This window comes from Pseudoalteromonas sp. SR45-6, assembly GCF_014163545.1.
Lineage (GTDB): Bacteria > Pseudomonadota > Gammaproteobacteria > Enterobacterales > Alteromonadaceae > Pseudoalteromonas > Pseudoalteromonas rhizosphaerae.
On record NZ_JACJDM010000006.1, the window covers coordinates 1 to 115,343 of the forward strand.

At 40.1% G+C, this 115,343-nt stretch carries 80 protein-coding genes, 3 pseudogenes and 1 CRISPR repeat array; of the genes and pseudogenes, 41 read left to right on the forward strand and 42 right to left on the reverse strand.

The genetic code is table 11. The annotated features are described in order from the left end of the window. A partial coding sequence (locus H5158_RS04400; RefSeq protein WP_220491227.1) for a transposase occupies nucleotides 1-641 on the forward strand: 641 nt, incomplete at its 5' end. A 129-nt stretch (nucleotides 642-770) separates the two neighbouring features. Here H5158_RS04400 and H5158_RS04405 read toward each other — a convergent pair. From H5158_RS04405 to H5158_RS04430, 6 genes are all read right to left on the reverse strand, one after another. Beyond that, nucleotides 771-1,331, reverse strand: a complete 561-nt coding sequence (locus tag H5158_RS04405) for an LPP20 family lipoprotein (RefSeq protein WP_145234255.1) — start codon at nucleotides 1,329-1,331, stop codon at nucleotides 771-773. Beyond that, nucleotides 1,321-2,619, reverse strand: a complete 1,299-nt coding sequence (locus tag H5158_RS04410; RefSeq protein ID WP_182739537.1) for a transglycosylase SLT domain-containing protein — start codon at nucleotides 2,617-2,619, stop codon at nucleotides 1,321-1,323. Before H5158_RS04410 ends, H5158_RS04405 begins: the two co-directional genes overlap by 11 nt. A gap of 9 nt (nucleotides 2,620-2,628) precedes the next feature. Next, nucleotides 2,629-3,414 carry an ETEC_3214 domain-containing protein gene (locus tag H5158_RS04415; RefSeq protein ID WP_182739538.1) on the reverse strand — a complete coding sequence of 262 codons (786 nt, stop codon included), beginning with the start codon at nucleotides 3,412-3,414 and terminating at the stop codon, nucleotides 2,629-2,631. 55 nt (nucleotides 3,415-3,469) lie between these two features. Then, nucleotides 3,470-4,306 carry a TonB-dependent receptor gene (locus H5158_RS04420; protein ID WP_220491228.1) on the reverse strand — a complete coding sequence of 279 codons (837 nt, stop codon included), beginning with the start codon at nucleotides 4,304-4,306 and terminating at the stop codon, nucleotides 3,470-3,472. 54 nt (nucleotides 4,307-4,360) lie between these two features. Then, nucleotides 4,361-5,428: a hypothetical protein gene (locus H5158_RS04425; RefSeq protein WP_145234248.1), complete on the reverse strand. Its 1,068-nt coding sequence runs from the start codon at nucleotides 5,426-5,428 to the stop codon at nucleotides 4,361-4,363. A gap of 273 nt (nucleotides 5,429-5,701) precedes the next feature. Continuing rightward, nucleotides 5,702-6,055, reverse strand: a complete 354-nt coding sequence (locus H5158_RS04430; protein WP_259398737.1) for a MarR family winged helix-turn-helix transcriptional regulator — start codon at nucleotides 6,053-6,055, stop codon at nucleotides 5,702-5,704. Between H5158_RS04430 and H5158_RS04435 the strand changes: the two are divergent. Together H5158_RS04435 and H5158_RS04440 are read left to right on the forward strand one after the other, a co-directional pair. Then, nucleotides 6,047-6,232, forward strand: a pseudogene (locus tag H5158_RS04435) (hypothetical protein); the annotation flags it as partial. The gene H5158_RS04430 and the pseudogene H5158_RS04435 sit on opposite strands and share 9 nt — an antisense overlap. A gap of 357 nt (nucleotides 6,233-6,589) precedes the next feature. After that, nucleotides 6,590-9,322 (forward strand): choice-of-anchor I family protein, encoded by a 2,733-nt coding sequence (locus H5158_RS04440; protein WP_182739540.1) that lies wholly within the window; start codon nucleotides 6,590-6,592, stop codon nucleotides 9,320-9,322. A gap of 305 nt (nucleotides 9,323-9,627) precedes the next feature. Here the strand turns inward: H5158_RS04440 and H5158_RS04445 are convergent, their stop codons facing one another. The 3 genes from H5158_RS04445 to H5158_RS04455 form a co-directional block, all read right to left on the reverse strand. Then, on the reverse strand, nucleotides 9,628-10,020 hold the full coding sequence (locus H5158_RS04445) for a GreA/GreB family elongation factor (protein WP_182730903.1): 393 nt from the start codon (nucleotides 10,018-10,020) through the stop codon (nucleotides 9,628-9,630). Between the two features lie 230 nt (nucleotides 10,021-10,250). Then, nucleotides 10,251-13,340 (reverse strand): efflux RND transporter permease subunit, encoded by a 3,090-nt coding sequence (locus H5158_RS04450; RefSeq protein WP_182739541.1) that lies wholly within the window; start codon nucleotides 13,338-13,340, stop codon nucleotides 10,251-10,253. Continuing rightward, a complete protein-coding gene (locus H5158_RS04455; RefSeq protein ID WP_182739542.1) occupies nucleotides 13,340-14,389 on the reverse strand; it encodes an efflux RND transporter periplasmic adaptor subunit in 1,050 nt (349 codons plus the stop codon). The genes H5158_RS04450 and H5158_RS04455 overlap by 1 nt, the downstream gene beginning before the upstream one ends. Nucleotides 14,390-14,559: 170 nt before the next feature. On the opposite strand from H5158_RS04455, the gene H5158_RS04460 reads away from it, so the two are divergent. Continuing rightward, entirely contained in the window at nucleotides 14,560-15,165 is a 606-nt protein-coding gene (locus tag H5158_RS04460; RefSeq protein WP_182739543.1) for a TetR/AcrR family transcriptional regulator, read from the forward strand. A gap of 17 nt (nucleotides 15,166-15,182) precedes the next feature. Here H5158_RS04460 and H5158_RS04465 read toward each other — a convergent pair whose 3' ends face one another. Continuing rightward, nucleotides 15,183-15,872 (reverse strand): VC0807 family protein, encoded by a 690-nt coding sequence (locus tag H5158_RS04465; protein WP_149980025.1) that lies wholly within the window; start codon nucleotides 15,870-15,872, stop codon nucleotides 15,183-15,185. Between the two features lie 107 nt (nucleotides 15,873-15,979). Further along, nucleotides 15,980-16,888, reverse strand: a complete 909-nt coding sequence (locus H5158_RS04470; protein WP_182717758.1) for a LysR family transcriptional regulator — start codon at nucleotides 16,886-16,888, stop codon at nucleotides 15,980-15,982. 120 nt (nucleotides 16,889-17,008) lie between these two features. On the opposite strand from H5158_RS04470, the gene H5158_RS04475 reads away from it, so the two are divergent. The 3 genes from H5158_RS04475 (at nucleotide 17,009) to H5158_RS04485 (ending at nucleotide 22,571) form a co-directional block, all read left to right on the forward strand. Beyond that, nucleotides 17,009-18,997, forward strand: coding sequence for a ligand-gated channel protein (locus H5158_RS04475; protein ID WP_182717759.1), 1,989 nt, complete (start codon nucleotides 17,009-17,011; stop codon nucleotides 18,995-18,997). A gap of 432 nt (nucleotides 18,998-19,429) precedes the next feature. Beyond that, a complete protein-coding gene (locus tag H5158_RS04480) occupies nucleotides 19,430-21,463 on the forward strand; it encodes an ATP-binding protein (protein WP_182739544.1) in 2,034 nt (677 codons plus the stop codon). A gap of 244 nt (nucleotides 21,464-21,707) precedes the next feature. Further along, nucleotides 21,708-22,571 (forward strand): diguanylate cyclase domain-containing protein, encoded by an 864-nt coding sequence (locus H5158_RS04485; protein ID WP_182739545.1) that lies wholly within the window; start codon nucleotides 21,708-21,710, stop codon nucleotides 22,569-22,571. Nucleotides 22,572-22,643: 72 nt separating this feature from the next. Here H5158_RS04485 and H5158_RS04490 read toward each other — a convergent pair whose 3' ends face one another. The 3 genes from H5158_RS04490 to H5158_RS04500 form a co-directional block, all read right to left on the reverse strand. Further along, nucleotides 22,644-23,507, reverse strand: coding sequence for a DMT family transporter (locus H5158_RS04490; RefSeq protein ID WP_182739546.1), 864 nt, complete (start codon nucleotides 23,505-23,507; stop codon nucleotides 22,644-22,646). A gap of 131 nt (nucleotides 23,508-23,638) precedes the next feature. Then, nucleotides 23,639-25,213 (reverse strand): PepSY domain-containing protein, encoded by a 1,575-nt coding sequence (locus tag H5158_RS04495; protein ID WP_182739547.1) that lies wholly within the window; start codon nucleotides 25,211-25,213, stop codon nucleotides 23,639-23,641. Then, entirely contained in the window at nucleotides 25,210-25,506 is a 297-nt protein-coding gene (locus tag H5158_RS04500) for a hypothetical protein (protein WP_145234221.1), read from the reverse strand. Before H5158_RS04500 ends, H5158_RS04495 begins: the two co-directional genes overlap by 4 nt. A gap of 356 nt (nucleotides 25,507-25,862) precedes the next feature. Here H5158_RS04500 and H5158_RS04505 point away from each other — a divergent pair, with 356 nt between their 5' ends. Then, nucleotides 25,863-27,938, forward strand: a complete 2,076-nt coding sequence (locus H5158_RS04505; RefSeq protein ID WP_182739548.1) for a TonB-dependent receptor — start codon at nucleotides 25,863-25,865, stop codon at nucleotides 27,936-27,938. 61 nt (nucleotides 27,939-27,999) lie between these two features. On the opposite strand, the gene H5158_RS04510 is transcribed toward H5158_RS04505, so the two are convergent. From H5158_RS04510 to H5158_RS04530, 5 genes are all read right to left on the reverse strand, one after another. Continuing rightward, entirely contained in the window at nucleotides 28,000-29,661 is a 1,662-nt protein-coding gene (locus H5158_RS04510) for a methyl-accepting chemotaxis protein (RefSeq protein WP_182739549.1), read from the reverse strand. 228 nt (nucleotides 29,662-29,889) lie between these two features. Beyond that, nucleotides 29,890-30,879: a Gfo/Idh/MocA family protein gene (locus tag H5158_RS04515; RefSeq protein WP_145234213.1), complete on the reverse strand. Its 990-nt coding sequence runs from the start codon at nucleotides 30,877-30,879 to the stop codon at nucleotides 29,890-29,892. Between the two features lie 2 nt (nucleotides 30,880-30,881). Continuing rightward, a complete protein-coding gene (locus H5158_RS04520; protein WP_182739550.1) occupies nucleotides 30,882-31,685 on the reverse strand; it encodes a class I SAM-dependent methyltransferase in 804 nt (267 codons plus the stop codon). 8 nt (nucleotides 31,686-31,693) lie between these two features. Beyond that, the gene (locus H5158_RS04525) at nucleotides 31,694-32,065 is read right to left on the reverse strand and encodes a hypothetical protein (protein WP_182739551.1); all 372 of its coding nucleotides are present in this window, start codon (nucleotides 32,063-32,065) and stop codon (nucleotides 31,694-31,696) included. A gap of 57 nt (nucleotides 32,066-32,122) precedes the next feature. Next, nucleotides 32,123-32,542, reverse strand: a complete 420-nt coding sequence (locus H5158_RS04530) for a DUF3429 domain-containing protein (RefSeq protein ID WP_149980032.1) — start codon at nucleotides 32,540-32,542, stop codon at nucleotides 32,123-32,125. A 245-nt stretch (nucleotides 32,543-32,787) separates the two neighbouring features. Between H5158_RS04530 and ahpC the strand changes: the two genes are divergently transcribed. The 3 genes from ahpC to H5158_RS04545 all read left to right on the forward strand — a co-directional run bounded on the left by ahpC (nucleotide 32,788) and on the right by H5158_RS04545 (nucleotide 35,575). Beyond that, a complete protein-coding gene (gene ahpC / locus H5158_RS04535) occupies nucleotides 32,788-33,357 on the forward strand; it encodes an alkyl hydroperoxide reductase subunit C (RefSeq protein WP_145234205.1) in 570 nt (189 codons plus the stop codon). Between the two features lie 103 nt (nucleotides 33,358-33,460). Then, nucleotides 33,461-35,035, forward strand: a complete 1,575-nt coding sequence (ahpF, locus tag H5158_RS04540) for an alkyl hydroperoxide reductase subunit F (RefSeq protein ID WP_182717766.1) — start codon at nucleotides 33,461-33,463, stop codon at nucleotides 35,033-35,035. A gap of 135 nt (nucleotides 35,036-35,170) precedes the next feature. Further along, complete coding sequence (locus H5158_RS04545) at nucleotides 35,171-35,575, forward strand: GFA family protein (protein WP_182717767.1); 405 nt, start codon at nucleotides 35,171-35,173, stop codon at nucleotides 35,573-35,575. A gap of 98 nt (nucleotides 35,576-35,673) precedes the next feature. On the opposite strand, the gene H5158_RS04550 is transcribed toward H5158_RS04545, so the two are convergent. Then, the gene (locus tag H5158_RS04550; protein ID WP_145234199.1) at nucleotides 35,674-36,144 is read right to left on the reverse strand and encodes a DM13 domain-containing protein; all 471 of its coding nucleotides are present in this window, start codon (nucleotides 36,142-36,144) and stop codon (nucleotides 35,674-35,676) included. Between the two features lie 200 nt (nucleotides 36,145-36,344). Further along, nucleotides 36,345-37,157 (reverse strand): transporter substrate-binding domain-containing protein, encoded by an 813-nt coding sequence (locus tag H5158_RS04555; protein WP_259398462.1) that lies wholly within the window; start codon nucleotides 37,155-37,157, stop codon nucleotides 36,345-36,347. A 140-nt stretch (nucleotides 37,158-37,297) separates the two neighbouring features. Between H5158_RS04555 and H5158_RS04560 the strand changes: the two genes are divergently transcribed. Beyond that, complete coding sequence (locus tag H5158_RS04560; RefSeq protein ID WP_182739552.1) at nucleotides 37,298-38,923, forward strand: methyl-accepting chemotaxis protein; 1,626 nt, start codon at nucleotides 37,298-37,300, stop codon at nucleotides 38,921-38,923. Nucleotides 38,924-39,079: 156 nt separating this feature from the next. Here H5158_RS04560 and H5158_RS04565 read toward each other — a convergent pair whose 3' ends face one another. The 8 genes from H5158_RS04565 to H5158_RS04600 form a co-directional block, all read right to left on the reverse strand. After that, complete coding sequence (locus H5158_RS04565) at nucleotides 39,080-39,925, reverse strand: patatin family protein (RefSeq protein ID WP_259398468.1); 846 nt, start codon at nucleotides 39,923-39,925, stop codon at nucleotides 39,080-39,082. A 29-nt stretch (nucleotides 39,926-39,954) separates the two neighbouring features. Next, nucleotides 39,955-41,190 carry an ABC transporter permease gene (locus H5158_RS04570; protein ID WP_145234192.1) on the reverse strand — a complete coding sequence of 412 codons (1,236 nt, stop codon included), beginning with the start codon at nucleotides 41,188-41,190 and terminating at the stop codon, nucleotides 39,955-39,957. Next, nucleotides 41,190-42,386: an efflux RND transporter periplasmic adaptor subunit gene (locus H5158_RS04575; protein WP_182739553.1), complete on the reverse strand. Its 1,197-nt coding sequence runs from the start codon at nucleotides 42,384-42,386 to the stop codon at nucleotides 41,190-41,192. Before H5158_RS04575 ends, H5158_RS04570 begins: the two co-directional genes overlap by 1 nt. Continuing rightward, nucleotides 42,383-43,543: an efflux RND transporter periplasmic adaptor subunit gene (locus H5158_RS04580; protein ID WP_182717772.1), complete on the reverse strand. Its 1,161-nt coding sequence runs from the start codon at nucleotides 43,541-43,543 to the stop codon at nucleotides 42,383-42,385. The genes H5158_RS04575 and H5158_RS04580 overlap by 4 nt, the downstream gene beginning before the upstream one ends. Further along, nucleotides 43,533-44,504: an efflux RND transporter periplasmic adaptor subunit gene (locus H5158_RS04585; protein WP_182717773.1), complete on the reverse strand. Its 972-nt coding sequence runs from the start codon at nucleotides 44,502-44,504 to the stop codon at nucleotides 43,533-43,535. The genes H5158_RS04580 and H5158_RS04585 overlap by 11 nt, the downstream gene beginning before the upstream one ends. Further along, nucleotides 44,498-45,172 (reverse strand): ABC transporter ATP-binding protein, encoded by a 675-nt coding sequence (locus tag H5158_RS04590; RefSeq protein WP_182717774.1) that lies wholly within the window; start codon nucleotides 45,170-45,172, stop codon nucleotides 44,498-44,500. Before H5158_RS04590 ends, H5158_RS04585 begins: the two co-directional genes overlap by 7 nt. Nucleotides 45,173-45,490: 318 nt before the next feature. Next, complete coding sequence (locus tag H5158_RS04595) at nucleotides 45,491-45,943, reverse strand: NfeD family protein (protein ID WP_145234181.1); 453 nt, start codon at nucleotides 45,941-45,943, stop codon at nucleotides 45,491-45,493. Nucleotides 45,944-45,961: 18 nt separating this feature from the next. Beyond that, complete coding sequence (locus H5158_RS04600) at nucleotides 45,962-46,915, reverse strand: slipin family protein (protein WP_145234179.1); 954 nt, start codon at nucleotides 46,913-46,915, stop codon at nucleotides 45,962-45,964. 405 nt (nucleotides 46,916-47,320) lie between these two features. On the opposite strand from H5158_RS04600, the pseudogene cas6f reads away from it, so the two are divergent. Both cas6f and tkt read left to right on the forward strand, forming a co-directional pair. After that, nucleotides 47,321-47,464, forward strand: a pseudogene (gene cas6f, locus H5158_RS04605) (type I-F CRISPR-associated endoribonuclease Cas6/Csy4); the annotation flags it as partial. Nucleotides 47,465-47,593: 129 nt separating this feature from the next. Next, a CRISPR array of direct repeats spans nucleotides 47,594-47,861; the repeat unit is 28 nt; unit sequence GTTTACTGCCGCACAGGCAGCTTAGAAA. A 588-nt stretch (nucleotides 47,862-48,449) separates the two neighbouring features. After that, nucleotides 48,450-50,450, forward strand: coding sequence for a transketolase (gene tkt, locus H5158_RS04610; RefSeq protein ID WP_182739554.1), 2,001 nt, complete (start codon nucleotides 48,450-48,452; stop codon nucleotides 50,448-50,450). A 107-nt stretch (nucleotides 50,451-50,557) separates the two neighbouring features. Here the strand turns inward: tkt and tal are convergent, their stop codons facing one another. Next, a complete protein-coding gene (tal, locus tag H5158_RS04615; RefSeq protein ID WP_182739555.1) occupies nucleotides 50,558-51,511 on the reverse strand; it encodes a transaldolase in 954 nt (317 codons plus the stop codon). A gap of 238 nt (nucleotides 51,512-51,749) precedes the next feature. Here tal and H5158_RS04620 point away from each other — a divergent pair, with 238 nt between their 5' ends. The 8 genes from H5158_RS04620 to H5158_RS04655 all read left to right on the forward strand — a co-directional run bounded on the left by H5158_RS04620 (nucleotide 51,750) and on the right by H5158_RS04655 (nucleotide 62,677). After that, a complete protein-coding gene (locus H5158_RS04620) occupies nucleotides 51,750-53,402 on the forward strand; it encodes a ribulokinase (protein WP_182717778.1) in 1,653 nt (550 codons plus the stop codon). Next, nucleotides 53,399-54,100, forward strand: a complete 702-nt coding sequence (locus H5158_RS04625) for an L-ribulose-5-phosphate 4-epimerase (RefSeq protein WP_182739556.1) — start codon at nucleotides 53,399-53,401, stop codon at nucleotides 54,098-54,100. Before H5158_RS04620 ends, H5158_RS04625 begins: the two co-directional genes overlap by 4 nt. A gap of 22 nt (nucleotides 54,101-54,122) precedes the next feature. Beyond that, the gene (gene araA / locus H5158_RS04630) at nucleotides 54,123-55,622 is read left to right on the forward strand and encodes an L-arabinose isomerase (RefSeq protein ID WP_182739557.1); all 1,500 of its coding nucleotides are present in this window, start codon (nucleotides 54,123-54,125) and stop codon (nucleotides 55,620-55,622) included. A gap of 88 nt (nucleotides 55,623-55,710) precedes the next feature. Continuing rightward, complete coding sequence (locus H5158_RS04635; RefSeq protein ID WP_182739558.1) at nucleotides 55,711-56,301, forward strand: beta-phosphoglucomutase family hydrolase; 591 nt, start codon at nucleotides 55,711-55,713, stop codon at nucleotides 56,299-56,301. A 216-nt stretch (nucleotides 56,302-56,517) separates the two neighbouring features. After that, nucleotides 56,518-57,585, forward strand: coding sequence for an aldose epimerase family protein (locus H5158_RS04640; protein WP_259399416.1), 1,068 nt, complete (start codon nucleotides 56,518-56,520; stop codon nucleotides 57,583-57,585). Further along, a complete protein-coding gene (locus H5158_RS04645; RefSeq protein WP_182739560.1) occupies nucleotides 57,585-59,552 on the forward strand; it encodes a glycoside hydrolase family 97 protein in 1,968 nt (655 codons plus the stop codon). Before H5158_RS04640 ends, H5158_RS04645 begins: the two co-directional genes overlap by 1 nt. Beyond that, on the forward strand, nucleotides 59,524-61,494 hold the full coding sequence (locus H5158_RS04650) for a family 43 glycosylhydrolase (protein ID WP_182739561.1): 1,971 nt from the start codon (nucleotides 59,524-59,526) through the stop codon (nucleotides 61,492-61,494). Before H5158_RS04645 ends, H5158_RS04650 begins: the two co-directional genes overlap by 29 nt. Nucleotides 61,495-61,909: 415 nt before the next feature. Continuing rightward, nucleotides 61,910-62,677 carry an ABC transporter substrate-binding protein gene (locus tag H5158_RS04655; RefSeq protein ID WP_182717785.1) on the forward strand — a complete coding sequence of 256 codons (768 nt, stop codon included), beginning with the start codon at nucleotides 61,910-61,912 and terminating at the stop codon, nucleotides 62,675-62,677. A gap of 289 nt (nucleotides 62,678-62,966) precedes the next feature. Here H5158_RS04655 and H5158_RS04660 read toward each other — a convergent pair whose 3' ends face one another. From H5158_RS04660 to H5158_RS04675, 4 genes are all read right to left on the reverse strand, one after another. Further along, a complete protein-coding gene (locus H5158_RS04660) occupies nucleotides 62,967-63,386 on the reverse strand; it encodes a hypothetical protein (RefSeq protein ID WP_259397091.1) in 420 nt (139 codons plus the stop codon). A 114-nt stretch (nucleotides 63,387-63,500) separates the two neighbouring features. Next, entirely contained in the window at nucleotides 63,501-65,402 is a 1,902-nt protein-coding gene (locus H5158_RS04665; RefSeq protein ID WP_259399417.1) for a carboxylesterase/lipase family protein, read from the reverse strand. Between the two features lie 229 nt (nucleotides 65,403-65,631). Further along, entirely contained in the window at nucleotides 65,632-69,060 is a 3,429-nt protein-coding gene (locus tag H5158_RS04670; RefSeq protein WP_182739562.1) for a LamG-like jellyroll fold domain-containing protein, read from the reverse strand. A gap of 526 nt (nucleotides 69,061-69,586) precedes the next feature. Next, nucleotides 69,587-70,549, reverse strand: coding sequence for a glycoside hydrolase family 43 protein (locus H5158_RS04675; protein ID WP_182739563.1), 963 nt, complete (start codon nucleotides 70,547-70,549; stop codon nucleotides 69,587-69,589). Between the two features lie 548 nt (nucleotides 70,550-71,097). Here H5158_RS04675 and H5158_RS04680 point away from each other — a divergent pair. From H5158_RS04680 to H5158_RS04705, 6 genes are all read left to right on the forward strand, one after another. Next, a complete protein-coding gene (locus H5158_RS04680; RefSeq protein ID WP_182739564.1) occupies nucleotides 71,098-73,932 on the forward strand; it encodes a TonB-dependent receptor in 2,835 nt (944 codons plus the stop codon). 512 nt (nucleotides 73,933-74,444) lie between these two features. Further along, nucleotides 74,445-77,276, forward strand: a complete 2,832-nt coding sequence (locus H5158_RS04685; protein WP_182739565.1) for a TonB-dependent receptor — start codon at nucleotides 74,445-74,447, stop codon at nucleotides 77,274-77,276. 300 nt (nucleotides 77,277-77,576) lie between these two features. Continuing rightward, on the forward strand, nucleotides 77,577-78,914 hold the full coding sequence (locus H5158_RS04690) for an MFS transporter (protein ID WP_182739566.1): 1,338 nt from the start codon (nucleotides 77,577-77,579) through the stop codon (nucleotides 78,912-78,914). A 14-nt stretch (nucleotides 78,915-78,928) separates the two neighbouring features. Beyond that, nucleotides 78,929-79,873 (forward strand): glycoside hydrolase family 43 protein, encoded by a 945-nt coding sequence (locus H5158_RS04695; RefSeq protein WP_033103079.1) that lies wholly within the window; start codon nucleotides 78,929-78,931, stop codon nucleotides 79,871-79,873. A 22-nt stretch (nucleotides 79,874-79,895) separates the two neighbouring features. Continuing rightward, entirely contained in the window at nucleotides 79,896-82,346 is a 2,451-nt protein-coding gene (locus tag H5158_RS04700) for a glycoside hydrolase family 127 protein (protein ID WP_182739567.1), read from the forward strand. 10 nt (nucleotides 82,347-82,356) lie between these two features. Then, a complete protein-coding gene (locus H5158_RS04705; protein ID WP_145234141.1) occupies nucleotides 82,357-82,791 on the forward strand; it encodes an FKBP-type peptidyl-prolyl cis-trans isomerase in 435 nt (144 codons plus the stop codon). Between the two features lie 97 nt (nucleotides 82,792-82,888). Here H5158_RS04705 and H5158_RS04710 read toward each other — a convergent pair whose 3' ends face one another. Further along, on the reverse strand, nucleotides 82,889-83,899 hold the full coding sequence (locus tag H5158_RS04710; RefSeq protein ID WP_182717792.1) for an arabinan endo-1,5-alpha-L-arabinosidase: 1,011 nt from the start codon (nucleotides 83,897-83,899) through the stop codon (nucleotides 82,889-82,891). Between the two features lie 102 nt (nucleotides 83,900-84,001). On the opposite strand from H5158_RS04710, the gene H5158_RS04715 reads away from it, so the two are divergent. Further along, nucleotides 84,002-85,030 (forward strand): family 43 glycosylhydrolase, encoded by a 1,029-nt coding sequence (locus tag H5158_RS04715; protein ID WP_182739568.1) that lies wholly within the window; start codon nucleotides 84,002-84,004, stop codon nucleotides 85,028-85,030. An 81-nt stretch (nucleotides 85,031-85,111) separates the two neighbouring features. Here the strand turns inward: H5158_RS04715 and H5158_RS04720 are convergent, their stop codons facing one another. From H5158_RS04720 to H5158_RS04730, 3 genes are read right to left on the reverse strand one after another with little or no spacing between them, the layout of a single operon-like run. Continuing rightward, a complete protein-coding gene (locus H5158_RS04720; RefSeq protein WP_182739569.1) occupies nucleotides 85,112-86,176 on the reverse strand; it encodes a hypothetical protein in 1,065 nt (354 codons plus the stop codon). Beyond that, a complete protein-coding gene (locus tag H5158_RS04725; protein WP_182739570.1) occupies nucleotides 86,173-87,951 on the reverse strand; it encodes a HEAT repeat domain-containing protein in 1,779 nt (592 codons plus the stop codon). The genes H5158_RS04720 and H5158_RS04725 overlap by 4 nt, the downstream gene beginning before the upstream one ends. A gap of 33 nt (nucleotides 87,952-87,984) precedes the next feature. After that, nucleotides 87,985-89,937: a hypothetical protein gene (locus H5158_RS04730; RefSeq protein ID WP_182739571.1), complete on the reverse strand. Its 1,953-nt coding sequence runs from the start codon at nucleotides 89,935-89,937 to the stop codon at nucleotides 87,985-87,987. A gap of 429 nt (nucleotides 89,938-90,366) precedes the next feature. On the opposite strand from H5158_RS04730, the gene H5158_RS04735 reads away from it, so the two are divergent. Further along, nucleotides 90,367-91,956, forward strand: a complete 1,590-nt coding sequence (locus tag H5158_RS04735) for an alpha/beta hydrolase (protein ID WP_220491229.1) — start codon at nucleotides 90,367-90,369, stop codon at nucleotides 91,954-91,956. Nucleotides 91,957-92,135: 179 nt separating this feature from the next. Here H5158_RS04735 and H5158_RS04740 read toward each other — a convergent pair whose 3' ends face one another. Then, complete coding sequence (locus H5158_RS04740) at nucleotides 92,136-93,764, reverse strand: sodium:solute symporter (protein ID WP_145234135.1); 1,629 nt, start codon at nucleotides 93,762-93,764, stop codon at nucleotides 92,136-92,138. 247 nt (nucleotides 93,765-94,011) lie between these two features. On the opposite strand from H5158_RS04740, the gene H5158_RS04745 reads away from it, so the two are divergent. From H5158_RS04745 to H5158_RS04760, 4 genes are all read left to right on the forward strand, one after another. Beyond that, a complete protein-coding gene (locus H5158_RS04745; protein WP_145234132.1) occupies nucleotides 94,012-94,743 on the forward strand; it encodes a FadR/GntR family transcriptional regulator in 732 nt (243 codons plus the stop codon). Between the two features lie 41 nt (nucleotides 94,744-94,784). Further along, nucleotides 94,785-95,564, forward strand: a complete 780-nt coding sequence (locus H5158_RS04750; protein WP_149980061.1) for an SDR family NAD(P)-dependent oxidoreductase — start codon at nucleotides 94,785-94,787, stop codon at nucleotides 95,562-95,564. Nucleotides 95,565-95,662: 98 nt separating this feature from the next. Then, nucleotides 95,663-96,370, forward strand: coding sequence for a sulfite exporter TauE/SafE family protein (locus H5158_RS04755; protein WP_145234128.1), 708 nt, complete (start codon nucleotides 95,663-95,665; stop codon nucleotides 96,368-96,370). A gap of 39 nt (nucleotides 96,371-96,409) precedes the next feature. After that, nucleotides 96,410-97,285, forward strand: coding sequence for an SMP-30/gluconolactonase/LRE family protein (locus tag H5158_RS04760; protein WP_182730869.1), 876 nt, complete (start codon nucleotides 96,410-96,412; stop codon nucleotides 97,283-97,285). A gap of 928 nt (nucleotides 97,286-98,213) precedes the next feature. Here H5158_RS04760 and H5158_RS04765 read toward each other — a convergent pair. Then, entirely contained in the window at nucleotides 98,214-99,656 is a 1,443-nt protein-coding gene (locus H5158_RS04765) for a diguanylate cyclase domain-containing protein (RefSeq protein ID WP_182717798.1), read from the reverse strand. A gap of 218 nt (nucleotides 99,657-99,874) precedes the next feature. Between H5158_RS04765 and H5158_RS04770 the strand changes: the two genes are divergently transcribed. Continuing rightward, nucleotides 99,875-100,762 (forward strand): cation diffusion facilitator family transporter, encoded by an 888-nt coding sequence (locus H5158_RS04770; protein ID WP_182717799.1) that lies wholly within the window; start codon nucleotides 99,875-99,877, stop codon nucleotides 100,760-100,762. A 76-nt stretch (nucleotides 100,763-100,838) separates the two neighbouring features. Continuing rightward, nucleotides 100,839-103,616 (forward strand): ATP-binding protein, encoded by a 2,778-nt coding sequence (locus H5158_RS04775; protein WP_182739572.1) that lies wholly within the window; start codon nucleotides 100,839-100,841, stop codon nucleotides 103,614-103,616. Here H5158_RS04775 and H5158_RS04780 read toward each other — a convergent pair. Continuing rightward, nucleotides 103,613-108,061 carry an EAL domain-containing protein gene (locus H5158_RS04780; protein WP_259399418.1) on the reverse strand — a complete coding sequence of 1,483 codons (4,449 nt, stop codon included), beginning with the start codon at nucleotides 108,059-108,061 and terminating at the stop codon, nucleotides 103,613-103,615. The genes H5158_RS04775 and H5158_RS04780 overlap by 4 nt on opposite strands. A gap of 237 nt (nucleotides 108,062-108,298) precedes the next feature. On the opposite strand from H5158_RS04780, the gene H5158_RS04785 reads away from it, so the two are divergent. From H5158_RS04785 to H5158_RS04795, 3 genes are all read left to right on the forward strand, one after another. Then, nucleotides 108,299-108,862 carry a hydrolase gene (locus H5158_RS04785; RefSeq protein WP_182717801.1) on the forward strand — a complete coding sequence of 188 codons (564 nt, stop codon included), beginning with the start codon at nucleotides 108,299-108,301 and terminating at the stop codon, nucleotides 108,860-108,862. A gap of 99 nt (nucleotides 108,863-108,961) precedes the next feature. After that, the gene (locus tag H5158_RS04790; protein ID WP_182739573.1) at nucleotides 108,962-111,118 is read left to right on the forward strand and encodes a TonB-dependent siderophore receptor; all 2,157 of its coding nucleotides are present in this window, start codon (nucleotides 108,962-108,964) and stop codon (nucleotides 111,116-111,118) included. 17 nt (nucleotides 111,119-111,135) lie between these two features. Then, nucleotides 111,136-112,329 (forward strand): PepSY domain-containing protein, encoded by a 1,194-nt coding sequence (locus H5158_RS04795; RefSeq protein WP_182717803.1) that lies wholly within the window; start codon nucleotides 111,136-111,138, stop codon nucleotides 112,327-112,329. 13 nt (nucleotides 112,330-112,342) lie between these two features. On the opposite strand, the gene H5158_RS04800 is transcribed toward H5158_RS04795, so the two are convergent. Continuing rightward, nucleotides 112,343-112,900 (reverse strand): TMEM165/GDT1 family protein, encoded by a 558-nt coding sequence (locus H5158_RS04800; protein WP_145236272.1) that lies wholly within the window; start codon nucleotides 112,898-112,900, stop codon nucleotides 112,343-112,345. A gap of 686 nt (nucleotides 112,901-113,586) precedes the next feature. Between H5158_RS04800 and H5158_RS04805 the strand changes: the two genes are divergently transcribed. Beyond that, on the forward strand, nucleotides 113,587-114,306 hold the full coding sequence (locus tag H5158_RS04805; protein ID WP_182739574.1) for a YwqG family protein: 720 nt from the start codon (nucleotides 113,587-113,589) through the stop codon (nucleotides 114,304-114,306). A 211-nt stretch (nucleotides 114,307-114,517) separates the two neighbouring features. Continuing rightward, nucleotides 114,518-115,142: pseudogene (locus H5158_RS04810) on the forward strand (hypothetical protein). Nucleotides 115,143-115,343 lie beyond the last annotated feature (201 nt).

Below are 115,343 nucleotides of genomic sequence, written 5' to 3' on the forward strand. Positions count from 1 at the left end.
GAGTTCGAGGTACGGCACACTTGAAAACGCAGGGCAGCGATGAGTTTGTTCCATGCCAGTCACTATTCAAGAGCAATCAACGTAAGAGCCAGTATCTTGGCGCGACCGAGTTGACCAAAAGTGCAAAATATCAAACGCATGCAGTGCTGGTTGGTAAGGGGCATAAGTTATTAAAAAGAGATAAAAAACGTGGTTATAATGAGCCTTGGCTACTCGTTTCTTCACTTCCAAAAAGGCACCACTTTCTCGAAAAAGTGCTCAAATTATATGGCATGAGAATGCAGATAGAAGCCGGATTTCGAGATCAAAAAAGTGTTAGGTTCGGCTTAGGCTCAGATCTGCACAGAACGAACAAACTCTACCGATTAGACATACTTTTACTGCTCGCAACACTGGTGCATTGGTTCTCAATGATGCTGGGTGCAGTGATAGACAAAGCAGGAAAGACAGGATCTTTTCAAGCTAACTCAAGCAAAAGCAGGCGAGTAGTGTCATGGGCATTTGTTGGGCTGCGATACTTCAAAAAACAGTCCATTAAACTGCACCGGCGAGATTATTTGGAAGGGCTAGCCTATTTCGTGCAAGTGGTAGTGAAACTCGATTGGAAAAATATGGATGTGAGTGATGCGATTGAAAATTAAAGATTATTTTTGGGGATCTCTTAGGAGTTTAATGGTGCTAGTGGGGGTTTGGTTAATACTAGGGTAATTTATTGTAGTTATTTAATTAATATAACAACCCTAACTTATATTAGGGCTGTTATAAAACGCTTATTTATCTAGCGCTTTAAGCTCATCAGTTGTTGTTTTTAATTTGAATTCACGGTAAAGCATATCTTCATCATTAGGGCTTAAATTCTTTCCTGACGTTTCGATTAATTTATCAAATAAAGGCTTAGTATTTTCCATAGTTACAAGCGCACATAACTGTTTCTTTCCATCTAAGCGAGCAAAACCAATTTCTTTAGCAATAGCCCCTACTAAGCTTTGCTCAGCTACCTGTTTACTTATTTGCGTAAATGATGAATTAGTCGTCGTTGAGTCTTGCTGTTGGGTTTGTTTGTTTATTAGTGTATCCATTACTTGCGCTTTAGCACTAATTTGAGTTACTAGATCGGCACGTGCATTGGCAATAGCTTGTGCTCTACTTGCAGCCATATTGCCCGTCCATACTACACAGCTAGATGAAGCCAAACCGCCCTCGGGTGCTGTAGGTTGTAAAACCCAGCTTGGAACAGAATCGTTTTCAGCAAGAGGTTGAGACTTTTGTGGTGTTGTACCACATGCTGTAATAACTCCAGCAACTGCCAATATTAAAAGTTTATTTCGCATGATTTACTTCCTTATTGTTAAGGTTCCATTGTTCTAAGTTTTTTTGATATTGAATATCTAATTTACTTACCTTTTGTAAGTACTTTTTTGTTTCGTCGTACGGTAAATTATCTATAAGTTGTGCGTATACACCTTCGCTATCTAATTGGTTTATTAAGGCTACCGCTTTATTTATATTCGTACTTCTATTTAAGTTAAATGCTTTAGCTACGTTACCAGCGCCAGTATTATAAGCTGCAATGGCACAATATCTTCGGCTTATGGGATTATTAATTTTGCGCAAATATCGAGTCGTTAAAATGTCTAAGTACCCAGCACCGTAAGTTATATTAGTTTTTGGGTCGAATAATTCTTTAGCTGTAGGAGCTATATCCTTTTTAAATTGTCTGCGAGCAACATCTAAGCCTGCTGAGTTTGGCACTATTTGCATTAATCCAAATGCTGGAATATGCGATTTTGCATTAGGATCAAATGACGACTCAGCATGTGAAATAGCTAATAGTAAAGATAATTGATCTTTAGAAAACTGGCTATAATAAGTAACAAAAGGCGCTACTTTTTTTTGTAAATAAGTATCGGGTAGAGCGAAAGTATGCGACTTAATGCGTTTGTAGGTAAGGTTTTGCTCTTTTGTTTTTTTTAGCGCATTATTTAAATTACTAATACGTTGTTCTTTTTCTTTGGTAAGCTGCTCTTTTTGGATATCAATTTGTGCTTTAGGTAATTGCTCGTTTTTATCTAAACTACTCAATGATTGCTCGTGTTGAGAAGTAATTTCATTAATTAATGCGACTTCGCTTTCATGTTTGTCTGGCTGTGCTTTTATATCAACTTTTGCTGTTTTTACTGCTTTATCGAGTAAGCTAGGGTCTTTAAAAATATCAGTTAAAACCGGCGATAATTTAACATTATTTAACAATTGATTTGTTGTTAATGCTTCTTCTTGAGAAGTCGCTTTTAGTCCTGTTTCATTTGAGCCTTCAAGTGTTTGTACAGTCACGGTCGAATTTTGTTCATCAATAATAATACGTGTTTTTTTATCCGCACTATATTCAACACGTTCTAATAATGAGCTTTGTACAGGTCTTGACCAGTTTTGCAATAATCTATCTCTAAATTTATCGTATTCCTCGAGATATGCTTGTCTGAATGCTTGATATTCCAACTGATGATCGTTTTTAAAAGTGGTTTGTTTTGCAAGTTGCTGTTTTTTAAATTCTTCGAACGTCGGCGTGGTAGCCCCGCTGTAAGCACTAAATAAAGCAAAAAATAATAAAGTGTGACGCATTTTTTATCCTTAAAAATAAGCGTTAAATTCATACGTTGTCAGTAATGAATCAGAGATGTATTCACTAGATAGCTCAGATACTGCATAAAATGTAGCCGCAGTGTTAGCAAGTATCTCGGTTGTTTTAGCTAAGGCTTTTTCGTCATCTTGAGTAAGCATTAACTCATCAAGTTTAAATAAAGCTTTTTGCGTTTCATCAAGTAATGGTGTGTAGTTACTAAAGCCAACGCTAAGGTTCAAAAACATACCTTGAGCATTTAACTGTTTTGACTGCATATAATATTTAATATTATGAGAATCAAAATAAAATTCGTTACTTGATTTTATAACATCGCTTAGACTATTAACTCTGAGCATTTTTTTATTAAAAGGTATTAAGGGTGTAAATTCCGGTACCATAGCTTTATCGTATTTTAAACTATGTACGGCGATGCCGACTATACGAGTATTTTTATTAATAAGTGTGAGTAAATATTTCGTATTTTTGTAATACCTATATTCGTAATCAGTATTCAAAGATGATGTTTTAATTACTTGCGGAATACCAATTTTTTTTTCAGCGTAAGGTAAGTAGTTGCCAATATCTAGCGCAGTAATCTTTTTTTCTTCGATTTGGTTCGTAAAGTGAGTAATGAATCCGTTGTACCCTTCAATTATGAGTGCTTTACTATCGGCCCAATTTCCAAGACCCATTAAAGTAACCATAAGTAAAATAAAGTAACCTTTCAATTTAGCTAACAAAGATTTATTTTCTTCAGTGTTAGCCTCAGGCTCTAAGTTATTTCCTACAGACATTTTCATCCTTAAAATATAGTTTATCAGTGTTAAAGATAACTGTTTAATATAATCGCTAATAAGAATTGATAGCAGTATTTTTTAACTTTACAATGCTATTTATTAAATTAGTTGTGCTGTCTTGATTGGCTAAATGAATTAACTCGGTTTTTGAGCGTTTAGAGTAGCTCAAACCTTTTCCTTCAAAACGTTGTTGCCAAATAGACTTTTTGCTTTGTGTATCTATTTGAAGTTTTAACTGTGTAATTACAAGTTTACTTTGTGCTTTTATTATCGAGTTTTTAACTAAATAGGTCACTTCGCAAGCCGAGTTTGTTAATTTATATCCATGCTGTAAAAGTTGCTCAGTGAGTAACTCTGTAAGTTGAGAGCTATTTTCGCCCGTTACTTTTAAGCAACTATTTTTTGCGCCTAGCATTGCTTGTTGTTGTTTTATTTTTTCTTGTTGGCCTTCTTCAAGATCGGCTTTACTAATTGAAATAGCTGCATATACAGTACAGTTAATAGGGTCTACATAACGATCATATACTTTTGCGCTTTTTAATAGCTGATTGGTTTGAGACTCAATCACCGATTTGTAATCAGAATGGCTTACTGTGCTTGATGAGGTGTTTTTAATTATTTCTTTCACTGAAATATCACTATTTAGTAATTTTGCGAGCTCTTCACGCGCATTTTTAGCTGACCGACGTTCATCAATTGTTTTTAAACCAGAGCATTGTGAAGAGCCTGAACTAGCTAATTTTTCATCATCAACAATATCTATTCCTACCCACTTAGGCTGGGCATTCTTTGCATAGTATGAGCTGCAACTACAATGTGATGCTGCATTAGTAAGGAAAGGACTTAGCGCTATTGCCGCTAATAGTAGTGAGGATGTTCTAGTATTCATAGTTTTACCAACAGCAATAAGGCCTAACACAAAAGTGGTAGGCCTTAACTTAAATTACAAACGGTTTGAAGTTGTTGCTAGAGTTAGCTTTGCGTTATCCGATTCACGCTCGACAAGTCGTGTTTGGCCTTCAATAACAAACTTAAGTTCGTCAACGTCTAATGTTAAGTTGCTCGCTTTTTCATAATATGCTTTTGCTAATTCTAAATCATTCGCTCTTTCTGCACACACACCATTGTTGTAGTTTATAGCCAGTGACTCTGAATACTGACTTTGAGCTTTTGCAAAGGTTTTGCAGGCGTGGTCAGGCATGTCTTTTTCTGCAAATTCAACAGCGAGGTCTAATAACTCTTCTGCTTTATCAGTTAAATCTGAATCATCAGATTCCATCAACTTTACATTTTTAGTCACTTGGTGTGGTGCAACATCTTGTTTTAATTCTTCTATTACAGCGGCAAGTGCTCTGCCTCGTAATACAGAGTCAGATGGATGAGGGTCGTCACCTTTACATACTTTACTACTTGATAGGCGTGAATATTGTTTAGTAAAAACAATTTGCCCTGTTTCTACAGATACAGCCTTAGGTTTAAAATTTACTTTCGCAATTTTTTCTGAGCACTTAATGGTTATTTCTCTAGACTTCTCACACTTGTACCATTTATCACCTTTTTGTATACATTCACTGTCTTTTTCGTAGTAAGTAGAGGTATCTACATCAGCAGTGTAGTCAGCAGTGATAAGTGTATCTGCGCCTGTAAGTTTACCTAGGCGGGTTCTGTTTTTTGAGTTACTGATATCACTTTCATTAAACCGTTGTTGTTCTATAATTTTACTAAGAGAAGCTTTATCAACAAAGGTAAAGTAAGGTTGGCCATTCACACGAATATTTGAAAGGTTTGTTTCAATTATACCTGTAGATGCGTTTCTGTTATTTGAAATAACTGCAAGACGCTTCATTTTCTCAGTGCCACTTTCTTTAGCCGCTTTTGTGTATGTAATAGGTAATTCAGCAGTTGTGAAAGAGTTATTTAAACTAGCAATACCTCCATTAATAGTTTCAGTAACTACACAGCCAGAGAGCATTACACTTGATACTAAAGCGATTTTTATTCCCTTTATCATACAATTATTCCTTTATTAAGTTAGTGTTCATTTTCACTTTTTAACACTTGTAACTAGATGGGTCAACCTTATAGCTAAAACTCTCATTAAAACGGTTCTTTTTTCTTATTTTAAAAAAGGTACAAGGGGGGAATACCTTTACAATTTAAAAAGATGCATGAATTTTATAACTATAATCGAATCCATCTTTACCTAATTTCATGTAAGAAAAACGACTAAAGTGGCTGTTATCATTCTTTAACTTATTGGATAAGTTTTTAAGTGGGGTGTACTTTATTTAATTGCATTTTCTACTGGGCAACCACGCTTTCTACATACACCTTCGTTACATAGTTTGCATATTTTACGGGCTTTTATCTGCTCGCTTGTTAGGCTGCTAAGCGCTAGTTCTATCAAGCTTAAAAAGCTTTGTTTTTGTTCATCATTAAAGCTATTTAGTATTTTAGAGGTGGCTGTTTCTCGGCTGTTTAGTACTCGTTTAACCCTTTGACTTCCTTTATCAGTTACGTATAAAACAACAGAGCGAGCATCCTTTACCGATTTACGCCTCTTTACAAGCTCTTCTTTTTCAAGCGTATTTATTAATCTAACCGCACCAGAGTGCGTTAAGCCTAAAACCTTGCTCATTTAGGTAAAGAAGCGCGTTTAGTGATGTTACCTTACGAAGCTCATGGTTATCGTGCTCGTAAGGGTTTACTGCATGTGCTTTGGGAGCAAGAGCAATGGCTGGATAAATACTTGTTAACTGACGAAGCTCCTGCAAACGATGCTCAAGCAAATACTGAACCTTCTGTATCAGAGTAAATTGAAAGCGCGGATTATGCTGCGCTTTTTATGCCAAAAAGTGCCCCTCACAATTTTAAGCATTTTATAAATTTTTTCTATTGCGCAGAGTTACAACCTGATATTCAGTACATCACTACAGCTATTAGTTAGAGAGCAACGGCAAGTAAATTCAACGTAGTTAGAGTTGGAAATTACTACCTGTACGTCTGAATTTTGGTTATTTAGAATGAGATGAATTATAAATTAAATCATTATCTTATAGTTTATTCTCGTTCGCAATGTCATCCCATTGACATGATAATTACATTTAGCTGTCAATATTACGCTTTAGGGTATCGTGATTAATTAAAACTAAAACGATACCAAGGAAATGTGATGAAATTGAAACCGATAGTAGGCAGCTTATTAATGCTAGGTCTATTAAGTGGCTGTGATCTAGCAGATGATGATAATGATTTAGAGCCTTTGCGTTACCAACTGATATTAAATATCACAGAGCAAAGTGCTGGAAACGTAGTAATAAGTCCAGAGCGTGCTGATTATGAGCAAGGTGCTATTGTTATGCTAAACGCTCAGGCTGCACAAGGATATAAATTTGTTTCATGGTCTGGCGATATTGGTAACGCAGACTATAGCGCGACTTCTTTAACTCTTACAATGAATAACCATAAAGAGGTTACTGCAACATTTAGCCAAATTACTGAGGCACCATCAGCAGGGCAAGTGGTGATCAACGAGGTGCGTTCAAATGAAGGCGGTTATGATTTTATTGAGTTGTTTAATAACTCTGAACAAGCATTTACCTTTAGTGACGCTAATTGGGCAGTAAATGATTTAAAAGGCTTTGAGATTGATAAAGAGCCGGGCATTAAAATTCCACAAGGTACAACCATCGCCGCAGGTGGGTTTTTAGTGATTGCCACAGATCAAACTAGCATTCCATTTGATGCACCAACAGATACTTTAGTTGCCACTGCTGGCGATACTGATTTTGGTTTAGGTAAAGGCGACACCGCATTACTGGTGCACAACAATCAAATTGTAGATAGCGCACATTGGAGTGATGGTAGCCATGTGTCTACATGGGGGCGTTTACCAGATGGTGGTAATTGGCACACTCAAGATGAAGCGCTCGCGCCAACGCCTGGTGCTGCCAATAAATTACCAGCGCCGGTTGATGGTGCAACTGCCGCTAATATTGTGATCAATGAAGTGGTTTCAAAAGGCCGTGATGACGCCGATTTTGATTTTGTTGAGCTGTACAACACATCTTCTGAACCATTTGTTTTTGCAGCTAATGAGTGGGAGTTAGTTGATTTAGACCGTGAAGCGAATAACCAAGCGGGTTTAACTATCCCTGCAGGTACAGAAATTCCTGGCCACGGCTTTATTGTATTATTGCCGAATTTAGTTACGGGTGCTCAGTTACCTAACGGTGCACCCGCAACGGCTATTTTAAATAATAATGAAGACTTTGGCTTAGGCAAAGGCGAAACCATTAAACTAAAATACCAAGGCCAAGTGCATCAACAAGTCAGTTATGGCGATTTCCATGTTAATAGTTATGGCCGTTTTCCTGATGGTATGGAATTTATTGAGCTTGTTGATGAGAATGCGCCACAACTTTATGCCAGCCCTGGACGTAAAAACTTCAAAACTCCTATGCATGTGGGTGCTGCAACTACATTAAATTTCACATCATTTAATGATCAAGAAGCGGCTCTTGAAAGCAAAGGCTTCCGAGTATTTGGTAAAGGTGCAGATTTAGCTGCAGACGTTGAGCCTGAGTATGTCGCCGTATCAGCTGATTCAAGCACTGCATGGGTGTCATTGCAAGAGAATAACGGCCTTGCAAAAATAGACTTAACCACGAAAACTATCACTGATATTTTTCCGCTGGGCTTTAAAGATTATGGTATGGCTGGCAATGAAATCGATGCCAGTGATAAAGATAATATGATCAAACTACAAACCCGCGCAAACGTAGTGGGTATGTATCAACCTGATGGCATCGCAACATTTACACAAGATGGCATAGATTACGTTTTAACTGCCAACGAGGGAGATATACGTGACTGGTTTAGCAACTTCGCTGAAGGTGAGAAAGTTGCAGATATCGTGCTTGATGAGTCGGTATTTACAGACGTAAGTATATTACAAAACAACGTCGAATTAGGGCGTTTATTAGTATCGCAATATGTTGATTCTGATACTGCAGCATCAAGTCATAATAAACTCTATAGTTTTGGTGCACGTTCATTCTCAATCTTCAATGGTGATACCGGTGAGCAGGTGTTTGATAGTGGTTCATCACTTGCCTTTGAAGCTAATAAAGCCGGCGTTTACCCAGATGGTCGCAGTGATGCGAAAGGCACTGAGCCTGAGAGTGTAACAACAGGTATGGTTGCCAATAAGCGCTATGCATTTATTGCTTTAGAGCGTGCTGATGCGGTTGCAGTATATGATATTAGTGATGTTAATGCCGTAAGTTTTGTGCAAATGCTCGTTACCCAAGGTGATGATGCGCCAGAAGGGGTGTTATTTATAACCGCTGATCAAAGCCCAACGTCAAAAGCGCAGCTGGTAGTTGCAAACGAAGACAGTGGTAATATCACCGTCTATAGTGAAAACAACGAAGGCAAGTTTGATTTTGCATCACGCTTGTTAATTGAAGGTGGTGAAGGCGCCGCAGAGATCACGGCTTATGATGCACAAACAAAACGTTTATTCGTAGTAAATAACGGCAGCTTGCTTAACGCTCCTCGTATTGAAGTGATTGATTTTGCTAACCCAAATAACATTGCAACACTTGGTGCAATTGATATTAGCTATTACGGTGCAGGTGTTAATTCTGTCGCAGTATCAAACGGAAAACTTGCCGCTGCGATCGAGTCAGGCGTGAAAACTGATACTGGCGTTGTTGCTATGTTTAACACGAGTAGTTATGAGCTTGAAATGATATCTGCGGTCGGAGCACTGCCAGATATGGTAACTTTCAGTCCCGATGGTAAATTAATCATCACCGCTGACGAAGGCGAACCGAGTGAAGACTATAACGTAGATCCGCTAGGCTCTGTATCAATTATTACCGTGCCAACAATACAGTAGCTAATTCAGTTTTATTTAAACTTCATCTATAACAAAGGTCTCTATTGAGGCCTTTGTTATTAATATATTTAAACGATAAAAGCCCGACATTTTTATAATGCCGAGCTTTGGACTTTATTAAGGTTTCCATGAAACGTTATATGTAAAGTGACAACTCTTTACTTTTCGGTTGTCTTTGTTTTCTCTTTACGTATTTTTCGCTTTTCTTTTAACGTCATTTTTGCTGGTTTTTTAGCTTTTTCTTTACTCATTATAAATAACTCCAATTAAATATATAAAAATTAATAAATAAAAATTGAAATGATTTACTCTATATAATTCTCCTTACTATTAATTGCTAATATTTGCCAAGAGTGAAAACATCCATATTCTTTACACTCAAAAATGTGACCTATTTTATGTCCTAAAAGATCAGTACCTATAGAAGAGTGTAATGACACAACATTATTACATAGCCCCTTTTCTGCAGCCGGAACTAAGCTTATACGGCGTTTATAACCCGTATCAGTATGCTGGATGACTACGGTACAGCCAATTTGTACATGTGGGCTAAACTTTGACCAAGGTCGTTGTGAATACTCTATTTTTTGCAACACATGCGCGAGTTTCAGCGGATGTAAAAATGCTGAACTTTGGCTTAAATAGTTTTTATACTTATAAAAAGCAGGGGTTTTGTACCCGAACAGAAAAGCAAACACGGACTAAATCTCCACGAAAACTGAACCGAACTTAAATTTAAAATAATACAGTGAGACTGCCGAGTGTAAGAGTTACACTCGGCTTAAATGTCGAAGGTGAGATTTGTTTTTTGTGGATGAGATATTAATATAAACATGATGTTCCTCTTATTTAAAGTAATCATACCTCATAAAAATATTATATCAATGGTGTTTTATAATTTAAAAATAAAGATATTAATTTAAATTTACTAGTGTGCGTTAATTCCATGTTTTTTTGTGCGTAGCGTGCGTTTTGATACTAAATAATATGCCACAGGAACAAAGTAAAATGACAACACAGTGGTTAATACAGTACCACCTGCGATAGCGACGGCAAACGGAGGCCAAAAACCTCCGCCGGCGAGTATGAGTGGTAAAAAGCCACCAACGGTGGTGATAGTCGTGGAGCTGATATGGCGTGAGCAAGTCATCACAGCGGCAACGATTTTGTTTTTATCAGTGAGGGCTTGCAGTGAATTTAACTCTGATAAAATGACAATGGCGGCATTTATGGCCAGTCCCATTAAGCCCAATAAACCAATGATCACAGTAAAACCAAACGGGTAGCCAGCAATAAATACACTGAGCAAGCCCAGCATTGCAGCTTGCAGGGCGTTTATTAAGATTAGCCCTGTGGTGGTAAATGAATTAAATGACATCACCAGTACGGTGATCAATAACACGACAATAATCCCCACTTGGCCAAGCAATTTACCAACCGCTTCGTTGCGTTTTTGCGACTCACCACCGAGCTCTAATCTGTAGCCATGGGGTAATACAAAGCCTGATTGTGCAATGGTGGCGGTCATTTCATTCAGTACGGTTTGCGGTAATACGCCAGTTGCTAAATAAGCTTCGATAATATTAACACGTTCACCGTCACGGCGAGCGATAGAGCCACGAGAAGGGCTCAGTGTTGCACTGGCAAATGATTCAACCACTAGCGGTTGTGCAGTATCTATTTGGTTTGAACTAGCTGGCGTATTTAACTGCGTACTAAATAGCGAGCTAATATCATCTCGGCGCTTATCTGCAACTCTAACACGTACGGGAACGGTTTCGGTATTATCAATAATACTGCCGACCACGACACCATTGAACTGGTTTTGTAGTTGTGTTGCCATATTACTTAGGCTTAATCCTGCATGAGTCAGCGCTGCTTCATCGGTGTTTAACCATAGTTTAGGCGAGCCCGACAATAAGGTTGGACGGGTGTGGGTTATATCGTTATGAGCAATGAGCTGCGTGCGTAATTGTTGGCCCAGTTCAGAGAGAGTATCTAGGCTTGGGCCATAAATACGCATTTCAATTGGTGCATTGAATGGTGGACCTTGCTCAAGCTTTCTGACTAAAGTTTGTGCGTTTGGAAATGCTTTATCAAGTTGTATTTGCAAGCTTTTTATTAACTCGTTGGCACGTTTAAAGTCGGTTACTTTTACCATCGCTTGCGCATAGTTATTGGCGCCGCGATTACGCTGGAGCATATTATAGTAAAAGCTTGGGAAATTAGTTCCGATCATCCAATCGAGCTTTTCAATGCCTTCAGATTGCCGAATTAGTTGATCCATTTTCTCTATGGCTTGTCGAGTTGATGTAATACTCACATGAGGGGCAAAATGCACTTCAATTTGAAACATATCGCGATCTGAGGGCGGGAAAAACTGCTCGGTGAGTTGTCCTGCCCCAAAAAAACCGGCAACAGGGAGTATAAAGACCAGTAGTAAAGTGAGTATTGGTTTTTCTAGGCTACGTTTTAACGTTGCTTCAAAGCGTTTACTGAGTTTAGGTGTGCGTATACCTTGATAAAAGATACCAGTACGCTGTTCGTTATTGATAAATTGCCCTGCAAATACCACCACTAAAGAGTGTGAAATCAGGTATGAACCAATTAAGGCAAAAATAACACTTAAGGCAATACCGCCAATAAACTCTCCTGCAGCACCTGGCATCAACACAATCGGTGCAAACGCTAAAATAGTTGTTAGAGTTGAGCCAAGCAGTGGAAGCCAAAAATGTGCCACGGCTTTTTCTACTGCGGCTAAAGCTGTTAGGCCTTGTTGGCGAAAGCGCTGAACAGCATCGGTGATGACAATGGCGTTATCAACCATAATGCCCAGGGCCACGACTAAACCGGTAACCGACATTTGATGAATAGGTAAGCCATAGAGCTGCATACTTACTAACGTAAACAATACGGTTAAAGGTAACGCGGTGCCGACAACTAGAGCAGCTTTAAAACCTAAAGTGATAAATAGTACCACTAGAATAAGCACAAACCCCACGGTAATATTGCTGAGTAAATCGGCTAAACGAGTTTGGGTATAACCGCGTTGATCAAAAATATCTTGGAGTAAAATTTGGCTTGGTAAGTCTTGGCTAAAGTTATCGATGGCGACATCAACACGCTTAGAAAAAGTATCGATACGCAAGTTTGGTAACATGCGGATCGCAATATAAATACCGGGTTTTCCATCAATTAATGCAATTTCGTTCACGGGGGTTTTTACTGAGCGAGTAATTTGGGCTACATCAGAGAGTTGATATTGCCCTGCATTTTGATTACTACTTAGTGGAATTGCGCCAATGCGAGCAATCGAGTCAAACGCACCGGTCACTTCAATTTGCATTTGCGATTTGTCATTTGTAAGGGTACCAGCGGCTACTTTTGCATCTGCACCTTGAATAGCTGCATGAATATGCGCTAAAGGAATACCAGCTAAACTGGCTTTTTGTTGATCAACCGCAACTAAAATTTCCTCATCAACTTGGCCAAAAAAATGCACCAACTCCACACCTGAAACATTACGTAATTGATTTTGCAGTTCTTTTGCATAGCGATTAACCGTTGCTAATGTGGTTATATCGTCATTGGCGTTAAGCGATAAGATACGAGTATAAGCATAGCCACGCTCGTCATCCAGTAGCGGTGATGAAGCATTTACTGGCAACTGGTTGTTGACATCACCTAATAAATCACGCATTCGCGACCAAATGGGTTTAACGTTCGTGACTTCGTCTTTTAGCTCAATGGTGATCACTGAGAGCCCAGGACGAGAAATCGACGATAAATGCTTTACTTCAGCTTGGGATTTTAGTTTTTGTTCGATTTTCTCACTTATTTGCACCTCAACTCGTTCAGCACTGGCGCCAGGTAAAGCAGTGGTTACGATAGCGATACGATTAGTTATTCGAGGATCTTCACTGCGCGCTAAGCCACTGATCGCAGCTAAACCACTAACGATAAGTAACGCCACTAAAAGCGCTTGGACACGCCCGTGATTAAATAAATAGCGGATCATCACAGCACCTTGGTTGGTTGATTTGCAACAACATTAACCGAAATGTTGGCCGACAGCTTATGCATGCCATTGGCAACAATTTGCGCACCATTGTGTAATGGGGCGCCAATAAACGCATAGCCATCATGGGCATAATAAAGCTGCACAATGATAGGTTTTAGTACCTTGTTTTTTATTTGATAAACCTGCCAAGTACCGCGCACACCATCGGCAAGGGCATCAAGAGGCACCCAAAAACCGCTTTGTTGCTGATATTGTTGCACTGTTAATTTTGCTAATTGGCCAGCATAAACAACTGCGCTAGTTGGCAAAGAAAAGCGCATTGTTAAGGTTTGTGTATGTGGGTCGATACTCGCTCCTTTACTGATAGATTGTGCAGTAAAGTTTTGTCCGGCAATCTCAATGTCCATGCTATTTTGGATGGTGCTTTGCAGTGTCAGTGGGATCCCCATGCTAACTTGCGCATGTTGGTTTTCGATTAAACGCACAATCGGTGTACTGGCTGCAACAATTTCACCTTGTGAGGCAAAGCGCTGGCCTAAAATACCGTTGAATGGCGCGGTTAAATGTGCCTTTTCAGTGCGGATACTGACTTCATTCAAGCTTGCTGCTATTGCGGCTAGTTCTGCGTTAAGTACAGCGATATTGGTTTTAACTTGGTCAAGTGCCGAGGTGGCAGAGTAGTTCTTTTTATCAAGTTCTGCTAAACGCTTTTTTTCAAGTTCAGCGAAGGTAAGTTGTGCTTGAATTCGTTGTTTTTGCGCCTGGAGTTTTTGTTCTTCGATAACTAAAAGCTGCGTATTTTGGCGTGCAATAATATCGCCTTGTTTTACTTGCTCGCCTTGATCAAAATAAATTTGTGCAATTTTTCCTGGAAATTCAAAACTCAACTTTGCATCGTTTTGTATGATCACTTTGCCACTAAGCGTACGTGTTTGATAATAGCCCGCCTCTTGTTGTACTGTGTAGGCAGCTACATGAACCAGACTTTCGCCGTAACATATAAATGGTGTGAATAAAATGAATGCACTAAGCAGATATTTTTTCATTATAATATCCTTATTTATCGCCATGTTAAATCAGCGTGGTTAGTCAGGTGCATTAAACACAGTTATGCTTTGTGCTAGACGCAGAATGATTTAGAATTGGACTCAAGAGTCTAATTTTGTATAAATATAAATCAATCAAACTAGACTGTCTAGTTTGATTTGAGGTGAAAATGGAAATAACTACCCTAAGTCGGTCAGAACAAAAACGACAACAAATTATTACAGCTGCAACGACCTTGTTCATGGATAAAGGCTTTCCTAATACCAGCATGGATCAAATTGCTAAATTAGCCCAAGTATCTAAACAAACGGTTTATAGTCATTTCAAAGACAAAAATAATCTATTTGTTGAAACTGTAACAGCGCATTGTTCCTCCTCAAACTTACGTAAAGAGCGTTTTGAGCCATCGCAAAGCCTTGAGGAAAACTTACTACGTGTTGTGACTAATTTTATTACACTGGTATTTTCACCCGAGGCATTGAAAGTATACGACACGTGCGTAGCGCACAAGGATGAATACCCTGAGTTGGCCTTATTGTTTTATGACGCTGCCCCTAAAGTAGTGATGCAGCAGGTAGAGGTCTGCTTATGTAGTATTGCACAGGCGGGCTTGCTTGATATCGACAACCCTAAGTTTGCCACGTTACAGTTACTGGGCATGGCCACAGGTGATTGGAAATTACGCCATGCACTTGGGCACGCAAAAATTAATGATGTACCGCCAGCAGCATATATTGAAGATTGCGTAAGGCGGTTTATTAAAATGTATCGCTAAGGCTTTTGAGTAACCACTTACTGCAATATAAATTCATCGATAGGTTGTTTAGTTAATTTACCTATTTGCTTAAAAATGAAAATAATTGCTCCGCCTAATAGCACCATAGTCGGCGCCACAATGACTGGGTAGCTTAACCAAGTCATACGTCCTAACTCTTCGGCATAAGCTGTGGTGCCTGGCATACTAACAACAATACTTTTTGCTAAAAAGTAGTTGAGTGTTGCAGATAAAAAGAACGCACTGGCAACAATAAAACCGGCAAGACGCATTTTTGCATCAAATACCGCGGTGTTGTTTTGTTGCTCTAACGAATGCATAAGTTTATCAATATCAAGCAATTCAGGATTAATTAGTAATTTACGGATCAGCGGATAAGGGGTGTACTGGCTGATCAATACAATCACACCAATAATTGCTGGTACCATCGCTTCTTTAATCGCGATATAAGCTGGGTCAAGTTCAAATAAACTGATACCGCCAGTAAGTAGTACGCTGATAATGCCAAGTACTGAGAAAAAGTTTACTTTGCCTGATTGTTTAAGTTCCCACAAACCAAATAACAGCGGAAAAGCAAGTGCTACCACTACTGCCCATACCGGGCCTAACGTATCAGGTGTACTAAAGCGGCTTAAAATCACCGCAGGTAAAATAATATTAAAAATTATATTACTGAAAAAATTACTCTTCTTTTTTGCCGCTGTCATTATGCATCAATCATTGGTATTCAATACATAAAGTATATACACAAGTTACTTTAAGATATAGACCCGCTGTGTTGCAGTAGTTACAAGTAAGTTTAGGATAATTTGCTTTATGCAGACTGCTTTAATGAATCTGAGATTTCATCACAGTGCTGTTTTAAAATTTCGATAGCCACTTTGGTTTTACCTGCCAAAATATCTCTTGCTGGGGTAATTGCATACACACTGTAGGTTGGCAGTTGCCAGTCAGTGCATAACTCAACGAGTTCTCCTTCTAGCAATAATGATTGTACTTCTGGCTTTGGTAAAATTGCATAACCAACGCCATCACACACTAATTGAATAATACTGTGCATGTTATTAACCACGATACGTGGTTTTGGGAGCGCTTTTTTTTGGCTGTTTAAACTATGCGTTAATGGGTGATCTGCAGTGCAATGCGAGATACGAGTATAATGGTTTAACTGCCAAGGCGACAGTGTGCAATGCTCAGCCAATGGGTGACTTTTATGTACACATAATACGAGTGGCCACTTCGCCAAAGGCCGAGCAACTAAACTTGAATCATCCAGCGGGCCAATCGCTATAGCCAAATCAGCGCCCGACTTTATTATATCAAGGGGTTCGTCAGATAAAGTCAGTTGCACATCAAAATAAGGGTACTGGTTGGTTAATTTTTTAAGCGGTTCACTTAATATTCCGCCACCAAATCCAACCGGTGCTACTAACTTTAATTGACCACTAGGGCTGTTTTGTAAAAATTGCAGCTTTTCACCAGCTTGTTTTGCAGCGGTGAGGATGGTTACACAGCTTTGATAATAAATCTCGCCAGCCTCGGTGAGTGTCAGTTCTCGTGGACTGCGATTAAATAAGCTCAACTTAATATCAAGCTCTATTTGTTTGATTTGTTGGCTAATTGCTGATGTGGTCATGGCAAGATCAACTGCGGCTTTACTCATACTACCCGTTTCAACAATGCGCACAAATACAGTTAATGCGCGAAGTAATTTTGTATTCATTTGGTTAAGTCTTACTTAATACTGTTTTAAGAAAATACACATTGTAGAAAAAGGAACATCTCACTACCATGCAAACGCTAATTATTATCATTTAAACTGCATTTGTCACGGAGAAAAATCATGAACACGGTAAGTTGTAAGTTAATACCGTTAACTAGCGCCATTTTAACCGCGCTTAGTTTATCCAGCTCAATAGTGTTAGCTGATGAAACGAAACAAGATATGGAAGTTATCGTGGTATCAGCGTCAGGTTATGAGCAAATGTTAAAGGACGCGCCAGCAAGCATCAGTGTGATTGATCGCGCAGATCTGGAAAAACGCTTTTATCGTGACTTAACCGATGCAATGACCGATGTTCCTGGAGTTGTGGTTACCGGCGGTGGCGATCGCAAAGATATAAGCTTGCGAGGCATGGCTAGCCAATACACATTAATTTTAGTTGATGGCCAGCGACAATCATCACGTGAAACAAGGCCAAACAGTGATGGACCAGGTGTTGAAGGTGCATGGACACCGCCAATCTCTGCAATTGAACGCATTGAAGTGATACGTGGGCCTATGTCGTCCTTGTATGGCTCAGACGCTATCGGTGGGGTGATAAACATTATTACTCGAAAAACACCCCTGCAGTGGTATGGTGAGCTGCGTTTAGACAGTACAGTTCAACAAAGTAGCGACTCAGGTAATACTAATCAAGGTAGTTTTTTCGCAGCTGGTGGACTTGTCCCAGAATTATTAGGTGTGCAATTATATGGGCAGTTTTCAAAACGTGACGAAGATAACTTTACTTCAGGCTTTAGGGGCAAAGAGCAAAGTAACCTTAAAGCAAAGTTTATTTTAACGCCAAACGATAATCACGAAATAATGCTAGAGGTTGGCAGCGCGCAGCAAAAATTTGAAAACACACTGGGTAAAACAGTTGAACCATTGGCGCCGGGTGAAAGCTGTGGCCGAAGAGGTTGCCCAGAATCATCGACAACAGAGTATGAGCAACAAACTTACTCGTTAACCCATAACGGTTATTATGACTTTGGTAACTCGCGCAGCTATTTAAAATACGATAAGTACGATAATACTTCTCGTGAAATGTTTGTTGAAAACACGGATGCGCAAACCAGTTGGACTTTACCGATTTTTGCCGGTCATAACGCGACGCTTGGTGCAGCCTACTTAAAAGAAGTGCTTGATGATTACACGAGTAATAGGATCAGCGAGTTAACCCATGTAGAAAATAAACAGTGGTCGGTATTTGCTGAGGATGAGTGGAGCACCAGCGACAAATTTAAGCTCACCACAGGTTTGCGTTACGACCACGACGATAATTTTTCAGGCCATTGGAGTCCACGTTTATATGGTGTTTATACCGCCTCTAAGGCTATCACTATCAAAGGTGGTATTTCGACAGGTTTTAGAGCGCCTAATATTCGTCAATCAAATGCAGACTGGGGACAAGTAAGTCGAGGCGGCAATATCTATGGCAACCCAGATCTTAGTCCTGAAAAGTCATTGAATTATGAAATGGGTATTTATTACGATCCACGTGGTGATTACACAATCTCAAGTACGGTGTTTTACAATGAGTTTGATGACAAAATTACGCGAATTGCATGCCCACTTACGCAATGCACGGATGGCCAAAATCAGTTTGGTTCAGATCCGACAACCTATGTAAATGTTGATGAAGCCGTGACTCAAGGGTTTGAATTTTCAGTTTCTTACGACTTAACCAGCGATTTAGGTTTAAGCGCTAATTACACTTATACCGATTCTGAGCAAAAAACCGGGCAATATAAAGGCAGTCCTCTCAATCAGTTACCTAAACATATAGTGCAAACATCGTTAAACTGGCAGCCAAGCGATAAGTTAGGGGGGTGGTTACGTGTGCATTATCGTGGTGAGGAAAGTCAACCAACCACAGGACCTTCACAAAGCAGCCTAATTGCACCTAACTACACGTTAGCCGATGTGGGTGGTAATTATGTTTTGACTAAAAGCGTAAAGTTAGGCTTTGGTATTTATAACCTATTTGATAAAGATATCACTGAGAATGAATATGGTTATGTCGAAGACGGACGCCGTTATTGGGCATCGCTCGGGTGGCAGTTTTAATGCATACCACTTAGTAACCCCTGCTTAGGTTAAGTAATAAGGTCTCAATTGAGGCCTTATTTTATAAATGGAGCTTTATAACTAACTGAAAATATAAATAAACTATTGCTGATGAAAAGTTTCTACTCTAAAGTTAGGGTAGCGTGTGTTTCTATTTCGAAGTTTGCAGCAATGTGTTTGGCTTTTAGGCTAGGCTGAGCTTATGTAGTGTGGTAATTCCCCATAAATAGGCGATAACGCAGCATAACTGGCAAACATACTATGCTCTAAGTGTTAAACCTAAATTGAACAAATTTTAATCCCGAAAGGTCAGTCTCCTTAGTAAGGTAAATATTTAATTACACGCTATAATAATTAACCAATATGAAGTGGTTAGATAAGATTTTTTAGCTATAGCATCTGTCGCTATGCAAAATAATACGAGGTATTTATTTGAATTTCCTTCGAAGCTTCCATGATATTGTATCTGATCAAAGTCAAAGTTTTGACGAGAAAACGCATAGTTTGCTCAAGTTTGGGCTTGATGTATTTAATTTAGATATCGCGATTGTTAGTAAAATTGAACAAAATATTTATACCGTGCTCTACGTTATAACACCTGATAATTCTTTAGCTTCTGGTACAACGTTTGATTTAGAAGGCACTTATTGTGTACATACACTCGCAGCAAATGCCGCGCTTACTTTTCATAAAGCGTCGAGTAGTCGCATTGCAAACCACCCATGTTACCTAAATTTCCAGCTCGAATCTTATATTGGGGCGCCAATAAAAGTCGGTTCAAATGTATTCGGTACAGTTAACTTTTCATCACCGGCTGTATCAACTCCCTTTTCACAACAAGCCCATGACTATGTTGAGTTATTTGCACAATGGCTGGGTGCTGAGTTTGCCCGCAAGATCACCAATGAACAGCTTATTAAAAACAACAATACGCTGTTAAAATTAGAGGCTGTAGCAAATATTGGCACGTGGGAAGTTGATTTACTCACTGATAAAGTCACTTGGAGCGAGCAAACACGACGTATTTACCAAGTTAGTGATAGCTATGTTCCTGATCTTAATGCTGCGACTGAATTTTTTAAAGCAGGAGAAAGCAGAGAAAGCATCGTTAATGCAGTGCACTCTGCAATACAAAGTGGCGAGAAATGGCATCTCGACCTCGAACTTGTTACCGCTAATGGACAGACTTTGTGGGTATCAACATTTGGTGAAGCTGAATTATTAAATGGTCGATGTGTGAGGTTATTTGGTACCTTACAAGACGTGACTGAATCGGTCATGCTTCGCGAAGAGTTAAAAAATAAAAAAGCAGAAGCAGAGCGTATGTTAGAAGATAGAAGCATGCTACTAGCTAAAATAAGTCACGAACTCAGGACACCATTGAACGGCATAACCGGAATGTTAACTACGCTATTAGGTGAGCGCCGTGAAGATAAGAGAGTTGAAAAACTAAAGATAGCTTTGCGTAGCGCGGATATTTTACTGAGTATAATTAACGAAGTGCTCGACTTTTCAAAAATAAACCACGGTGAGTTAAAACTCGAACCAAATCATTTTTTATTAAAAACAATTTTTGTTGATCTTGCTTCGTTGTACATTCCATTGTTTAGAGATAGTAAGGTTGATTTTCAAACAAATATAACGATAGCAGATGACTGTTGGGCTTATTGCGATAATGCTCGGCTGAGCCAAATTGCGTCAAACTTATTAAGTAACGCGTTAAAATTCACTGACGAAGGCTTGGGCTTGGTAAAATTTAATGCTGATGTGAATGTAGTCGGTGATAAATTAGCCTTGCATCTTGAAGTGTGTGACAGCGGAAGGGGGATGACCAACTCATTTTTAGATTCATTGTTCTCACCTTTTACACAAGAAATAGACGCCAAAAAGAGTAAAGGTGGTACCGGCTTAGGCTTGGCAATCGTAAAAGAATTGATTGATTTTATGGGGGGGACAATAACGGTTGATAGTACTTTTAATCAGGGTACGACATTTATCGTGGATATCCCACTTGCAGTCGGCGCAGTACAAATCGAAAATAATCCTCGGGTAAACGTTGTCATAGCGGCAACTAATTTATCGGTTTTAGTTGTTGATGATAACCAAATAAACCGATTGGTACTGGACGCTTCGCTTGAAAAATTAAATATTAAAGCCGATTTTGCAGTTGATGGCGAAGACGCAATTTTAAAGTGTAAGCAAAAAAAATACGATCTTATTTTTATGGATTGCGTGATGCCGCAGCTGGATGGACTTGAGGCCACTAAAATTTTGCGAGCACAACATATTTGTCCTTATGCAGATACCTTAATAGTGGCATTAACTGCAAATACATCATCTACCGATAAAGTTGCGTGCAAAGAAGCTGGCATGGATATGTTTATTTCAAAGCCTTTTAAACTACATTCGATTGAGGAAGCGGTAGTTAATGCTGTAGGAAAGAACAAAACTAAAGAAATAAGCTAGTTTATTAACAGAGAAACATAACGTGGCCTAATATTTGTATGTTTTTTAATGTGGTATTTTATAAAACGCACTATGATTAGTTTTATTATCGCAATATATTATTATTTCTTTATAGCTCTCAACAGCAATGAACCGTATCCTAAGATACGTTATACACTATTACGCAATGATTGATTGCTTAACTGATGGGTACTGTAAATAAATAATAAAGACTGTATTTTTACTGTTTGAGGCATGGAGTTGAATGAAAAATAGTGGTGTGATTTGTCTCTCGGATGTACTTGAACTGATGCTTGACGCTGTTTGCGTGGTTGACAAGCAAGGGGTATTTGTTTTTGTGAGCGCGGCTTTTAAAGACATTTTTGGTTACGAGCCTTGCGAAGTAATTGGTAAACCAATGCTCGACTTTGTTTATAAAGAAGATATTGAGATCACGCTTGACGCAGTAAATACGTTATTATCTGGGGGCTCTAAACCGCGCTTTGAAAATCGTTGGGTGAGAAAAGACGGGCGAGTGGTGCATATATTATGGTCTGTCCGCTGGTCTGATTCACATCAGTTCAGAATTGCTGTTGCTCATGATATCACCGAGCGCAAAAAATTTGAAAAGCAATTACAACATATGGTGGGACATGATCAGTTAACGGGTTTACCCAATCGCATGCTGTTACTTGACCGAATTCAATCGACATTAACGAAAGCTGACCGACAGCAAGTTGAATTATCGCTACTATTTATAGATTTTGATGGTTTTAAAGAAGTTAATGATTCATATGGGCATCAATGTGGTGATCGATTATTGCAAGCAATTGCAGCTCGGCTGCAAGGGTGTATTCGAGGATCTGATACTGTTGGGCGCTTAGGTGGCGACGAATTTTTAGTCTTACTTCATGGGATTAGCTTACGCTCAGACGTACAAAAAACAGCTGAAAAAATCCGCAAAGAGTGCGAACAAGCTTTTGTGATAGATGAACATACATTACAGCTTTCAGTCAGTATCGGTATCGCCAGTTATCCTGAAATGGGCGAGAATGAACAACAACTTATTCAACATGCAGATCAAGCAATGTATGTTGCAAAAAATGCAGGGGGTAATCGTATTGTCTAAACACGTTACTCCCCTTTGATCAAAATCAACATTTAGCTTTATAACTAATATTTTTACGTCTTTTTTGGTTTGTTAGTTGCTGTCTTTACTTGTAGACATTGAACTGCCAACCGATGCAACTATCACCAAAAGAATGGCTAACCATTGCCAAAGAGTTAATAACTCGCCTAAAATTATAAAGCCAGCAAGTGCCGCAATAGCGGGCTCTAAGCTCATCATAATACTAAACCCTTGTGCAGGCATATTACGCAGTGCAACCATTTCCAGCGTATAAGGTAGGGCACTTGACATAATAGCAACCAATAAACCTAAAGGGATCACTTCCCAGCTTAGTAGTGCACCACCTTGAGAAATAGCACCATAAGGCACTAATATAAGCGCCGCGACACTCATACCAAGGGCAACAGTCATCCCGCCAGAGCTTTGATTCCCCGTTTTTTTGCCAAATAAGATATAGCCAGCCCAACATGCACCAGCACCCAGTGCCAGAATCACGCCCAGTAGATCGAGACTTTCTTCACCTTTCATATCCGGGAGCAACATTACAATCCCCGCTATGGCACAGGCGACCCAAAATAAATCTCGCTTACGTCGCGATGATAGCAGCGCTACCGCTAACGGGCCGGTAAATTCAAGGGCGACCGCAATCCCCAATGGAATACGCGCAATGGCGTAGTAAAAAAAAATGTTCATACCGCCTAAGCATAAGCCATAAACAATAATTGGCATGCGTTGACCCAGTGGCGGAAAGGCGCGCCAAGGTTTAAACACTAAGCACAATATCGTTGCTGAAAAACCTAAACGAAGTGCGGTTGTCCCTTCAGGGCCAATTAATGGAAATAGTTGCTTAGCAATTGAAGCGCCTGACTGAATAGTCACCATGGCAAGTAATACACATATAACAGCAATGAAAAAAGGAGAAATAACTCGAGACATAACGTATAAAAAATGAAAAAGGAAATTATCTGCAGAGTGTACAGATTAATGTAACAATTTAATATATTTGCGATAAATAGCAGCCATTAAGTGATGCAGGCTCACGTATTAAACAATGCGTGAGCCTTTATTTACCTTATGAACTCTATTGTTTTGTGATCCAGAATTACTTTATCTTTAAGGGGTTTTTGCTTTAAGCGTTTAGCGATAAAGAAAAACATAACTGAGAAAAGTGTGGCTATAAAATCAACAGAATAGCTTTCGTAATAGGGGAGCAGAGCTAAATTATTCAGGCCTTGAATAACACTCGAGATGGGTAAACATACGGTTAAAATCGATAATGTTATTAAGCCAGTATAGCTTGCTTTGTTAGCGCCTAGTGTAAAGCAGTAGGCTAAGGAAATAAAAAAAACAACATAATAACACTGCATATAATGGTTATTAATGTTATTTATCAGTATGTTACTCCATTTTGCTAACAATAATACTGCAACAACAGCGAGCATGGATCCTAAACACACGCCAATCGTTAACTTTGCCATAATATGTGTGCCGGTTTTATTTGCATCTTTTTTCATTCGTTTGTCTATCCATAATAAGTTGCCTGAATAAAAAAGCAATGCGCCGAATAGTCCCATTATAAAGTAAGCCCAGCGACCCCACTCACCGCCATATGTTCCAAAATGCAGTGAAAAGATACTCGCGACAAAATTGCCCCAGAAGCTTTCTTCACCCTGTGGGTAAGTTGATCCGCTGATCTCTAAAGTATACGGGTTCATAAATAAATAATCCGTATCAGGTCCACGTACCACTGCAGAATCATTACTCATTTTAAATACAGCGGAAGGGGACGCTAAATTCAATCGACTGTAGCTAATATGTATTGGCTCATAGCCTGTAGCATAGCCCTTAGCCGCTAGTATTTGTGTATCAATACGTTTCAGTTCGCTGATGTTATAAGCGTGTGTTGCGGTTGGGGGACGCTCAAATAGTGGTTTGTCACCATAAAACTGGGCCAAACCATCATAAATTAAGTCGTGAAAAGCAAATACAATAACAGTAAACGCAATGATCAAATGAAAGGGCAAACTCGCAACGCCAATAAGGTTATGGCTATCTAACCAAAAGCGACTCGGGCCTTTTTCTTTTCGCAGCGCAAAAAATGTTTTTACCAGTGTTGGTAAAAGGATAATTACACCGGACACCAAGGCTAAAAAATACAGTCCTGCAGCAATACCAAGAATGTAAACGCCAGATTGGTCGTGGCCAATTTCACCAATAAAGCCTGCGGTACGGTGTAGGTAATCGATTAAATCAGCAAGTTTATGTTCTGCTTGATCAGCAATTATCAGCTTTTGATCTTCATCAAGATATGCTGTTTGCTGTTGATTATCTAGGTGCATGCCACGAGCTTGACCTTGTGTATACCACGACAGTGGCGCAGCTGTTGTTAAAAGGTCGAGTTCAAAACCTTTTGCCATTTGCTCAGGATAAACAGTGATGGCTTTGTCGACTAAGCTTTGATAGTTTGTAGTAGTGGGATCGGTAAGTGGTGCAGTAGTTGGCTCTGCCCATTGTTGGATTTCATGTTTAAACATGGTCAAACTACCAGCATAAAAGCCGATGAAAAGTACTAAACCTGCAATGATCCCCGTCCATGTATGCACACCTTGGTAGGTGCGTAAAATATCGGCTCTTACTTTCATAATCCACCCCTTAACAGCAAAAATAAACTATACAAAATAACATTTGCTCCACCGAGTATGAGCCAAGCTTGCCTCGCTGAATTAAATAAATAAGTAAAACTAAAGAGCGTGAGCCATAAAATCGGGATCATCCACATATTAAATTGAACCTTGTCTTGGGCATCAATTCCGCCTGGGCCGTACCAAGCAAAAAAAGCAATCAGAATATAAGCCAGCGCTAAACCCAGCAATACACCAGCTAAACTTTTACCAAGCCAAGTTGGTTGAATTTTTTGTCTTTGCTCAGATGTCATTTCTTAGCCCTTTCACTTTAATTAAGCTTGCAAATGGCATGACCATTAAAGCGAGCATCAGTATTAAAATAATAAAGAAGCTTGCTGCTAATTTAGACAGTGTAGAAAAAGAAATGATAATTGCAGTTATAAACAGCATTAGCGCAAGTGTACGCCAGTGTTTAGAAATAGGTTTAGTAAGTAATCTTTGATGGCGATTACTGCAGTAGAGCACAGTTATAGCAATGAGTAAGATAACAATAACGGTAAATTGAGACATAAGAGCAATAATAGTTTATTTTTAATGCCATTCTAAATGATAAGTAAACTCAATTGCAATACTGTAGTTGATATGGTATTTTTTCGCGCAATTTAAAATGTCTCAAAAAAAGGAAATTATTTTGGCTGCTTTATTTAAACGCAATAAGCTTTCACTGCTTATTGCCAGCGCGCTGTTATTTACTCAAGCTCAGGTATTAGCAGATGATGAGGGTAATCGCGAATCAATCGATACTATCGTTGTTACGGGTGAAAAAATAGCAAAATCACTTAAAGACACTATTACCTCAGTTGCGGTCGTCGATAAGTCGTTATTAGAAAATGGTCAGCTAGCATCTGTTTCAGAAGCGCTTGCAGAAATGGCGAATGTAGTGGTGTTAACGGGGTCAGTTCCTGATATGCGTGGTGTGTCAGGTAACGGTGGAGCAACAGGGTTTAATTCGTTTAGTGGTGGCTCTAAAGCGCGAGTATCAACGTTAGTTGACGGTGTAGGTCAGCCGTTTGTCGCTGATTTAACCGGTGATACTGGTTTGTGGGATATGGAGCAAATAGCAGTGTATCGAGGTCCACAATCAACAAGTAATGGTCGTAATAGCATTGCTGGCGCTGTTTATATGACAACCAAAGCACCGACTCAAGACTTTGAAGGCGCAGTGCGAGTCGGTTACCGCAATCAAGATAGCTACCTTGACACCGCAGCCGTTGTTTCCGGTGCATTAGTTGAAGATGTACTTGCTTTTAGGTTATCGACTCAATATGTTGATGGTGAAACTTACAGTAACCCAACTGTCTATGAAACAAATCCGACAGATCGCGATCTAAATAAATTAAACACCTCAAGCACCCGAGCAAAATTACTTTATACTCCATTTGATGATCTATCAATTCAACTAAGTTATTCAAACTACAGTGAAAAAGGAAATTCTGGTCGTCATTATTATGAAGGTGACAACCCATCTGATTATTTACCACTGTTTCAACGTATAATGGATACAGATTCAGATACAACACAAATCGATTTTGAATATAAGATTGATGAGAACTTCTCTGTGGATCTGCTGGTGGCATATATGGATTATCATTGGGCGTTTGATGCTTATGAGCCGCTAGCAACAGCAGAATCTGATGTTACTATGGATGAAAAAAATATTACCATTGATGGTAAATTAAACTTCGGTCTTAGTAGTGATTTTTACTCAGGTTTTATTGGCTTAGCTTATTTCGATCGAGATCAAGATTTCGACAGTACTGGAGCAACAGATTATTTTGGTGATGATAGCAGTGATTCGATAGCTATTTACTCAGAGGCAAGCTTCAACCTAACAGATAAGTTAATAGTAACAGGTGGCTTGCGGGTTGAACATGAAAGTCAACTTCGTAACTTTAACATGGCATTTAGAGGCGATACCTTAGCTGAACAGCTAGATGATTCTAATACTATTAAATTACCTACCTTAGCTATTCAATACAAAGTTACCGAGGCAACTACTTTATCAGCCAGTGCGCGGCGTGGTTATAATTCCGGCGGTGGTGCACTCGACTTTAATGCTGAAGATTATTATTACTATGATGAAGAAACTGTTAATACCTATGAGGTAGGCACACGTAGTGTATTAAATAACGGCGACATTAATATCAGTGCAAATGTCTTTTACAATAACTTTGACGGTTATCAGGCATTAAGTTCAGATCGTAGAATTACTAATATCGATGACGCTCATAGTTATGGTTTAGAGCTTGAGGCTTACAGTATGTTAGGTGAGCAATGGCAGTTACATGCTGGTCTAGGATTGTTAAAAACAAAAATTGACGCATCTACAACGTATTCTGAAGCGGTTGGTAACGAACTTAATTCAGCCCCTTCATTTACAGCCAGTTTAGGTCTGTCTCATTGGTTTACTGACAACCTTAAAATCAATGTCAGTGCAAATTATGTCGATGAGTATTACGGTGATCTTACTAACAGTGAAGAGCGCATGGCAGGTGATTACACTATTACTCGCGCTACAATAAGCTATGACACAATGAATTGGTTAATTAGCGCTTATATTAATAATGCCTTTGATGAACAAGGTTATACCAGTGTAGAGCCTGTAAGTGGCAGGTATCCAACTGGTTATGTCTCTGTTGTTAGCCCACAAACATTAGGTGCTTCAGTTACTTATCGTTTTTAGCTACTCTAAAACCTTAGGCTGTTGCTGTATAAAAGCCTGAGGTTTTTAATCCAGAGATCCGTTAACTTAATTTAAACTTATTTATTTGTGTATTTAAATTAATCGCAACTTGCGCGAGTTCACTAGACGAAGACGAAATTTGTGCGGTTTGCGACTTCGACTGCATACTGGCATCTTGAATACCAGTTAAGCGTTCAGCTATATCTTCGGTTACTTGTGCTTGTTGCTCGGATGCAGCTGCAATGGTTCGGTTTGCATCTGAAATTAAGCGCACTTGGGTGCTTATTTCTTTGAGCATTGAGCCCACTTTTTCTGAGTTTGATACTGCGTCTTTAACCCGCGTATCACTGCTACGGATCCGTTCGGTTACAGCGTTACTTGCAGACTGTAAGCTATTGATTTTTTGTTGTATCTCAACTGTTGAGCTTTGTGTTCTGCTCGCTAATGTCCTTACCTCGTCGGCAACGACGGCAAAACCTCGACCTTGTTCGCCAGCTCGTGCGGCCTCAATTGCAGCATTAAGTGCTAATAGATTAGTTTGTTCAGCAATATTGCTGATCACATTTAAGATCACCGCTACTTCGTTAACTGAAGATTCGAGATCATTTAAATCATTAATTGACTCGGTTAATATTTCAGCAACCGATTCGACAGAATGAATACTCTGATTAACGACATCGATCCCTGCTTGTGTTTTAGCATCTGCATCTCCTGCGTTTTGAGCCGCTTCAGAGCAGTTTTTTGATACTTCTTTGACGGCGGTGGAGTTTTCATATACTGAACTTGAGATCACCTCAATTGCTTGACTCTGCTCGTCATTAAGCTGTCTTGCCTGCTGTGCAATAGAATCTAGCTCGTTTGCAGCAATTTGGGCTTGTTGGGATTGCGAGTTAATTTCTGACAGTAAGGTAGATAGTTTATCGATCATAATATTAAAACTGGCTGATAACTCTGCAATTTCATCGTTACCGGAGTGAGCAATTTTATGCGTTAAATCACCATTGGCGATTCGTTGTGCTTCATTGACTAATAGCGTGGTTGTCTTTATTACGCGCTTCTCAAGCTGTAAGTAGCATAAAATTAAAATAGTGATTATAACTAATACCATCACAATACTAATAAGGCTTAAATTAGCAACACGATTGTTATTATTCATTACTTCTTGCAAGCTGCTGTTTTCTACCGCAGCTAAAAATTCTTGCACCGGTGTCTGTATTTTAGCTACTTCATCCATATATCCCTTATCGGTTAGCAGTCCTATTGCCTGTACCCACTGTTTTGATTCGCTCGTATTTAATAATGATGGTGATTGCCCAGCAAAACTACTTACCAATTGAAAAGCTTGTTCTTCAGTGTTGACTAACTGCAAAGAGAGCGAGTTAGATTTATTTAGCAAAGCAAGTTCTTGTTCATTTACATTAAATTCTTTTAAGCGATCAATATAAGATTTTTTACGACCGTCTAACCAGGGTTCAGTTCCTTCAATTTGATTTACAAGTTCATAGTATTGTTTTCTATAGCTAGGTTGTAGGGTGACAACATATTGTCGGGCGAGTTCTGTTAGCTCGATAGAGTTGGAGGCCGACAGCTTAGCAAAATGACTTAGCTGATAGCGTTGCTGAGCTGATTGTTGACTATCAGATAATCCTGTTTTTAACAGTAATATGATAATGAGTAGCCCTGCTGCAATTGTGATTGCTAGAGCAAAAACAGTTCTTAGCATTAATCTTATTGTCAAAATTGCCTCTGATGCGATTTAATAATAATGCTAAATAACTATAGAATATAATTTCAATTAACTAAAGAATTCATGAATTTTATTTGCAAACTAGGAAGATTTGGATACGCATTAAATTAGTGAGCAGATTGCAAGAGTATGATAAAAGTGACAACAACATTGACAAGCCTCAAAGCATTGAGGCGTTGTTTTGCGTGAATAATATTTTGTAGCTTATAGTCGGTCGGCTGGATAAATAACACCAAGTTGCTGTCTTGCTTTATCAAGTACAGCCATCACATTGATACTTAGTTGATGGGTATTGATAGGTGATTCGAGTTGTCCTGCGTTGGCAATTGTAATGAAATGGGCAACTTCGTGGCGCATAAAGTGTTCATCAAATGGCTGTGATAATTCTTCAACACTGCCATCATTAGCAATAAATTGTATCTGTTTTAATAACGAAACGGCTTCAATTCTGATACGGCCCAGCTCACCTTGGATTTCTGTAAAATTATCACCTTGAGATATTTTTGAATAACTGATCACTGCTTGCTTATCACTATAATTTAGTAATACATCACCAGCACCATCTACCCCTGTTTCAAGTAATACTCCACTGGCTTTTACCGTGTTTGGTGCACCCCAAAGTGCAATCAAGATATATAGCGGATAAACCCCTAAATCGACGAGCGCACCATTAGCGAATGCTGGCAAAAAGGTGTTAGGGCGCTCACCATTTTTGTATTTATCATAGCGTGATGAATATTGACTATACTGACCTATGTATTTACGTGGCGTCCCAATTTTGGCAATGGCTTGTTGTAAAACGGCAAAGTTAGGCAAGTGAGTGGTCATCATCGCTTCCATATAAAGGCGATTATTTTGTTTTGCTGCGTCCACTATCGCGGCTAATTCTTGGCTATTTGCTGCTGCAGGTTTTTCACCTAACACGTGTTTTCCTGCATTTAAACAGGCCACAGCATAGCTTTTATGCAAACTATTGGGGGCTGCTATATATACAGCGTCTACACTGTCGTCGCTGCATACTTGCTCAATAGTCGTAAATACTTTTGCATTTTTTATAGCGTGCTTAGCTAAAAATGCATGACCGCTTTGTTCGGCTCGCGAACATACGCCATATAATGAAAACTCACTGACTGTTTTAGCCGCTGCAAGTAAAGTATCGCTAATAAAATTAGTGCCGACTATCACAAAATTCATGGTCACTCCTGATTGTTGAATTGTGCAAGCCAAGCTTGCCAGTCTGCCTCAAAGCCTAACATTTGTTGGTGCTTTTTAGCTAATAGGTGTTTTTGTTTATCTTCACTGGCTTGAAATGGACCTACTCGGCACAGCGAACAGCTATCAACTGCTAAGTAGCTTGGTATAGTTAATCGATTATGGAGTTCAGTCGTTTCTTTGGGGCTGAATACATAAGTGGTGCCACTGGTGTCTTTTACGTGTTTGTCACGATCAACATTACGGATTTTATAGCCAGGGAAAGGACTGATATCAAATGGCATTTGGCCGATATAGAGTGATGCTAAGCCATAATTTAAGCTGCCTTCAATATTCCACTCACGATATGGTTTAACATCTTTTGAGGTGATGTAGCACAACATTGGGCCATTGTTATCAAGAGCATAGCTGGTGGCATATTTAATATATTGGTGTAGCAAAGCCCGGTTGAGGGTGTTCATACTGGTTGTTTGGGTGTTTTCACGATAAGCACTCTCCCCGACAAAAGCAGGAATAAGCGGAAATTGAAAAATCACCACATCAAATAGCTCGCCATTTAAGCGTTGCCAGGCTTGTGGGTCAGTCACATCAAAACTATCAAGTACCGTAATGTGATGATCTTGCAGTGCATTTAGTGCGTTATCAGCATATTTGGAGGTGATCGTGGCTGCACTATCATAGGTAGAAGCAACTAACTTGGCCGGCTTTAGATCAGTAGATAAAGCATGAGAAAACGATAAGTCGCCATCGCCAACGGTAAGGATCCGCCAATTAGGATTTAAATACATTAATTCAATTATTCTAGTGGTGTGTTTTTAGCATCATGATCAATTAAACGTAAAAACGCTAAGCGAGTCTTTAGTCCTTCAATCGCGATTTGTTTGATAATTAAATTAAACGTGATTAATACTGCAAACGCAATATGAATAGGGCCATGAGTAAAGCCTGCGTCAGGATCGAAGAGCATTAAGCCAAACAGTAAAAAGAGTACCACGAGTGCAATTTCAAGCCATTGATTAGAATAAAACGATAATCGGCCTTCACTCTTATGATCTTTCTTGATTTGAATAGCACAAAAAAAAGGGATCACTTTAATTTTGAATTGAGCGCTTTTCTCAACATAGTTTTCACCGAGTTGATCAAGCTGTTGGCGCAATTGGTCTATCATTTTAGTTCCTCAAAAAGCAGTGCACGGATGGTACATTAATCCGTTTTAAAGGGCGAGCTAGTTAGGGTATAAACTAATGCCTATTACTAATATATGGCAAACAAACACCACTGAGGTTAATACAAAGCGCATTTTTTGATAATCAGCATGGTAGCTTTGCCATTGCGGGCTGGTTTTTTCAAATAGTAATACCAGCCAAAAACTAACCGCTAACCAAGCCAAGGTTATGTGTTGTGGTAAAAAAGCTAAAAAGCCAAGCGGTAAAATCGGTAGTATAGCCTTAATCGCATCTCGATAACTCTGTTGTCCAGCGTGCCATAAGTTACCACTCATAAAAGCCAAAATTGCAATACTATAAAAAGTAAAAAACTGCATATTAAAGTTATTACTACCGACTAATAACGGCCAACCGACACACGCTAAAAAGGGCAATAAGCCTAAATAGCCTAACTGGATATGATTGATGAATTTATTCATGGCTTACCCCAAAATTAACTAAAAATACGTATTCGCGATATTTTTCAGTGAGCATTGTAACATTAGACGCAAAAAAAGCTTTAGCCCTATCTGTCCAGATGACAATGACCGCTTCAGTCAATAAAATCGATTGAATTAATCTAAACAATCAATTTTATTAATTTTTATTTACACCTTATTGTATTACTCAAGCCAACGCAGCAACCTGCGTTGTTTACACTTTAAATAAACAAATGAGGAATACTATGAGCACTTCATTAATTAACACTAAATTACAACCTTTCAATGCAACGGCTTACCACAATGGTGATTTTGTTGAACTATCAGAACAAGATGTTTTAGGTAAGTGGTCTATTTTCTTTTTCTACCCAGCTGATTTTACCTTTGTATGTCCTACGGAACTGGGTGATGTTGCAGATCACTACGCGCAATTACAAGAAATGGGTGTAGAGGTTTACTCCGTATCGACTGATACTCACTTTACTCACAAAGCATGGCACGATACATCAGACACTATTGGTAAAATTACTTACCCTATGATCGGTGACCCAACAGGACGTATTACACGTAACTTTGGTGTAATGATCGAAGACGAAGGCCTAGCACTTCGCGGTACGTTTGTAATGAACCCTGAGGGCGAAATCAAAATCATTGAAACACATGATTTAGGTATTGGCCGTAGTGCCAAAGAACTAGTACGTAAAGTACAAGCGGCACAATACATTGCGACTCATGATGGTGAAGTATGTCCGGCTTCTTGGCAGCCAGGTGAAGAAACATTAGCACCATCGCTTGATTTAGTTGGCAAAATTTAAATCTACTATTACAAAGCATTAATATGCTTGAAGGCTCATCATCACAATTTTATTAAGCACATTAGCGTGATGATGGGCATTTTTGCTAAAACAAGGGTAAGTCATGTTAGATACCAACATTAAAAATCAATTAAAAAGTCACTTTGCAGCTATTGCTGATCCTGTTGAGCTACTTATCGCCTTGGATGACAGCAAAAAATCAATAGAAATTGACAATTTAGCCAACGATATTGCGTCGTTGAGCGACAAATTTTTGGTGCGAGATAATCCAGATAGTGGCGTACGCCGTCCATCAATAACGGTATCTTCACCTATTCGAGATAGCCAAATTACCTTTGCTGGTGTGCCGATGGGGCATGAGTTTACCAGTTTGGTATTAGCGTTGTTACATACGGGCGGGCATCCGAGTAAGGCGTCGGCTGCAGATCTTGACCAAATCAAGTCACTGACTCAGCCACTTGAGTTTGAAGTGTATATTTCATTAAGTTGCCAAACATGCCCGCAAGTCGTACAAGCGCTTAATTTAATGGCTGCTAATAATAGCAACATCAAAGCAACTATGATTGATGGGGCATTATTTCAAGATGAAGTAGAGCAGCGAAATATACTTGCAGTACCCGCGGTGTACTTAAATGGCCAGCCCTTTAGCCAAGGTGCGATGAGCTTAACTGATATTTTAAATAAAGTTGATAGTAAAGGGGCAGAGCGCCAAGCCGCTTCTCTCAATGAAAAATCACAATTTGATGTGCTTGTCGTAGGTGGTGGTCCTGCTGGTGCATCTGCAGCAATTTATTCAGCACGTAAGGGCTTAAATACGGGCATTGTTGCTGACCGGTTTGGTGGACAAGTAGCTGATACGCTAGCAATCGAAAATTTTATATCTATTAAAGCAACCGAGGGGCCTAAGCTCGTAGCTCAGCTTGAAGAGCATGTTAAAGAGTACGATGTAGATGTCATGCATAATCAACGAGCCGTCGCTCTTAGTTATAAAAATGGTTATGAAATCACGCTTGAAAACGGAGCTGTGCTCAGTACTAAATCGTTAGTACTGGCAACGGGCGCTCGCTGGCGTGAAATGAACGTAGCTGGTGAACAACAATACCGTGGTCATGGTGTAGCGTATTGTCCACATTGTGATGGACCGTTATTTAAAGGCAAACCTGTTGCCGTTATTGGTGGTGGTAATTCGGGTATAGAAGCGGCAATTGATTTAGCTAATATTGTTGAGCACGTTACGGTACTTGAATTTGCAGATACGTTACGCGCCGATGACGTCCTTATTCGTAAAGCCAATAGCTTAGAGAATATCACCATTATTAAGAATGCCCAGACTACAGAAGTACTCGGTGATGGTAAAAAAGTGACGGGCTTAAGCTATACTGACCGCACCTCAGGTGAGAACAAACAGTTAAACTTAGCCGGTATATTTGTGCAAATTGGCTTAATACCTAACACTGAATGGTTAAAAGACAGTAATGTTGAACTCAGTCAGTTTGGCGAAATAATAATAGATGCAAAAGGAGCGACATCTTTAGCGGGAGTATATGCTGCGGGAGATGCAACGACCACACCATTTAAGCAAATCATCATTGCGATGGGCAGTGGTGCAACAGCAAGCCTAGGGGCATTTGATTACTTAATTCGTCAAACACCTAGTGAAGAGCAACGCGTAGCATAAATAAAATTATAGTCTCTTGATATAACAGCTCCCACCCATAGCTGTTTGTTCACCCAAGCCGCCCTCTCCAAAGGCGGCTTTTTTGGATAAAAAATTGTGCTAGTATTTAGGCTTATTTTTTTAAAGAGTTTTAGCATGTATCAAGGAAGTTGTTTGTGTAACAAGGTCACAGTGCAAATTGATGGCCCGATCCAGAGCATTATTCATTGCCACTGCTCGTTGTGTCGTAAAGCCAGTGGCACTGCATTTGCAACCAATGGATTTATCTCTCGTGTTGACTTTAAAGTAACCAAAGGCAATGAGTGGTTAAGCAGCTTTGAATTTAAACCAGGGCGTATCCGCTATTTTTGTAGTGCATGCGGTAGCCCAATTTACAGTGAAAACCTTGATGATATAAGCAGACTAAGGTTGCGTCTGGGTATACTCGATAGTGATATTACAGAGCGGCCAATTAGTCATAATTTTGTCAGCTCAAAAGCGAATTGGGAGCAAATAAATGCTGATATCCCACACTATGATGGTTTTGAACCGACCCGCTAAGTTCGTTGGCTGATAGTGTTTTTATAATAAGTAAACTGGTAAATAGTCTGTGCCGCAACTCTCTGTTGCTTTTAAAGCAGTTGTTTCCCAGTACTTGTTCATTGGTACTGAGCCGCGGTTATAAATTGTTCAAAACTCTCACACCACACAATAACAGTGTTAAAGCGTGCAATATTAATATCGGCTGGCACCTTAATTATAAAACCATCGAATGTATTTATGCTTGCAACCCTTGTCATTGTGCCTTTATAGGCTAAAAAATCGGCTTCATTATCAATAAAGCGATTAGCTAAATAAAGTTGGTAATCTGGGCCTGGGCTCAAGGTGCCATCAAAAGAGATCATTGCATTGGTTAATCTGACTTGGCCGTTACCATAATGCAAAGCATCGGAGCCTGCGAGGTCAGCTTTGAATTCACCACTATAAAGTGCTTGCTGAGCATGTGTGGCTAGCTCAAGTTTGCTGGGGGATGGTGGGGCCGTTAAAATTGGCAGTGTGTATAACCCCGCAACAAAGCCAACACAAAATATCATCAGATAAACGACTACCTGCCACAATTTACGCATCATAATAAGACCTTATCCATGAGAGTATTCAGTATATAGGGCAAAACAAGCGGATGCCTTCATCTATAGTTATAAGCTAGCTTACAAAATTGGATTGGGCGAGTTCAATCTTAATTTAAGTATTTACTTTATTAGGGTGCTTGACCCTATTGTGAACTGACTTAGTTGTTAGCTCGCAATAAGTAATGTGAGCTATGGTGTCGCTAATTTAGGTGAAAAACTTTTCTCGATGATAATGCGAGATCTCGTTCTTTTTCACCAAAAAATTGTTGATAAAGCTGCGCAAACTTACCGTTTTTTTGAAGTTTTAGTAACCCTGCCTCTAACTCCATTAGTAAAGCATCGTTTTGTTTATGAGTGTAAAAATAATAATGACTCGGGTATTGCAACATGATCGTTGGTTCAATCATTAAGTTTTGATGCTGCAGTTTAGTCACCTCAGCGGCAATAGCTGATACCGAGCGAGGAAAATAATCTGCCAAACCTGTCTCGAGTGCTCTAGTCATGCCTTTATAATCTAGCTCACCATTAACAGTGAAGCCATTGCGGATAAGTACATCATAATCAGACCAACTTTGCTTTTGTAATGCGATTAAAGGCTTAAGCTGTGCTGAAGTTGATATTTCAGCGAAGCGCGGTTGTTGATTTTTATTAATTATTAGTAATCGCTTGCCGTGTAAACCTTGGTAAATTGACAATGAGGTATGATGTAAATCTGGGTAGCTAGTAGCAGGGAGCGATAGCCAAGCTAAATTAATACTGCTTGCTTTTGACAACTCTTCCACCACGCGTTTTTTATTCATTGGTCTAATGGAGTATATAAAATTAACCTGTTTTCCTTGCTCAGCAAAGGCGAGCGTTAACAGCGCATGAATATAGTGATTACGAGGGGTATCGGTGTTGCTGGGGCTGGCTAAATGAAGATTAACGATTGCTTCATTTGCGTGTACAAAGCTAGTAAACGCCAGAGGCAATAACAATAACCAGAGCACGCCAAAATTATACAATTTCATCATTGAGCTATAACTTAAAATTTTATGACTCTAGTATAGCAAAATTATAATACCTTATTTTTGCAAAAAATATTATAAAAACGTAGAGGCTTTTGAATTACGTATTATACTTGTAAATATTAAAGATGTAGCTTTGGAATACTATGTTAAATAATTATTTGGTCCGTTCCCGTTTAATTGTATTAGCGCTTTTACCTGTTGTAATATTTACGATTACTGCCATATATTCAATTAGTACTATGGGAGGGTTAGTCAAAGGAATTGACAGTTTATATGAAAACCGTATCGTACCATTGAAACAGATAAAAACAGTGTCAGATAACTACGCAGTTAATATTGTTGATTTACTTCATAAATTTAGAGCCGGGACTATAAGCCAAAATGATTTATTAGCGGCAGTACAGCAGTCTCAAAATACAGCCGATAAAGAATGGAATACTTACCTTAGTACAGACTTAATCAGTGAAGAAAAAAGCTTAGTAAATACTGTTGAACAAAAACTTAAGCCAGTTCAAGCGCACCTCAAAAATTTGTTGAATAAAATACGCAATGGGGATTTCCAGTCACTCTCTCAACAGCAGTTTGTTACTGATCTATATGATGTATTCGATCCGTTAAGTGCGAGCTATCAAGCTTTAATAGAGCTGCAATTAAATGAAGCGAATCACTTTAAAAAACAAGCCGACGAAAACTTTGCGTTAGTAAGTCTAGTGATGAAATTATCAGTAGCACTGTTGATTTTTTTGTTGTTAGCCATTGCTTATTTTATTTATCGTTCAATTCAAAATCCATTGATGGCGCTGCGCGATACCATTACGCAAATTGCAAATAATGCTGACTTGCGAATACGAGCCAATGTACTTGGTGAAGATGAAATTGCAGATACTGCGCGAAACTTTAATAATATGTTGTCACGTATACATACTTTAGTAACCGATGTATCTGGGGCGACGTTAACTTTATCTTCTGCGGCAGAAGAAATGAACTCAATTAGTGAGCAAGTGGCCTCAACAGCCACAGAGCAAGAGCAACAGTCTACAATGATTGCGACAGCCATTACGCAAATGAGTAGTGCGATTGAACAAGTGGCACAAAATGCGATGGCCACATCAGAAAAAGCCACTAATGCAGATAGTAAAGCACAACAAGGGCAGCAAGCCGTTGCTGATAATATTAGCTCAATCCAAACGTTATCTAAGTTAGTAAATACAAATACACAATTAATAAACGATCTTAATACACAAACAAATGATATAAATCAGGTTGTAATGATGATCCAAGGCGTTGCAGAGCAAACTAACTTACTGGCTTTAAATGCTGCGATTGAAGCCGCAAGAGCAGGGGATTCTGGTCGTGGTTTTGCTGTTGTTGCCGATGAAGTAAGGCAGCTTGCTCATAATACCCAAAAAGCCACAGCGAGTATTAATGAAATGATCAGCAAGCTACAAGGTATGGCTCAACAAGCTGTTGTTGCTATGGGCAACGCTGAAAGTAGTGCACAAGAAAGTGTTGATCATGCAGAATATTCATCACAAGTTTTAACTGAAATAAATCAAGAGGTAACCGAAATTGCCGATATGAACACGCAAGTGTCAACAGCCACTGAAGAGCAAAAAATGGTGGCCAATGAATTAAGTAGTAACATCAACGAGTTTAGTTCTAGTATTGCATCAGTGAGTGAAAGTTCACAGCAAAACGCACAAGCATCACAGGAGTTGGCCTTACTCGCAAGTATGTTACAACAACAAGTAAATGAGTTTAAAATATAACACTGTAATGAGTGTACCTTGTTATTAATAGAGTACGAATGACAAGGTACAGTCTAAATTTATTCGTTTTCACAAGGTTTGGTTCGCGCAGTTTTGTGACAACATCAGCAAAAAAAATAAGCTGCCATACACTTTTTTATAGATAAAATCATTGTTCTATAGCTGTATGCTTTGCAAATGTTGCTGTGCAGCCACAATCCCCATTTGGTAACCATCGCTGAGCTTTTGATAGTTTTTAGTGGTGCGGCCAACGTTAAAGTCAGCCGGTGGTGCGATGATATTTATTTTACAGTCTGCAGGTGGATTATGAATAAACGCAATACTGGCATTATAGTTATCAGCTCGCGCTAAAGATGCACTGGCAAGTGCCGGGTGGTTTTTATAAATGCGGCGTGTAAACCATGGGGCCTTACTGGTTTTTTTACGATATCCAAGTGGTTGTGATAAAACGACCGTGATTTCTTCAGCTCCCATTTGATAGGCTTTTCGGATCGGAATTGAATCAGCCACACCGCCATCGGTCATGGCAACACCATCTATGACTGGGTAATCTCGATAAGCAATAGGAATCGCACAGGAGGCTTTTAACTGTTGCTCCATTTGCTCTGCTGTCGCTTTTAAATATTGCGCTGATGCTGTGTCTATATCGGTAGCGACAATATAAAATTCACAGTTCTGTGTTGCAAATGTGCCAAGATCTAAACGAATATCAGCCATGGTGGTTTGCCATAACCAATCTAAGTCAAATAAATGTCCGCCACGGATAAAGCGCGCTAAATTAATAAACTCGGGTCGACATGAATAATCAGTGATCACTTTATGATTACGTTTAGCTTGTTGGCATAAATAAGCCGCAATATTAGTTGCCCCAGCAGAAACACCAAAGCAGCGATTAAATGGTTGGTATTGTGCCCCTAAGAACGCATCAAGTACGCCGGTGGCAAATATGCCGCGCATTGCACCACCTTCTACAACAAGGGTGTGTTTGTTGTTGCTCACCAAATTTTCTCCTTTAACTACTAACATTCGAGTTAATCACTTTGCAGTGCTTCAATAGGGTCAAGCTGTGACGCTTTGATCGCGGGGTATACACCAAAAATAAGGCCGACTAACGCACAAATACTAAACGATAGCACGATGGCGGTCATTGACCACGATACCGCCCACTGCGAGTACATAGAAATAATTTCAGACAAGCCAATACCAAATACCACACCCAGTAGGCCACCTAAAATAGAAATGGTAAAGCTCTCGGCAATAAATTGTATTCGAATGTCTTTTTGTGTTGCACCAATAGCACGCAGTAAGCCAATTTCTTTAGTGCGTTCAAGCACCGTCGCCAACATGATATTCATAATACCGATACCGCCAACCAGGAGTGAAATGCCTGCCACGCAGGACATTACAATATTAAATATTTGCTGGGTTTGTTTTTGCTGGGCTAATAATGCGGCAGGAATAACTAATTCAAAATCATCAATATCACTGTGGCGATTTTGCAGTAAATGTTCCAGTGCTTGTGCGGCAACAATTGGATCAACCGATTTATCAATGGCTAGTTTCAAGCTGCTGACTTCACTATCAAGTAAGCCACTTTCAAAGCGGTGTAATGCAGTACTAAGTGGAATAAATACTTGGTTTTGTTCGTTACCGAGTTTGACTCCTTGAAATTCTTTTTTCTTTAAATAAGGCGCTTGTAAAATACCGACTACTTTAAACCATAAGTGGTTAATTTTTATTTGTTGACCGAGTGCGTCACCTAACGGAAATAGTTGCTTGGCAGTATTTGCGCCAAGCATTGCCACTTGAGCAAACCGTTGTTGATCGTTTTTATTTAATATACGCCCAGCAAATAGTTGAAAATGTGACAGCTGAAAATAATTAGCGCTTACACCTACGGCATTGGCGTCGCTGTTATTGTATTGGCTAAAAATATGATACGTCTCGATGGTTTTTTGTGCGGCAAAATCGGTAACAAAAGGCAGCGAGTCGTGGGCAACTTGGGCATCACGCAGGCTTAAACCGGCCGAATGCTTACGTTGCTCTTTGAGTTCTTTTTCATCGAACTCTTTGCCATTAACAATCAAATTATATAACCCCATAGAGTCAATCATTTTCATGGCTTCACGTTCAGCACCTTCACCAATATTGAGCATAGCAATGACGGCACCGACACCAAATATCATCCCTAATAAAGTCAGTAAAGTACGTAATTTATGCTGTGCAAGCTCTAAGGCGGTGTCGATAAATAAAGTTAAATATTTCATCAGATGTCCTTTATATCAATGAGTGAGATCACATCATTAGCAGCTAAGCCTGCGAGGATCTCTACATGACTAAGGTTATGTTTGCCTAATGAAACGGTCTTTTTGACAAATTCGCCAGCTTCTTCAACATAGACATAATGCGCATTTTGTTCGGTAAAAACACTTTGTTTAGGTACCACTAAACGCTCACTTTGCGGTGTCACTAAAATAGTAGCATTGAGTTTTAAACCCGGGCGTAAAGCGTCACTTTGCTGATTTATCGTTGCTTTTAGTTCGTAAAATTTTTGTGGGTCGCCGCGTTTTATTGATTTAGGAAACGGTGATACTTCAATTAACTCGCCACGAAATTGCTGCTCAGGCAATGCAATAAGTTTGAATGTAAGTGACTGACCTACGGATAAATCGATTGCTTCACGTTCAGACACATATAACATCAACTGCATTTGGCTAACATCAGGCAGTGCTGCTATTTTTTGACCAGGCCATAAGGATTCACCCGCTCGCGGTTTTTCGCCGCGCCAATTAGTACTATGGGTTAATAAGCCATCGTGAGGGGCGATGATCTCAAGCAATGATAGGTTAGTGTTCAACGTTGCTAATTTTTGTTTGTATTGGTCTTCTTTCATTTTTAATAACATCAACTCTCCGGTGGCACTTTGCTCAAAACGGCCAGTTTGCCAGTCGTAGTAGTTATGTTTTGCATTTAAAAACTCAACATTTTGTTGTGACTCTAAAATATCTAATTTAGAGCGAATGCGTTCATCTTCAATTGAGTAATCTTCGGCAAATTGCTTTTCTTCATTAACCAATACAATATCGTGCTCTAAAATAGTCTTATCTTTATCTATTTCTCCTGATTTTTGTGCTAAATCTTGCGCTGCTAAAGCCGCTTGATTAGTGTTTTTTTGGCTTTGCCGACGCATTTGTTCGCCATCAAAACGAGCAATGACCTGACCTTTTTTAACTTGGCTATATTCTGGCATTAACCACGCTAAAGTTTGTGGCCCACGGCTTGATGCTGGCGCAACAATCAGGGTTTCATTTGCCGCGATCAAATGCCCTTTGGCTTCAACCTCAGTTTTAAAACTGTGTTCACTAACCGTATAAGTAAGCGCGTTTTGAATTTCATGTTCTTTTGAACAACCGCTGATAAATAAAGCTGTAACGATTAAGCTAAGTGCAAAGCTCGTTTTCATAATTTTACCTCGTCGCCTAGTTGTAGGCCGCTTTTAACTACGGCGAGATTATCGGTAAAGTGACTTATCTCTATAAATTGTTTGTTATTTTCAGTGGTTGTAACATAGGGACCTTGTTGATCATATTGCAAACTGGTTAAAGGAATACTTAATACCTGAGGTAAGCGAGCGGTGGTGATCTCTAAGCGCGCAGTAAGTCCTGGGCGAATAACACTGGTGTCAATATTATCAATACTAACAATGGCATCCACAATCCGACGCTTATCTTGATATGACTTTTCTCTAAATACACGACCCAAACTCTTTATTTTCCCTGACACAACTAGTTCGCTACTGCCATCAATGGTTATTTTAACGGTTTGCCCTGGGGCAATTTTACCGCTGTCGGGTTCATCGATTTGTGCTTTTACTTGCATATTTTTAAGTACAGCAAGCTCAATAACAGGCTGACCAAATTGCACACTTTCACCAATGGATGACTTTTCACCTTCATAATTGGTTTTATAAATTACCAGCCCATCAATTGGGGCTTTTACCTTAAGGCGTTCAATATCTTGTAAATACTCGTCTACCTCACTTTGCAGCCGTGCAACTTTACTTTGCACCATTTTTAAGTTTAGTTCTTTGCTCTGTTGCTGAAACGTTTGCTTACTTTTAGCAAGCGTTAGATCGTTGTTTGCAATAGTAAAATCAATTTGTGACTTTTTACGTTCAACTTCAGAACGAGATTGATCAACAATCTCTGCTTTGCGTTTAGCTTTATCGTAGTTCATTTTCATTTCGGCAACGCTGAGGGTCAGTTCTTGCTCTTTGATAAGCTCTTTATTTTGCGCATTTTCGAGTTGTTTTTTTGCTCGCTCTAATGAAGATTGTTTGTCGATTAGCTTATCGCGAACTTGTTTGTCGTCAAACGATACCACCACTTGGCCTTTTTTAACTTGGGTGTTCTCCGCTAGCATAGTCTTAATTTGGTATTGCCACATACGGGCAACTGACGGCGGGGCAATGATCGCACTGGTTGATGACTCCAGTTCGCCATTGGCATTAACCGTGATAGCAATATCACTCTTTTTCACTAGATAATGTTGTTGCTCATCGTCATTACATGCAGTTAATAGCAACATACTCAATATTATGCATAAAACGTTATGATTCATCAGAGTCTTCTCCGATTGTTAATTTTGCACTCATGCCCGGTAACAGTTTTAAATTCTGAGCGTTAAAGTTAAAGCGAGTTCTAAAGTAGGCATCTTTGCCCCACTGAAGGCGTTCTTCTGGCTGAGTTGAAATTTCGCTTAAAGTCGCATTGAGCGGCTGTTGTAAATAGGCGTCAAATAACAATTGCGCTTGTTGGCCAAGTTGTAAATGTTGATAATCAATTTCGTGTACCCAGGCTTCAATGTAGAGTTCACTCATGGCCGGTATTTCGACAATTTTCCAGCCTGGTTGGGCTGTCATACCGACAAATGCTTTTTCGCCATTCCACGGATGGTTTGCATATAAAACGGGCCCTGTACGCTGTGCCTTAATGCTCATACTTGCCAGTTGCGTTTTATTGTATGCAAGGTCTGTTTTTAGTTGTTCAATAGTCAGTAACTGCTTATTGCGCGCAACGGTATTTTCAGTTTTAACTTGGCTGAGTTCTTCGGATGATTTTTGTTTATTGATCAGGGCTTTTTCAAGTTCGAGCTGATTTTTTTGATAATCATAGGTACTTAAGTTAGCGTGTGGAATAGCAGCATCTATGCGGGCACGCGCTAGTAAAAGCTCAGTGCGCTTAAAGTTAAACTCAGCTTCTATTTGTTTTTCTTGATTGCTAGTGGTGATCCTAAGCAGCTCTTCTTCGGCGGCCTCTAAACTTACTTCATCTTGTTCAATTTCACTGGCAATCGAGCCACTATCAAACACCACAACAACATCACCTTGTTGCGCTATTTCGCCTTCTTTCATCATCCATTGTACTTGTACTCGCCAATTGTCTGATTTTGGAGCATAAAAAATTTGCTTATCGCTGGCTTTTAGCTCACCACTGAGTAATAAACTTTGCGCGTTGCTTGAGAAAGCTAAGCTGTAAAGTAATAATCCTAAACAGGCTTTGAAACATTGATTTTTTAACATCCGCTATCCTCTATAACTATGCCATCTTTCATCCGAATAATTCGCTTAGCATAAGCAGCAATATCTTCTTCATGGGTTACCATGACCAAAGTATGCCCTTGCTGGTGGAGTGAGCAAAGCAACTGCATAATTTCATGAGACGTTTTACTATCGAGGTTACCCGTTGGTTCATCAGCAAAAATGACTTTTGGCTCGTTTACTAATGCTCTGGCAATAGCAACTCGTTGCCGCTGACCACCGGACATTTCAAAGGGTTTATGGTGTGCGCGATTTTGCAAGCCAACCTTATCCAGCATCGCCATAGCGCGCTCACTGGCTTGCTGTTTTGGGGTGTCGGTATAGCGCAGTGGCAAAGCCACATTTTCTTGAGCACTAAGGCGAGTTAATAAGTGAAAGGTTTGAAATATAAAGCCAATTTTTTTATTACGGATAGCTGACAAACTTTCGTCATCTATTTCTTTAATACTTTCACCAGAGAGCAAATAACTGCCTGAGGTTGGTGTATCGAGACACCCAAGGATATTCATTAAAGTCGACTTCCCTGAACCGGAAGCGCCCATTACGGCGACAAACTCACCTTCTTCAATATGCAATGAAACATTACTTAATGCAATGACTTGCGTTTCGCCTGCGCCATAAGTACGGCAAAGATTTTCGACCCTGATCATACAGTTACTTTTTGTTTTTATTATTATCTGATTGGTTAAACTAGCGAGTTTTATAGCGAGACACAAGTCCAAATATAGTAGTTAAACATACGTCTATTTGCAGCCTTTAATTGTTTTAACATTTAAAGGCTAATTTAATCATTGTCAGTTAACAATTGCGTGGTTTTATATTTCATTTATTGCGTTTTAGCTAAGAGTTGTGCGGGTTTAGCGAATATTTTTTGTTACAAAAAAGCCAAGTAATTCGATAAAAACTTCTTGGCTGGCTTTATGGTAAAAATCATACAGCATATTCAGAGTGTTATACCCACATCTAGGTTAAATTGCTGCAACCCACATAACACCGACTTCTTTTTTTACCACTTTTACATGGGTGCCAGCGCTTAGTGGTTGCTGGCTTTTTAGTTTCCAGCTCACTCCAGAATACGAGTAGGTACTAACACCTAACTCATCAACATCGCTAGTGAGCACAAAATCAAGCTCTGCAAAGTCACTTTTCACTTCTTTATTATCAACATTATCTTGCATGCGTTTTAGCGGTTTCCATAGTAAAACAGCGCATGCGGCGGTGATCAAGGTGTTACTCCAAAGTGCGGTGGTTAATGAGTCTTCTAACAGCGCGAAGTTCATCATTAATCCAGTTGCAAATAATGATATACCCAAAAACAATAATATAAAGGTCGACATTCCCAGCACTGCTACTTCAATTATCAGTGCCAGTACACCTAAGATCATCAGTGTTTGGGCTAAATTATTGGTAATGAACTCCATAGTTTGCTCCTTTACAGCTTAACCTTTTTGTTTGGTATTTAAGGTATTAATAATCGACATCGCTTGCGCTACCATAGAGCTGGCATCGGTGCCGTTATCGGGTAATAAAACAACTGACGATTCTTTAGCAATGGCTTGTTTTGCGGCAATTGCTTTTGAGGCGAGGTCTAATTGAATGGCTTTTTGACCTTGCTCAGTATCAGCTGCTTCACCTACTTTACGTAGTGCATCAGCTTGTGCTTCGGCTACCGCAATAATGGCTTTAGCTTCACCTTCAGCACGCAGGATTTGCTCGGCTTTTTCTGCTTCAGCGGCTAGTACTTGCGCTTGTTTTTTACCTTCAGCGACATTGATATTAGCTTGACGATCACCTTCTGATTCTAAAATTTGTGCACGTTTAACACGTTCCGCTTTCATTTGTGCTTCCATCGCTTCCATTACTGATTGCGGTGGCACAATATCTTTAATTTCATAACGTAATACTTGAATACCCCAAGGATCTGCGGCTTGGTTAATTGCCGCAACAATATTAGTATTTAGTACATCACGTTCTTCAAAGGTTTTATCCAGCTCCATTTTACCAAGCTCTGAACGCATCGTTGTTTGCGATAATTGCGTAACGGCAAACACATAATCATCAACGCCATAAGTGGCTTTGTATGGATCCATAACACGGAAATACAATACACCATCAACAATCAATGAAATATTATCTTTGGTAATAGCAGATTGCGACGGCACATCTTGCGCTTGCTCTTTTAAACTACGATCAGCGGCAATACGATCAACAAACGGCACAATAAAGTTTAGGCCTGCTTCTTTAGTTGATTGATACTTACCAAAACGTTCAATGAGCCACGCACGGTTTTGCGGCACAAATTTAACACTACTTTTTAGCAGTACTAAAACAAAAATGAGTAAAAACGCCTCAACAGTGAATAACATGTTGAGAACTTGCGTTATCGGGTCCATAGATACTCTCCTTTAATAGTGGCCAATATGGCGTGTCACATATTTATTTAATTTATATACTTATAAACGTGACTAACCCTACATTACCATTGAGCTGTAAGCCCAGCTAGTGAAAAATCGTGACAAAGTATGTCGGTAAGTTAATTACGATTGCAATATTATGGTCATGTTTTTTGAAGATGCACACAGAAAGTATGTTTGATTTTTGATCTAAAGCAAATAGTTCAGGCAGAAAGGGAAGTCTGTTTGTGAGCCTCTCAGCTAATTTAAGATTAGCAAACTCAAAGTGAATACCTTACATAGTTAAACTCACCTTCATGTAAGAATAGACCCCGCACCATGTTTAGCTCAAAATAACGTACACATTTTTTCAAACAATGTAAATATGTACTTGGTGCTGCTGATAATCCTTATCTAGATTTGTTCAGCGGTTCAACAGAACAAGTGCATCGCAAATTCTTTGCGTTTAGTGATTTAAAAGATAAACCTATTGATGGTAAGTTTGATTCTTATGGATTAAGTAAAGTTGCCACGATACCTTGGTTTTAACCCTTTATTTTTTCTCTTTAAAATTTTCTATAAAAACAATGGGTTATAACATATCGTTTTTGATAAGGTAAAATAGTAATATTTAACCTAATGGCTTGTTGTAACTTATTTTTATGCTGATATTCTATAGTTTACTGCCGCACAGGCAGCTTAGAAAGGTAAAGCTAAGGCAGAGCGTAGAGCTGAAAAGTTTACTGCCGCACAGGCAGCTTAGAAATCCCACTGTCACTGAACCATACCCAGTGTTAGGTTTACTGCCGCACAGGCAGCTTAGAAAGTCACAGTAATCTATAGATATTAAACCCGACAGTTTACTGCCGCACAGGCAGCTTAGAAAACGGACAACCAGTATCAGCCCTGCAGCTTCGAGTTTACTGCCGCACAGGCAGCTTAGGTGACGAGGGACCGACAAAAATATCGGGAATATTTTGGAACTGCGAAGCAGACCTTTATGGCGAAGGGCAGGACGCCTAAAGTAAACGACATATCTAGTAAAGAGTGCAGCGCGAAGAAGTGAGGTCATGGCAGGTTTTTGTTCCCGACAAAATCTAAGTACCTAAATCCATTTAGGCAATGACCGATGTAACCAAGCTCCATGGATGGATTCAAACGCCGATGTTTTTTTTCGCGCCAGCAAGCTTAGCGCCTACGACACAGGCAGCTTAGGTGGCGAGGCAGTGAAACGAGTTTTTTGATCACTATTCGGCGCTAAAGCGCTCTTCTACAAGCCACACTACGGATGCTTACGGCGACGATATGCTTAACGTGCTAAGCACGAGCTACAAATTATTTCATGGTTTCTCATTTACCCTCACTGTCTGTTTTTTGTGCAACAAATCGTTAAGTTCTAGGAAAATGATTTGCAGAGCTGCATTTGTATGCGCTGAAGAACTGTTTTTAGCGAGTTCGGGCGATTTCTGATTGCTATTTATATTACATTTTGAGATATTATTTATAATATAATATTAACAGGAAATAGTAACAGATGACTCTGCCCAGTTCTCAATCTGCAAATGCAATCCGTATGCTTGCTGTCGATGCCGTTCAAAAAGCTAATTCAGGTCACCCAGGTGCACCAATGGGGATGGCCGATATTGCTGCTGTTCTTTGGCAAAACTTCCACCGCCACAATCCATTGAATCCTGATTGGCCTAACCGCGACCGTTTTGTGTTGTCAAACGGCCATGGCTCTATGTTGCAGTACGCATTACTACATTTAAGTGGTTATGATGTCAGTATTGAAGACATTAAACAGTTTCGCCAACTGCATTCTAAAACGCCGGGTCACCCAGAGTATGGTTATACACCTGGGGTTGAAACAACTACAGGGCCACTTGGTGCTGGTATTGCCAATGCGGTTGGTATGGCAATTGCTGAAAAAACCTTAGCTGGACAATTTAATAAACCACACTTTGATATTGTTGATCACTTCACTTACTGCTTTTTAGGTGATGGTTGTTTGATGGAAGGTATCTCTCATGAAGCATGTTCATTAGCAGGTACATTAAAGTTAGGTAAACTCATCGCTTTTTGGGATGACAATGGCATCTCAATTGATGGCGAAGTAGAAGGCTGGTTTACTGACGATACCCCAAAACGCTTTGAATCATACGGTTGGCAGGTTATTAGTGGCGTTGATGGTCACGATATGGCCGCGATTGCCAGTGCTATTGAAGCTGCGCAAGCTAACCCAGATCAGCCAACGCTTATCTGTTGTAAAACGGTGATTGGTTTTGGTTCGCCCAATAAATCGGGTAGTCATGATTGTCACGGTTCACCACTGGGTAATGATGAAATTGCAGCGGTTCGTGAGCAACTAAATTGGCCACATCCAGCGTTTGAAATTCCTCAAGATGTATACAATGAGTGGAATGGCCAAGCCAAAGGCCAAGATTTAGAAAGCGCATGGCAACAAACCTTTGCCGCTTACAGCAAAGCACACCCAGAGCTGAGTAAAGAATTTAACCGCCGTGTAACGGCTAAATCATTACCGAGCAACTTTGCAGAAATTGCTGATCAGTACATTGCCAAGTGCCAAGAAGATATGCAAAACATAGCAACCCGTAAATCATCACAAAATGCCATTACCTTCTTTGCTGAGCATTTGCCTGAACTTATGGGAGGCTCCGCTGATTTAGCCGGTTCCAACTTAACTTTATGGCCTGACGCGAAAGGCTTGCAAGATGATGCTGCCGGTAACTATGTATTTTATGGCGTACGCGAGTTTGGCATGAGCGCGATAATGAATGGTATTGCGCTGCATGGCGGCTTTATCCCATTTGGTGCAACTTTCTTAATGTTTATGGAATACGCGCGTAATGCTGTGCGTATGGCGGCATTAATGAAAGCACACAGTATTTTTGTGTATACCCATGATTCAATTGGTCAAGGTGAAGATGGCCCGACCCATCAGCCAATTGAACAAATTGCTAATTTGCGTATGACGCCAAATATGTCGACTTGGCGCCCATGTGATGAAGTTGAAACAGCGGTTGCATGGAGTCAGGCGTTAATCAAAGAAGCTGGCCCAAGTGCATTGATCTTTAGCCGCCAAGGTACTAAAGCAATGCCGCGCACTAAAGAGCAACTAGCGAATGTTGCTAAAGGTGGCTATATATTAGTTGATAGCGAGCACACACCTGAGCTGATCATTATTGCCACTGGTTCTGAAGTTGAATTAGCGGTTAATGTAGCAGCTGATCTAACTGCGCAGGGTAAACAGGTTCGTGTTGTATCTATGCCATGTACCAATCAGTTTGACTTGCAAGATAAAGCCTATCGCCAGAGTGTATTACCTGTTGGTGTTGCTAAAATTGCGGTAGAAGCTGCACATAGCGATTTTTGGTATAAATATGTTGGCCAAGATGGCGATGTACTAGGTATGACTACCTTTGGTGAGTCAGCGCCAGGACCAGTTCTGCTTGAATACTTTGGCTTTACTGTGAGTAACCTAGTTGCTAAGGCTAATGCGTTACTAGACGCTTAATTGTTTTGAACTTGGGTTAAAAATTTACCTGAACAAAAAGCCCGCTGATTTAATTAAATCAGCGGGCTTTTTTATTTGCAGAATTGATTTTATATAACGACTGAAGCTTAGATCAGCTCAGCTAGAATGGCTTCTAGTTTTTCTTGGTCAATTGCAAATTGGCGAATACCTTGGCTTAGTTTTTCAGTGGCCATGGCATCTTGATTCATTTCCCAGCGAAATGCTTGCTCAGTCATAGGCGTTGGCGGGGCAACTGTTTCAGTAGCAGCAGTCAGTTGACGCGCTAATGGGGCATCTGTTGCGGCTAGTTCTGATAATAGCCCTGGGCTGATAGTTAATCTATCACAACCTGCCAGTAATTGGATTTCGCTGATGTTTCTAAAGCTTGCACCCATAACGATGGTTTTATAATCGTGCTTTTTGAAGAAGTTATAAATATGTGCAACAGACTGTACGCCTGGATCATTAGCACCGCTAAAATCGCTATCAGTTTGGTTTGCTTTATACCAATCAAGAATACGACCAACAAAAGGCGAGATTAAATAAGCACCTGCTTCAGCACACGCACGAGCTTGAGCAAATGCAAACACCAACGTTAGGTTACAGCGAATACCTTGTTGCTCGAGTACTTTTGCTGCTTGAATACCTTCCCATGTAGACGCCACTTTGATCAGTACGCGCGAGGTATCAATATCTTGCTCTTTATAGAGCGCAACAAGCTCAAGGGCTTTATCAATAGTTGCTTGAGTGTCAAACGATAAGCGCGCATCTACTTCGGTAGACACTAACCCTGGCACTTGAGCCATTAAATTTGCACCAATTAGTACCGACAGTTTGTCAGCAGCTTTGCTGATCACCAGTGCATTGTCACTTGTTTGTTGCTTAGCCCAAGCAACGGCTTCAACAGCCAGTGGGCGGTATTTTTCAATTTTAATCGCATTGAGCAATAACGATGGATTGGTAGTGGCATCTTGCGGCTTATATTGATCGATTGCTTCAAAATCACCGGTATCAGCAACCACAGTGGTCATGGTTTTTAATTGTTCTAATTGGCTAGACATAGACATCCTATTTTCATCATACAAAATAAATTAACGGCTTTTAGCATTGCTTATGACATGGTTTAAGCCCTTTATTAGTGCAAAACATTAGTTTAAAGGGCACAGGTGTCACGAATATTTCAGAATAAATCTGTTAATAATATTTTTATAATACCTTTACAACCCGTCATTATTGATATTATCATACAAATAACAGTAATGACTAACATTGTTAGTATCCAATTAGTGAAAGGTATTTATGTCTCGTTATACATTGGGCTTAGATTATGGCTCTGATTCAGTAAGAGCACTGCTTGTTGATGTAACCACAGGTAAAGAGCTGGCTAGCCATTTAGTGAATTATCCGCGTTGGGCGCAAGGTTTATATTGCGATCCAAGTAAAGATCAATTTCGCCAGCATCCACAAGACTACATCGACAGCTTGATTGAGGTCGTCAATGGTCTATGGCAACAAGTACCTGCGGGAACTGCGGATAAAGTAATAGGTATGAGCTTTGATACCACAGGCTCAACGCCAGTGGCGATTAATAGCCAAGGCACGCCTTTAGCGCTGACTGAAGAATTTGCTGAAAACCCTAATGCTATGTTCATTCTTTGGAAAGACCATACGTCGATTAAAGAAGCGAATGAGATCACCAAAGCCGCGACCAATAACGAGGTTAATTATCTTTCACACATGGGCGGCATCTATTCATCAGAATGGTACTGGGCTAAAGCATTACATATTTTTAGAGATGATGCGGCTGTAAAAGCGGCAACTTACTCGTGGGTTGAGCATTGTGATTGGATGACGGCATTGATGTGTGGCACCACTCACCCAGAAGTATTAACACTGGGACGCTGTGCAACGGGCCACAAACAAATGTGGAATGAGCAATGGGGTGGTTTCCCACCAAATAGTTTCTTCAGCAATATTGACCCATTATTAGATGGTGTGGTTGATACGCTTAATGCAGCAACCCAACCAAGTGACCAAGTCGCTGGTAAATTAACAGCGCAATGGGCTGATAAACTTGGTTTATCACAGAATGTAGTTGTAGGTTACGGTGCTTTTGACTGTCACATGGGCGCAGTTGCCGCTAATGTACGCCCAGGCGTACTGACTAAAGTAATGGGTACTTCTACCTGTGATATTACCGTTACTTCAAAACAACAACTTGGCGATACCTGTGTTAAAGGTATCTGTGGTCAGGTTGATGGCTCAGTGATCCCAGGCATGATTGGCCTTGAAGCGGGTCAATCTGCGTTTGGTGATTTATATGCATGGTTTAAAAACCTGATGTTATGGCCGACTCGCCAATTAACAAATTTAAACGACGTTGAACAAAGCTTGATCAACAAAATTGAAGACTCAATTTTAGTTGATTTATCAAAAGCTGCCAGTGCGTTACCGGTTAAAAATACCGATGTAACGGCACTTGACTGGGTCAACGGTCGTCGCACTCCTGATGCTGATCAAAGCGTAGCAATGGCCATGACGGGCATGAAAATGGGCACTGATGCGCCGCAGTTCTTTAAAGCATTAGTTGAGGCGACGGCCTTTGGCGCACGCGCCATTACTGAGCGTTTTCAAAGTGAAGGCGTACCGATTGAGTCAGTGGTTGTGATTGGCGGCATTTCAAAAAAATCAGATTACGTAATGCAAACTTGTGCTGATGTATGGAACTGCCCAATTGACGTACTTGAAAGCGAGCAAAGCTGTGCGCTTGGTGCTGCAATTATGGCTGCTGTGGCAGCGGGCGAATATGCAACAGTGGCGGATGCTCAGCAAGTTATGGCTTCTGCTGTATGTCATCAGTATTTACCTAACCCAGAGCGGGTTGCGGTTTATAACGAACTCTATGCTAACTATCAAGCGTTAGCACAGTATGTTGATGGAGCAAAAGCATGAGCTACACAGAATTAAAGCGCGAAGTATTCGAAGCAAATATGGAATTACAACGTCGTGGTTTGGTGATTTATACCTTTGGTAATGTATCGCAAATCGACCGCGACAAAGGCGTGATTGCGATTAAACCAAGTGGTGTATCGTATGACCAAATGAAAGCAGAAGACATGGTGATTGTTGATTTAGAAAACAACATTGTTGAGGGCAGCATGCGGCCGTCTTCGGATACCAAAACCCATATTCATTTGTATCGTCATTTTAATGACATTGGTGGCGTAACGCATACTCATTCAACGTATGCCACTGCATGGGCACAAGCAAAGCAGAGCATTCCTTGTTTTGGTACTACACACGCTGATTATGTGCACGGTGACATTACCTGCACCCGCGAGCTTACTGATGCGCAAGTAAATGGTGATTATGAGCTTGAGACCGGTATTCAAATTACCGATGCTTATAAAGACCGTGATCCGAAAGCGGCACCTATGGTGATTGTGGCAGGACATGCACCGTTTACTTGGGGTAAAGATGCTGCGCAATCTGTGTATCACGCGGCGCTGCTAGAAGAAATTGCTCGCATGGCTTACTTAACTCGCACGCTTGATCAAAATGCAGCTGCGCTTAAGAAGTCTGTGATGGATAAACATTATTTAAGAAAACACGGTAAAGATGCCTACTACGGCCAAAGTAACCGTGGCTAACAAGTACAAGAGGAATTTATATATGCCGTCGTCAATGAAAGAAGTTTGGTTTGTAACTGGGTCACAACATTTATATGGCCCAAAAGTGTTAAATACCGTTGCAGATAATAGCGCTGCAATTGTGGCTGGTTTAAATAGCGAAGCTAATTTACCAGTTAACTTAGTGTGTAAGCCAACGGTGAAAACGCCTGAAGAAATTCATGCCGTGTGCCAAGCAGCCAACACCGATCCTAACTGTGTGGGTTTAGTATTATGGATGCATACGTTCTCACCTGCGAAAATGTGGATTGCTGGATTAAACGAGTTACGTAAACCATGGTTACACCTTCATACGCAATTCAATGCCGCGCTACCGTGGGCTGATATTGATATGAACTACATGAATACCCACCAAAGTGCCCACGGTGACCGTGAGTTTGGTTTTATTGGTACTGTAATGCGTAAAGAGCGTAAAGTAGTGGCTGGTCACTGGCAACGTGCTGACGTGCAAAAGCAAATTGATGATTGGTGTCGCGCTGCTAAAGGTTGGGCTGAGAGCCAAACACTTAAAGTGGCACGTTTTGGCGATAACATGCGCCAAGTTGCGGTTACAGAAGGTAACAAAGTATCAGCACAAATCACCTTTGGCTATGAAGTGCATGCCTTTGGTGTAGCTGAGCTCGTTAAAGTTGTTGATACCGTGACAGATGCTGAAGTCGATGCCCAGCTTGAAGTATATAAAACTGACTATGTGATTAGCGATGAAACGTTGCAAGATGACTACAAAGTATCGATGCTACGCAACGAAGCGCGTTTAGAGCTTGGTATGGAACGCTTTTTAGAAAAAGGTGGCTTTAAAGCATTCACTAACTGTTTTGAAGACTTGTCTGGTTTATCAGGTTTACCAGGACTTGCAACGCAGCGTTTAATGGCTAAAGGCTATGGCTATGGCGGCGAGGGCGACTGGAAAACAGCTGCTATGGTACGCATCATGAAAGTAATGGGTGAAGGCCGTGAAGGCGGTTGTTCATTTATGGAAGATTACACGTATAACATGGGTGATACCGACCAAGTACTAGGTGCTCACATGTTAGAAGTGTGTCCATCAATTGCTGCGCAAAAACCACGCCTTGAAGTTCACACTCACACCATTGGGGTGAAATGTGATGTGGGTCGTTTATTGTTTACCGCTAAAGCCGGTGCGGCAATTAACGTTTCGCCAATTGATATGGGTAATCGTTTCCGTATTTTGATCAACGAAGTAGATACAGTAACGCCACCGGCTGAGTTACCGCATTTACCAGTTGCATCAGCATTGTGGGAACCAAAACCGAATCTATCAGTGGCGTCTGCTGCGTGGATCCATGCCGGTGGTGCGCACCACACTGCGTACAGCCAAGCTGTTACCACCGATATGATTGTTGATCTTGCTGAAATGGCAGGTGTTGAAACCATGATTATCGATGCTGATACCAGCATCCGTGGTTTCAAAACAGAGCTACGCCACAATGCAGCGTATTACATGTTAAAACGTGGGCTTTAATCACCTATAACAGCAGTGATCTAAGTTAACTAAATAAGCCAACTTTATAGTAAAGTTGGCTTTTGTTTTCTAAGACTTTGGAGTACACATGCTCGATCTCACAAAATACCAAGGCATTATTTTTGATATGGATGGCACGCTTATCGATTCGATGGGCTCTCATTTACAAGCATGGGAGCTGACCTGCCATGCATTAGGTTATCCGTTTGACTATGACTATATGTATAGTTTAGGTGGCGTACCAACACTTGCCACTGTTGATCTTCTCAATGAAAAATATGGACTTAGTCATGATCCTGATGAAGTTGCCAAGCAAAAACACCAATTTTGGTTAGGCTTAAACCATCAGCCAGAAATCATTACTGAGACAGTCGATGTATTAAACTATTACCATGGCAAAATGCCTATTGGGGTAGGTACTGGCGCGGACCGTGCGCATGCCATTGAGCATCTAACTCAAACAGAGTTAATCGATAAAATAGACGCATTAGTTACTGCCAGTGATGTTCGCCACGGTAAACCACACCCAGAAACTTTTTTAAGCGTAGCCAAACAAATAAACATTCAACCACAAAATTGTGTGGTGTTTGAAGACACGCAAATAGGCTATCAAGCAGCTCAGGTTGGTGGTATGGACTGCATTTTAGTCAAAGACGGCAAAATACAACTAAAAAGTTAGGCGAATAAATTTGCAATCGATCACTATATTGTATTATAAAAGTATAAATGCAATTATAATAAGGTTATTGTCATGTCATTGCAATGTGTAACTCAGCGCCTAACAGCGGTTCATCAGTCGTCAACATCGATTAAAAAATTATCTCGCGGTATCTTTGCAATAGCAGTGTCCTTTGGGATTGCTTTAACCCCCGCGTGTGCTCACCAAGGAGACAATATGACCAATTCACCTTCTGCATTACTGCACGCTTATGGCAAGCTGGCAGACCAAACTCCGATCAACCAAGTTACCCTAACCAATAGTAATGGCGTGAGCGTTGATGTGATCAATTATGGCGGCATTATTACCCGTATCGAAACGCCAGACAGCAATGGCAACATGGGTAATATTGTTTTAGGTATGGATAATTTAGAAGATTACACTAATGCAACCACATACTTTGGCGCGATCATTGGCAGATTTGGTAACCGTATTGCTAATGGTAAATTTAGCTTAAACGGCACGGATTATCAGTTAGCAACTAACGATGGTGCTAACCATTTACACGGTGGTGTGCAAGGCTTTGATAAGAAAGTCTGGAATATGGTGCCATTTAGCACGCAAAACAGTGCTGGTGTAACACTAAGCCTCGTAAGTCCTGATGGTGACCAAGGTTATCCTGGTGAGCTGACCACACAAGTCACCTATACATTGACCAACAAAAATACCCTTGATATGCAGTTTGTGGCAAAAACAAATAAGCCAACCATCATCAATATGACCCAGCACAGTTATTTTAACTTAGCCGGTAAGGGCGATATTCTCGATCATCAAATGCAAATCAACTCAAACGCAATCACCCCTGTGGATGGCGGTTTGGTCCCAACGGGTGAGTTAATGCAAGTGGCGGGTACACCGTTTGATTTTAGAAATCCAAAAGCAATTGGTAAAGAAATTAATGTGGATGATGAGCAGCTGAAGCTTGGTAAAGGTTATGACCATAACTTTGTGCTGAAAAACAAACCTAATCATGATTTGATTGAAGCAGCTAACGTTTATGAGCCAAGCTCAGGTCGAACCCTAACTGTGTATACCGAAGAACCTGCGGTACAGTTTTACTCAGGTAACTTTTTAGATGGAAGCAGTAAGCAAGCCTCTGGTTTAGTACATAAATTAAGAAGTGGTTTTTGCCTAGAGCCACAGCACTTTCCTGATGCACCGAATCAGCCAACATTCCCCACTACAACTTTGATGCCTGGTGAGGTTTATTCAACGCGTATTGTGTATGAGTTTGGCACTAAGTAATGCACTTCGTTAATCAAATAGGGCTGCTGTTTGCAGCCTTAGTGATAACAACTGTGGCGCAAGCGACTGAGGTTGCGACTATTCATAGCCCAGATCAGCAGTTAGCCGTATTGGTTGATTTAGATGAGCAAGGGCAGTTAAGTTATCAAGTACAGTCAGGTAGCGATAAAGTAATTGAGCCATCTTTATTAGGTATCACGCTTAATAATACCGATTTTACTAAAAAGCTTAGATTATTAGCTGTTAAACAACAGCCGACAGTGAATGATAGCTACCAGCTTTTTACTGGTAAGCAACAGTTTGTTGATTACCAGGCTAACAGTACGGTTGTAAGCGTGACTAATCAGCAACACGAAACATTGAATGTTCGCTTTCAAGTGAGCAACGATGGGGTTGCTTTTCGCTACGAGTTAGATGGGGAGTCCTCGGATACGCGGGTCGTTATGAGTGAACAAACGGGTTTTAACTTCCCAAGTGAAACCGTTGCGTGGTTACAGCCTAAAGCGCAAGCGCAATCTGGCTGGATGAACACTAACCCTTCTTATGAAGAAGAATATTTACAAGCGACAGCATTAACGACCCCTGCAATAACCAATAATGGCTGGGTGTATCCGGCATTATTTAAGCACCAAGAGCAGTATATTTTAATCTCAGAAGCTGGTGGTGAAGACTATTACAGTGGTACTAATTTAACCAATAATAGCCAAGGGCAGTTTAAGGTTCGTTTTCCTGATCAGCGTGAAGTTACTTCTAATGGTGGCTATTTACCAGAGCATACACTGCCGCTGTTATCGCCTTGGCGTTTATTGGTAATTGGCACGTTGCAAACGGTTACTGAGTCTACTTTAGGGACTGACTTAGCCCGACCAAACCAGCTAACTAACACTGATTTTGTTAAACCGGGGATTGCTGCTTGGAGTTGGGGGTTATTAAAGGATGACTTTACAACCTTTCCTGTGCAAAAACAGTTCATTGATTATGCAGCAGATATGCACTGGCAATATGTATTGATTGATGCGGATTGGGATCAAAAAATAGGCTGGGAGAAAATGCAGCAGTTGGCAGCCTATGCTAAGCAAAAAAATGTTGATTTATGGGTTTGGTATAACTCATCAGGCGCGTGGAATAACACGGTTTATTCTCCTAAAAGTGCATTACTAACGCGTGCTGATCGCATTAAACATTTTGCAAAACTTCAAGCTATGGGAATTAAAGGCATTAAAGTCGACTTCTTCCCGGGTGATGGTTCATCTGTGATGGCCTATTACGAAGCTATGCTGAAAGACGCAGCAGCACATCAGTTAATGGTCAATTTTCATGGCACCACTTTGCCAAGGGGCTTGCAGCGAACTTATCCTAATCTAATGACCTCCGAAGCAGTAAAAGGCTTTGAGATGATAAGCTTTTTTCAAGCATTTGCCGATAAAGAAGCGCAGCATGCAGCGACCTTAGTGTTTACTCGGAACGTGTTTGATCCAATGGATTTTACACCTATGGTACTTGGTGATATTCCTAATATTGAACGCAAAACCAATAATGCCTTTGAGCTCGCGCTGCCGATTTTATTTACATCTGGGGTACAGCACTTAGTGACAACGCCTGAGCAAATGACGAAAGTTTCAGAACCAGTAAAAGCTTATTTGAAATCGCTGCCTACTCTGTGGGATGAAACAAGGCTCTTGCAAGGCAGCCCAGGTAAGCATGTGGTGATGGCGAGACGTTCTCGCTGCAACTGGTATGTTGCAGGTATTAATGCGCAGGATAAAGCTATTACGTTAGATATTGACTTAAGCTTTAGTAACTTCAGTTCAGCCCAGCTACTTAGCGCAGGTAAAAAATTAACACAGGTTGAGGCGCAACAGCTCAACTCAAAACTGTTTTCTATAAAATTAAACCCCAATAGCGGGTTTGTTATAATAACTAAGGGTGATAACAACAATGAATGCACAACATCACTTGCGCACTAAATTAAAGCGTACTGCTAAAGCAACAGGCCTTGTAGGTTTATTCGCTTTGTCATTAAGCTCACTTACAGGGTGTGAATCTACAACCCGCGCAGACACACAACAAACACAAGATGCAGCACCAATCGCGAGCGCAAAAGCACCCACGCAAGATGATGGCGTATTCACTAATCCATTATTTCCTAATGGTGCCGATCCATGGCTTGAGTACTGGGATGGTAACTATTACCTAACGACGACAACATGGACATCTGAATTGGTGATGCGTAAATCACCTACTTTAGCAGGACTTGCCGATGCAACCCCAGTAAATGTATGGTCAGCGACCGATCCTGCGCGTTGTTGTAACTTTTGGGCGTTTGAATTTCATCGTGTTAAAGGCCCTGACGGCTACCGTTGGTACATGATGTATACAGCAGGGACTGATGGTACTTTAGATAACCAACATCTGAATGTATTAGAAAGTGCCGGTGACGACCCAATGGGTCCGTATGAATACAAAGGCGCACTCATGCCTGATGTATGGAATATCGATGGTAACTACCTAAACTATAAAGACAAACTGTATGTGATCTACTCACAGTGGCAAGGAGATCAACAGTTAAACATTATTGCTGAAATGGAAAACCCGTGGACATTGAAAAAGAATTCACCGCACACGGTGATCACACGTCCTGAACTCGATTGGGAGATCAGTGGCCGTAAAGTTACCGAAGGCGCTGAGATTTTACAGCATAACGGTCGCACGTTTATGACTTACTCAGCAAGCTTTTGTAACACCCCAGACTACAAGTTAGGGATGTTAGAACTTGTAGGTGATGATCCGCTTGATGCAAACAGCTGGAAGAAGTTTGACGAGCCTGTATTTGAACGTACTGATGAAGTATTTGGCCCAGGCCATAATGGCTTTTTTACCTCACCCGATGGCAGTGAAGACTGGCTGGTATACCATGGCAATGACTCAGTAGAGCATGGTTGTAGTGCCACACGTTCTTTACGTGCGCAAAAATTTACTTGGAATAAGGATGGCACGCCAAACTTTGCAAAACCTGTTACACCGGGTGTTGAAGTTGCTCCACCATCAGGTGAATACGGGCCACTTGTAACTCGTGTGCAAGGTCAGCGTTATAACTTAGTTAATGCAACCAGCGGTTTATGTTTAGATATTGCAGCGGATCCTCAAGATGCGCGTGCCGTGCAACGCCAATGTGCAAGCACCAATGGTCAATGGGTGATTGATGCCACCACAGATGGTTTTGTACGTTTAGCAAATCGTGAAGACAGCAAGTTTTTAGAGCTGGCTAATTGCAGTGATGCTGATAATGCGAAAATACAATCTGCAGCGTGGCGTAATAACTTCTGTCAGCAATGGAAAGTAGCACCAAGCACTGATGGTAATGTCACTATTACTAACCGTTACACTGAAAAACCATTAGCCGTAGCAGGGTGTTCAGCCGCGCAAAATCAAGCGGTTTTACAACAAGGTAAAGATACTGCATGTGCTGATTGGCAGTTACAGCCTGTAGGTAGTGTCGCGGTAATGAGCCAACAAAGTGGTAAAGCATTGAGCGTTGCAGGAGCTGTTAAAGCGGGTACTAATGTTGAGCAACAAGCGTTTACTCACAGCGATGCCCAGCAATGGTTCTTTGCGCCAACAGACACAGGCTACGTTGCTCTAAAACAAGACCTAGATAGCGATTATTGCGCTGCTGTGGCAAACAATGCTTTAGTGCCTGGCGCTAACGTTGAAATGGCTTCGTGCGAAACTAAAACAGCACAATGGCGTATAACCCCTGTTGAAGGTGGCGGCGTGATGTTGATCAACCGTTATACAAAGCAAGCACTGGGTTTAAGTGATTGTGGCCTTGCAGATAAAACTAATTTTGCACAACAACCTGATTTAGGTAACAAGTGCCAAATTTTCCATTTACGCGAACCAAAGTAAATGTAAATAAGCGTTCGACTCTCACCAAGCCACTGTTTCGATAGTGGCTTTTTTATGTGTATGTAGCGTGCGTTTTAATTTTATGAACTTACATTTGAATAGTCGTGTTATTGCCATCATTAATAAAGTGCACTCGCGGCCTGTACATTTAGTATTTTTTAACAAACTGCCAAAGTTAAGCGATTCGCTCAATATAAAAGGTGGTTGTATTTTAAGCTGTTGTCGCTAATTTAATTAGTGTAAGGTGACGCAGCAAAGGTACAATTTGATTGTCCATAATTGTAAGATACAGTGAACCAAGTGTAATGTTAGCGTAGGCTGCTAATATGTAAGGTAAAGCCAAAGATAATTATAAAATAAACTTAAAAAATAGCGCTTTTTATAGATAGAAGCAGGCACAGGAATAGGAAGCCTCATGATATTAAGAATGATTTTATTATTGAGTTTATTGTCAAATATAAATGCAAATGCTCAGGATCCAGAGCCTGAACTTACAATTTTGTTGAACGACTGGCCACCTTATAATTTTAACAAAGGTGGTAAGCTAGTTGGTATTAGCACAGAGTTAGTAGAAGCCGCGCTGCAAAAAGCGAACATCAAATACAAACTGTTAGTTTATCCTTTTAAACGCGCTTTATACACTGTCCAACAAACTCCTAACACTTTGCTTTTTACAGTAGCTCGCATTCCTGAGCTCGAAAATATGTATAAATGGATTGGCCCTTTGCACACCAGAGAGGTATATCTGTATAAATTAAATTCCCGATCTGATATACAGATCAACAAAATCGCAGATATCAAACAATATAAAACTAGTGTGCTGATGGGCGGTTCAGTTGAGCAATTCCTTAAGCGTAATCACTTTCAAGAAAATATAGACTACTATGTTACTGTTAATTCAGAACAAATATTAAAAGCTTTATTTAAAAAAAGGACAGATCTGATCCCTGGAGATCCATTAGATTTAGCCTATCAAATGAAAACGCTGGGCTATGATCAGTCAGCAATTGAAAAAGCCTATTTACTGTCGAACGAAGGTGGCTATTACATGATAGCTAATAAAAAAACATCAGATGAAATGATAACAAAAATTCAGAAATCTTTAGATGAAGTGCTTGCATCAGATAAGAAAGATAAAACTATCGAAAAGTATCTACAAATAAAAAGCGGTTCCTTTAACTAAAAATCTATCGATTAAACAATCACTAATTATTTTGGTGATTAAATTGCAAAGCTTATTGCGCCTGGTAGCAGAAGGCATTTTAATGGCCGATTTACTTTTGTCAGTAAAAATTGCTGTAGCAAGGAAATACGAGTGCACCAATCTGCCTAGCGATTGGCCAGTTTTTATAACTCATAATTATGCCTAATTGTTGATATTGCGCTTATTTAAGTATAGCTAAAAACACGATTGCTAATAATAGAATATGAGCAGTACTACAATAGTAACAACTAATCGCGATTTCAGTTGATCACACCATGGCACTGACAAGTGCACCTGTGTCGGTAATACCAGCTTCTTTCATCGCTTCAGCGATGGTTTGAACTAACGAACCCATTTGAGCTTGCATTGATACAATCATATTAGTTTGCGCTTCGACTTGTGCTTTAACAGCTTCATCTTGCTGGTTATCTAGCGCTTTTAACTTTTCGAGTTGCTCTTTTTGTTGTTCAATCTGTTCTTTGATTTTTTTCAGCTGTTCGATCATTTTAGCGATGTGATCGGGCATATCTGAATTGGCCTCTTTTTCTGCTTTCTCTTTAGTTTCCCGGCCTGATATATTGTCTAACTCTTTTTCTGATAAACGATAGCCAGTAGTATCGTTACTTTTTACCGTAGACTCTGATGGTGACGCAATTGGCTGTCCCAGTGGTTTATGTATCTGCATCATGGCTCTTTATAATGTGATTTAATCATACTTATCGGCTGAAAGAGGCGTTACTAAAGGGGAGGCATGTAAATAAAAGCCAAATATTAATTTGGCTTTTATTTGGATAGGTGCAGACTAACGAACTTGGTTAGCCCATTTTTCACCGGCTGGTGTGCGGCGCCATTTAAAATACTGATCAAGTGTTTCTAGCGCTTGTTTGTCGGGCACTGGGCCGACTTTTGGTTGCTGTTGAAAATACATAGTGCTGGGTTTGTCATTATTAAAAGCAGGCCAATTTGGTAATGCATCGTCATTTGGATTGCCATTTTTGGCAAAGTTAGTCCAGTAGGTTGCCATTATATCTGACATTTTTAAATCATTTTTAGTTACATTCGGATCTGCTTTATTAAGGTTTTTAAACATATAGGCTATTTCATGACCGTGGCCAGAGCCATGATCTTCATCTTTGCCGCCAAGTTTACGCTCAGGATGGTGATCAAAGTAATATAAATAAACAGGGGCTCTTCCATGTTCAGTTTGTAACTTAGCCCAGCTCCAAGTATGCCAACCAAAGGCAGCATCACGCACCAGATTACGGGCGCTGCGAGGGATGCTGTTTTTTGCAGCAGGGTAAGCCTCAAGTAAACTTGGCGCAAATTGACCGAAGCGAGTCTTTACTCCATCAACAAAATTATTAACATCAGGGTCCCACACAAAGCTGACGCCTTCATCCGAGTTATAACCAATTAAAGCAGGTACATCATTAAACTTGCCTTGCTGATAGAGCTTATATTGGTCGTCTTTTATCACATAGCCGTCAACAATGGGCCAACCACCGGGAAGTGACCAGCCTTTTGGTATAAAAGTTTTTGCGCTCATTTTTCGCAGTTGTGCAATGGAGCTTGTGCCAAACTGTTTTACATAGTCGAAACCTTCTGTTTGAGCCTGTTGTAAGGTTGACATGTTTTCACCGGGGTAGTTCTTAATGCGAGTAGGACCAAATGAACCACCACTTTGCGAGATAACTTTGTTAAATAACCCTTTAGCTAACGGTGAGGCGGCAAGCATGCTAACCGAAATGCCGCCCGCAGATTCACCCGCAATGGTAAGATTATTTGCATCACCACCAAACTCACTAATGTTTTGTTTAAGCCACTTTAAGGCGGCTAGTTGGTCGAGCAACCCATAATTACCTGATACGCCAACTGGGCTTTCCTTATTAAGTTCAGGATGGGCTAAAAAACCTAATTGACCAACGCGATAAGCAATAGACACTACTATCACGCCTTTATTGGCAAGTTCGCTACCATCAAAAATAGGATCTGATGAACTGCCAAAGCTAAAGCCACCACCGTAGATCCAAACGAGCACCGGGAGCTTTTCATTATTTGATTGCGCGGGCGTCCAAATATTCAGATATAAACTATCTTCACTGCTCCCAGATACGGGATCGCCTGCTTGAATTGGGGCAGGGGCATACGCTTGTGCTTTAAGCACACCTTGCCATTTTTCGGCAGGTTGAGGGGCTTTCCAGCGCAACTCTCCAACCGGTGGTTTAGCAAAGGGCACGCCTTTAAATACGGCTAAGTTTTGCTGGGCCGTGCCTTCAAGTTTGCCCTGTGCCACGCTGACTTGGGTTAATGGTTCTGCGTTTGCGCTGGCTGCAGCTGTAGCAAAAAATGTGGCCCATAAAAGCCGTTTAAGTTTTGATACGTTCATAATCATTCCTTTAAAATTGCTTTGCTTATCTTTTAATTGCCAATCAAGCTTATAGTTTGCTGTAGCAAAAAGTTGCGCGCCATCCCAGAATTGACCTGCAATAGCGATTTTTTGCAGATTTGCGCTTTGGTAAAATTCACTGAGCAGATTCGCAAATTGTGCTCTAATCCAATCAATGACGTGAGGGAGCATGCTATTTCTGGCCTTATTTAAGAATTTGTCATCAAGGCTGTTTTGCCTTTTGCCCAGTGCTATCACTAAGTAACCATATGAATTAATCTCAGACAGCATATGCTCAAAAGGAAATAAGGTGTCCATTCAGCCGCCGTTAGCAATAACTTTAAATGCTGTCATTTTGGCAAAGCAAAAACAGGGTATAAGAACATAAGAATACGGTACATAGCCCTTACTAAGTTGTTATTATAGTACAAATAGTGCGGTAGAAGATAAGTGATTTTTTGAAATAATTGATAAATAAAAAAGCCAGACTCTCGTCTGGCTTTTCACGACAACAAACTATTGGGCAAGGCAGCTCGCCCAAAATAGTTTATTCTTGTGCAGTTGCTGCATCAAAGAGTGCTTTAATTGCATCAGCATCAATTGCACCGCTGAATACTTTTAACTCATCAATTGCACCAGCATAAGGCGTATCCCAATAGTTTACGCCTAACGCAGATTCATTGGTCTCGCCTGCAACAGTGAATACACGTGGAAAACCTGCAGCTTCAAGTTTTAATTCACCATTTACGTACATTTTTAGTGTATCACCATTGCTACCATCGACAGTCATGGCTAAGTGAGTCCATTTGTCTTTAGGTATACGAGTATCAAGCTCACCGTTATCGAAAAATGCGCCCGTAGTTGCCCAAAGTCGAGTTTTATCAGTACCATCCATTGATGGGACAAGGCTTAACCACGTTGACGAATTTGCACCGGCAAAGAATGCAGTCGTGTAACTGGTAAATACATCTGGTTTTAACCACAGTGAAATTGAATAGTCATTCGTTGTAATTAAGTTATCAGGTAATCTCACTCCAACATTACCATCTAGATGTACAGCTTGACCGATAATACCGTCAGTGAAAGTGACAGCACCGCCTTGGTTATCTATCCGGTTACCGGTTGCGTTACCTTTACCGTAAACGCCTTCAAGCTCAGCTAAATCACCTTCAAAGCTATATTGCGCAGGGGCAAGTGATTTAACGGTAACATCGAAGGTTTTAGTGTCAGTGAAGCCTTTATAGTTAATCGTTGCAGTTAAGGTGACGATTTGATCGCCTGCCAACGCACTTGGTTGATTAACGATAGCTGTGCCATTAACAGGTTTTAGGTATTCTTCATTATTTGATGTCCAACTGATACCGGATACAAATGGACCAACACGCGGTAGAGTGAGGTTATCACGCACTGCTGATACATCACCTAAATCTAATGCATCTTTTACAAAACCAGCGAATTTTGTTGGATCAGTTAAGTTATTGATAGCAGCTGCATTGATGTCTAAGTTACCAAGGGCATAGTCATATACTATTAATTCATCAATCTCGCCTTGGAATGGTAAATCCCAGCCATAGTTTACGCCAAGTGCAAAGTTACCCGTTGCATTACTAAAAAAATCAGCGCGTGGCATTGATCCTGCTAAAACCCCATCACGGTAAAGTTTAGCTTCGCCGTTGGCATAAGTGATTGCAACATGCGACCAAGTAAGCGTTGCCGGGGTTGCAGAAATGATTTGGTTCCACTGTTCAACACCCGCATCATCTAAATATTTGCTCCATAGCATTGGTGTGGTTGTAAAATGAGTGTTACCAGGGATCAAGCTCATCCATCTATCAACAGTCGCAGTGGCGAAGAATGATGGTGAAAAATCAGTTAAAACCGTTGGTTTCAACCAATAAGAAACAGTGTATGCACTTGATTGAATAAAGCTATCAGGTAATCTGACACCTGTTGCACCATCAAAACTAAATGCTTGGCCTGTTTGCCCAGCAGCATACGCTTGATTACCTGCGCCGGTGTTTAACAAATTATTATCAGTAGTTGTGGCACTTGGTAAATTTCCTAAGCTATCTGTGAGCGCATTTTCAAATGAATAATGTGCTATCGCATTTTTAAACTCAGGACGTGCGGTTAAATTAACTGTAAATGTTTTACTCGTGGTTTGGCCGTTTAGCTCAATATTGGCTGTGAGCGTCACTGATTTATTACCAAGGTCTGGGGTTGGAATAAATACTGCACCGTCGCTACCTATGTAATATTCATCACTACTTTGCCAGCTGATTTGTGCGCCATCTTTACCAAGAGTTGGTAATGAGTAACCTTCATCTGCAATACTTAACTCAGTTTTAATATCCAACGCTTGAGCAACAGTGGCAAGGATATCGCTTGTTGCCGTAATATCGTCAACTTTAGTTGCCCAAACCGTTGCTCCTTCACTTGATACTCCCGACAGCGTTGGTACAAGTGCTTTATTGGCATCATCCCATTGCCATTTAGCGACGGCAAAGTAAGTGCCAGATTCTAATACTAGTTTAATATTGGTATTAGAATCATCGCTAGGATACCAAGTACCAGGATCGCTGCCTGTTACTGAGTTATCAGCATTAAGTGCAATGTGAGTTGAACGAATAGCACTGGTATTAACGGTTGTACCATGGTTTATGAATTTGTAATAACCTTGGATTTCGTCCATCGATAGTACATTCTCACCATTGAGTGGAACATAGCGTTGTGGTGAAAGTACAGGCCAACCAAGTTGGTTAATGAACATTTCATGGGTTCGTACTTGGTGTGCTTCAGCACTTTCTGGAAATTCAGTAGAGCTTAATGGGAAGCGAGTGTGAGTGACAAATAAATGTTTGCCCGATGCCTGATCATAATACGCTGAGTTATGACCCGGTGATTGATAACCCCAAGCTGGTGCTGTTTCTCCGAGCTCTTGGGTATATTCAAAACCACCTAATAGTTTTTCACCTATTTCAAGGCCGCCTGCAGAGGCAATATCGTTGCCCGCATTATCTAAATAAGGACCTTGTGGGTTCTTTGAACGTGCAACACGTACATTATAACCATCATTAGCAGCAAATCCTGCAACTGAGTAAAAAAGATAGTAGTAATCACTTTCAGGGCTATACATAGTAAATGCACCTTCCATAGCACGGAAGTCACCACCGACTAGTTTAGTTCCATAGCCTTGTCCTGCTTCAGGCATGCCTGTTGTTTCATCTATAGCAAGTACAAATATCCCGCCAGAGTATGAACCGTACACCATCCATAAATTGCCATCTTTATCATAAAAAGCGGCGGGGTCAATGGCATTGGGATCTACAGCGCCAGCCCATGTTGTTTGCCCATTATCTAATGGATACTTAGCAAATTCATCATCAGTACGGTAGCCGCTGCGTAAAAAAATGCCTTTATTTTTGTATGGACCTTCAATAGAGTCTGCTTCTGCAAGACCTAAATAAGAGCGATTAAAGCATACTTCATCAACAGTGTTAGGTGTATCTGGATTATCTTGAGCGCAATGATTGTAGTAAAACCAAAACTTGCCGTTGGGTGCTTTAATTACATCAGCAGCCCAGTTACCGGTAAAGCCATCAGTCCATTCAATACCCTCTGCAATTTCGGTTGTGTAATTAAAATCAAACAACGGGCTTTCATTTACAGCACTGTTTGCTGATAAACTTGAAATCATTTCCCAGTTCATTAAATCGGTCGATTTAGCGGCAGCTAAATGTGAGCCAAAAATATAATAAGTATCATCGACTTTTAAAACCGACGGATCATGCACGGCAACATTCGTCACTGTTACATTACCATTGTTGTTAAATTGTACACTGCTACTTACAGTTGGCTTTGCGGTTGCAGTAGGTTGTGCCGCTAATACGCCTTCGGGCGCTGAATTGCTGTCTGAGCCGCATCCTGTAACAGCTAAAGCGCAGCTGATCACCATCGCTAATCTGGTTAGTTTCATTTTTTAATGTCCTCTTATAACTGGGATTTTTGTTATTTAATGTTGTCAATAAAATTGCTGTGCACCTAACGTAAATAGCAACTACGTAGTATTGTAATTTTATAGTACTATTTCAAATGTGCAAATACTTTTGCAAAAGTAATTGGTATGTAAATAAAAAGTGCTTTGTTTACAATGCTTACAGCTGTGTTTCAATTATCATCAAGCAATGATTTGCGACGATTTTTCGCTTATTTACAGCAAGTAATGTAAGTATTACGCGAAAATAGAGGGGGTTAACCAGATCTCAGGTAAAGGTATTTACGAATGCTTTGATTTAAAATTATAAAGGTTAATAAAGTGTCTACCTAGAAAGTTATCAGAATTAACAAGGCGAGTTTACGCGTCAGGCACTTACCTATTGCAAGTTAACTCAACGCAGTTAGCGATTGAAAATCGTCTTTGTAAGTAGATTTATTCACCAGCGAACAATTTTTTAAACCACGGTGATAGGGGCTCTGCAGTGAGAGCCCCTTCGTTGACTGAGTTATTTGTCTTTACTCAACCCTTCAGTGGTCATGATGATACGCTGTAAGGTAGCATCATCATTGTATATAAGTGGTTCAATCGCAACTGAGCGACGAAAACGTCCGCCACTTGGCTTGCCATCTTTTGGTGGTACTGCACCTGTATGGTAAATAAAGTAACTTTTATCTTTAAACTCGATAATTGACTGATGATTAGTCTCGCTGTTACCGGCAATCTCATTGAGAATGCCTTTGTACTGCCAAGGGCCATGGATACTTTTACTCATTGCGTAGCAGATTTTTTCTGGAAATTCACATGCATAAGAAACATAGTAATATTCATCTTTCTTATGAACCCATAAAGCTTCAGTGAAATTAGGTAAGTCGATGGTTTTGATTTCACCGTCTAGGCTTAATAAATCATCACTTAGTTTTACATATTTAGGCATTAAGTTGCCAAAAAATAGGTAGGTATCACCGTTTTCTTCTACGTAGATGGCCGGATCTATATCATCCCAATCATTCGGTGTTTGGGTAGTCATATCATTAGTAACCAATGCATGACCTATAGCGTCTTTAAATGGTCCGGTAGGAGATTTCGACGTTGCGACACCAATTGCAAAACCAGGTTTAGTTTCATCATGGCGAACAGTGGTGAAGAAATAAAAGGTGCCATCACGTTCAATCATATGCGCTGCCCATGCATCGCCCTTAGCCCATTTAAAGTCAGTGGCTTTCATTATTGGGCCATGCTTTTTCCAATTCACCATATCGGTTGATGAAAAAGCAAGCCAGTCATGCATCTCAAAGAAAATATCATTATTTGGGGCAACATCATGACCGGTATAAAGATAAACTGTGTCCTTATGAACTAATGCCGCAGGATCTGCGGTGAACACGTCGGTAAATAATGGGTTTTGTGCTGCAACCATACCGCTCGATAAGAGTAATGGTAACGCAAGGGCTGTTAATTTATTTTTCATATGTATCCTTATAGATGGTGTAAGCCAAAGTGTCTGCGCTTATGTGTAGTTTTAGTTAATTCATGGCAGCTGTGAGTACTAAAAATTAGTAAAAGTACAATAAAAAACACCATTAATTGTATTATTGTATTTTTATTGTGATGACATCAGCATAACCGAGGTAAATATATAGTTGCAATGCATTTATATTTTTACACAGTATTAATGTGATTGTTATTCGCATTGTCGACTTTAAGTTTTTGAATTGCATAGCCTTACCTTTTTAATTGTTAGGTGGCTAGATGAAACAAGCTAATAAATCAACTATTTCAATGGAGTGGGTGTTAACTACTCTTTACAGGTTATTTGAATTTGTTGTTTTTTGAGTTGACCGTTAAATAGTCATACAATATGATTAAAGTCCGAGTGTTAATCTATATACATAGTAAATGTAGATATCTCGTATACTGTTTTGACAACATACAATGGGCAATGCAGTGGTCACTCTTCGGTAACTTAATTGGATAGTTCAGAGTTCCGATATAACTATAATTTGGAGAACACCGCTAATGTTTAAAAAAACACACATAGCCAGTGCAATAGTTTTGGCATTTTCATGCCAACTGTCTTATGCACAGGATGAAGTAACAAATACACCGCCAGATAGCACTGATGATATCGAAGTTATTCAAGTATCAGGCATTCGCGGTAGCTTAAACAAAGCGTTAGATGAAAAACGCGCTAGCGTACAAATTGTTGATGCGATTGTTGCCGAAGACATTGGTAAATTTCCTGACAATAATGTCGTTGAAGCACTACAGCGAGTTTCAAGTGTACAAACTACCGGCCGTGGGGGCGGTGAAGTCAGCAGTGTATCAATTCGTGGTCTAAGCGATGTTCATACTACTGTAAATGGCCGTGATGTTTTTACCGGCTCAGGTCGTGATGTGTCGCTGCAAGATATTCCTGCTAGCTTACTCTCTGGTGTTACCGTATATAAAACGCGATCGGCAAAGCAAGTTGAGCGTGGTATAGCTGGCTCGATTGATATTAAAACTCAGCGTCCATTTAACTTTGATGGTAAAAAAGTAGTACTAGCAGCACGCGGTATTTATTCAGACCAACCTGACAAAGTTGACCCTAATTTAAGTATGTTATTAAGTAATCGTTGGGATTTGGATGGTGCGGGTGAGTTTGGTGCACTGGTCAATGTTTCCTATTCTAAAACGCACTACCGCGATGATACATTAGCTGCAGGGGCTGCATTACCCTATTTCACAAACCAACCAGCTACTGGTTTTAGACCTTATTCTCCAATTCCTAGAACGTTAGGAGCACCGGGTAACGAAACCTCTGTTTGGCAGAGCTTAGAAAATGGCCTACCAACAACACCAGGTTCAGCGCTTGATATAAATGGCCAGTCAGCAGAGTATTTACTTGGCCGTGACGCTGTTTTTGGTAACTCTTTTAGCGGTGAACGTAAGCGCCCAGCAATAACAGCCTCATTTCAATGGGCACCTAATGATACATTAGAGTTAACGGCTGAAGGTTTTTATACTGGCTATCGTAATGAGTCACAAAATTCATTATGGCATGCGTTTAGTTACAATGATAACGTCGGCATTGAAACACCGGTTACTTACGATGACACAAATGTCATAAAGCAAAGACAAACCCTCGGCGCAGATGGTTTTGTAAGTGGTGATGCTACTTCTCAAAAAACAGACACGTATTTATACGCATTGGGTGCGAAGTGGCAAGCATCAGATTATCTGACCATTAATAGTGAACTGGTATATCAAAAAAGTGATTATGAAAGCGACTTTTTAGCAATGCGCTTTAATCGCGCAACTTTTCCTACTCTAAACGTTGATTATAATAATGGTGGGGGTGTACCCGCAGTCGTATACGAAGACGATCCTAATACACCTGTAAATGAAGCTGATATGAGCGCTGTTGCAAACTGGAATGCTGCTGATCTATATGACAATGGTGATGGCAACAGTGGTGACTCAATTGCGTTTACGTTTGACGCAGAATATTTATTTGGTGGCACATATATTGATAAAGTTTCTTTTGGTGGGCGCTACGAAAAACGTACTGCAGAAGCATTCACCCGTACTCAGAATAAATATCAACCAACATCGCTAACTAATTTCATGAGCCAGTTAGTTGAAGCAGGTGTAAGCGATGACGGATCTGGGCTTATCTATCAGGTTGATGATTACTTTGATGGCCGAGCTAACGTTTTCAATAACTTTATCGCAGCAGATGGTGGTTACTTACTTGATAATGTAGATGCTGTTCGCTCTGTCTATGGGTTTAACAAAGAAGATAAGTATAAAACGTTTGATATTAAAGAAGATTCTTATGCTTTATATAGCACAATGAATTTTTATCTCTTTGAAAATATTAGCGGTGAGGTTGGTGCTCGTTATGTGAAATATAATCAAGATATGAAGTTTCAATCACTATTATCTAAGAATCCTGCTCAGTATGACCAAACCGTTGAATCAGAAAGTATCAATAAATTGCTACCAAGTTTATCTCTAAACTGGAATATTACAGAAGATATTGTCGGGCGTGTTGCGTATACAGAAACACTAAGAATGCCTAATTACGCTGATTTAAGCTCTGTGGCACGTTACGAAGATCCAATTACTAAAGCGCAAGAATATGGTACCGGTAGTACTGGTAATCCTAATTTACAAGCTACTGAGTCAAAAAATTATGACCTATCGCTAGAGTGGTATTTTGCTGATACAAGTTCTTTATACGCGTCTTACTTTAAGCGTGAAATTGATGGGTTAGTCATTTCATCACGTAGAAATGTTGTACGCGAAGGCGATGATGGTGAAACTCGTCCATACGTTGTTAGCTTTCCTGGTAATGCGTCAGATGGTGAATTATCTGGTCTCGAGTTAGGATTAGTCTATTTCCCAGAAAATCTGCCAGCCGTTCTTGATGGCTTAGGTATGCAGGCAAGTTACACTAACTTAGACTCTTCGCAGGACACTCCTGACTTTGATTCGCTAGGTAATATTACTGGTTATACTGAAACAAGTATGACAGGCGTTTCTGATGAATCAGTTAGTGTCGTTGGTATTTACGAGCGAGAGTCATTTGATATGCGTTTGTCATACTTATGGCGCTCAGCGTTTTATAGCGGAACAACGGATGCTACTTTTGCGAATCCATTACAAATTTGGAATCGCCCAGAGCAAAGTTTAGATTTCCAAGTTAGTTATAACATTACAGAAGATGTTACTGTCACATTTGATGCTACTAACTTGTTAGATGATAAGTATCAAACTTATTATGGAGAAGGTAACGAAAATCTATTTAATGCGGGAAGTAGTATTTTTTCTCGTACATTTGCTTTAGGTGCACGGTATTCATTCTAATGTAAATTAGAGTATAAAAAGCCCCGATAACCTCGGGGTTTTTTATGCTTATTCATATTATACAGAAAATTATTCCCATTGCTTGTAAAGCTAATTGTTTCGTCTTTTTTGTTTCCCCGTACTTGGAATTACCGATCTTAATATATGTTATAGCTATGGAGCATTGGCATACCCTTTCAAGTGAGCTGTTAATTTGTAGTATAATAACTATTTGATTTAGGATGAGTTATATTTCACTTTTTGATACTTCTATCTTTCCCGTAAGATTATATTTCATCAACCAATTGTTTTTTATGGCCTTGTTGCCAAGATTTGTTTTTTTGATTTTTATTTAACATTTATTTATTTTTATCAGTTGACTGTTAATTAATCATACAATATTATCAATGTCAGGCAGCAAATAATTAACATAATAAAAGGCAACCTTAATACAGGCTCTGACAACAAGTTTGTAAATAAGGGGAAGCAGAGGGTAATAGCCTTCTGGGGAAAACAAATGGAGAACACCACTCATGTTCAAAAAAACACACATAGCTAGTGCAATAATCATGGCTGTTTCATGTCAGTTTGCATATGCGCAGCAAGAAGATAATGCATCGGTAAATGCTGAGAAAGACGACATTGAAATTATTCAGGTTTCTGGTATTCGTGGTAGCTTAAATAAGGCACTGGCTGAAAAACGCTTTAGTACACAAATTGTCGACTCTATTATTGCAGAAGATATTGGCAAGTTCCCAGATAACAATGTAGTTGAAGCACTACAAAGGGTTACTGGTGTACAAACCACAGGCCGTGGTGCTGGTGAAGTGAGTACTGTGTCTATTCGTGGTCTAACGGATGTTCATACTACGGTCAATGGTCGAGATATTTTTACCGGTGCAGGGCGCGATGTTGCACTGCAAGATATTCCGGCGAGCTTACTATCTGGCGTAACAGTTTATAAAACGCGATCAGCAGATCAAGTCGAGCGAGGTATTGCGGGTTCAATCGACATTAAAACAAATCGCCCGTTTAACTTTGATGGCCAAAAAGTTGTTTTAGCTGCACGTGGTATTTACTCCGATCAACCAGATAAAGTTGACCCAAATATTAGTGCACTGCTAAGTAATCGTTGGGAAATTGACGGCGCTGGTGAGTTTGGTGCACTGTTTAATGTGTCGTACTCTGAAACCAATTATCGTGATGATACGATAACTGCAGGTGCAGCGTTTCCATTTTTTACTAATAATCCGCAAGCAATGTACTCTCCTTATTCACGTATTCCTGAATATGACTCGCAAGGAAACAAGGTTTGGCAGATTGGTCAAGAGAACGGTTTACCTAATACTCCAGGGTCTAAACTAAACGTTGAAGGTGAGCCGACAGAGTATTTAATAGCACGTGATGCTATCTTTGGTACGTCATTTACTGGTTTACGTAAACGTCCAGCAGCTTCTATCTCGTTGCAGTGGGCACCGGTTGATACTTTAGAAATAACCGCCGAAGGTTTTTACACCGGGTATGAAAACGAGTCACAAAATGCGATGTGGTTTTCAAACACGTTTGAAAACGGCAATGGCAATATTGAAACACCAACTATTTTCGATGGCACTAATGTAGTTAAAGAAAAACAAGCGATTAATGCAGGTGGTTTCCAAAGTGGTGATTTCTCATATGGTAAAACAGATAGTTACTTATATGCACTAGGTGCACAGTGGCAAGCTAGTGAATATTTAACAATTAACACTGAAGTTGTTTATCAAGAAAGTGAATTTGAAACTGATTTTTTTGCAATGCGCTTTGACCGTGTAGCCAAAGGGTTAAATGTTGATTTTAATGATAATGACGGAGTTCCTGGGATTGCATTTTGGGATGATCCTAACACCGCAGTAAATGAAGCTGATATGGCTGCAATACAAAATTGGAATGCGGGTACGGTGTATGATAACGGCGGTGGTAATCGCGGGGATTCTACGACATTTACTTTTGACGCTGAATATCTTTTTGGTGGTCGATTCATAGATAAAGTGAAATTTGGCGGTCGCTACGAAAAACGCACAGCTGAAGAGTTCACTCGAACAAATGAAGGTGGGATTGGTAATACTAGTGTTGAAAGTTTAATTCAACAATTGGCCGCAGCAGGAACTACTGGTGATGGATCCGGTATTGTATTCCATGTGGATGATTACTTCGATGGCAGGGCAGATACATTCAGTAACTTCGTTACCGCTGATGGTGGTTACATGCTTGATAACGCTGGTGCAGTACGCAACGTGTATGGTCTAGAAGCCGAAAATGTTTATAAAACCTTAGATATTGAAGAAAACTCGTATGCATTATATACAACCACTAATTTTTTCATAACTGAAAATATAAGTGGGGAATTTGGGGTGCGTTATGTCAAATATGAGCAGGATATGGACTTCACAGCAGAAACTGGAACAAATACTAATATTTTTGATTCAAGCTCTGCGAGCGCAGACGTCAGTAAATTACTGCCAAGCTTAGTTCTAAACTGGAATATAACCGATGATGTGATAGGTCGTTTTGCTTACACTAATACCTTACGTATGCCTAATTTTGCAGATTTAAATGCCTTGCAGTATTTTACGGATCCTCTTACAGAGGGAACTAAGAATGGGACGGGCACAGGAGGGAACCCGCAATTACAACCTGAAGAGTCGACAAATTATGATATCTCTTTAGAGTGGTATTTTGCCGATTCAAGTTCACTTTACGCAACTTATTTTTTACGAGAAATAGATAGCCGAATAGTCCCAGGGCGAAAAGTTGTGATGCGACCTGATAAGAATGGTGACATTATTCCTTACGCGCTTAGTGCCCCTGTTAATGCAAGTGAAGGCGAATTATCTGGTTTGGAACTTGGTTTAGTATATTTCCCGGATAACTTGCCTGAAATGCTAAATGGGCTTGGTCTGCAAGCAAGTTTTACCGCACTAGATTCATCTCAAACACTACCTGAGTATAACAACGATGGAACCATTAGCGGTTATGTAGATTCAAGTATGGCTGGTGTATCTGATCAATCATATAGTGTGGTGGGTATTTATGAGCGAGATTCGTTCGATATGCGCTTATCGTATGTATGGCGTTCAGAGTTCTATACCGGTAACGAAGCGGCTATTTTTGCTAATCCATTGCAATTTTGGAACCGTTCAGAACAAAGTTTAGATTTCCAATTTAGCTATGATGTAACAGATGATTTTGTGGTGACTTTTGATGCTACAAATATACTCGACGATGTGTATCAAAGTTATTATGGTGAAGGCAACGAAAACATCTATAACTTTGGTAACGGTATATATTCACGCACTTTTGCAATTGGTGCCCGTTATTCTTTCTAAGTTTATATAATCTTTAAAGTACAAAACCTCGACTTTGGTCGGGGTTTTTACTTATCAACCCATTGAATTGATTTAACTTGTATTTATTCGCTCTGAGATAGTTGAGCTTCCAAAATTATGATTCGTCGAAAAGAGTTGCGATCCTATTAGTATGATAATACTATCAATGAAGTTATCATTAAATTTACAATAATAAGCAATACAATGGTCACCAGTGTGATAAAACAAAGAATAGGTGACCTTTATTATTTTAAATATGGCGTATTAAGGTACTACATATTTTAAAAATCAGGTAGTTGTATGGAAAATCAAAAGTTATCAGTGGTAGAAAAAGTCGGTTTTGGTGCCGGTGATATGGCAGTAAACGTTATGGTTGCTGCATTATTTTATTTTATGTCGTTTTTCTACACCGACATTTATGGCCTCGACCCTGTTGATATGGGTATTTTATTTTTAGTTGCACGTTTTGTTGATGCGTTTACTGACCCATTAATGGGCGTGATTACCGATAAAGTAAAAACTCGCTGGGGGCAGTTCCGCCATTGGTTCTTATTTTTATCTGTGCCATATGGTATTTCAATCGTCCTGCTATTTACCACTCCAGATTTTGATTACAATATGAAGTTGGTGTGGGCTTACCTTACTTATTTATTTGCCACCTTGATGTTTACCGGTGTAGCAATTCCTTATATTTCGTACATTGGCGTATTAACCGCAGATCCTAAAGAACGTTTATCAGCGAATGGTTATCGGATGTTTTTTGCCAAAATAGCCAATGTTATTATTGTATTTTCTGTACCTTTACTGGCATCAATGTGGGGCGGTGGCGATATCGCTCATGGTTATAAACTGGCAATGATTTTAGTGTCTACCTGTGGTGTAGCATTGTTTCTGTTTTGCTTTTTTACTACTCGTGAACGTATTACTCATGAACCACAAAGCGAAAGCATACTGACCCAATTTAAAGTGCTGATTAAAAACGATCAATGGTTGCTGCTATGCGCCGCATGTGTGCTTGGTACTTTAGGTTATGCAATTCGTGGCAGTGTGGCTATGTACTACGCTAAGTACTATTTAGGTGCTCCTGATCTGGCGGGTACTTTTACCAGTGCAGGTATCGCAGCATCAATAGTATCTATGGTGGCAAGTACGTGGATCACCCAACGTTATTGTAAGTTAAAACTATTTAGATGGTCACAAATCGCAGTGTTGTTTATTTCGCTGATAATGTTTTTTGCAGTGCAACCTGGTGACATCTGGTTGGCCTTTGTGTTGTATATCATTTTATCTTTCGTGGTTGATTTGCATGCACCGGTGTTTTGGTCCGCGATTGCAGAAGCGGTTGACTATGGCGAAATTAAAGACGGTGTTAGGGCATCAGGTTTGTCATTTGGCGGGATTTCATTTTGCCAAAAAGCCGGTGGTGGTTTAGCGGGTCTTGCCGGTGGTTTACTGTTAGCTTTTTTTGATTACCAGCCAAATATTGAACAAAGTCAATTTACCATGACTGGATTAGCATTAATGCTGACCATTATTCCTGGTGTGTTTCATGCCATTTTGGGCTTTGTGCTATTTAAATACAAAATTACCGATAACTATTATACCGATATGGTTAAAAACCAGCGGTTACCAGAATAATTTTAGGAGCATTTATGTCAACTTTACCTAAACCTTTGATCCCACAACGTGCTGATCCATATATTCATAAGCACACAGATGGTTATTATTACTTTACCGCGTCAGTGCCTGCCTATGATGGCATTGAACTGCGCCGTGCAAAAACCCTAGAAGGGCTTGCAACTGCAACGCCAAAAATGGTCTGGATGAAGCCACAAACAGGTCCATATTCTGAGCTTATTTGGGCTCCTGAGATCCATTTTAATGATGGCGCTTGGTATGTTTATTTTGCCGCAGCACCGAGTCGTGAAATTAAGCACGATTTATTTCAGCATCGTATGTATGCAATTAGCTGTAAAGATGCGGATCCGATTGAGGGCGAGTGGCAGTTTTGCGGTCAAATTGAAACCCCATGGGATACTTTTTGTTTAGATGCCACGACTTTTTATCATAATGATGAGCTTTATTATTGCTGGGCACAAAAAGAACCGGGTGTAAAAGGTAACTCAAATCTGTACTTGGCAAAAATGTCATCACCAACAGAGATCACTGGCGAAATCACCCGTTTAACCATCCCTGAACTTGATTGGGAAATAATTGGTTTTTGGGTGAATGAAGGCCCTAACGTACTTAAACGTAACGGTAAAATATTCTTAACGTATTCAGCCAGTGCCACCGATGAAAACTATGCTATGGGCTTGCTATATGCGGACCTAGATAGTGATTTATTAGATATAAATAGCTGGACTAAAGTGCAAGAGCCAGTATTTCGTAGTAACGAGCCTAAGTCGATGTTTGGCCCCGGGCATAACAGTTTTACGCAAGATGAAAATGGTAACGACGTGCTGGTTTATCACTGTCGTCAATATACTGAAATTGAAGGTGATCCACTGTGGAACCCAGATCGTCATACCTTCACAAAATCACTAAATTGGGATGATAACGGTATGCCTGTTTTTGGTAAGCCTGGCGAACAATAAAAATAACAAAAGGACTCTGTGTATGTTTGTTTTAGCAGTAAAAAAATTACCACACGTTATTAGTTTTTCTCTTGCGGTAATGTTGTTATCGGCTTGCAGCGAACACCCTAATGCAGATGATAAAACTGTTAATACGCATCATACACAGCGCACACCACAACAACTTTTTGCACTTGAGCAAGTTAGCTTAAGTGCAAGCCCATTTTTACATGCCCAGCAAACTAACGTTCGTTATTTATTGGCATTGCACCCAGATCAATTATTAGCCCCTTACTTACGTGAAGCTGGTATCGAGCCCAAAGCGTCATCTTATGGTAATTGGGAAGACTCGGGGCTTGATGGTCACATTGGCGGTCATTATTTATCGGCGTTAAGCCTTGCGTGGGCTGCAACTGGCGATGAAGAACTAAAGCGCCGTTTAGATTACATGTTAAATGAGCTACAACGCGCACAACAGGTTAATGACGGTTATTTAGGAGGCATACCAAATGGTCAAGCGATGTGGCAACAAATCCATGATGGCAATATTAAAGCCGATTTATTTAGTTTAAATGATCGTTGGGTGCCGCTTTATAACATAGACAAAATTTTCCATGGCTTGCGTGATGCTTACTTGATTGCAGGCAGTGAACAAGCAAAAACCATGCTGTTTGATTTAGGCGAATGGTTTTTAAACTTAACCTCTAAGTTAAGCGAGCAGCAGATTCAACAGATGCTGTATTCAGAATATGGCGGTTTAAATGCGGTATTTGCCGATATGGCGACGATCAGTGGCGATAAGCGTTATCTCAAATTAGCGCAACAGTTTACTCAAAATAGCATTGTCGATCCGCTGTTAAAAAAACAAGATAAGCTAACTGGCTTACATGCTAATACCCAAATTCCAAAAATTATTGGTATGTTGAAGGTCGCTGAGGCCACTGATGATAAAGCGTGGCAACAAGGCGCAGATTATTTTTGGCAAACAGTGACTAAAGAGCGCTCAGTGGCCATTGGTGGTAACAGTGTGCGTGAGCATTTTCACGACAAAAAAGATTTTACCGCGATGGTTGAAGACGTTGAAGGCCCTGAAACCTGTAACACGTACAACATGATGAAACTCAGCAAGCTGCTGTTTCTGAAAACCGCGGACACTCGCTATTTAGAATACTACGAGCGCGCAACCTATAACCATATTTTATCGTCACAACATCCTGAGCACGGTGGGCTTGTGTACTTTACGCCAATGCGTCCTGGGCACTATCGTATGTATTCATCGGTACAAGATTCAATGTGGTGTTGTGTCGGTTCGGGTATCGAAAATCATAGTAAATACGGTGAGCTGATCTACAGTAAAAATGACGATAACTTATGGGTAAATCTATTTATTCCAAGTACGCTTGATTGGCAGCAACAGGACTTAAAAGTAACTCAACAAAGCCATTTTCCGGATGCTAATAATATAACCTTAGTGATTAACACATTAGATAAAAAACATAACTCATCAGCGCAGCTGCATATTCGTAAACCAAGTTGGGTTACTGATGAATTGCAGTTTAAGCTTAATGGCAAAGCAATAAATGCCACTGCAGAGCAGGGGTATTACGCAATAAAACATGACTGGCATGATGGCGATAAATTAACTTTTTCTTTAGCGCCAAAACTGTACACAGAGCAGTTGCCTGATGACCAAGATTACTATGCGGTATTGTATGGTCCTGTGGTAATGGCAACCAAAGTACAAGCGTTTAAAAATGAGCATTTAAACTTTGTTGCTGATAACAGTCGCATGGGTCATATTGCAGCAGGGCCTACCTGTCCACCCGAAGCACTGCCTATCATGCTCAGTGAACCCGAGCAGTTTATTGCTGATTTAAAGCGAGCCCCTAGCGCAGAACTTGCATTTACCACAGATAAAAATGTCGCCATTGCTCAGCAGGGGATAGGGAGTACACAAACAACTCAGTTAATTCCGTTTTTTAGGCTTCATGATAGTCGCTATCAAGTTTACTGGCCGCAGCAAAGTGAAGCCGAATTTACTCAATTTGTTAAAGATTCAAAAGCGGCTGAACAAGCAAAAGAGCAATTACGATTATTGACCGTTGACCAAATTACACCGGGCGAGCAACAGCCTGAAGTTGAGCATGACTTTAAAGGTGAAAATACCCGTGCAGGTGTTAATAACGGCCATCATTGGCGTGATGCAACAGGTTGGTTTGAATATAAGCTAACTAACTCAGAGCAGCAGGCAGTTGCACTGCGTATCCGTTACTTTACTGCAGATGTTGGACGTAAGTTTACTATCACAATTAATGGTGAGGTGCTGGCAAAAGTTAGCTTACCTGCTAAGCAAACCGGTGCAGAATTTTACAGTATTGATTATCCATTAACTGATGAAATGAAAAAAGCTAGCTCATTAACACTGCGCTTTAGTGCAATAAAAGGATCGGTTGCTGGTGGTATTTACGGTATTCGTTTAATCAATAATAACTAGTAGGACGAGTATGAGTTTACAGCATTATGACGATGTGCATTCTAAAGTGAGTGTTCGGCGCTACCCGCTCGCAGAGCAATACATAACACAGCCTGGTGTGCATGTAACCGGCTCGGGTTTAATGTATCGAATTATTGAACTGGGAAGTGGCGAACCACCTTCATGGGATGCTACTGTTAAGGTGCAGCAACGCGTGATGACTGCAACAGGGCATGTGCTTTATGATACGCGGCAAATCGAGCAAGTGGCTGAGTATGAGATAGCAGAAGCAATTGAAGGTTTGCAAGAAGCACTCATGCTGATGCCTAAAGGCAGCCGTTATGAACTTTTGATTTTACCGCATCTAGCCTACGATATTTACAGTGTGGCACTGAATGAATCTTTAGCGACAAGCAGTGAGCAGCTTATTTTTATGGATATTAAACTCATTGATTTTAAAGAGTAATATTGGTGCTAGAGCAGTAATTCTTGTGTTAAGAATGCGATATATCAAAACAAAAAACCTGCAAAAAATGCAGGTTTTTAGTGGCTGTTCTTAAGTGTTACTTCTCAATCAGCTTAGTGGTGCGCTTGTTTAGATCTTTGCTATCAACTACTGGCCAGTTATCGTCCCAAGTCATCGGTAGAATACGTAATTTTTGTAAACCGTTATCAGCCGTTTCGTAAGCATGAAGTACTAAGTAATCTTTACCGTCAAAGGTATAAGCAGCATTATGACCAAGCGCTACCCAGTCTTTATTACCTTCGATCACCAGCGAACCACCGCCATTATTTAAGTCACGGCCTTCTTTATCAAGGTATGGGCCTTCTACGTTTTTACTGCGCCCTACACGGACATTGTAAGTGCTGTCTAAACCTTGGCAGCATTTATCAAACGACACAAATAGGTAGTAATAGCCATTCTTTTTAAAGATATATGGTGCTTCTACAGGTCCGTGTTCAGTGTTAGGGCGTGCTGAAATGCTATGCCATTCTTGTGGTTGTGCCAAACGTACCATATCATCGTCAAGTTTCACTAATTTAAGACCGCCCCAAAACGAACCAAAGCTCATCCATGGTGTACCATTGTCATCTTCAACAATCGCTGGATCTATGGCATTCCAGTTATCACGCTCAGGCACAGACTGTATAACTATACCGTGATCTATCCATTTATAATCTGGTGATTTAGGATCTAGAGTTTCGTTAACCGTTACACCGATCGCCGAGGTGTTTTTACCAAACGCAGACACAGAATAATAAAGGTAAAACTTGCCATCTTTTTGGTATACATCCGGCGCCCAAAGGTGGCCACCAAAGTCACTGGCAACTCGTTTTGCCCAGCTCGGCTCGTCTTTAAATACGCGCCCGGTAAGCTGCCAATTTTTCATGTCTTTGGATTCGTAATACGTGATGCCCATACCCGTGCTAAAGACGTAATAGGTATCGCCTTCTTTGGTCATTACAGGGTCGTGTACCTCAACTTGATTAGCCATGGTATTACTAGCTAAACAAAGTAATGTGCTTGCACCGAGCAGTTTACATGTATGAGCGAACTTTTTTGCGTGTTTCATAGTTGCCTACCTTTTTATTTTAATCATTAAACTTATCAGCTACTATAATGTATGTAATACAATATTAACAATGGAAATTAAACTATAAAAATAGGAAATACCATGGCCAAGAATCTGATTGCCACTGCAATTGTAAGCGTACTTAGTATGTCATGCTTTTACAGTGTTGCAGAGGCAAATAATAGCCCAACATTAATGCCAATTGATAACCCGATTGTTTTGCAACGCGCTGATCCTTGGTTGGTCCGCGATGACAAAACCGGTTGTTATACCTTTATTGGTACATCCCCTAAGTTTGACGAAATTGAATTACGTCAAGCTTGTAGACTTAATGACTTGAAACTAGCAGAGCCAAAAGTGATTTGGCATAAAAATGAAAAAGGCCCAATGAGTACCAATATTTGGGCACCAGAGCTACATAAAGTTGATGGCAGTTGGTATATTCATTTTGCAGCGGGTGATGTAGAAAAGCCGTTTAGTATCCGTATGTTTGTGCTTAAAAATGACAACAAAAATCCGATGAAGGGCCAATGGCAAGAAATGGGTCAGTTAAAAACCCACCTTGATAGTTTTTCGTTGGACGCTACAACATTTAGCCATAAAGGTAAGCGTTATTTAGTGTGGGCACAGCAAAACCAACCCGCAACGTACAACTCTGCATTGTGGATTGCACAAATGGACTCACCAACATCGATAAAAGAGCCAATAGTTAATATTTCAGAGCCAACACTTGATTGGGAAATACAAGGCTATAAGGTGAATGAAGGAGCTGCAGTGATGATCCGTGAGGGAAAAGTGCTACTTACGTATTCTGCCAGTGCCACCGATGATCGATATGCAATGGGCTTGTTATGGGCCGATGCCGATGCAGATTTACTCGACCCCGCAAGCTGGCATAAAAAGCCACAGCCAATTTTTGCAAGTAACGAAAAAGTAGGGCGCTTTGGTCCAGGTCACAATAGTTTTGTAAAAGCAGAGGACGGTGTTACAGACTTACTAATTTACCATAGCCGTGATTATAAAGAGTTACAGGGTACACCCTTAACAGATCCAAATCGCCATGCGCGTGCACGCATTATAAAGTGGGATGACCAAGGATTTCCTATTTTGTCTAAAGAAAAAGGAGACTAATTATTAGTCTCCCATAGTTAATAATGAGTTTACTACAGTCAGATATATGCCGATTATAGTGATTTAAACTATTAAAATATTCTATAGGTCAATTACGAAGGGATGTGCCAGTATCCTTTGTGTTTGCTCGAGTGTTAGCCCTTTAGCGGTTGCTGCTAAAGGAACGCGGTGCATCAGATTGTTGACGGTGGTGCTGGTTAAATCATCTTCAGTTCCATTGGCTTCTACGGGGTGAGCGAGTCCAAGGAAGTGGCCAATTTCATGCGCTGTTAATCGTGCTATCTCGTTTATAGTGCCAGGAGCACTTTGTGGGAAAGCGCAATTGGTGGGTGATACAAAAATACCATCAGCCACACCTGCGCCACCAGGGATACGAGGCGTAAACCCTGCTAAATTTTGTAGGCCAAAGCCAGTTTGTTGTTTAACGCATTTGCCAATAACAACACTAATCGTATCCTCATCTTTGCTTTTAAGTTGTGACAAGATATTTGCTAAAGGGGTTAAATCGTGAGTACTTTTCATTATGATGGCTGCATCATCTATAAATTCAACCTCAGTTACATTAACGTTCAGGTCTAATTCAAGGCCAATTAAAATAGAAAGTGATTCAACATCTATTTCAGAAGCAATAGCAGAACTTAAAGCAAACCTTACGTTAATGCTTGGATTAGCTGGCATAGCAGAGACGAGCAATTCTATATTGATATTTTTGGCTAGAGTATCTTTGGAAAAAGAGTCACACGGCACTGGTTTAAATGTCATTTGAGTGATTTCTGCTGCAACACCTTCTAATACAAACAAACCCAGATCAGAGAGTTTATTTGTTCTCCAAAGGTGTTTATTTGCGCTCGACTTATCGGTTATTAGCGTATCGCCATTAACATTTAAAGCTGATGAGGCAATCAAACATCCCTTGGGCAACGCTGTTACACGAAGTGCTCGGCGGTTATCACTTAGGGGGATCTCAACGGCAAAACTGTTATTTTCGGTCATATTTTGAAAATTAACGTTAAGCGGTGTCCAATCATTTTGCTTAGTCTCTTGTTCAGTCGTTTGCTTAGTAGGTTGTTCAGTAGCCTGTTCGCTATTACAGCCTGTTAAAGTAACAGCTGCAAAAGCGTATAACATTGGCATAAACTTTCTCATCTCAAATCCTTCGCGCTAAGATACCTACCAATACGTCTTTTAATGTATACATCTGATTCACGTTTATACTGAGTTACTAATAGATTTTTCGCTTCTTGTGTTTGTTGGGCGCCAAGTAAATCAATACTTGCGGCACGTAGTTGTGGATCGAGTGAATTTACACGCTTGGCAAGCGCATCAACCATGTCGGATGATGCTGCGCCACTATCTTTAAGTGCTTTGACTAATGCCGCGCTTACTGAAGAGTTATTTTCTGAGATTAGGGCTTTTAATAAAGCGGGTTGAGCTTGCTCAGAGTTTAGCCTTGCTAGCGCATCAGCAGCCCGACGGCGTTTGGCCTCTGATTGCGATATTAGTTGTTCACTCAATAACTCAGTAAATGCTGGATCAGCCGTGTTCCCCATACTATCAATAAGCGTAAGTTGCTCACTTTGTGAAGCGGTGTCTGCAAAATTTTGTTGTAGTGAATCTATAATATACTCACGTAAAAGTGGGTCATCAGAGCGGTCGACCATTGAGCCCACGCCCAATAAACTGGTATTACCGGCAATATCTTTCACCGTAGAGCGAGATAGCAAAAGATCGGCAACCTCTCGAGAAGGCTCGCCTATATCTGCCAATGCCGAGGCTGCTCTTGATTGATCGCCTTGGCTTAGATTTGCATCAAAAACCATCTCTGACAATGCTTCGGTTGCGTTATTTAACCCAGATAATTGCAGTGCTAAAAAGGCTGTTGGACGAGCTTCATCGTCAAGTGCACCATAAATTTCGGATACTAATAAATTAACGTCTTCAGGATGTTTTTTAAGCCATGCTGCCATTTCTAGCGCAGCTTCATAATAACGCGGTGATGGATCGTTTATCGCATTAATAAAGCTATCAAACGTTTCATCGTAGCTTTGGCGGATTTGAACGGTTTCATCAAATTGAGCTGGTAGGTCATAGGGAGTAGATTTTTCTGCCATGCTCCAATCTATTTGCTCAATTGCTGTAAATAACTGATCGTCACGTTGTAATGAAAACGTTTGTAACATTCGTATTTCAGGTTCATTTTGAACTTTTACACTGATTTCCTCTTCACCCGTAATCGACTGCCACCAAAGGGGCATTCTTCTGTTGAATGTAGCCGTTGCAATGGATTTATTAACAGACAGTATTAAACCAAAATCATTGACTGCACCTCTCGTTAAGTGATTATTTTTAGCACGCTGAATCTGAACAGGCGACTCATTAACTAAATTAAAATGTGCGGTATAATCACCCAGACCATCTAATGCTGAAAGCTGCCAATGAGATGCGTTTTTCTTTGGTAATGAAAAAGTTAAATTATCAAGCAAAGCTGCAACTAGCAACTGCGTTTTTGGCTCCCATGATTTTGTAAACGCTGTACTGGTTATGATGCAACTTTTGTTCACTTCTAAAAAGAATATTTGTCCTTGTGGAGAATCTGCACGCTCCTCTGGTAACGTCATAGATTGCTTGAGTTCAACATCAGTAAAACTAGCGCGTATTTTTGCTATATCTCCATTAAATTCATCAACATGCCAACTCATTACCCCTTTAAACGTATCACTTTGATTCTCCGCTGTGACAGATGATTCTACTTTAAATGCGCTCTTTTGACCTTCACTAAAATCACAACTTGCCGGCTGCAAAAGGCCGGCAACTTCGAGTTGATTAGGTTTACTAACCAACCCGAACTTTATGAAAACAGTTCCAGCAATAATGACAACAGCACTTGCAAGCAGCACTGATTTCATTGTTATTTTACTCATTGTTAAATCTCTCATTTTTAGCTGGTTCTAGCTTTAAAGTAACTCAAGCGTGCCTGATGTACTGCGTCTAAGTAGCTGTTGTGTAACAGGTCTTGATGAGAAGCTGGCAAGGGTTACTGACTTACTACGACGGAATCGGAATATCTTTATTGAGCCCACCAATTTGATTTTGCCACTGATTGTGTTTATAGAATGGTCTAAATCGACATTGCCTCGAACCAAAACACGTTCATTATCAGTAAGGCCAAATACGAGCGTGCCGGTTAAAGGGAATTTATGTTCTAAGAAACGTAAATTGGCATTAACACCTGCTTTAACTATGCTTAAGTTTAAGCCACCAAAAACACGGCCAGTAAAACTAAAGTTAGGAGTGACAGTTCGACTAATAAAACCACACGTATTAATATGTTCTTGCGATACAAGTTTCGTTTGACACATTGATAAATCGTCAAGTAAATCCATATCGTCATCCACATCAAGTCCAATTCGCCCTCCAGCACTAATTTTAAAACCTAGCCGCACGGGGCCAAAACCATAACCTAAGCTGGCTACTTGCTGACTTTTATCTTGCTCGAACTTATTTTTTATTTCTAGATGTTTTTTACCCTCTTTACTATTTTCATTTTTACCTGCAACGACTTTATTAAACACTTTGATTTGGTGAAAATAAGATGACTCTTTCTTTGTGACGATTGCTTCAGCTAAAGCCTCAGCTATTTTTACATCAAAACGTCTGCCTATATTCCCTTTTAATACTATTTCACCAGTGGCACGGCTTAAAATACCATTGCGCTGTAGTGTGTTATCAATATCCATTTCAGACTCAACACTGATGCGAGAACTACCCGGTCGGCGCTTTTGGTTTTTCTTAAATGCAACTTGGTTTGCTGCTGAGATGTTATTACTTTCTCGTTCTAGGTTTATATCAACGTCTTTGCAATCATTGGTTAAATCATTTTCATTACCGTCTTGTACAAAGCTAGTTTCGATACAGCCACGTAAAGTGAAAAAGGCCTCGTTAGCAAGGTCGCCTTCAAGTAGTGTGTCTAAATCCGTTTGTTTTAAATACAAATCGTGACTAACTTGGTCAGCAATGCCTGGTTGAATTTCACTAAATTCATATGAGTTATTAACTTGCCCATTTTCTTGGCCAATCATTAAATCAAGTTGTATCCCTGGGTTGTTTTGGGCAATCAATTTATAGGTTAAATTTGCAGACGACGGTAACTGATTAAGTTCCTTTAGTTGCTCTTCACTCATACCAAATGTTAGCTCTTGTTTGATAGTAAGGCCTGAGCTTGGATCAACAACGTCTAAATCTTCTGGGATTTCATCATCATTAATTTTAGAATAATATGGATCAGCACCATTAAAAACAAAACCAGACTGAACGGAGAGAACAGGAGTCGGCGATTCATCTTCATGGGGTAAAGCCAATAGCCCTACGGATGACTCCGTTTTAAGTTGATACTCGACATCTACACCCGCTTCACGTAATGAGAGCACTGGCAACTTAGTATTAACATAGCCATTGATTTCTTCGCCATCACGATAAAAACCGACTTTTAACTCAACTTGTTTTCCTTGTTCGGCAAGGTTTTGGCATTCACTGATGGGCCAAATAAATTCATTTTCTACCACGGTAGGCTCACCGTTAGCAAGTACCTGTACGTCAATAGCATTGGAGCTACAAACAACAGGGGAGGAAGGATCAATAGGATTTTTTTCTACAAAACTGAAGCTGACAGGAACATTCGTCTGTTCGGTAATATCTTTATCAGTATTTTTTATGGTAAATGACACTGGTATTCGATGATTAAGGGCAAATGTTTTAGAGGTATCAAAGTCCATTGTAAAATTGGACATTTCGACATCAAAGTCAACTGGAGCAGATTCTTCGACTGATGGGGAGTTATCACCACATGCACTTAATGCCGCCAGTATCACCAATATATTAATAGCGCGAAGTGGTTTGTTAATTATCATTGTTACATTTCTCAAATTAAATTAATTATCGAACAATAATAGCGACCTTGCGTGGTAATCCCCGTCGTAGTTAACGTGGTAATTTCCGTGGTATTTGTTATATGCTCAACAAGGTTGTATTTGAATTGTGTTTGGTTTTTATACTTCGCTATTTATATTTAGCTAGCTAAACGTTAAACATTTCTTTAATTTTAAGAGAAACATGCTGTTGTAAAAAAGTAACTGTTAAATAATAATCGGCGTGAGTAATCAGTCAGTGATACAATTATCCTCATTCAAACATGTTTTTTATCCTTCCTAAATGAGAGATTAGATCTCTGACCAGTAAAAGTACGCTTTACATAACATATAAAGTGGTAAATATTGTGCGCAAATAAGTGCTGTTATAAAACACAGTAGTCAAAATCGAATTCTATAGGAATGTGTTTTATGGTCTTAACAATAAATATGTTAGGGGAATTAAAAATACTGCGTGATGGTGAACCTTTAACATTACCAACGTCTAAAAGAACACGTGCGCTGCTTGCTTACCTTGCATTTACATCAAGGCCGCACCGTAGAGATCGCTTATGTGAAGTTTTTTGGGAAATACCAGATGACATTAAAGGCGCTTTGCGATGGTCGTTAAGTAAAATTAGACCTTACGTGAATGACAAGGAATGTGAGCGATTAGTAGCGGATAGAGAACGCGTTAACTTACTGAGTGTAGGTATTGAAATTGATGTACTTACGATTACGGAAAAAGTAAAACAAGCTAATTTATCAGCCAAGGAGCTAGAGACTATTTTAGCCCAATTACAAAGTCAATTTTTAGAGGGGATTGACTTATCAAACCAAGCGCTATTTCAGCAATGGTTGACAGGTGAGCGTCAGCAACTGAAGAATCTGCGTGCCAAAGTGTTACAAAGACTCAGTTGCCATGCAGATGTGGAGTTTTCTAAAAGGTTACAATACGCTAGAGATTGGCAAACTATTGATCCTTTTAATCCCTATGCAGCTACTCAGCTCATTACTCAATTAGAGTTATCAGGTAAATTTAATGAAGTTAAAAAGCTTTCATATGAGTTCGAAAAGCGCTTTAACCGAGCAGGGATCAATTGGTCGAAAGAAAGTAGTTTAAATGCTAACCCTGATGAAATTCCCAAAGCTATTAATCAAACAGAAGTGCGAGAGTTATTGGCACGACAGAAGGTACAGTTTTGTAAAGCGAAGGACGGCGTAAGTATTGCTTATGCATCTGTTGGTAAAGGTTTGCCAATAATAAAAGCTGCAAATTGGCTAAGTCATCTCGAACACGATTGGAACTCTCCAATTTGGAGCCCTTTGTTTCGTGATTTAGCGCAGAGCCATCATTTTTTTCGCTATGACGAGCGAGGTAATGGGTTATCTGATTGGAATGTTAAAGATATCTCTTTTGAATCTTTTGTGACTGATCTCGAATCAGTTGTTGAGGCAAGTGGTCATCAGCAGTTTTCTTTATTAGGTATCTCGCAAGGGGCTGCCGTATCGATAGAGTATGCGATAAGACATCCTGAGCGAGTTAAGCATTTAATTTTGTTTGGAGGGTATGCCGCTGGTTGGCGTATCGATGCAGATGAAAATACAATCCAAGAAAGAGAAGCGGTGATCACTCTAACCAAAATTGGCTGGGGGCAAAATAATCCATCTTATCGACAAATATTCTCTTCAACATTCATGCCCAGTGCAGATCAAAGTGAGCTTGCATGGTTTAATGAGTTTCAACGTCTCACAACATCTCCGGAGAATGCGGTGCGATTTCTTTCTGTTTTTGCTGATATTGACGTGCGTGAGCAGCTTGCCAAGTTGAAAGTGCCTACATTGGTACTGCATTCTTTAGGCGATGAACGTATACCTACTAGTGTAGGGCGTGATCTTGCTGCTGCTATTCCTAATGCTGAGTTTGTTGGTTTAGAAAGCGATGGTCATTTGTTACTGGGTAGAGAGCCAGCATCAAAAGTATTTGTTGATACTATTCGTGATTTTATTGCGCGACATTAAAGAAATCATAATAGGGCATAACAATAAAAAGACTGCTAGTTCAGAGTCATATCTGGTCTAGTGGGCATTAAAAAGTGAATATCGGCTTCCTTTTTATTTAGTTATATATTAAAAGGAAGCATTGATTAAAAAGGGGAGTGATAACACCCCCTATAAACGTGGGAACAACTAATTAAGTTTTACCAGAAGCGGTAGTAAATAAACGCAGTGATACCGATGATCCCCGCAGTATGAATGTAATCCCACTTATCTAATCCGGCAGCCACTTCTTTTAAAGTATCTTTGCCGATACTTGAGAAGGTTAAGCCTTTAAGCTGCTCTTCACTGGCGGGTTTAGTGAAAAAACTCACCACAATCATTATCACTACCACCACTACAAACAGTAAAATACAGTAGTAAAGCCAATTCATGTCGGTGATCCACGCAAGCGGTGTACCGCTGATAGCATCTTTGAAAGGCAATAGTACTAATCTGATCATACCTAACACAAACCCAGACACTAAACCGATAAAACCAGCATCAGGAGTAAAACGTTTACTGCATATACCTAGCAAGAACACGGCGGCAATACCTGGGGCTATTAACGATTGAACGCTTTGTAAGTACTCATAAAGTACATCAGCAATTAAGCTCATAATGGGGATCCACAATAAGCCTAAAATAACAATTGCAACGGTTGCTAAGCGCCCAACTTTTAACAGATGCTTTTCGCTCGATTCGGGTTTGAATTTTTTATAGAAATCGATAGTAAATAACGTCGCTGATGAGTTAAATAACGACGCTAACGAGCTCATTAATGCGGCCACTAAACCACCAATTACGATGCCTTTGACGCCGGATGGGAGTAACTCGGCAACCAATGTGGGAAACGCTTGGTCCGCACTGTCATAACTAATAATGCCTTTAACTTTTAGTGCATAGGCAATCATGCCCGGTACTAAAAAGATAAAAATAGGTAATAGCTTTAAGTAACCTGCAAACATAGTACCGCGACGAGCTTCTTTAATGCCTTTCGCCGACAGTACCCGTTGTACAATATATTGGTCTGTACACCAGTACCAAAAACCAATGATAAATGAACCAAATACGATCCCCGGCCACGGAAACTCGGTATCTGAGGCACTGCGAATTAAATGCATGTTCATATCGTTTATGCGTTCAACTTCAGACCACCCGCCGACTTTATCCAAACCGACAACTAAGATCACCACAGAGCCAATAATAAGTACTGGCGTTTGTAAAACAGAGGTCCACATGATGGCTTTCATACCCCCAAGTACAGTATAGATACCGGTGATCACTACTAAAGCAATGGCTGAGATCCAGAAGAAATCAATGCCCCAAATGCTTTCAATTCCTAAAATAGTTTTAAACGCGATGCCGCCAGCATAAACAGTCACCGCAACTTTAGTCAGTACATAACTGATCAAGGAAATAACCGATAAAAAAGTGCGTGATTTTGAATTATAGCGGCGCTCTAAAAACTCCGGCATGGTATATACTTTACTGCTCCAGTAAAAAGGCACAAACACCCAACCAAGTAATAAAATAATCCACGATTGCATTTCCCAGTGGGCTAATGCCATTCCCGATTGTGCACCTGCACCAGATAAACCAACGAGGTGTTCTGAGCCAATATTCGAGGCAAAAATTGACGCACCAATAACTAACCAACTCGCATTACGCCCAGCTAAAAAATAATCTGTAGTATCTTCTTCTTTTTGTCTCATCGAGACGACGACAACGGCTAATAACAAGACAAAAAATCCCGCTAACACTAGCCAGTCGAGTGTACTTAATTCGATCATCTTTAATTCCATCTAAGCCCGGAGATCAATCCGGATTATTTGTGTGTATAAAAATATTATAATACAAATGAGACAAATGAAAGAGATTTGTTAAAAATTAGTAATGCTTTAAATTTTTATGTTTTCAGCAATTACACAGTTCAAACAGCGGAAAAAAGTATTTACAGTAGCATTGTCAAAGATTTGCCTGATGACGCGGTAAGGTTATAGTAGTATCATAGAATAAGTATTTTTAAAGGAACTGTTTATGGCACGCATTGAAAATTTAAATTTGTCGCAACAGGTAACCAATGAGTTAGGTAAAGCCATTATTAATGGTCATTACACTGCTGAAACGGGTTTACCTACTGAAGCAAAATTATGTGAAGAGTATGGCATTAGTCGTACTGCTATTCGTGAAGCAGTAAAAATGCTTGCTGCAAAAGGGCTTATTTCATCGCGCCCGCGCCAAGGCATTCGGGTTGAACCAGCAAACACATGGAATTTATACGACACCAGCGTATTAAAATGGTTGCTTGATAGTAGCCCGACCTTGTATGTGTTAAAAGAATTTTTACAAGTACGCTTAGCTATTGAACCACAAGCAGCGGCACTTGCAGCAAGACGTGCTGATAAAGGCGCAATTGCAGAGATTGCGATTGCAGTTGAAAAAATGCAAGCGGCGGCTGATGCCTCCGATGGCGAAATCCATGAAAGTGATTTAGCTTTTCATACAGCAATTTTGTTTGCCAGCGGTAATCGTTTTTTCTTTCAATTGCGTGATTTTATTTGTACTGCTCTTAACGTTAGTATTCAGCATACAACACCCGCGAAAGGTAATAAAAAAGCCATTGCGGATGAACACTTTAAAGTGTATCAAGCAATTTTAAATGGTGAGCCTGAGCGCGCTAAAAACATGATGACGTATATGATTGACGAAGCTATGTCATTTATTGAAAAAGAAATAGCTGAAAAAGAGTCACAAAACGAATCGAAATAACCATGTTTTGTTAATGAATTATCTTAATACTTAAGGAAATCATGCCAGTCTCAACATCACACACAACAAGTTATCCAAGTCTCGCTGGTAAAAGTGTTTTTATTACCGGCGGTGCAACGGGGATCGGTGAAGTCATGGTAAAGCGCTTTTGTCAGCAGCATGCAAAAGTAACTTTTATTGATATTGCCAAACAGCAAGGTGAGCAATTGTGTAGCCAGTTAGCTGGCCAGTATCGCTTTGATCCGCAGTATATTTACTGTGATCTTCGTGACATTGAACAATTAAAAGCCGCTATTGAAACAACGGGCAAAACACAAGGTGAGATCAGCGTATTGATCAATAATGCGGCTGACGATACTCGCCACGTTGCCGATACCATGAGTGTTGAATACTGGGATGATAAGTTAGCCGTTAATTTACGGCCATGCTTTTTTTCGGCGCAAGCCGTAGCCCCGCAAATGCAGCGAATTGGTGGTGGTAGCATTATCAATATGGGCTCAGTGAGCTGGCGTATTAAGCAAACGGGCATGCCAGCTTACACCACGGCAAAAGCTGGGATCGAAGGACTAACCCGTTCATTAGCTGCGACTTATGGTAAAGATAATATTCGTATTAACACCTTAGTACCTGGCTGGGTGATGACCGAGCGCCAAATAACGCATTGGTTAACTCCAGATATGATTGAAGATGTTAGACATAATCAATGTATAAATGAAACATTACAGGCCGATGATATTGTCAATGCCGCATTATTTTTAGCCGCAGACGACAGTAAAATGATGACCGCACAATCACTTGTTGTTGATGCTGGTTGGACTTAAAATTCAATAAAAAATTTACCTAACGCCAATGATATTATAATATTAGGATATTCTTGTCTGTAAATTAGTCAAACCTAGTTAAATAAGGTAGAAACGCGTTGCCCGATATCGTATTAGTTTATTTTATATTAATAATAGGCGCATGCTTGCAATGCGTGATTGGGTTTGGTCTTGGCTTATTGTGCGCACCTATTTTATACTGGCTTATGCCAGAGTTAGTGCCAGGGCCAATGATTTTAAATGCTTTATTACTCACCTCAATTCTTGCCATAAAGCACCGTGGCGCAATAGATCTAAAGCAAACCGGCTATTCAATTTTTGGTGGCGCCGTAGGAGTGTTAATTGCTGCAGCGGTAATGTTGCATGTTGATCCCCATCAATATCGTATTTTACTCGGTTGTTGTTTACTAATTGCAGTTGCGTTATCACTTACAGGTTGGTCGCCTAAGCTTACCTTTATCTCTAATGTACTGGCATCACTAGCATCCGGTTTTATTGGTACTACCACATCCGCAGGCGGCGCTCCGATGGGACTACTTTATCAAGCGCAAAATAAAGATAAAATCAAAGCTAACTTAAGTATTTTCTTCGTGTTTATTAATTTATTTGGGATCACTGCGCTGCTGCTTACGGGCACTGCTGACTCTAATGACTTACTGCTATTTATTGAATGCTTACCCGCCATTTTAATTGGTTGGGGGCTTTCATACTTGTTAAATAATACAATTAATGAACAAGCCACGCGTATTTTAATTATTATTGTGGCGACTTTTTCAGGGCTGGCACTGATTTTCTTTCAACGTTAAAATAGCGCAATAAACTCACATGCTGTTTTAAGGTAAATAATGGCGATTAACTCGATTAAAATGATCATTCCTTGCCAATGTTTACTTGGCGAAGGGCCATATTACAGCGCATCGCTAAAGTGTTTATTTTGGGTCGATATTTTAGACAAACTACTTTACCGTTTTGATTGCCAGCAACAAACAGTGTGCCGTTACCCGATGGAGCAGGCTATTTGTTGGATAATGGAAACCACCGAACAGCGTTTAATCGCAGGTTTTGAGCGCGGCATTTATTACCTTGATAACAACACATTCCAACCTAGTGAGCTGTATCCACTGGCTACTCTTGCAGTAAATAATCGTTTAAATGATGCCAAAACCGACCGCAACGGGCATGTGTTTTTTGGTACGATGGATAAACATGAACAACACAATACTGGGGCGTTGTATCGCTTTGGTCAGCAACAAACGCCAACCATTGTTGATAGCAATTATGTGATCAGTAATGGCCCTGCAATAAGTAAAAACGGCCGTATTTTATATTCAACAGAATCATCCACCCGCACTATTTATCAATTTGATTTAAATGAGCAAGGTGAGCTTAGCAATAAGCGAGTATTTGTAAAATTTGACGAGACAATGGGCTTTCCCGATGGCATGACAGTCGATAACGACAATCACTTGTGGGTCGCGTCTTGGAATGGCCACGGCCTTTATCGTTTTTGTGAAAATGGCACTATCGTGCATTTTTATCGACTTCCCGCACCTAGGATCACCAGCCTCACTTTTTTTGGCGATGATCTAACAACCATCGCCGTTACCTCCGCCCGTACTGGCCTAGAACCTGAGATACTAAAACAATACCCCTACAGCGGCGCCGTATTTATTTTAACGGCAAGCGTCAAAGGGATCGCAGAAAGCCCAGCACAACTGTAATTAAGTAGATCCAAATAAACGATGTATCCCCTTGTTATTAGAGGTCGCACACGAAAGCATGTTTAATTTTTGATCTACAACAAACCGTTCAGGGGAGTATAATTACAACGATTTAGCTTTGAATGAACCGGACACGATACCTTGCTTAAGCCTTTATTTTGATCTTTAAAAATATGTTATACAAACAGTGGGTTACAATATGTCATGTTTTATAAGATAAGTTACCTTATTTAATCTAACTGTCCGTTTAAATTTTTTTACTGATATTCTATTGTTCACTGCCGCACAGGCGGCTTAGGTGACGATGGACCGACAAAAATATCGGAAATATTTTTGAACTGCGAAGCAGACCTTTATGGCGAAGGGCAGGACGCCTAAAGTAAACGACATATCTAATAAAGAGTGCAGCTTGAGGAAGTGAGGTCATGGCAGATTTTTGTTCCCGACAAAATCTAAGTACCTAAATCCATTTAGGCAATGACTGATGTAACCAAGCTCTATGGATGGATTGTTAACACCGCGGTTTGTTTGAAGTACTGTCGCGCCAGCAAGCTTAGCGTCTACGGTGGATAATATTGCAAATGGTGTTGTATATTTGTGCGCAAGCAAGCTTAGCGCCTACAACACAGGCAGCTTCGGTGACGATGGACCGACAAAAATATCGGGAATATTTTTGAACTGCGAAGCAGACCTTTATGGCGAAGGGCAGGACGCCTAAAGTAAACGACATATTTAATAAAGAGTGCAGCCTGAGGAAGTGAGGTCATGGCAGATTTTTGTTCCCGACAAAATCTAAGTACCTAAATCCATTTAGGCAATGACTTATGTAACCAAGCTCCATGGATGGATTGTTAACAGCGCGGTTTATTTGAAATTAAGTTCACTTTGATTTGTCGCGAGGTAAACTCGCAGCTACGAGTACATGGCTCTAATGCTCTTCATCAAAGACTTGAATTTGATTGCGGCCTGATTTTTTTGCCACGTAGAGTGCGCTGTCGGCGGCGAGGATCATCATATCGGTGGTGGTGTATTTATCTGGTTTACAGCTGTAACATCCGATGCTGAGGGTGAGGTGGTCGGCTACGTTTGAATTTGGGTGCAGGATATTTAGTTGGCTTATTTGCTGTTGCAGTAATCTGGCAAATTTTAAGCAGTGGGGTTTATCAATGCTGGGTAACACAATTGCAAATTCTTCTCCGCCGTAGCGAGCTGCTAAATCACCTTGTCGCTTACATAAGCGATGCAAGGTTTGGGCAACTTGTTTGAGTGCCTCATCGCCTTGCTGGTGGCCATTATTGTCGTTATACAGTTTAAAATAATCGATATCACAAATGATTAAACTCAATGGTTGATGTGAGCGTGTTGCGCGTTGAATTTCACGGAGTAAGGTTTGATCAAAACAGCGGCGATTGGCGATATTTGTCAGGCTGTCGAGATTTGCTTGTGATTGCAGTTCTTGGTTGGCTAAAAGTAATTGCTGTTGAGCTTGCTCTAAGCGTTGTTTATACAGAACGTTTTTCAGTGCATTGGCAATAATTTCACCTACCAGTTTGATCCGCATAAGGTCGGTGTCGGTCCAGTGGCGTATATGTGTTACACAATCACAGCCAATAAAACCAAATAAGGCGTTTTCAGAGCGCAGCCCAATACATAAAACAGACTTGATCCCCTCTGATTCAAATTCAGCTTTTTCAGCAGCAGCGGCTGGGGGTAACAAGTCTACATCAGATACCTTAAAAACGTGCTTTTCGTTCATGGTACTAAAAAAATACGGTAATAAATCTTGTTGAATATCTTGCAGCTTTTCTTTAAAAGGCTTGACCTGCGTATTAACCCATTCATGAGTATTGCTCATGGCTTTGCCGTTTTCACTAAATTGGAATAAATAGCTACGATCAGCATCACAAAATGTACCTATGGTTTTTAAAGCGCTTTCGATCTGTTGATCGAGGTTGTCTATTTGTATATCAATAAGTTGTGTTGATATTTTTGCTATTACTTCGTCAAAATCAGCGTGTACAGTAAACGATGTGTGCGGTTCAAGCGCCAGCATTATTAACTGTGGGCCAATTAAACTATAGGTGACTGTAACACGCAGGAGTGTGTGTTTTGTGGCAATGTTATAGATGTGTTCGGTGTTATTTTGGGGAGTTAAAAAGGTCTGATAATCAACAATCGTGTGGTTTTCTGTGTGTTTAATTGATAAGTGTTGAAATGCTTTTTCCACTGGACTTATTGCTGGCATTAATTTAAGTAACTGCTGACTTGATGCGTTGGCGTGCAGCGTATCTGTTTGTTGATCAAACAGCACAATTGCAAGTGGCAACGCTTGTAAAGATTGCCAAATTTCGTCTACAGAATACTGTCTCACTGGATTTCCAACTTCTTATTAACATATTAAGCTTACATTCAATTTTAAGAAAATGGTATTTTAATTAGCCGTTTTATATATAAATTAACTCGATATTAAGTTTTTAGTGCGTTTGGCTTATGGAAGTACTACAATTGATACTGTATATCATTACTCTTTTAAACGTTTTTTAGAATGATGACTCTTAGCACACTTAAGCACAGGTAAAACCGCTTTTCATGACCGACATTACAACTCACCAAGCATCACGACGTAGATTATTAATTGCATTAGCAATCACTAGCTCATTTATGGTTATTCAAGTTATTGGTGCCTATTATGCAAACTCTCTTGCCGTATTAGCCGATGCTGGGCATTTATTTGTTCATAATAGTTCTTTATTTATTGCTTTGATCGCATCGAGCTTAGCGATTCATTTAGCTAAAAACTACAACGATGGTTATCAAAAAGCAGAGTTGACCGGTGGTTTGATCAACGGTTGTTTATATTTGGCGATCAGCCTGGTGATTTTATACGAAGGCGGCGAGCGCTTTGTACATCACCATGAAGGGCAAGGCCCCGTCGTCAATAGCTATTTAATGTCGGTTATTGCCGCCACTGGATTTTTATTTCACGGTGCTGCAGCATGGGTATTATATAAAGGTAGAAAGGCTAGCTTTAATGTTTATGCGGTATTTTTACATTCATTTTTTGATTTGATTTCAACTGTCTCTACGTTTATCGCCGGTATACTTATTTATCTAACTGGTTGGAGCATTATTGATATTTTATCGAGCATGCTGATTGCGTTATTTGTTTTGTTTACAGGTGTAAAAGTGATTGTTGGATGCGTTAAAGGTCTGCGTTTAAATAAAGCAAAACTACCCGATGTGGCCGATATTGAAAGTGCCATAGGACAAGTTGAGCATGTAGAAAATGTGCACAATGTTACGGTTATGCGCCGTGACAAGGAGTTAGTTGTAGGGGCGCATGTGGTACTTAAACAACATTGCACTATAGAAAAACATGATGAAGCATGCCGACTTAAAGTTGAGCAATTGCTAGCAAGGCAATTTAATGTTGGCAACAGCGTATTACAAATCGAAAGTCATGGTTGTCAGCATTAAATACAACTAGTTAACTTGGCAAAATGCGTTTTTTATTTTACTTTTAGATATAGCCTATTTTATACGGAACAATCCATTGCCGTTTTTTCAGCATCGATATTTTGCATTCAGCTGTTCTATACTTTTAGGCGTGTTGGCCGGTTTTGTTAATTTACTGCCATTTTGGTTTCTCGACAGCTCTGAATTTTTATTTGGTCAGCTGTTTGTTTTAATTTGTTTGTTGCTATTTGGCTTACGCTACGCGTTAGTTGCTTGTACTATCAGTGCGGCTTTTATTTTTTATCGTTGGGGGCATTGTTGGCCATCAATTGTGTTTGTTGGCGAAGTGCTTTGGCTGTATCACTTTAGCTTTAAAACTGCACGGCTGCTGTTTATTCGCGGTATAATTTATTGGTTGTTAATTGGTATTCCGCTGCTGGGACTCATTGGCTATTTTATCATTGAGTTGCCATTACTGGCGGTCATTACCGCCTTGGTTAAGTATTTTTTAAATGCAGCCATTGTTTTATGCGTTATTGATTTACTCAGTTTCTTCTTTATTCAGCAAGTGTGGCAAAAACGACCAAATTCGCTGTATAAAATTCTTAATTACATTGTAAGCATCCTCATTATTTTAGTGGTGTTATTAACCACCATTGTACTTACCAACAATCATTATGCGCGTATCGAATATGAAGTGAAGGCGCAGCTTGCTGAAAAATCCGAAGACATTGCTGAAAAAATTGACCTGTATTTAAATGGCTATCGCCGTGGCATCGTATTAACTGCAAAAGCCATCGAGCAGGGGGTCGATAAACAGTTAGCATTGAGTCAGTTAATGGCACTATACCCTAACTTTCTTACATCAATGGTTACGGATGAAAACGCAATAGCTCAGGTATTTAATCCACTTAGTTTGCAAGAAAGCTTAAAAGGCAGCAATTTATCGGTTGCCGATCGCGATTACTTTACGATCGGTAAAGACTCGCCAACAGGGTATATTTCTAATGTTTTTAGGGGCCGAGGATTTGGTAATGAACCCATTGTGGGTGTTTCTGCACCAGTGCATATTAACGGGCGTTTTCAGGGAGTGGTTGAAGGTTCGTTAGTGTTGGGCTCCTTTTTGCAATTTAGGCCAACCATATTTGATAATGATGGTGAACTGATAATTCTTGATGCCAAAAAACACGTGGTGTTTAGCACCTTACCTAATCATTATTCGGTATTGACTCAGCTCACTGAAGATAAATTTACCCAGTTACAAGGTGATCAACAAGCCATTATGACCACCGACATTGATGGCGAACAATATTACGTAAAAATATATTTATCACAGCAACAAGATTGGTATGTAGCAAGCTTATTAAAACGGAAATACGCTAATCTTGTGGCGGCAAGTGCGTGGGGGCAATCACTATTACTAACTCTTGTGGTGATTATTTTGATCAGTATCTTTATCACCCAGTTGAGTCGATGGTTAGTGAGGCCAATAGATGAGCTTACTGAACAAATCGATGCCTTTGATCCTAAAACTGAAATCAGTGATTTACAGACTCAAAATAATGCGTGGCTGGAGGTGCTGAGCTTACAGCAGCAATTTGCTACTTTAGCATTTAAATTGACCAGCAACTTTAAAGATCTAGAACAAGTAAACACTGAAAATGCAGCACTTAATCTGCATTTAAAACAGTTTAATGTAGAGCTAGAGTATCAAGTAAATGAAAAAACAGATGAATTAGTTAAAGCTGTGGCAACTGCAAATCAGGCCAGCAAAGCTAAATCACAATTTTTAGCGAATATGAGTCATGAAATTCGCACCCCGCTTAACGGTATTATGGGGCTGACTGATATTTTACTTAATGCTGATGACGTGAAGTTGGAATACCGCGAACAATTGCAAATGATCCAGCAAAGCGCTAAAAATCTATTATTGATTTTAAACGATATTTTAGACTTTTCGAAAATTGAGGCGGGGGCGGTCAAACTAGACATTCATATAGTTAATGTACGAAAACTGCTTACTCAATTAGCACAGGTGTTTACAAATACTGGCGTACAGCCAGGCGTTGAATTTATATTAAATATTGCCCCGTCAGTACCCGATGTGGTGCAGTTAGATTCACTAAGGTTAAGCCAAATTGTCAATAACTTGTTGAGTAATGCAGGGAAATTTACGAAAACTGGTAGTATAACGATGAACATTGATTATGCTGATAATCATTTATCTGTGGCTGTAACTGACACTGGCATTGGTATTTCTGGGCAACAGCAATCATCGTTGTTTCGTGAGTTTACTCAAGCTGATATTTCAACCACGCGGCAATATGGTGGCACAGGATTAGGCTTAACTATTTGTAAGCGAATAGTTCAGTTAATGGGAGGCAAGCTGGTATTACACAGCGAGATTGGTAAAGGCAGTTGCTTTACTATCACAATTCCTATTGAAGTAGTGCAACTTACTCATGAAGTAGACATACAGCAAAGCATTCCTGACTTAACTGGGTTGAAAGTATTACTGGTAGAAGATAATCAAATCAATCAAATCGTTATTGCAAAAATGCTCAGTGACACCCATTGCACCTTAGAAGTTGCTAACGATGGTGAAAAAGCACTGGCGTGTTTACAACACAATATGGCCGATATTATTTTAATGGATTGCCAAATGCCTATTATGGATGGTTATCAGTGCACAGCTGAAATCCGTAACAACAGTGCTCAATTTGGTCCTGTGATTATTATTGCCATTACCGCAAATGCTTTTGAAGACGACCAAAAACGTTGTTTAGAAGTGGGTATGGACGATTTTATAGCCAAACCCGTGGATCGCGGCCAACTTTTTCAATGCCTTAAAAAGTGGGCTGATACATTGAGCTAGGTAGTTTGCAATTTCTCTAGCAGTGCTTGGATATACGCATCGCTAATGAGAATCTCTGCAGTTGTTGGTTTTGCAAAGTAATAGCCTTGAAGGTCATCACAGCCGATACTGTTTAAAAAGCGTATTTGCTCAATTGTTTCTACGCCTTCTGCAATACAATATAGATCTAGGTTTTCAGCTAAGGTGTGGATTGTTTTGATGATTGATTCATTATTACTATCTTGGCCGATATTACGCACAAAGCTTTGATCAATTTTAATCACATCAATTGGAAATTGACTTAAATACGTTAAAGACGAATACCCGGTACCAAAATCATCCAGTAATAATTTAAAACCTGCGTTTCTGAGCGCTTGCAGCTGCTTAGCTGCTTTGTTTTTGTCATCAAGCAAGGTGTTTTCGGTGATCTCTAAACGTAACTGAACAGGTTTTATATGATGCTGATTTAAAATAAGTAATAAGCGTTCGGTTAAATTAGATTTTAAAATATGCACAGGTGATAGATTTAACGATAAGTAAAACCGTGGGTTAGCTTTAAATAATGGTGCGAGATCTTCAAGTGCACGGGTCAGCGCCTGCTCGGTGAGTACATCGATTAAACCAGTTTCTTCTGCAATAGGAATAAACACTGCCGGGGATATCAATTCTGCTTGGTGTTGCCAGCGCATTAATAGCTCTACACCTTTGATTTTTTTGCTTTTATTATTAACAATTGGCTGGTAATTATTAAAAAATAAATCGTCTTTGTAGGCATCTTTTAAGGCATTTTCGAGCAGTAGTTTTTGGGTGATTTGGTTATTCATTTGTTCAGTGAAAAACTTAAAGCCGTTGCGGCCCGATTGCTTAGCATGCATCATTGCGATGTCGGCATTACGAATAAGCTCATCGGTGGTGTCGGCATCAAATGGGTAGAGTGCCACACCGACGCTTGCCGAGATATTAATTGCAAAATCGTTGATCACCACCCGTTTTGCAAGTTCTTCAGTGAGGCTACGCACTAAGTTACTCAAACTTTGTGGCGAGTCTAAGTTTTTAATTAATAATAAAAACTCGTCACCGCTTTGACGCCCAACAATGGCATTTTTATCAAGCATAATATTCATTCGATAGGTAATATCACATAACAGCTGATCGCCAACCGCATGACCAAATGAGTCATTCACCGGTTTGAATTTATCTAAATCTATAAACAGTAAAGCAACTAGACTGGCATGTGTATCGGCATCTTTTATCGCATGCGATATCTTTTGATACATTAGTGACCGATTTGGTAGCTTAGTTAATGGATCATAGTTTGCCAGATAGCGTAGTTCATTTTCAGCGCGTTTTTGCTCGGTTAAATCAGAAATAACCACCACATAATAACTCACTACATTACTGTCTTTTGCCACTGCGGTAATACTAATATGAATAGGGTGCGACGGATTTATCTTAGTTTTTATATAAGCGTCACCACGCCAGTTCTGCTTTGGCTGCAATGATTTTAGAATATTGATGAAATCGACATATTGTTTTTTCCCCAGTGCTGCTAAAAACCGTTTTAGTTCAAGCTTTGCTGGGATTGTTTGAATAGAAAAGGCTTCTGCAAAGCTATTATTAACAGAAAACGGAGTCAGTTGACTGTCTAAAATAAGTAGCCAATCGTTTATTTGGCTAAAGGCTTCGCCTAATACCGCAGCTTGCTGTGCTGTAGCACGTTGTTCGGTTATATTGGTATAGATTCCAGCTAATCTTGTAGGATAGCCTTGCTCGTTCGTTTCAATCACTTTACCGATATCGTGATACCAAAGCCAGTTTCCATTAGCATGTTGAAGCCGATACGTGACCTGCCATTGTTGAGCATTTTTTTGAGTGATGAATAAATGCCAATCATGAAGAACTTTACGTTTATCATCTGGGTGTATTAATGCGCAAAAATCGTCAAAATTGAACTTTTGTGGCAAAGTTTTATAGCCTAGCTCATGTTTTAAGCGCTGCTGCTTTATCCAATGTGCGGCAATATCAACTTCCCATACACCGCTTTTACTACTGTTTAAAGCAAGCTCTGTTTGTTGTTGTGATTGCAGTATTTCATCATGAGTATGCTTAATAATGCGCTGACGGGAGCGGTATTGCCAAAAAATAACAAATAGCACTAAAAACGTAAGTAATAAATAAAGGCTTATTGCAAGTGGCGAGCGCCACGGAGCATAGGCAACAGTAAAGTTAAGTGTTTTTTCATCACCGAGGCCTGAGTCATTTAAGTTATATGCTGCGATTGTTAGTTGATAATCACCAGCAGGAAGCTTAGTAAAAAAAACTTTATTATTGTTTAGCTTGTCATAACTTAATTTATTGGGGCCGGTTAATGACACCTTATAGCGTGTTCTATCTACATTTTGAAAATCAAAGTTGGAAAAACTAACTTCTAAACCCATGTCTTCATCAGTTAGTTGTAAACGTTGGTTGGCGTATTGCAATGGATGATAATTAAGTGTACGGGAGAGTAACGATATATCGGTGATTTCAGTCACTGTGCTGTCACGATCATTAGGGACAGATAAAAAGTCTTGCGGGGCAAGTGTTAGCACGCCACGGGTACTGCCAAAAGCTAAGCGGCCATCGTTTAGCTGAGTATGTGAGTCAATATTAAATTCATTCACAGTTAAGCCATCTTTAACAGTATATGCATTTAATTGCATTGAACTTAAGTCGAGTCGATAGAGGCCATTTTTACTGCTGATCCATAAAAAGCCAAATTGGTCGATTTGCAAGGCGACAATTGTTTTCGTTTTAATGCCATTACTGAGGTTTATACGGTGTTTTACTTCGTAACTGTTGGCGTCAAGACCAATTAGTCCTTCTTGGGAAGAGGCAAGCCAAAGGGTATTGTTATAATCGATCACCCAATCATCGATAGTGACATAATTTATTGGGTTATAATTTTCGACTTCGTAGATCAAGGTGAGTTTTTGGCTGGACTCATTATAACGATATAACGCGCCAGATACGCTGATCAAGTAGTCATCGGGTTTATTGGGCAATGGTTTTAAAAAAGCGTGCACATTGACGGGATCTAACTGCCCTTTGAGACCTTTAATTACGTTAGTCTGACCACTGTTTCCATCATACAGGAAATAATCATTCTCGCTAAAAAATGCAAAGGTATCAGTCGTGATTTGATGATATCCATAGCCTGGGCCGCTGTCGAGAATGGCTTGTGTATTGCCTTGCATTGGTAGAGCTATTTTTTGTTCGGTTTTTTTATCAAATAAAGCAAGACCATCATAGAGCAGTAACCACAAATAACGGTCTGGCTCATTTAAGTGCGCCGAGGCAATACCATACACAGCAAATTGGCCATAAAACGCTTTGCTGTCATCGCTGGCTAAGTAAGTTTTTTCGGTAGTCTCATCTAGGCGCATTTTGGCTAGGCCATTATCGGTGCCCAGCCACACGGCGTTATCGTCTTGGTAAACAGCAAGGATCACATTGCTGTGCAATTTATCATTACTGGTGATTTGAATATTGCCAAAACGCCTTGCTAAAGTGGACCAAGTAAAAACGCCTTGCGAGCGCGAGGCAAGCCACATAAGCCCTGTTTTATCAACCATCACATCTAAAATAGTGTTGTCGGTCATGTGAAATTTACTTTGATCAAAACGTAAAAGAAACTCATTGTGATCAGTATGGCGATGGTATTGATAAAGGCCATCCTCAGTGACTATAAATTCACCATAAGGGGTATTAACATAATCCCAAATATTATGTTCCGCGAGTAGCGTTTTTACGTTATTGAAGTCTAATAACTCATTGTTATTAAAAACAATAGAATAAAATCCTTCGACTGTGCCAACCAGTAAACCAAGCTGCGAGTCGATGGATAAAAATTTGATATTGTTATTATCTGGATTGAGCTTATCCTTGGCAACTAAAGGTATTTTAGTTATATGTTCATCAATTAATGATTTAGAGTACAACCCATCAGTGGTGGCAATATACAAAAAGTCATTATGAACAGTAATTGCGCGGACAGAATTATCATCTTTACTGATTGAAAACTCATGGGTATAGGTATTTTTTTGTGGATCAAAGGCATACACATGTTGATTAATGGCGTAATAAAACAGCTGCTGATGTTCGGCGATGGCAAAAATAGGAGAAAAGTGTTTATCTTCAGCGTTTAACTTACCTGAATAAATTTTACTAACTTTGAGTGTCACAGGATCTATAAGAAACGCACCAGAATACTCAGTTGATACAAAAATATCGCCGTTGTGTGTTTCGAACAATACAATAATTGAGAGTTGATCCAGTGAGTATTCACCAGAGAATATTTTTACCTCATAGCCATCAAACCGGTTTAAACCCTGTAATGTACCGATCCAAATAAATCCCAGTTTATCTTGCAGTGTGCTAGTTACGTGGCCTTGTGATAACCCTTCATCCGTGGATAAGCGTTGCAATTGCTGAGCATAGCTTTGAGCACTGGAATTAACACTAAACCAAGTGCATAAAATACTAAATAAGATGAAAAAAAAGTTTCTCAATCGCACTTAAGGTACTGCTCCCCTGAGATAAAGTGGTTGTTAGCCGTTAGTAAATATAGCATAACAATTTACAGTTGAATTAAAGAATTAGCTATATAAGATATACATTTGTATAACAAATCACTTATGCTGTTAGTTATGTTTAGATCACGGATGTTCACATTGCCTCATTCATTTAATGCTCACACCATGCAAAGTCTGCTGTTAGTTGTCGATATTCAAGACAAATTAAGTCCTGCGATGCCTCGTTATGAACAAGTAAAACAGGTCACAGTGCAATTAGTAAAAGCTGCACAATTGTTGCATATTCCTATTTTAGTCACTGAACAATATAAACAAGGGCTTGGCGAAACTGATCAGCAATTAAAAGCTCAGATTGGGCAAGCTGAGTTCTTTGATAAAACCCACTTTAGCGCGTGTAAAGAGGACGGTTTTTTAGAGCTTATTGCTAGCTATAAACGCCCGCAAATTATTGTAGTTGGTATGGAAGCGCATGTATGCGTATTACAAACTTGTTTAGATTTACTGGCGCAAGGTTATCAGGTGTTTTTAGTCATGGATGCGGTTAGTTCGCGTAATGATCTGCACCGCGATTTAGCTATAGCTCAGCTAAGACAAGCAGGTGCTGTGATCAGCTGCGCTGAAAGTGTGATTTTTCAATGGACCGAAGTGGCAGCGACACCTGTATTTAAAGAGATTTTAAAGATTGTTAAATAAGCTTGGCAACAAGAAGAGAATAATTTCACTTCAGCATTGTAAATGATAGTGGTTTTTATTATTATGCCGTAAATTATTTTGATTGCTGTATAAATATCAATGAAACCTTCTTTAATAGCATTAGCCCTAAGTTCTATTACCATGACGCCTGTTGTCGTTGCTGCGCAAACAACAGCAGCAGGATCTGCAACTGATGAGTCTACTGTTGTAAAAAACGACATAGAAACCATTTCAGTCGTTGGACGAGCGTTTTCACTGTATCGCCCAACAGAATCAACGTTTGGTACTCGTACCGATACGCCGCTAGAGAAAATTCCACAGTCAATCCAGGTTATTCCGCAAGCGTTAATCAGCGATCAGGCTGCACGTCAAGTAACTGATCTGTACAGCAATATTGCGGGTGTTAATGGCTTTAGTTACTCAGGTGTTACGTTTCGTGGTTTTCGCCAAGATGAAATTTTATACGATGGTGTAAAAGGTGACCCATTTAGTGGTTTTGCGGTACCACAGTTGTTTAATATTGAGCAAGTGGCTGTTTTAAAAGGCCCTAGTGGCGCTGTGTACGGCAGTGGTAACCCTGGCGGGATCATTAATTATATGACCAAAAAGCCCAGCTATGATAGTAAAACAACCGTTGCAGTTGAACTGGGTAATGATGATTTTTTTAGTGCCGCAGTCGAATCAACGGGCAGTGCCAATGACGCACAGACCCAAGCCTACCGTGTTGGTGTTTATAAAGATTCAGATAAACCATTTCGTGAAAATACCAGCGAAGATAATACTATTATTGATTTAGGCTATCGTTTTGATTTTAATAACGACACTAATCTGGTATTGCAATATACCCATGTTGATCAAGATTTAGGCGGCGCTAGATTACGTGGCGTGCCAGTGGATAAAAACGGTAACTTTATTGCCGACATAAGCTGGAATCATAATGAAGCAACGGATTATCAAACCGTTATTGCTGACGTGTTTCAAGCAAGTTTTCAGCACCAATTTAATGAGGTATTTCGCAGTGATATCACTGCGCGTTATTTTAGTAACGATGCCAATCAAAACTATCATGAGCCGCGTGGACTAAGTGACACAGATGGCGATGGAGTACTGGATTGGAGCGAGCGCGAATTTCGTGATCAACAACGCGAAAATACCGGGCTTAGTTTTACTGCCAATTTAATTGCTGACACTGAGCTTGCCGCTATGCAACATGTGATGCTGGTGGGTGTAGATTGGTATAAGCATGAGTTTGAATCTGCATATAGAACAGCTGTACAAGCCAGCAAAGGCGGCCCAGTGCCAGGGATCTCAATATTAAATCCTGTGTATGGATTGACTTCAAAAGATGATTATGATTTGGCAAACGTAACACCGCGTTTATCAAGTACTGAGTCAACACGTATTGGCCTGTATGCACAAGACCAAGTTGATGTTACCGATAAATGGAATGTTACGGTTGGCTTACGGTACGATCGTTTTGAAGACACCGATGTCCTTAATAACACCGAGTTTTCAGACAGCGATGTGACGTATCGTATTGGCACAAGTTATAACTTAAACGATACCTTTTTCCCTTATGCGCTGTATGGCACAGGCTTTATGCCACAATCGGCCAGTAATCAAAATCAAGATGTAGGCGGGCCATTTAAACCAGAGCACAGCAATATTCGTGAACTTGGTTTACGTACTAAGTTACTTGATGACTCGTTGGCTGTGAATATGGCAACGTACCGCATTATCCGTAACAATATTTTACAAGCCAGCACTGAGTTATCAGACACCGGCGTTGATCAAATGGAAGCGTTAGGCGAAGTTGACAGCCGAGGCTTTGAACTTGAGATTGTTGGCGATGTCACCGAACGTTTAGTGATCACAGCAAGTTACGCATACAACGACACGCGTATTGTTGAGCAAAGTGAAAAATTTTCCGCGCAAGCAAAAGGCAGCGATAAATTTGCCAATGCGCCACAAAATACCGCAGGGTTGTGGACGCGTTATGAGTTACCGCAGTTGCACTCATCAATCGCGGCAGGTCTTGATTATGTTGATGAACAAGTCAGTTTAGACGGTGATAAAGTACAGCCGTATACCGTTTATAACATGGCTTGGAAGACTGAATATCAACAATGGGTTTGGCAGCTCTCAGTTAAAAACGTGTTTGATAAAGAGTATGCATCAAGTGGCTTTATAACTCGTGCTGGGCATTTCCCGGGGGAACCACGCCGCGTCTATTTGTCGGCTAAGTACACATTCTAAACTGACAATTTCGTACTATGAAAGCAAAGCAGTGGTTTAACTTACATGCTTGGGCAGGGCTCTTGGTTGGCAGCTTGTTATTGATAACGTGTTTATCTGGCACGTTGGCAACCTTGAGCCACGAAATTGAATATCTTAGTGATAGTAAATTTCGTGCCCTCTCGCATTCCCCTAATACTGACTTTGCTGCAATTGAGAATACACTTGCCCAGCGTTATCCTGGCAGCCAAATCATTAGCATATTGCGCCATCAACAACCTTACTTAGCAACCGAAGTGTCGCTTAAGTGGCAGCAACAGTTTTTGTTTGTGTATGTTGATGGTGCGACGGGGCAATGGCTTGGCGAAGGTCAGTGGGGGAGAGTATCGCGCTTTTTACGTAACTGGCACATGAATCTATCGATGGGTTGGACAGGTAAGTTGATCGTCACGAGTTTAGCCATTCTCTTGGTTATTTTAGTGGTTACTAGTCCGATTGTTTATCGCCAGTGGTGGCGACATTTTTTAAAAAAGCCACGGCAATTAAAAACAACCAATCGTAGCAGCTGGGCTGATTGGCATAAATTACTGGGGCTTTGGAGTTACTGGTTTATTGTGGTCATGGCTATTACTGGCGTGTGGTACTTAGTTGAACACACCTTACAAACAGCCAAAATTGACCATTATATAACCCCCCCCGCAGAGGTTACGGATCTACAAACTGATGTCGCGCATCCGCCAGCGATAAGTGCCATGGTAAACGCGGCGCAATCAGCGTTTCCAAGTTTACATATTCGCGCTATACAATACCCAAGTAAAGCAAATAAACCGGTTTTGGTACTGGGCGATAATGATGACATTTTAGTACGTTTACGAGCTAATAAAGTGTATTTAGATCCAGCTTCAGCAGATGTACTGGCAATTCAAAAAGCCGCAGATTTACCTATTGTCGCGCGCATTAAAGATACCGCCGATCCTTTGCATTTTGGCAACTTTGCAGGGCTAGGTACGAAGTTAATTTGGGCTGTGTTTGGTTGTTTAATGACCTGTATATGTATGGCTGGATTGTATATGAATTGGCTGAGAGTAAAGCGTAAGCAGCGTTCATTATTGCAATGGTTTGGTATCATGGGTGCAGTTAGTGTTTTATTAGTATGTTGTTCCCTGATCCTCACAACGCAAACATTTAGTGTACGCCAAGCACCAGCAAAACTATATTCGCCGGTGCTGTAACGTGCAGATAAAGTTAGCTAGTAACTAGGCCGTAACAACCCAAAGCAACAAACACTATTGCAGCAAGCATTCTTACTTTTGCCATTGGAATACGTTTTAGCAAGGCATTGCCAGCATAAATAACCGGCACATTGGCAAGTAACATACCTACAGTGGTTCCTATGGTTACCCACAACACTGATTGATACTGAGCGCCAAGCAATACTGTTGCTATTTGGGTTTTATCGCCAATTTCGGCAATGAAAAACAGCACCAAGGCAACTAAAAAAGCCCCGTATTGATCGTATTTATTGCTTACTTCTTCATCTTTATCTGGGATCAGTAGCCATAAGCCAACGACAATAAAACAGCCGTTCACAATCCAAGGCAGGTACGAAGAGGTAAAGCTTTGCGATAAATAATCGCCCAACCATGCAGACAAACCATGATTGATAATAGTAGCGACTAAAATACCTAAAATAAGTGCAGGTTTATTGGCAAAGCGGGCAGCTAACAACAGGGATAAAAGTTGCGTTTTATCGCCTATTTCAGCTAAAGCAACGGTGACGGTTGATGTGATAAATGTATCCATTTTACTTCTATAAGGCGGGAACATTAAACCAAGGTAAACGCCTATCTCCCGCCATGAGGATAGTGTTTACCCAGGTCTTGCCGATAATGCTTGCTACATTACAAACTTACCATGCACATGAGGTGCAATTATGTTGATAAGTTTACTTGCTGCGCTTTAAGTTAAAAGGCATCAAGCAGGCTACTCCCCCGAGAAGTGCGCACTTTGCCACATTTCTTTTTTAGAGTAAAGGTACAACAACAGGTTTTGTGGTGCGGCTGAGGGTGAACCCTGTAATTGAATATAAACGTATGCTTCACGCGCAGTACAGGAGCTAGAATACAATCAAGACTACAGCGAGTTTGAAAAAGACTACCAGTTCCCTGATATGCCTTTACCATCTATTGGCATCACAATTAATTTTTAAAGATGATAATCCTCTTACTCTAAGTGTGAGAGGGTTAAGCATCTGAAATATAAATTTAGCATTTTATGTGAAAGTCAGTTGTCGATTGAATCAAAATAGGAACTAGGCTATGGTTGAAGCATTAATCAAAATAAAATAAAAGCGAATAATTCTACAGGCTCGTTAGATAAACAAAAGCCCTTCAAGGGTTTGGATAGTGGGTTAAGTTAATAACCCGTTGAACATATACATAGACACGGAATGAACGCCGGTTGTGTTTGCGTTATAAAAGGAGAGTTGTTTGAACCCTAAAATTTTGGAAGACTTTATTAGCACTGATGAAGATTTTTCCCCTCATAAGGCTTATTTGGATTCGATCAGTAAATCCAGCGTTGATATTTTGTTTTTAGATGGTGTCGCCAGTGACTCTGGGAGTCGGTTTGGCGGTAATCCTCTGGTTGCAAAGGACTTTGTCTGGCCAGAACATAACGTTGGCGAATACCGGTTTTTAGGCCAGATTAATTTTTCTGAAATCCTCGATTGTCCTGAGCCGCTGCCCAAATCCGGTTTGCTATCACTCTTCTATGCTTATGATCACGACGGTGAAATTTTCTGGGGTGCTGAAGGATATGTGATCGCTTACTATTATCCGGATATTAATGATTTAGTTATGTTTGAGCAAGCAGCTGTACCGCAGGAGGCAAAGTTAATCCGTTTGGAAACCGGGCTGGAAATCCCCAAACATGAAGAGTTACGCAGTGACTGGCCTTTCGATACTAATCTTTTGTATGAACTGCCTTATCTAATAGGCCATCGCGAGAACTACATGCTGGGCTATCCGTCATTTTGTTCGCTTGCTTATGACCCGACCCCTGGTGATGAATGGCTTCCGCTGCTCACTCTGGCATCTCACGATGGGCTTGGCTGGTGTTGGCATGATGGGGATAAGCTTATGGTATTTATTGAGAAAGAAAAGCTTAAAAATGCCGACTTCAGCTGCCTGAAGACCGATGCTGGGTAGCCGCATAATTAAAGTCCTCCTTATTAATACTGTTATAAAATAGGCTTTTTGGATTGCTCTGAAGTGACTATTTTTGTTTAAAGCGAGTGTAAACCGTTATCCGTGTTTAAAAATAACAAGGAAAAAATAACAAAGACATCCAGTTTAATTTTGTATTTTGTGAAACGAAGTACTAAGTTTTATTAAGTGCAAAAAATGAGCAGGGTGTCTTATTGAAATCGCAAGAAAGCGTCAAGTAAGTTTGGTTGATACAAAATATTATCACTGTATTTCACGTTGCGTACGGCGTGCATTTTTATGTGGCGAAGACCACTTTACCGGTCAATCCTACGGGCACCGCAGAGGGGGAGGGGGGATTTAGGTCACAAGCACTACTTGATGAAGCAGCATTAGCAGCCTGCATGGCATATGTTTATTTAAATCCGATTAGAGCTAAGATGGTAAAAACACCTGAAGAGTCAGGCCATATTAGTGTTAAAAAACGTTTAACATGCGCCAAAGATGGTAAGCAACCAAAACAACTACTTCGCTTTGCAGGTATACCACGTCAAATCATGCCAAAAGGGTTACCGTTTGAGCTTAAATCGTAGCTTGAATTCGTTGAGCTAACAGGACGTTGTATATGGTAAAGCAAGCGAGGGTATATTAAAAGTACACACTTACCTTTACTAGAAAGAGTCAATATTTCTCCAGAAAACTGGTTAGAACTCACCACGTAATTTACGCGCGTATTTCACGGCGCAGTAGGCAGGCTGTCTTCACAATAACGTTACGGTGAAAACTTAAATCGGAAGCGGCGTGCAAATATCAGTAATTGTAAAAAACTACTGGCATAGCGCTTGAATTACTCAGTAAAAAGTTAAAAACTGATGTCATTTTATGCATGTAATTTAGGTTTAAGAATGCTAATGACTTATTTAATGGATGAAGTAAAAGTAACCCTGTAGTAAAAGATAAATTCTTAACCTAAAAAGTAATTTTATTGTAACGGCTGCGTTTGTTCAATTAGAGTGACTGTCTTGTTTAGTTTCATTGAA

Excerpts from the sequence above, each read along its gene's own strand:
- H5158_RS04405 (WP_145234255.1), bottom strand. The coding sequence starts at position 1,331 with ATGCGAAATAAACTTTTAATATTGGCAGTTGCTGGAGTTATTACAGCA.
- H5158_RS04410 (WP_182739537.1), bottom strand. The coding sequence starts at position 2,619 with ATGCGTCACACTTTATTATTTTTTGCTTTATTTAGTGCTTACAGCGGG.
- H5158_RS04415 (WP_182739538.1), bottom strand. The coding sequence starts at position 3,414 with ATGTCTGTAGGAAATAACTTAGAGCCTGAGGCTAACACTGAAGAAAAT.
- H5158_RS04420 (WP_220491228.1), bottom strand. The coding sequence starts at position 4,306 with ATGAATACTAGAACATCCTCACTACTATTAGCGGCAATAGCGCTAAGT.
- H5158_RS04425 (WP_145234248.1), bottom strand. The coding sequence starts at position 5,428 with ATGATAAAGGGAATAAAAATCGCTTTAGTATCAAGTGTAATGCTCTCT.
- H5158_RS04430 (WP_259398737.1), bottom strand. The coding sequence starts at position 6,055 with ATGAGCAAGGTTTTAGGCTTAACGCACTCTGGTGCGGTTAGATTAATA.
- H5158_RS04440 (WP_182739540.1), top strand. The coding sequence starts at position 6,590 with ATGAAATTGAAACCGATAGTAGGCAGCTTATTAATGCTAGGTCTATTA.
- H5158_RS04450 (WP_182739541.1), bottom strand. The coding sequence starts at position 13,340 with ATGATCCGCTATTTATTTAATCACGGGCGTGTCCAAGCGCTTTTAGTG.
- H5158_RS04455 (WP_182739542.1), bottom strand. The coding sequence starts at position 14,389 with ATGAAAAAATATCTGCTTAGTGCATTCATTTTATTCACACCATTTATA.
- H5158_RS04460 (WP_182739543.1), top strand. The coding sequence starts at position 14,560 with ATGGAAATAACTACCCTAAGTCGGTCAGAACAAAAACGACAACAAATT.
- H5158_RS04465 (WP_149980025.1), bottom strand. The coding sequence starts at position 15,872 with ATGACAGCGGCAAAAAAGAAGAGTAATTTTTTCAGTAATATAATTTTT.
- H5158_RS04470 (WP_182717758.1), bottom strand. The coding sequence starts at position 16,888 with ATGAATACAAAATTACTTCGCGCATTAACTGTATTTGTGCGCATTGTT.
- H5158_RS04475 (WP_182717759.1), top strand. The coding sequence starts at position 17,009 with ATGAACACGGTAAGTTGTAAGTTAATACCGTTAACTAGCGCCATTTTA.
- H5158_RS04485 (WP_182739545.1), top strand. The coding sequence starts at position 21,708 with ATGAAAAATAGTGGTGTGATTTGTCTCTCGGATGTACTTGAACTGATG.
- H5158_RS04490 (WP_182739546.1), bottom strand. The coding sequence starts at position 23,507 with ATGTCTCGAGTTATTTCTCCTTTTTTCATTGCTGTTATATGTGTATTA.
- H5158_RS04495 (WP_182739547.1), bottom strand. The coding sequence starts at position 25,213 with ATGAAAGTAAGAGCCGATATTTTACGCACCTACCAAGGTGTGCATACA.
- H5158_RS04500 (WP_145234221.1), bottom strand. The coding sequence starts at position 25,506 with ATGACATCTGAGCAAAGACAAAAAATTCAACCAACTTGGCTTGGTAAA.
- H5158_RS04505 (WP_182739548.1), top strand. The coding sequence starts at position 25,863 with ATGTCTCAAAAAAAGGAAATTATTTTGGCTGCTTTATTTAAACGCAAT.
- H5158_RS04510 (WP_182739549.1), bottom strand. The coding sequence starts at position 29,661 with ATGCTAAGAACTGTTTTTGCTCTAGCAATCACAATTGCAGCAGGGCTA.
- H5158_RS04515 (WP_145234213.1), bottom strand. The coding sequence starts at position 30,879 with ATGAATTTTGTGATAGTCGGCACTAATTTTATTAGCGATACTTTACTT.
- H5158_RS04520 (WP_182739550.1), bottom strand. The coding sequence starts at position 31,685 with ATGTATTTAAATCCTAATTGGCGGATCCTTACCGTTGGCGATGGCGAC.
- H5158_RS04525 (WP_182739551.1), bottom strand. The coding sequence starts at position 32,065 with ATGATAGACCAATTGCGCCAACAGCTTGATCAACTCGGTGAAAACTAT.
- H5158_RS04530 (WP_149980032.1), bottom strand. The coding sequence starts at position 32,542 with ATGAATAAATTCATCAATCATATCCAGTTAGGCTATTTAGGCTTATTG.
- ahpC (WP_145234205.1), top strand. The coding sequence starts at position 32,788 with ATGAGCACTTCATTAATTAACACTAAATTACAACCTTTCAATGCAACG.
- ahpF (WP_182717766.1), top strand. The coding sequence starts at position 33,461 with ATGTTAGATACCAACATTAAAAATCAATTAAAAAGTCACTTTGCAGCT.
- H5158_RS04545 (WP_182717767.1), top strand. The coding sequence starts at position 35,171 with ATGTATCAAGGAAGTTGTTTGTGTAACAAGGTCACAGTGCAAATTGAT.
- H5158_RS04550 (WP_145234199.1), bottom strand. The coding sequence starts at position 36,144 with ATGATGCGTAAATTGTGGCAGGTAGTCGTTTATCTGATGATATTTTGT.
- H5158_RS04555 (WP_259398462.1), bottom strand. The coding sequence starts at position 37,157 with ATGATGAAATTGTATAATTTTGGCGTGCTCTGGTTATTGTTATTGCCT.
- H5158_RS04560 (WP_182739552.1), top strand. The coding sequence starts at position 37,298 with ATGTTAAATAATTATTTGGTCCGTTCCCGTTTAATTGTATTAGCGCTT.
- H5158_RS04570 (WP_145234192.1), bottom strand. The coding sequence starts at position 41,190 with ATGAAATATTTAACTTTATTTATCGACACCGCCTTAGAGCTTGCACAG.
- H5158_RS04575 (WP_182739553.1), bottom strand. The coding sequence starts at position 42,386 with ATGAAAACGAGCTTTGCACTTAGCTTAATCGTTACAGCTTTATTTATC.
- H5158_RS04580 (WP_182717772.1), bottom strand. The coding sequence starts at position 43,543 with ATGAATCATAACGTTTTATGCATAATATTGAGTATGTTGCTATTAACT.
- H5158_RS04585 (WP_182717773.1), bottom strand. The coding sequence starts at position 44,504 with ATGTTAAAAAATCAATGTTTCAAAGCCTGTTTAGGATTATTACTTTAC.
- H5158_RS04590 (WP_182717774.1), bottom strand. The coding sequence starts at position 45,172 with ATGATCAGGGTCGAAAATCTTTGCCGTACTTATGGCGCAGGCGAAACG.
- H5158_RS04595 (WP_145234181.1), bottom strand. The coding sequence starts at position 45,943 with ATGGAGTTCATTACCAATAATTTAGCCCAAACACTGATGATCTTAGGT.
- H5158_RS04600 (WP_145234179.1), bottom strand. The coding sequence starts at position 46,915 with ATGGACCCGATAACGCAAGTTCTCAACATGTTATTCACTGTTGAGGCG.
- tkt (WP_182739554.1), top strand. The coding sequence starts at position 48,450 with ATGACTCTGCCCAGTTCTCAATCTGCAAATGCAATCCGTATGCTTGCT.
- tal (WP_182739555.1), bottom strand. The coding sequence starts at position 51,511 with ATGTCTAGCCAATTAGAACAATTAAAAACCATGACCACTGTGGTTGCT.
- H5158_RS04620 (WP_182717778.1), top strand. The coding sequence starts at position 51,750 with ATGTCTCGTTATACATTGGGCTTAGATTATGGCTCTGATTCAGTAAGA.
- H5158_RS04625 (WP_182739556.1), top strand. The coding sequence starts at position 53,399 with ATGAGCTACACAGAATTAAAGCGCGAAGTATTCGAAGCAAATATGGAA.
- araA (WP_182739557.1), top strand. The coding sequence starts at position 54,123 with ATGCCGTCGTCAATGAAAGAAGTTTGGTTTGTAACTGGGTCACAACAT.
- H5158_RS04635 (WP_182739558.1), top strand. The coding sequence starts at position 55,711 with ATGCTCGATCTCACAAAATACCAAGGCATTATTTTTGATATGGATGGC.
- H5158_RS04640 (WP_259399416.1), top strand. The coding sequence starts at position 56,518 with ATGACCAATTCACCTTCTGCATTACTGCACGCTTATGGCAAGCTGGCA.
- H5158_RS04645 (WP_182739560.1), top strand. The coding sequence starts at position 57,585 with ATGCACTTCGTTAATCAAATAGGGCTGCTGTTTGCAGCCTTAGTGATA.
- H5158_RS04650 (WP_182739561.1), top strand. The coding sequence starts at position 59,524 with ATGAATGCACAACATCACTTGCGCACTAAATTAAAGCGTACTGCTAAA.
- H5158_RS04655 (WP_182717785.1), top strand. The coding sequence starts at position 61,910 with ATGATATTAAGAATGATTTTATTATTGAGTTTATTGTCAAATATAAAT.
- H5158_RS04660 (WP_259397091.1), bottom strand. The coding sequence starts at position 63,386 with ATGATGCAGATACATAAACCACTGGGACAGCCAATTGCGTCACCATCA.
- H5158_RS04665 (WP_259399417.1), bottom strand. The coding sequence starts at position 65,402 with ATGGACACCTTATTTCCTTTTGAGCATATGCTGTCTGAGATTAATTCA.
- H5158_RS04670 (WP_182739562.1), bottom strand. The coding sequence starts at position 69,060 with ATGAAACTAACCAGATTAGCGATGGTGATCAGCTGCGCTTTAGCTGTT.
- H5158_RS04675 (WP_182739563.1), bottom strand. The coding sequence starts at position 70,549 with ATGAAAAATAAATTAACAGCCCTTGCGTTACCATTACTCTTATCGAGC.
- H5158_RS04680 (WP_182739564.1), top strand. The coding sequence starts at position 71,098 with ATGTTTAAAAAAACACACATAGCCAGTGCAATAGTTTTGGCATTTTCA.
- H5158_RS04685 (WP_182739565.1), top strand. The coding sequence starts at position 74,445 with ATGTTCAAAAAAACACACATAGCTAGTGCAATAATCATGGCTGTTTCA.
- H5158_RS04690 (WP_182739566.1), top strand. The coding sequence starts at position 77,577 with ATGGAAAATCAAAAGTTATCAGTGGTAGAAAAAGTCGGTTTTGGTGCC.
- H5158_RS04695 (WP_033103079.1), top strand. The coding sequence starts at position 78,929 with ATGTCAACTTTACCTAAACCTTTGATCCCACAACGTGCTGATCCATAT.
- H5158_RS04700 (WP_182739567.1), top strand. The coding sequence starts at position 79,896 with ATGTTTGTTTTAGCAGTAAAAAAATTACCACACGTTATTAGTTTTTCT.
- H5158_RS04705 (WP_145234141.1), top strand. The coding sequence starts at position 82,357 with ATGAGTTTACAGCATTATGACGATGTGCATTCTAAAGTGAGTGTTCGG.
- H5158_RS04710 (WP_182717792.1), bottom strand. The coding sequence starts at position 83,899 with ATGAAACACGCAAAAAAGTTCGCTCATACATGTAAACTGCTCGGTGCA.
- H5158_RS04715 (WP_182739568.1), top strand. The coding sequence starts at position 84,002 with ATGGCCAAGAATCTGATTGCCACTGCAATTGTAAGCGTACTTAGTATG.
- H5158_RS04720 (WP_182739569.1), bottom strand. The coding sequence starts at position 86,176 with ATGAGAAAGTTTATGCCAATGTTATACGCTTTTGCAGCTGTTACTTTA.
- H5158_RS04725 (WP_182739570.1), bottom strand. The coding sequence starts at position 87,951 with ATGAGTAAAATAACAATGAAATCAGTGCTGCTTGCAAGTGCTGTTGTC.
- H5158_RS04730 (WP_182739571.1), bottom strand. The coding sequence starts at position 89,937 with ATGATAATTAACAAACCACTTCGCGCTATTAATATATTGGTGATACTG.
- H5158_RS04735 (WP_220491229.1), top strand. The coding sequence starts at position 90,367 with ATGGTCTTAACAATAAATATGTTAGGGGAATTAAAAATACTGCGTGAT.
- H5158_RS04740 (WP_145234135.1), bottom strand. The coding sequence starts at position 93,764 with ATGATCGAATTAAGTACACTCGACTGGCTAGTGTTAGCGGGATTTTTT.
- H5158_RS04745 (WP_145234132.1), top strand. The coding sequence starts at position 94,012 with ATGGCACGCATTGAAAATTTAAATTTGTCGCAACAGGTAACCAATGAG.
- H5158_RS04750 (WP_149980061.1), top strand. The coding sequence starts at position 94,785 with ATGCCAGTCTCAACATCACACACAACAAGTTATCCAAGTCTCGCTGGT.
- H5158_RS04760 (WP_182730869.1), top strand. The coding sequence starts at position 96,410 with ATGGCGATTAACTCGATTAAAATGATCATTCCTTGCCAATGTTTACTT.
- H5158_RS04770 (WP_182717799.1), top strand. The coding sequence starts at position 99,875 with ATGACCGACATTACAACTCACCAAGCATCACGACGTAGATTATTAATT.
- H5158_RS04785 (WP_182717801.1), top strand. The coding sequence starts at position 108,299 with ATGTTCACATTGCCTCATTCATTTAATGCTCACACCATGCAAAGTCTG.
- H5158_RS04790 (WP_182739573.1), top strand. The coding sequence starts at position 108,962 with ATGAAACCTTCTTTAATAGCATTAGCCCTAAGTTCTATTACCATGACG.
- H5158_RS04795 (WP_182717803.1), top strand. The coding sequence starts at position 111,136 with ATGAAAGCAAAGCAGTGGTTTAACTTACATGCTTGGGCAGGGCTCTTG.
- H5158_RS04800 (WP_145236272.1), bottom strand. The coding sequence starts at position 112,900 with ATGGATACATTTATCACATCAACCGTCACCGTTGCTTTAGCTGAAATA.